Source organism: Saonia flava, from assembly GCF_011927795.1.
GTDB classification, from domain to species: Bacteria; Bacteroidota; Bacteroidia; order Flavobacteriales; family Flavobacteriaceae; genus Saonia; species Saonia flava.
Map to the genome: position 1 here is coordinate 1,724,075 of NZ_JAATJJ010000001.1, position 115,343 is coordinate 1,839,417.

Below are 115,343 nucleotides of genomic sequence, written 5' to 3' on the forward strand. Positions count from 1 at the left end.
CTGGTACACATAGACCAATGGATTAAACCAGCCCACGATACGCATGATTTCAAAAAACATAAGGTCAAGTGAGTGTTTTTGCTTAATATGAACCATTTCATGCAAGACAATATTTTCGTATTCTTCATCCTTAATCTGGTCTCCCATAAAAATGGTTTTAAAGAAAGAAAATGCCACCTTGCTCTGTTGGACCAAAACTTGGGTAAAATCTTTAAAATATTGGACCTCCCCTTTTTTTCTTAACCTTAAAATTTGGTGGATTTTATAGGCAAAAAGTACTACGGCCAACAACATTCCTCCATAAAGAATACCATATTCCCATGAAATGTCAAAAACACTGGAAGTATTAGTTTCAGAAAGCACAACTTCTTGCATGCTCATGCCCCACAAATATTCTGGATATGCTATGAATTTTTGAGGAACAGTGGTCTTAAAGGCTTCAATCTTTATCCATGGAAGTATGGCGGACAAGATAAAGGTTCCCATTAAATAGACACGGTTCCATTGAAAAAATGTTTCTCTTTTTAAGAACAGGTCATAAATGATCAAAAACAACAACTGAAATGCGATGCACTCTAAGATATATTGTATCATTTGGAACAAGTTTTATTTATCATCTTTTTTGATGTCCTTTAAAATGGATTCCAGTTCAGAAAGGCTCATATCATTTTTCTTCATAAAGAAGGAGACCATACTTTTAAAAGAACCCTGAAAATAGCCGTCCACCAATTTGTTTATGGACTGATTACTATAGTCGGATTTCTTTAAAACAGGAAAATAAATATGCCCCTTACCCACCTTTTCATGGTCCACAAACCCCTTGTCTTCCAGAATACGCACAATGGTGGATACTGTATTGTATGCTGGTTTGGGTTCTGGTAATTCTTCAATAATGTCGGCAACATTACTCTTTTCCAATTGCCATAAAATTTGCATTACCTCTTCTTCTGCTTTTGTGAGCTGCTTCATTATACAACTAATTTTTTAGTTCAATTTCAAACAAATATAACTAAATATCTAGTTCAAACTAATTTTTTAGTTAGAAAATTTTGTAACAAATAGAAACTATCTTCGTCAAACAAGTAAAATTAATATTGTGGATATTGCACTTCTAATTATAGGTTTCATCTTTATGCTGATTGGAATTTTGGGTAGTTTTTTACCCGTTTTACCCGGTCCTCCTTTAAGCTGGATTGGTTTGTTGTTACTTTATTTAACCAAAGCCATCCCGAATGATTGGTGGTTTTTGGGAACAACATTGGTAATTGCTCTTATCGTTTTTGCATTGGACTATGTTATTCCGGCCATGGGAACCAAAAAATTTGGTGGCACCAAAGCGGGTATGATTGGAACAACCATTGGGCTCTTGGTAGCCATCTTTTTTCCAGTTCTTGGAATATTTGGGATTATTATTTGGCCTTTTGTAGGTGCTTTGGTTGGAGAATTAATGAACAAAGCGGATCAAAAAACCGCTATGAAAGCAGCATTTGGTTCTTTTATTGGTTTTCTTACCGGTACTTTTTTAAAATTCTTGGTCGCAATAGTCTTCTTAGGGCTCTTTATATCCAAAGCGTGGGATTATAAAGAAGCACTTTTTCCTTTTTTTGAATAACACAAGTATATTGAGGACATCTTAAGAATCTTAGAGAAACCTACATCCAAACCGTTTTATCTTCAATTGGGCCTCTTGTAACCTCAAGAAGTTCTCCATCATAATATCCCATATAGAAAAATCCTAGACACCGCTCTCCTTCGGCTAAATCCAAAAATTCGTCCATAAATTTTATAAGTCCTGGGGAACTCCAATAACTTCCAATTCCCTTTTCTGCACAACAAAGCCACATATTTTGGACTGCCATCGCGGTAGCAGCTATTTCTTCCCATTCCGGCAAACTTTCCATGGGGTCTCTTTGCATACAAATGGCAACTACAGCTGCCGAGCGATTAGGGTTTTCCTGTAGTTTTTTTATGGTCACAGTTTTAGGCTTGGGGTCTTTTTCTTGATAGGTATCGGACAAAAATTTTCCCAATGCTGTTTTGCTTTCACCCATTAATACCTTAAATCGCCAAGGTTCCGTTTTTTTATGGGTGGGCGCCCAATTGGCCGCTTCCAATATTTCCTTAATATCAGATTTACTTATAGGTTTATCATTATACTGTACAGGAAAAACAGAGCGTCTCTTTTTTATCAATTCAAAAATCATATTCTACTTTTTAATCATTTATTTAACAATAAATCCAGACAATTTTGCAATGCTGGATTTCGATTATCTTTTTTCCATACTGCTGATAATATTGCCCTTTGCGGAATATTTTTTAGCTCTATAAATTTTACTCGCATTAAAAATCCAGATTGTAAGGAGGTGGGTACAATGGCAATACCCAAATTGTTTTCCACCAGCTTAAAAATAGTATGGGCATGGACCGATTTATGTGAAATTTTGGGGGTAAATCCAGCATCTTCACAAATACTCATTATTGTGTCGTAATATAGTGGGCTATATTCTTGGGAAAAAAGAATGAAGTCTTTCTCTCTTAATATTTCAACCCCGGTAAAATTTCTGGTCAATATGGGAAAAGACTCTGGCAATACCACAGAAAATGTGTCTTCATATACCACTTTACTTTCCAACGGTTCTGGCACTCTTGATAAGCGCACAAAGCCTAAATCCAATTTATCTTTTAGCAAGGAACTTACTTGGGCGTTATTGGATAGCTCGTCCAAACTGGTTTTTATCTTTGGAAACCTATCTTTTAATTTTACCAACAATTTTGGGATTACATTTTGCATGGCAGACCCCAAAAACCCAATGCGAACCTCTCCATGTTCGCCTTGATCTATACGTTTCAACTGCTTGGTGGTCATTTCCAAGTGATTGATAATAAATTCTATCTCTCCCTTTAAATATTGGCCCGCTACCGTTAATTCCACCTTTTTCTTATTCCGGACAAACAACTGTGTATCCAAAATCTCTTCCATTTGTTTAATCTGCCTACTTAAACCTGGTTGTGAAATAAATAACTTCTCCGCTGCCCTTCTATAATGTAATTCATCAGCAACCGCAAGGAAGTATTTGAAATGACGTAGTTCTAATTGATAACTCATGGTTATTATATGCTCAACCAAACAATATTAGTAAGTATCAAACTTAATCAATAATTTTATAAATATAAATGTATCAAGATGCTTTCTACACCAAAAACTTTCCTTTTAGGAGAGGAACATTTAACTGCCAGTATTGCAATTTCAATTGCAAGAGGTCTTACCAAATCCGTAATATCCAACCAACAACGTTCAAAAATTAAGGCAAGTGCCCAGAAAGTGGCCACTATCGTTGCCAAAGGTGAGGTGGTATATGGAATAAACACTGGGTTTGGTCCACTTTGCACAACCAGAATATCCAAGGAAGAAACCCAAATTTTACAAACCAATATTTTAAAAAGCCACAGTGTTGGTGTAGGCAGGCCCATAGATAAAGAAATTGCCACATTAATGTTAGTTCTAAAGGTACATTCGTTGGCTAAAGGATACTCAGGTATAGCTGAAACCACATTAGACCGAATTCTTTGGCACCTTACAAATGATGCCATCCCTATTGTCCCGTCACAAGGCTCGGTAGGCGCATCTGGAGATTTAGCCCCACTATCTCATTTATTTCTACCCTTAATTGGCTTAGGCATCGTGGAATACCAAGGAAATAAAATTACAACTGCTGAACTTCATAAACTTAAAAACATGGCCTCTTTGGAACTAGGCCCTAAAGAAGGTCTTGCACTTATCAATGGAACGCAATTTATTGCTGCACACGCCATAAAAGTAATTGAGAGGCTACAAAGCTGCCTATCTCAAGCAGATATCATAGGGGCCATGATGATTGAAGGGCTTCAGGGATCCATTAAACCTTTTTACAAAGAGCTTCATGAACTACGCCCTTTTAAGGGAAATATGCACGTGGCATCCAGAATACAATCCCTATTACAAGGGTCAGAGATCATGGAAGACCATATAAATTGTGAAAGAGTGCAAGATCCTTATTCATTACGTTGTATTCCCCAAGTGCATGGGGCTTCAAGAAATGCATGGCTTCATTTAAAAGAAATGATGGAAATAGAACTAAATTCTGTTACAGACAACCCTATTATAATTGATGAGAACCTCACCATTAGTGGGGGTAATTTCCATGGGCAGCCTCTGGCAATGGCCCTGGATTATGCTTGTTTGGCCGCTTCTGAAATTGGAAACATATCAGATCGTAGAATTTATTTGGCATTGGAGGGAAACAGCCCTGGTGTACCTAAACTATTAATGAATGATACGGGTATTAATTCTGGCTACATGATCTTACAATATACCACGGCAGCTTTAGCCAGTGAAAATAAGGGACTGTGCTTTCCATCCAGTGCAGATAGTATTCCTACTTCTTTAGGGCAAGAAGACCATGTAAGTATGGGTTCCATTGGAGGACGAAAAGCATTGCAGGTAATAGAGAACGTAGAGAAAATTTTAGCCATAGAATTATTGACTGCAGGTCAAGCCTTTGAATTTAGAAAACCCATGAAATCTGGATTAGTATTGGAAGAGGTCCATAAAATACTACGATCTAGAGTCCCCTTTGCAAATAGAGACCGTGTATTTTCAGATGATATTGAAATTGGAATCGAAATGATACAAAACGGAACTATTATGAAAGTAGTTGAAGAAGCTTGTAAAAAAGAGAAAATAAATCTCAAAACTGCTTTTTCCAGTGAATTTGAAATATATTAATGAGATGAAAAAATACACGCTTATTGGTCCCTTTTTCCAAGTGGTTCCCATGACGGGACTTCCATTAAAAGGAGCTATATCAGATACCCAAAACCAAATTCTGCCAGAAGCTGGGATTCTAATTAAGAATGATACTATTGAAGCCGTTGGAAATTTTACTGAGCTACTTTCTAAATATGAAGATGCCCATTTAATAAAACTTAATGGTCAATATGTTTGTTTACCAGGCCTAATAGATGCCCATACCCATATTTGTTATGGTGGCTCTAGGGCAAATGATTATGCCATGCGGAACGCTGGGAAAACCTATTTGGAAATTTCAAAATCGGGTGGTGGAATTTGGGATACCGTCACGGAAACAAGAAAATTGTCCATGGAAGAGCTTGCACAAAAAACCATTGAAAGAGCAAATCACCATCTTAAAAATGGCATTACTACACTAGAAGTAAAAAGTGGTTATGGTCTTTCTGTGGAAGAAGAGTTAAAAATGCTCAGAGCCATTAAAAAGGCAAATACCATTACAGCACCTGACCTAGTTTCCACTTGTTTGGCCGCCCACATGGTTCCAAAAGATTATCATGGTACTGCTGAGGCTTATTTAAATAAAATCAGTACTGTTCTTTTTCCTAAACTACAAGAAGAGAATCTCACCAACCGCATTGATGCCTTTATTGAAGAAAATGCATTTTCCAAATCCCAAATTGCTCCATACTTTGAAAAAGCCCATGACCTGGGTTTCGATATCACTGTACACGCAGACCAATTCTCTACCGGAGGTAGTGAAGTTGCTGTAAATCATGAAGCTATTAGTGCGGACCATTTAGAAGCAAGTACTGACAAAGAAATAGCGCTACTGGCAAAAAGCAATGTAATTGCAATGGCATTGCCTGGCGCCTCTTTAGGCTTGGGCTGTGCATTTACTCCCGCTCGTAAAATTCTGGACGCCGGAGGTTCCCTGGCAATTGCCAGTGACCATAATCCAGGCTCTGCCCCTATGGGCTATCTATTAGCGCAGGCAGCCATGCTAGGTGCTTTTCAAAAGCTAACAAATACAGAGGTTTTGGCTGGCATTACCTATAGGGCCGCAGCTGCATTAAACCTAAAAGATCGAGGTAAAATAAATACAGGTATGTTAGCAGACCTATGTGTTTTTAATACCAATAATTATAATGAAATCTTATACAATCAAGGAAGTCTAAAACCTTGTATGGTATGGAAAAATGGAACGCTTGTTTTTGATAAACAAAAAAATTGAACTTATGGACTTTAAAAAAGTAATCCTTCAAGGACTACCCATAGAACTTCCTCAGAAAAAAACGTATGTAAAAAATGCCAACCATGCACCAAAACGAAAGGATATCCTTTCAAAAGCAGAAAAAACACTTGCGGTTCGCAATGCACTACGTTATTTTCCTAAGACTTGGCATTCCGAACTAGCAAAAGAATTTGCAGAAGAACTAAAACGGTTTGGGCGTATTTATATGCACCGTTTTAAACCTGATTATAAAATGTATGCCCGTCCAGTATCTGAATATCCTGCCAAAACTATACAAGCGGCAAGTATAATGCTCATGATACAGAACAATTTGGATCCCAAGGTTGCCCAACATCCAGAGGAATTGATTACCTATGGTGGCAATGGAGCTGTTTTTCAAAACTGGGCACAGTACCTTCTCACCATGGAATATTTGGCAAACATGACCGCCGAACAAACCTTACATATTTATTCTGGACATCCTATGGGGTTGTTTCCTTCCAACACAGAAGCACCTAGGGTTGTGGTCACAAATGGCATGATGGTTCCCAACTATTCCCAACCGGATGATTTGGAAAAATATAATGCCTTGGGTGTTACCCAATATGGACAAATGACAGCTGGTTCCTATATGTATATTGGACCACAGGGCATTGTGCACGGCACTACCATTACCGTAATGAATGCCTTTAGAAAAGTTCTCCACAAGGATGAAACTCCCAATGGAAAAATTTTTTTAACCGCTGGATTAGGTGGTATGAGTGGGGCACAACCCAAATCAGGAAATATTGTAGGCTGTATTACAATTTGCGCAGAGGTCAATACTGCTGCGGCCAAAAAAAGACATCAACAAGGATGGGTAGATGTGCTTATTGACAATATGGATGAGTTAATTGAAAGGACTAGGAAAGCCCAAAAACAAAAGGAAATAGTATCCATTGCCTTTATTGGCAACATTGTGCATGTATGGGAACGCTTTTATGAAGAAAATATACATGTGCATCTAGGATCGGATCAAACTTCCTTGCACAATCCATGGGCCGGTGGTTACTACCCTGTGGACATATCCTTTGAAGAAGCAAACCAAATGATGTCCGATAATCCTGATCGGTTTAAGAAACATGTTAAAAACACCCTTAGAAGACATGCTGCAGCTATAAATAAGCATACAGCAAAAGGCACCTATTTTTTTGATTATGGCAATGCGTTTTTATTGGAAGCTTCGCGTGCAGGAGCCAATGTAATGGCAAAAAATAACGTCGATTTTAAATATCCTTCCTATGTGCAGGATATTTTGGGACCTATGTGTTTTGATTACGGATTTGGACCCTTTAGATGGGTTTGTACTTCTGGCAATGAAGAAGATTTAAGAAAAACCGATGCCATTGCCCTTGCAGTTATGCGGGAAATAAAGAAGAATGCTCCAGAGGAAATTCAACAACAGATGCAAGATAACATTACTTGGATCAAACAAGCGGACACAAATAACCTTGTTGTAGGTTCACAGGCCCGTATTCTATATGCTGATGCAGAAGGAAGGGCAAAAATTGCAGATGCTTTTAATAAGGCCATAGGTACTGGTGAAATTACAGCTCCTATTGTTTTAGGCAGAGACCACCATGATGTAAGTGGTACAGATTCCCCTTATCGGGAGACCAGCAACATTTATGATGGAAGTAAATTTACCGCCGATATGGCAATTCATAATGTTATTGGTGATAGTTTTAGAGGAGCAACATGGATCTCTATCCACAATGGCGGTGGTGTTGGTTGGGGAGAAGTCATCAATGGTGGATTTGGAATTGTATTAGATGGGTCAAACGAAGCCTCAAATCGATTAAAGAATATGCTTTTTTATGATGTAAACAATGGGATATCCAGAAGAAGCTGGGCAAGAAACCCTGAGGCTATTTTTGCCATAAAAAGGGAAATGGAACGCACCCCTCAGTTAAAGGTTACACTACCAAACTCTGTTGAGGACGAATTGTTGGAAAAATTGTTTGATTAAAGTCTCTCTCAATTAAAATTGTATGGAAATATTTAAAATTATAGAACCTAAGAAAGCCATTGTTCCCATAGTGATAAGTATTCCCCATTCCGGAACCACAATACCTAAGGACATAAAAATCAACCTAAAAAAAAGAATGAGGCGGTATATGGATGATACGGATTGGTATGTCCACAATCTTTATGAATTTGCTTCTTCTCTAGGGATTACAGTAATTAGAACAAAAATAAACAGATGGGTGATCGATCTTAATCGAGACCCGGAAAGTTTGCTGCTATACAATGACAAAAGGCTTATAACTACTATAGCACCAACTACCGATTTTTTTGGTAAAAAAATATATAAATCCTCTAATTTGGAACCTGATCAAACCGAAATCAATAGGAGATTGGCCAATTATTACTGGCCCTACTACAAAGAACTGGAAACTCTTTTGCAGAGCAGAAAAAGGGAATTTGGAAAGGTTCTGCTTTGGGATGCCCATTCCATTCGCCATAAAGTGAGCACCATACAAGAAGAAATTTTTCCTGATATGATTTTGGGGAACAACGATGGAGCAACAGCGCACCCAAAATTAATTAATACAGCGTTGAATGTGCTAAAATCCGGAGAATTTAAAATAAACCATAATTTACCTTTTAAAGGAGGCCATATTACTCGCTATTTTGGAAAACCAGAAAATGACATACATGCGTTACAATTAGAAATGAACAAAATACTTTATATGGATGACAATGAAATTAATTACAACACTGTTAGAGCCAAAAAGGTGATAAACGTTCTTGAAAAAACAATGGAAAGTCTAATTGAAACTATAAAGACCATTTAATGAAAACCTATTATTTTAAAGGGATATTACAAAAATCTGGGTGGTTTAAAAATACGGGGATTAGAGTGGACAATTTAGGGGTCATAACAGATTTGTTCACATTTAACCCTAAAAATACCTCTATCGATATAATAAATGGATATGCTCTTCCAGGTTTTCAAAATGCACATTCCCATGCATTCCAATATGCTATGGCGGGGTTAGCAGAAAAACATGAAAAAGTCAATAAACAAGACGATTTCTGGGGATGGAGGGAGGCAATGTACCAATTGGCACTAAGTATTAATCCAGACCAAATGGAGGCAATTGCAACTATGTTGTATACCGAAATGGCCAGACATGGCTATACCAATGTAACCGAATTTCATTATCTGCACCACGATAAATCTGGCAAACCCTATTCCAATTTAGCTGAAATGGGAAGTCGGTTGATTTCTGCCGCTAAAACGGCGGGAATTGGGATTACTCTAGTCCCCATTTTTTATAATAAAGGAAATTTTGGGGTAGAACCCAACAATAGACAAAGAAGGTTTATTTCAACATCTATTGATGAGTATTTAAAATTATTTAATGCCAGTGAAGCAGCATGTAAACATTATGAGCATGCCAATGTTGCCATAGGAGTTCATTCTATGAGAGGTGTAGACCCTTATGATATAGTGGAAATAGCCAATAATGGCCCCAAGAACATCCCTTTTCATTTACATGTTTCAGAACAACTCCAGGAAGTTGAGGATGCCAAAATATTTTTGGGAAAACGCCCTGTGGAATGGCTTTTAAATCACATAGATCTTAACGATAGGTTTCATTTGGTACATGCAACCCACCTTACAGATCAAGAAATTAGTGGAATTGCCGAAAGTAAAGCCAATGTTGTGCTTTGTCCTACCACAGAAGGAAATTTGGGTGATGGTATATTTCCTTTAAGAAAATATCAAGAAAAGGGGGGTAAATGGAGTATAGGTACAGATAGTCATATAGGCCTAAATCCATTTGAAGAATTAAGATTATTGGACTATGGACAACGATTAATATCACACAAAAGAAATACATTTTTATCTGATAATAAAAATGATAGCGGAACAAATGCCCTGGAAATGGCAGTTTTAACGGGAAGAAAAGCAATGGGCAATTACAGTTCAGAATTTTTTACAATTGGGGATTCTTTGAATGCATGTGTTATAGACGCATCAGCGCCATTGATTGCTACATCTTCGGAAAAGAATCTTACTTCTACAATTGTATATTCAACAGATAGCTTATTTCAGTCAGAAACCATTTCTCACGGAAATAGAATTGTTTCTTCAAATATGCACCAAAACAAATACGGTATAGCAAAAGGTTTTATAGAGACATTGAACCAATTGAAAAACAGGTGATTTTTATATATGGGGCAAGTGCATATACTCCTCACAGAAAATTGATTCTTAACAAAAAAAGCCTCCCTTTATGGAAAGCCTTTCATTGGTTAAATTACAACACATGTAATTTATACCTAGTTCCAATTATAATTGGAACACAACACAACACTGCAAATATAGGAAGGTTTTTTTATTAGAATGGTTTTTTCAATAAAAACATATAAGTCAATCTAGTTTAAAAACTTTCCTTTTTTGTACCTTAATCACATCTATATCAAAGACATTCCTTCTAAATGTACAAGTACATCCTATTCTTTTTATTACTTTCTACAAACTCTTTCGGACAAAAAAAAATTGACAGAAAAACAGTCGTATCAAGACATACTGTCCAGATCTCAGAAGTTGATACTTTAAATCCATTAACACTGGGAAATGGAAAATTTGCCATGACCATGGACGTAACAGGACTCCAAACTTTTCCAATTAAGTACTCCAAAGGAATCCCATTGGGAACAATGAGCGAATGGGGATGGCATAGTTTTCCAACAGATAAAAAATATGATATTAATGAAACGCTTCAATCTATAAATTCCCATGGAAGACAAGTGCCATATGCCCGCCAATGGCCTTCTGAGGTTAGTGCCGGAAAAGCTTCCAATTACATTCGCCAAAACCCCCACCGTATTCATTTGGCCAATGTTGGATGGTATATTTTAAAATCTGATGGAAGTAAAATCAATATTTCAGATGTTAAAAATATCCGCCAAAAATTAGACTTATGGAATGGTGAATTGATCAGCATATTTGAAATTGAAGGTATTCCCGTGAAGGTTGTTTCTTTAATTGGGCTAAAAAATGATGTTTTAGGTGTGAAAATTAAAAGTCAACTCGTCAAAGAAGGACGTATTGGGTTAACCATTAAATATCCTTATCCTACAGACACTTTTTTGGACGAAGCTGTAAATTATGATTCCAATGAATCTCTAAGATTAAAGCTAAGACCCACAAATCATAAAAATCTTGTTATTGAAAGAAACCTGGATAGTACAAATTATACCACTTTGTTGTCCTCTTCCTTAAATTTAAATTCTGAACCGGAATACCAAGAAGGTTTTAATATTTTCCCTAATGAGCAAAAGGATACTTGGTCTTTTAGTCTAAATTTTTCCAATGACACTAAAAACTTAAAGCAGGTCAAATTCAACGAATTTAGAAAACAGGCCAAATCTAGTTTTCATTCCTTTTGGGACTCTGTTGGCATGATTGATTTTGGTGAAACCAAAGACCCTAGGGCCTTTGAATTGGAGCGTAGAATGATTCTTTCCCTATACCTAACCAAAATAAATTGTGGCGGCAGTTCTCCTCCTCAAGAAACAGGGCTTACCTACAATTCTTGGTATGGAAAACCTCATATAGAAATGAGCTGGTGGCATGGGGTTCACTTCGCACAATGGAACCAGCCAGAGGTATTAAAAAAACAAACAAATTGGTTTTTTAGAAGCAAAACAACGGCGAAAACTATAGCTAAAAGACAAGGGTTCAAAGGAGTTAGATGGCAAAAAATGACCGATAATAATGGAGGGGAAACAACCTCATCCATTGGCTCTTATCTTATTTGGCAGCAACCCCATTTTATCTACTTCTCAGAATTGTTATATAAATTAAGCGAAGAGAAAAACTTATTACAAGAATATTATCCTCTGGTCGAGAAAACAGCGGAATTCATGGCAGATTTTGCTTGGTATGACCCAAATTTAAAACGTTACGTATTGGGTCCAGGAGTAATTCCGGCCCAAGAACGATTTGACCCAGAAATAACATTTAACCCGACTTTTGAGTTGGCCTATTGGCGCTGGGGGTTAAATACGGCCCAAGAATGGAGAACACGAATGGGAATGGAGAGAAATAAAAAATGGGATAAAGTGCTTTCTGGGTTGTCTCCTTTGCCAGCACAAGATGGTTTATATCTTGCTACCGAAAGCTCTCCAAATTCTTATTCTGAAGTAAAATTTATGACAGACCACCCCAGTGTTTTGGGCGCCTATGGAATACTTCCCCGCACAGACGGTTTAGATAAAAAAATTATGCAAAATACCTTTGATAAAATTTTAACGGACTGGAAGTGGGAAGAAACCTGGGGATGGGATTTTCCAATGACTGCAATGACAGCTATAAGACTTGGTTCACCTAACAAAGCAATAGATGCTTTACTCATGCCAATTACCACCAACACTTTTCTAAAGAACGGCCATAATTACCAAAACAAAACCTTGCGCATTTATTTACCAGGAAACGGAGGGTTTTTAACAGCTTTGGGAATGATGGCGGTTGGCACATATGAAACTAAAGAGGCTGTTTCTTCATTCCCTAAAAATTGGAAAATCAAAATTGAAAATATTCGAAAGATTCATTAAAACATGTACTTAATTTCAACAAAATCAATTTATTGCGTAAATTAATCAGGCAAAACTAAAATCATACCATGACCACATCCAGAAGAAGTTTTATTACATCAATAAGCATGCTTGCAGCCCATACGGCCTTCCCTATTTCATCTTTTAATTTTAATACCTCTAAAAAGTTACGGGTAGTACTTGTAGGCACAGGAATTAGAGGTATCAGCTTTTGGGGGAGAAGGCTTGTTCAAGAATACTCGGATATTCTTGAGTTTGTTGGTCTTAGTGATATTAACCCTGGAAGATTACAGTTTGGAAAAGAATATATAGGTGCAGACTGCCCAACATTCACGGATTTTGATGCTATGTTAAAAAAGACCAATCCAGATTTGGTAATAGTAACCACCAAAGACTCTACCCATCATCAATTTATTATAAAAGGGTTGGAAAAAGGGTGTGATGTACTCACTGAAAAACCACTTACCATTGATGAAGTCAAATGCCAAGCCATTCTAGATGCAGAAAGAAAATCTGGTAAAAACTTAATTGTCGGTTTTAATTACCGTTGGAGTCCTTACAGTACCAAAATAAAAGAACTATTGGCAAACAATGCCATTGGCAAACTTACCTCTGTAGATTTTCATTGGTACTTAAACACCTATCACGGAGCCTCTTATTTTAGAAGATGGCATGGGCAAAAAGACGAGGGCGGTTCTCTTTGGGTACATAAATCCACGCATCATTTTGATTTATTGAATTGGTGGATAGATTCCGACCCAAACGAAGTTTTTGCCTATGGCGATTTGGAGCATTATGGTTCCAACGGCCCTTTTAGAGGATCTAACTGTAGAAGCTGTGAGCATAAAGCCAATTGTGATTTTTATATGGATATTACCAAAAACAAACATCTTATGGATTTATATGTGGCTCACGAAAAGCATGATGGATACATTAGAGACAATTGTTTGTTTAGGGAAGAAATAGATATTTATGATAAAATGTCCGCCCAGGTTAGATATACCAACAATGTTACCTTAAATTATTCCCTTACCACATATTCTCCCTACGAAGGCTGGAAAGTTGCTTTTAATGGTACAGAAGGAAGAATTGAGGCTTGGCTGGATATTCCCTATCATGAAAACATTGCCGTAAACCAAGCGGAAATGCATGCTAAAGAAATGGAGCAATCTGCCATGGAGGATGTTAAAAATGAACCCATAATAGTCCACAAGCTTTGGAAAGATTTTGACGTTGTGAATGTGCCTACAGAAAAAAGTGGTCACGGTGGTGGTGATGGGCGTTTGCAAGACAAAATATTTAGAACTGCGGATACTAGAGATCCTTTTGATAGGGCTGCCGGAAGTAGGGATGGTGCCATGTCCATTTTAATCGGTATTGCTGCAAGAAAGAGTATTGAATCTGGCAACCCCATAAAAATTGCCAATTTAACTGACTTGGAGCCCATGGAAAAGCGAATTATATAAGTTTAGAGTTTAATTAAACCCTTCCATATCCAGTTTAGCTGCCCATTGTAAATAGGTCAGCATTATCCTTTGGGTCAATTTGCAAATATGTTAGGCATTAAGGTCAAGGTATTTAAGTCTGATAGCCCAAATAAAAGTGTAAAAAAATATTTTAAAAGAATATAATCTAATTCCCCACAACCATTTTGGTTTGTTTTACAACAAAAATAGTGGTCACCCCAAAGAAGATTTTAGTTTTACAGCAACCAAAACCAAAATATATGAAGAATATACGCCTTGCATTCGCCCTATTTTTTTTAGGAGTGGGAATCCATGCCCAAGAAGGCTTTAAACTTGGATTCCAGGCAGGTTTGCCTTTTAACGACTTTAATAATGAAGTAAGTGTGGTCGTTGCCCTTGATGTAGGATATGTATGGACACCAGCAGAGTTTCTGGACCTTGGAATCATGACAGGGTTTGTCAATGGATTTTCAGAATCTTTTCACTCAGATGTTGTACTAACAGATTTACCAAACGTTCAATTTATCCCCGTTGCCGGTTCTGTAAGGGTATGGCCATCAAATTCATTTTCACTGGGCATTGAAGCAGGTCAAGCTTTGGGCATAAATAAGGACAATGAAGGCGGTCTATACCTTAGACCATTAATGGGATACCTAATGGGACCAAAAACGGAAGTCAATGTATCTTACACCACTATACAATTGGACAATAAATCATGGTCCACTGTAACTCTTGGATTACTCTATACTTTTAAGTCTGATTGGTAAGGAAAACCTTAGGAATTAAATTCTTTGGAAAAACAATATTTCTTTAAATATTTAAAGAGATTCTTTTAAAACCAGCATACCTACCGTTAAGCTAAAGTTTACACTATTTTAATCTTACTCTATTTTATTTTTGTGTTATTTGTACATCATGAAAATGGAGTTTAGAGAAACAAATGCTGTGGAAAATTTGGCCCTTCAAATCAAAAATTCAAACGAGAAAGCATTTAACACCTTGTTCGAATTATTATGGAGGCCAATGCTTACCTATGCCTCTTCTCTATTAATGGATGACACCTTGGCCAAAGATATGGTTCAAGATGTATGGATGGACTTTTGGCAGCGAAGAAAAGAGATTGAGATTCAGAATACAAAGGCATACTTATACAAGGCTATTAGATATCGCTGCTACAATCATTTACGTGACTCCAAATTAAACAAAATACAGTTAGAGGTAGCCAATTCCATCTGTATCACATCCGAAGTTGAACAAAATGATGATGTCGTTGAATTATATACTAGAATAAACAATGTAATTGCCAGTTTACCCCAGAGATGTCAAGAAATCTTTAAATTGAGTAGAATCAACAACATAAACAATAGAGAAATAGCCAATCAGCTTAATATTTCTCAGCGTTCTGTTGAAAATCAAATATCCTTTGCGCTCCGGAAGCTTAGGAAAGACATAGCCACCGTTAAAGTTTTATTTTCCTTCTTTTAGTTTCTTTATTCTTATCTAAAGGTTAACAAAACCACCCATTTATTAAGTAATTATTAAGCCTGTTCTTATGACTGTGCGTACAATAACAATCTTGGTACTTATAAGTGTAATGCCAATACAATGACCGAAAAAGAAGTAAAAAAACTAATAAAAAAGTACCTCAATGGTACCATAACGGCAAAGGAAGAAAAGCTTTTGGAACTTTTTGACGCTAATCTTTTATTAAGGAACAAAAAAGAAATTTCCGAGTTAAGGAAACACAAAACAAGCATAAAAAGAAAATTATCCACAAAAAACAAAAGAGAACATAGGAAACCCATAAGAAACTTGCTAAAAATTGCTGCTTCTATAACTGTAATTATGGGTCTGACTTTTTTTTCCTATAAAAAGTCTGACATAGTTAAGGAACAACCTGTAGCAGAATTAGTAAAAACAACTGCTTGGGGACAAAAATTGACTGTAACCTTGCCTGATGGAACATCTATTAAACTGAATTCTGGGAGTGTCATTAAGTTTCCTGAAAAATTTGATGAAAGAACCCGCGAGGTAGAACTCAATGGGGAGGCCTTTTTTGATGTTGCCAAAGATTTGAACAAGCCTTTTATAATAAAGTCGGGAAGTCTTAGCACCAAAGTTTTGGGAACTTCATTCAATGTAAATGCATACCCCGACAGTGAAAGAATCGCAGTTACTGTTGCCTCTGGCAAAGTAAAGATTTCTTCAAAGAACAGGAATACCATTTTAACTCCAAACCAACAGGGAATTTTTCACAAAAAATTAAACAGTATTACTAGACATGAAGTTGATATTGTAAAAATCTTACAATGGAAAGAAGGAATTATCCATTTTGATGACATTACATTAAATAAGGCCTCCAAGATATTGGAAAAATGGTATGGTGTAACCTTTGTTTTTGAAAATGAACAATTAGGGGAATGCCATATTACAGGAACCTATGACAATGAAATACTGTCGGCGGTCTTGGAGAGTATTGTCTATGTAAAAAAAGGACTTCAATACGAATTTATAGAAGATAGAAAAATTTTAATAAAAGGTTCATGCAACGACTAGCAAACAACTCAATAAAACATCTAAGCCTATGACATAAAATAACACAAAAAAGAGGCAGCCTGTCTTTACTTTGGCGAGCTACAACAGACTGCCGTTAGTTCAACAATTACAAATATTTACAACCATTAAACATTATGTGAAATTATGAATTCGCTAACTATTAAACAATTTATCAAGTTGACATTCAATACATTTTGCTTTCTTATTATCATAGCAATGCTAAATCCAGTTCTTGCTGCTGACGCTAGGGGGCAAAAATTGGAAAATTTTAAAGTGGACATCACTGTAAAAGACGCCTCAGTTATAGATGTATTGAAAGACATTGAGAACCAGACAAGTTTTAAATTTGTCTATGACCGCAAAATAAAAAGGCTACGGAACACTTATGATATTGCATACGACAATGTATCATTAAGGTCAGTTTTAGAGTTAATGGCCAAAGATGCCAACCTTACTTTTAGAAGAATCAACAAAACCATTGCCATAGATTTAAAGCCTAAAACTCCCATACGAGTTGTTGAGATTCTCTATAAAACAGTAACGGGAAAGGTAACGGATGATAGTGGTATGCCCTTAGCTGGTGCAACAATTTTAGAAAAAGGCACTTTAAATGGTACAACTACAGATTTTGATGGAAATTTCACCATTGATGTTGCAGATGATGCCATACTTGAAATTTCGTACTTAGGTTTTACTACTTTAGAAATACCGGTCAATGGAAATACGAACATTGATGTCCAACTTATCCCAGATGCCACCCAATTGGAAGATGTGGTTGTAGTGGGATACGGAGTTCAAAGAAAGTCTGATGTAACAGGTTCCATCAGCTCATTGAAGAGCGAAAGCTTTAACAAGGGTGTGGTAACAAATCCTGGACAACTTTTACAAGGTAAAATAGCAGGTGTTAATGTAACAGCTGTAAGTGGTGAGCCCGGAGCATCACAAAATATTATTATTCGTGGTGTAGGAAGTCTTAGATCCGGAACAACTCCTCTTTTTGTTGTAGATGGCTTTGTAATTGATAATAGTTCCACGGGAGTATCTTCTAATCCTTTAAACTTCATTAACCCTCAAGATATAGCTTCTATTGACGTGTTAAAAGATGCTTCGGCTGCCGCCATATATGGAGCTCGTGCTGCAAATGGAGTAATAGTGATTACAACCAAAAGAGGAAAAGTAGGCAGAACAGAAATGAACTTATCCATATCAACTGCAATGTCGTCATTGGCAAATGAAATGGATGTATTCAGTGCTGACCAATTTAGACAACAAGTACCTGCCTCAGGAGGTACACTATTTGACGGAGGTGCAACTACCGATTGGCAAGACCAATTAACGCGAACGGGTATTTCTAAAAACATCAACTTCTCCATGAGTGGTGGCACCAGTGACAAATTCAATTATTACGTGTCCACTGGAGTGGATGATCAAGAAGGTATTTTTAGCAATAGTTCGTTAAAGAGATATTCAGGTCGTATAAATTTGACACAAAAAGCACTTCAAGGACGCCTTAAAGTAGATTTTAATTTAACCGCATCCAAGACGATAAACGAAAGAGCAGATGCTGGGGCCATGGTTGTAGATATGTTGCAGTTGAATCCCACGATTCCAGTGTTTACAAACGGGGAACCAACACTATTGGACGAACGGTTGAATCCTATTGTTCGGAACCAAATCTATTTGGATGAAGCCAATAACAATAGAATTTTAGCCAATATTTCCCCTTCCTTAGAAATAATTAAAGGTTTAACCTATAAACTTAACCTCGGTGTGGATTACTCTTCTACCAATAGAGATGTCCAGCAAACACCATATGCACTCTTAGAAGGGTATGAAGATGGATACCTAAATACCTCTTTTACTACCAACAGCAATGTATTGGTTGAGAACACCTTGACCTATACCTATGATCAAGGAGACCATGCCGTTATACTATTGGCCGGACATTCTTACCAAGAAACCGAGTTCGAGCAAAAAGCCTTTGAATTGGATGGATTTGCAGATAATGGGATAGAACCAAGGTACCAAGATCAGATTAGCACGGAAATACTCCCAACAACAGTAAATTCTATTGCCTTTAACAATGAGCAACAATCTTTCTTTGGAAGATTAAACTATGGGTATGCAGATAAATATTTGTTAACCGCAACAATGCGTGCAGATGGATCTTCCAAATTTGGAACCAATAACAAATATGGATATTTTCCTTCAGTTGCTTTGGGCTGGAACCTAAGCAAAGAGGACTTTATGCAAGACAACTCTTTCATTAGCAACCTTAAATTACGTGCCAGTTGGGGACAAACAGGTAATCAAGATGGTATTCCAAGTAAAGTAAGTTTGGCGAGTTATGTAGATTCAAAAACTGAAAATGACACCTACCCTTTAAATGGAAATGAGGTTACTTTGGACGATTATCCCTTTGGCACTGTCCCTGTTCGTACTGCCTATCCAGACCTTAAATGGGAGGTTTCCACACAAACCAACATAGGTTTAGATTTTGGACTGTTTAAAAATAGTCTTACCGGTACCCTGGACTACTTTAATAAGGTTGCCAGTGATGTTGTCTTATTCTCGAACAGAATAGACCCTATACAACCAACAGAAAAAGTTTGGACAAATATTCCTGACTTAGAGATTAAAAACTCGGGTGTGGAAATTTCTCTGGATTACAACGGTAACATCAATGAAGATTTAACTTTCAATATTGGAGGTAACCTGTCTTACACAGACAATAAGGTGGTCAATTCCCAATTCGAAGTGTTAACAACAGGTGCAGCAACAGGTGCCGGACAAACAGGGGCTACCATTAATGGGTACATCAATAATCAACCAATAGGAACCTACTTTATGAAGGAATTTATTGGTATTGGTGATGACGGATTAAATCAATTTAGAGATGTTGTCGCCGATGGAGAATCATTGGATAACGATCGACTTGCTGTAGGAAGTGCTTTACCTGATATTCTTTATGCTTTCTACCTAAATTTTAATTACAAAAATTTTGATTTAGGCCTTAATTTCAATGGCGTTTCTGGTAACAAAATCTACAACCATACGGCAATGTCCTTGTTCTCTGTAGGTCAATTAAGCAGAAATTTGAACACTACCGATTTCGCCATTGCCTATGCCAATGAAGATACCAGCAATTCCAATGAAGTTTCTACGCGCTATTTGGAGGATGGAAGTTTCTTAAGATTAAACAATGCAACTTTAGGATATAGTTTAAGCCCAGAAAAGGTCGGGTTTGGAGACTGGGTGGAAAACATTCGTTTTACCCTTACAGGACAAAACTTGTTTGTGATATCAGATTATTCAGGTTTTGACCCAGAAGTAAATACAGGTGGTGCAATAGACGGTATTCAAACTTTTGGTATAGACCGCTTCACCTATCCATCCCCCAGAACATTTCTATTTGGTCTAAACGTATCATTTTAATCAAAAAATTGTTTCAAAAATGAAAAATAAGATATTAAGTATTACAATAACATTATGCTCACTGTTAGCTTGGAACTGTACCGATTTAGAAGAAGAAAGACTGGATGAATCGGAATTTGGTGGACAAGCAGAAACAATAAGTGGAGCTTTGGCCCCTGCATATGGATATGTTTCCTGGACTTGGAGACATACCAATTATTATGGCTTACAGTTAATTCCTTCCGATGAGGCCATTCTACCCTATCGCGGCGGAACAGATTGGTTTGATGGTGGTAAATTTTTGGCAGCACATGCACATACCATTACCCCATCCAATGACTTAGTGGGAGATGCGTGGAATGAGCTCACCACCAATATTTCTAGAACCTTGGCCGCTATAGAAGTATTAACGCCCTTGGCCGATGAAGGAAACACCGAAGCAGTTGGTGCTTTGTATGAAATGAAAGCCTTAAGAGCCTATCTTAACATGTTGATGTTGGATAGTTGGGGGGTGGTTCTTAAAAAAGAATCCTCAGATGAACTTTCAGAGGTATTAAAAGCTCAAGATGCTATTGATTATATTGAAAGTGAACTGCTTTCAGTGGTGGACGTTATAAACACAGACAAAGGACCTGGTAGAATTAGCCAAGCAACGGTTTGGGGCTTTTTGGCAAGACTGCACCTAAACGCTGCAGTATACCGTGACCCATATGGCTCACCAAGTTTTACCAATGAAGATATGAACAGTGTGATCACCTACACGGACAATATTATCAATTCGGGTGCCTTCTCCTTATCTCCAGAGTATTTTGATTTATTTAGTGATGAGAATAGCATCAACCCAGAATTAATATTTGCATTGGACCAACGTGGAGTGCTTAGACGGGAACATAGTCGCTGGGCATACTGGTCCATTGCTGGTTCCATGTTTCCAAGACCAGAATATACAAGTGCCGATGGTACTGATGGACCTGCGGTAACATCAGATTTTTACCAAACTTGGGTGGATGCCTATGGCACTGTAGACCCTGCCGAGGCAGATGCCAGGTTCTATCAAAAGAACACCGTTATTCCAGATGCGCAATTACTGGATTTTGAAGGTAGAGTACAAGAGGTTGCTACGGAAACCGAGGACAGTTATTATTGTATTGAACCCACAGAATTTGAAATGGACCGAGGTATTCTAAGGGGCATTCAATGGGGACCTAGAAAAGGTGATGATGGTGCTTTTTTGACCTGTGATGGCGGTGTTAGAATTTATCCCGTGGTACAAAGAAAAGGAAACGGACCAGATAGGGATGTGGGATATGTAAACCATACTGAAAATGTAAACTTCACCAATGAAGGTTCTTTGCACAATACAGGCTTCCGATCTTCCAAATACCAATTTAGCCGTACCTCACCAAATGGCAATAACTTTAGTAGTGTGGACTTGGTGTTAATGCGTTTGGCAGAAATTTATTTAATGAGAGCAGAGGCAAAATTAAGAAATGGCGATGCCGCTGGTGCGTTAGCGGATGTAAATCTTGTTAGAGCCTCAAGAACGGCTCGTCCAGATCAAACTCCAGAAGCTTTGGCTTCTCTTGACCTAGAGAGCATGTTCCGCGAGCGTGGTTTTGAGTTGTACTGGGAAGGGTTTAGAAGAGGAGATCAAATACGTTTTGGGAAGTATGAAGATGCTTGGACAGACAAAACCGATACTGACGTAAATCACAGACTGTTTCCCATTCCTCAAAGTGCGGTTGATGCTGCTTCTGGAATAGATGGATTCTTAGAGCAGAACCAAGGGTACTAAAACTATATTTTAGTTTAGATATAGTAATCAAAAGATGAATAATTGTGTTTGTTAGTTTTATAATTAGTTAGAGCAGTTTAAGTAATTGGGGAGTTGTAATAACTCCCCTTTGCTTAATCCTTACTAATTTAGAGCAAGGTTCTAAAACACTGTTATTAATTCATAAATCCATAATCTTAGCTTCTTTAACAATAGCAAATGAGAGATATTTTTAAAACTGGTTTTTTAACAAGCCTTTTACTATGTGCATTAGGGTGTACTACCCAAAAAATACAAAATTTCCCTTCTACTCCAAAAGCTGTTAGTGCCCCTCCCAATATCATTATAATGATTGGTGACGGCATGGGCATTCCTCAGGTCTCAACGGCCTATTTTTTTGGAAAAGAACAACCTAATTTTTCACGCTTCAAACATATTGGACTTCATAAAACATCGGACAAAAGCCATAAAATCACAGATTCCGCTGCAGGAGCCACTGCAATTTCTACAGGCCAAAAAACATATAAACGGGCTATTGGGGTCTCTGTGGACACTATCCCACAGGAAACAATTTTAGAGTATCTTCAAAAACAAGGGTACCAAACCGGGCTTATTAGCCTAACCTCTATTACACATGCAACCCCAGCAAGTTTCTATGCCCATGTTAAAGATCGGGATATGCACGAGGAAATTGCCGCACAACTGGTTTCGGCCAACGTAGATTTTATAGCTGGAGGAGGCCGAAAATTTTTTAGGGACCGCTCAGATGGCAAACAGCTTTTTTTAGACATGATTCAACAAGGGTATCACATGGACACTCTACAACTCTCCAACCCTTCTTTGGACAAACCCAATGCATATTTCTTGGGAAATGACCAAGAGCTGCCCTCTATAATTGAAGGGCGTGATGATTTTTTGAATGATGCAACAACGTTGGCATTACATTATTTTGAGCAAAGAAAACAACCCTTCTTTATGATGGTGGAGGGTTCTTATATAGATTGGGGAGGACATGCAGAAAATGCTGAAATGATGATAACAGAAGTACTGGATTTTGACAAAACCATAGGTACAGTACTGGATTTTGTTGAAGAACACCCCAATACCTTATTGGTAGTGACAGCCGACCATGAAACGGGAGGCGTTAGTATTGGCAAAAACTATGATGTTGATTCCAGTACAGGTAAAAAAAAGGAAGTTCCAGAAAAAGTAACCGTATACTTTAATTCAAACCAACACAGTGGTGAGCTTATTCCAGTTTTTGCCAAAGGAAAAGGAGCAGAAAATTTTCAAGGAATTTATGAGAATAATGAGATTTACCATAAAATAATTCAGTCATTGAACATTAAACCCATTAAAGATGAAAAGAACAAGTAATTTTCTTCTTGCCTTAGTCCTATTTCTTTTTTGTTCTAATACAGAAGTAAAAGCACAGGAAGCGTATAAAGTTCATTCCCACAATGACTACAACCAACAACTTCCCTTTTGGTATGCTTACAGCAATGGGGCAGCATCAATTGAAGCCGATTTGTTCTTAAAAAACGACACGCTCTACGTTACCCACAGTAAAGATGAAATAGTACCTCATCATACTTTTGAGAAATTATATCTAGAAAGACTTAAAAGTCTAAGTTCATCGGGGGACCTTAGAGAACTTCAGGTTCTTATCGACTTAAAATCTGAAGCTTACACCACTCTACAGAAGCTAGTTGAAGTTTTGGAAAACTATCCGTCACTCATAAAAGAAAATACGCTTCATTTTGTAATTTCAGGAAACAGACCTAAACCCTCCGATTATAAAAATTACCCAGATTTTATTTGGTTCGACCACCAAAATCTGAATGATATAGATTCTATTCCACTGGATAAAGTGGCTCTAGTTAGCCTAAGTTTTAAGAACTATACTGTTTGGAACGGATATGGCAGACCAACTGCCGCAGATGCTAAAAAAGTACAAGCAGCCATTGCTAAAGCAAAAAGTTCTGGAAAACCATTCCGCTTTTGGGCGACTCCAGACACCAAAACAGCATGGGCCCGTTTAGCAAAAATGGGGGTAGATTATATTAATACGGACCAACCTGCATTGGCAAAACAATATCTTGACAAATTAGAGGTAAATACATACCAAAAAGAAACTCCCATTAAGGTTTACCAACCAGAGTATAAGTATGACACCTATTCCCCTCCCAAGAATATTATCCTAATGATTGGTGATGGCAATGGTCTTGCCCAAATCTCCGCAGCTATAATTGCCAATCAGGGAAACCTAACCCTCACAAGTATTAAAGATATAGGATTGGTAAAAACAGCCTCCAATGATGACTTGGTTACGGATTCAGCAGGCGGAGCAACGGCCATGGCCACAGGCTCCAAAAGTAACAACCGGGCCATTGGGGTAGATTCTAAAGGCAAAGTCTTGCCCAACATCATTGATATCACAAGTAACCATGGGTATACTACCGCAATCGTAAGCACAGATGCCATTTATGGTGCAACACCCGCATCCTTTTACGCCCATAGGGTTGAACGAGATGATACACAGGGAATCCTTACAGATTTAAAGCAAAGTAAACTCAATTTTTTTATGACAGGCGGTAAAAGTGAAGAGGAAACTATTAATGATGTTTTTGTGACCCAAAAAATGGAAACGTTTACCACATTTAAGGAACCCACCGCCATTTATTTGGGGGACAACAAGGTTCCCTCAATAAAAGAGGGTAGAAAAAATGTTTTCCCGGAAAGTGTAAAATTGGCTTTAGAAGTATTAAACTCGAAAAAAGAGCCTTTTTTCCTCATGGTAGAAGGTGCACAGATAGACAATGGAGGGCACTCCAATAGTACACGTGGAATTGTTGAGGAAATGCTGGATTTTGATAAAGTCATTGCGGAGGCATTGCAATTTGCAGATAAAAACCAACATACCCTGGTAGTTATTGCCGCAGATCATGAAACTTCTGGCTTTGGAATTGTTGGAGGAGAGGAAGATAAAGGAATGGTACAGGGAGATTTCTTAACCGTGGACCATACGGGGATTATGGTGCCTCTTTTTTCTTATGGCCCAGGTGCACATTATTTTAATGGGGTATATGAGAATACTGCAATTTTTGAAAAAATCATAGAGGTTTTGGCTCTTGACTAAACAAGAAGGGTAAAGCCAACTTTAGAATGGGGGCTACTAGATGAAAATTGACTTGTCTTACTTTTCTTTATAAAAAGTACTAAAAACAAAAAAGCCTTCAACAAATGTTGAAGGCTTTTTGCGGTCTGGACGGGACTCGAACTTTTCTTGAAAACCCTCTGTATCAAAGGCCTGTCAAGGGGTCGGTTTTTGGGCGCACCGTGATGCTCACCTTTTGACATAAGTTTAACTTTTATAAGGTTTGCTTTCAAACAACCAAACTGGTAAAGCTGATTTTCAGATTCGCCTCGAATTACTTTAAATCTTCTGGGAAAACAATCATTTCATTTTTTAACCTCTCAAAATACTTATCTTTTTTAAGAAATATTTTCGTTAGAAGTTGGTCAATTTCTTGATCTTCTCCAAAGTTCCAAATTATCTGTCTTATCAGGTTTTTTGAGTAGATTCGAATTTTCCAGGCATAATAAGGAAGTAAGGTTTTGTCAAAAGTTGCACTATGAACAATTAAATTTCTAAACCTGTAAATCATCGTGATATCGTCTTCTAAGGATATCTTCTTTTTTTCTAAAGTTTTTAAAGTGTTTTTTGAACCTTTATAGAAACTAATAAGAGAATCTATTTTACCAATTAAATAAGGATTTTGTTCATGTTTTCTGAGTTCGGGAAGGTACTTAATAAATTTTTTCAAGTACATTTTTTTATCCGTTGTTTTAAGATTTGCCTTTTTTAGTAATGTTTCAGGAAACTTACTTTGCCCAAAGAATTGATCCTCGACATTTCTGTAGTAATGGAAAAGATCCCAACCATATTCGTACACATATTTTGTCAGTTGATTAGCTCCAAGTATTGCTTTAATGAGATCGAACTTACTTGCATTTCTATCTCCAAGTATATCCTTCTTTATTTCTGGTTTATTAGTGAATAAATTTTCTAAAGCAATCCAGTAAAATACTAGTTTATCATCATCATTTTTTGCACTATCTCCTTTTCTTATCCAATGCAAAGTATTTCTGATTTTCTTAGTGGCTTTCGTATCCATATCTAAGATCTTACTATACTTTTTAAGTCCCGAAAAAATATTTGTATTAAAATCGATGTCTAGGGAATCGTGAAATTTCATCACTTTGTCCTCCCGCGAAGTGTGAAAAGATGATCCATAATATTTTGAGTTTTTAACTACAATATATTCTTCTTGAAGAACCTTAATTTTGGTTTTTATTCCAAAAAAACTATATACTAAGTCTATACAGTTTTCTATTTTATTAACTGCTTCGGAAAGAGAGGATTCATAAGTGAGAAATTTTACTTTGGCAGCAGCCTGCATATATTTTTCCTTAGTCTCATGGGGCTGAAGAACTTCATATTCTTTGACATAGTCTTCACCCTCAGTTATGAATCTTTTTTTATTGGGGGAGTAAAATATTACATCCCCAATTTTTATAACTTGATTACCTCTTAGACCTTCAATAACGAAAATATAGTAAGCCTCACCCTTCTTTTCATAATAATAATTTTCAAGTGCTTTTATTCGTTTTGCCAAGTCAAGTGATTCTAATTCAAGTGTTAAATTTTTTCCGAAAGATTTCCAAAGTATCTGGCCTTTTGAATCTTTATATTCATTAATATCTGTTTTATGTGGAAAGTGAGTATAGAATCTCCCATCATCTAAACTTTCTACTTGGCTAAGAATATATCCAGGAAATTTCTTGATTTCCCCAAGCGTATAAGATTTCAATAGCAGCTCGACAATGATTGATTGGGAGTAGTAATTTAAATCATGCAAAAATGTGCCATCTATAGGTGAACTTGATAACAATAGGCTGGAGATTTTTTCTAGCGAACCATCAAAGTACTTACCATTTCTAAACTTTGACTGAATACTTTGGCAAATTGAAAGGATATAACCGTTTCTTTCACTATTGAAGATTCGCCTAAGAAGGATAAAATCATTTTTGAAATGACTCCTGATTATTTCATCTTTATCCAAAAATTGATTGATTGTCCTATAAAAGAACTGTTTATTCTTTTGATTTTGAAGTGAATCGTCTTCGATTTCCAGAATTATGTTGTCTATCAGAACATGAGGTGTCAGAAGTTCTAAACCAAATGACCTCTTTAGAAAATTCTTTATACTATCATGCCAAAGATCCTGCCAAAACTGGATTTTCTTTTCTTGTTTATTTGGAATTTCGCTATCTCCCATGTAGTCGTTTTATTAAGAGCGTGAATTTAATTAAATAACCTGATTCTATTGTTTATATCACCCTTATCAATCCTTCGTTTTAGCCCCTGTGGTAAGTTGTGGCCCTCGATTGAGTTAAATAAAATTTATATTCAACTCGTATTTTTACTATTTTTGAGCCGAATAATACTTATAATCGGCTCATGCGTTACAATTGGCAACAAAAAGACTGGCCTAATTTTCAATATCAAACTACAGATATTGAAGATATGCTTTTTGATTTTGCCCAACGAACTGGGCGTATCAGTGGTGTTTTAGAGGGGCTCTCGAAAACAGAGCAAACCGATGCCATGATTAATCTGATGGTTTCTGAGGCGATAAAGACCTCAGAAATCGAGGGAGAGTATTTGAGCCGTAATGACGTGATGTCCTCTATTAGAAGAAACATAGGGCTTAATTCAGATTTACCCCCAACCAAAGACAAACGAGCAGAAGGTGTTGCCGAATTGATGGTTTCTGTCCGCAATAATTTTTTAAAACCATTGACAAGTAAAATGTTGTTTGACTGGCATTCGATGTTGATGAAAGGCAATACGCAAATTCAAATAGGTCAATGGCGAACCCATGAAGAACCCATGCAGATAGTTTCTGGGGCAATAGGTAGAGAGATAGTCCATTTTGAAGCTCCTCCTTCAAATACAGTATCTTCTGAAATAAAAGAATTCATAGCATGGTACAATGAATCTAAAAATAGTATCAAGAAACCTATCATAAGGTCAGCTATTGCCCATCTCTATTTTGAAACCATTCACCCCTTTGAAGATGGCAATGGTAGAATTGGCCGAGCTATAGCGGAAAAAGCACTTTCTCAAAGTATTGGTCGTCCAGTTTTGTTCAGTCTTTCCAAATCCATAGAGAGCAATAAGAACAATTATTATGATGCTCTAAAATCTGCTCAACGCTCAAACGAAATTACCGATTGGATAAACTATTTTGTTCAGACCGTTCTTGATGCCCAAATAGATGCTGAGCAAGAAATCGAATTTACCTTAAAGAAAACAAAGTTCTTCGACAGCTATAAAGATGCTCTTAATGAGCGACAACAAAAAGTAATCCGCAGAATGTTGGAAGAAGGTCATCATGGTTTTAAAGGCGGAATGAACGCTCGAAAATATGTTTCCATTGCTAGTACATCAAAGGCAACAGCCACAAGAGATTTACAAGACTTGGTTCAGAAGGGTATTTTCAAACCTACTGGGGGAGGACGGAGTACACGATATGAAATCAATTTGTAAGCTATTAGTAAGGTAAGATGATAAACAAAAAAGCCTTCAACAAATGTTGAAGGCTTTTTGCGGTCTGGACGGGACTCGAACCCGCGACCCCCTGCGTGACAGGCAGGTATTCTAACCAACTGAACTACCAGACCAATGATTTTATCTAAAAAAAGACTCTGGCAACAGCCAGATTCAAATCTTGTTCAAAATACTTTTCTCAAAGCGTGTGCAAATATACACTGCTTATTTAATTGCACAAACAAATTTTTCAAAATAATTAGCTTAAAGGAATTTTTGCCTTTCTATCATATATGTATTCAAAACTTTGGAAAAGTTAGTGTTGATGTCCACATCCACATACTTTATTTTATATTGGGCACATTTTAACCTAAGTTCGGCAAAATAAGCTTCAACACTTTCTTCATAAGAAGCTTTCACAGTATCCGAATATAAGTCTATATGATTGCCTGTTTCCATATCCACAAAACGCTTGGGGGTGTTTTCAAAATCAAAATGATATTCCTTGCTTTTGTCAAGAAGGTGAAACAAGACCACTTCGTGTTTGTTGTATTTTAAATGGCGCAGGGCATCAAACAATTTAACATCATCTGTTTCTGTCTGGAACATATCCGTGAACAGAAATATAAGACTACGACGATGGATTTTCTCCGCTATTTGGTGCAAATAGGTATAGGTCTCCGTCTTTTTGGCCGGATTTGGGTCCAAACTTACCTCGCTTAATTTTGCCAAAAGCATTTGATGATGGCGCTCGCTACTTTTTTCTGAGGAATAAAAATTATAGTTGTCCGAATAAACACTTAGACCCACAGCATCTCGCTGCCTCTTTAGAATATTCATCAACGCAGCTATGGCCAAAACCCCAAAACCTATTTTGTTTAAATTATTTATACTTAGATTTTCCACTTTAGGGTAATACATAGAAGCGGAATTGTCCAAGATCATATGACATCGTAGGTTGGTCTCTTCTTCGTATCGTTTGGTATATAGTTTATCTGTCTTAGCAAATAGTTTCCAGTCTATATGCTTGGTACTTTCTCCACTGTTATAAATCTTATGTTCAGCAAATTCTGCAGAAAAACCATGGAACGGGCTTTTATGAATACCGCTAATAAAACCCTCCACTACTTGCTTGGCCAGCAATTCCAAGTTTTGGAATAGAGTTCCCTTATTTAATTCTGACTGAAGATTCATTCTATTTATTGAACAACTAAGATAAAATAAAAAGGGTTGGCAATTGCCAACCCTTTCATAAACTAAACTTTCTTTTTATTTACAATACTGCATCAATTGCATCTGTATAAACTTTCTTTGGTGATACACCAACTTGTCTATTTACAATCTCTCCTCCCTTAAATACAAGGACGGTTGGAATATTTCTTACTCCATATTTTGCTGCAAATTCTTGATTAGCATCTACATCTACTTTACCAACTACGGCTTTCCCATCATACTCAGTACTTACCTCGTCTATAATTGGACCTACCATTCTACACGGTCCACACCATGCCGCCCAAAAATCCACAACTACTGGTTTGTCACTTTTTAAGACTACTTCGTCAAAAGTAGCATCTGTTATTTCTAATGCCATGTTTCTAATTTTAAGTATTACGCAAATTTAGTCAATTATTCTTCCTTTACCTTACCAACGCAAGATACCTTTTCCCTATTGCATTATTGATAAACTTTATGTTCTTGTTTATCATTAATTTAACTTATAATGCACATCACTTTCTTCAAGAACAGATAGTAATTCACTGGTGATATGAACTTTTTGTTTTCTTGCCGAAAGGTTCACCTTTATTTCCTCCTCCATCTCATAAACCACAAAATTTAAAGGATGGTTTCCTTTATGGGAAACAAGGGTGTCTTTAAGCTGATATACATTATCTTCATTAAGGTTGGCAACATTCAATTTTATGGTAAGCTTCTTTGCATAGGCTTCCATTACATCCTGTAACTGTTTAAAATCATTATACTGTAAACGTGGATCACCCTTTTTACCCGTTTCCCTATTTGTCCAACCTTCCCGAACAAAAACCTTTATAAATGCAAAAGAATTGATCATTAAAAAGTGTCGGAATTTTAAATATTCCTCTCCAAAAATCCTAAATTCAAAGGAATCTGTATAATCCTCCAAGGTGAACAGGGCCCAGCCCTTTCCATTTTTAGAAATCCGATGTTGTACATCTGTAATGACCCCGGCAAAAACAAGCTCCCTATTTACATATTCTTCCAAATTGGAAAAATAGGAGACATTGGCATTACAAAAAGCTTTGATTTCCTTTTTAAAATCGTCCAAAGGGTGACCAGAAAGGTATATACCTACCACTTCTTTTTCCCTTCTCAACTTTTCCATAGTTCCCCATTCCTCACAAGGGGGAACAACAGGTTCCGGTATTTGCGCTTCACTTATGCCCCCAAACATATCCATTTGTGAAGAGTTTTCATTCTCCTGAAATTTAGCAGCAGACTTTATGATTTTTTCTAAAAAGATTATACCATCACCTTCTGTATGGAGATATTGCGCCCTATGTGAGGTTCCTAAAGAATCAAACCCGCCGGCCAACGCCAGGTTTTCAAAAGCTTTTTTGTTTGCCGCCCTTAAATCTACACGCTTTGCCAAATCAAAAACCGATTTATAGGGACCGTCTTCCTTTCTATTGTCCACAATAGTCTCCACAGCACTTTTACCCACTCCTTTAATAGCACCCATGCCAAAACGCACTGCATTATCCTTGTTTACGGCAAATTTATAATAGGATTCATTTACACAGGGACCCAAAACGTCCAAGCCCATACGCTTACATTCTTCCATGAAGAAAGTTACCTGCTTAATATCATTCATATTATTACTTAATACCGCAGCCATATATTCAGCTGGGTAGTGTGCTTTTAAATATGCTGTCTGATACGCAATATATGCGTAACACGTGGAATGACTTTTATTAAATGCATAGGCCGCGAAAGCTTCCCAATCTTTCCATATTTTTTCCAATACCTCTCTTGGGTGCCCATTCTTTTCTCCTCCATCTAAAAACTGGGGCTTTAGTTTTTGTAGTAGTGCAAAAATCTTTTTACCCATTGCTTTACGCAAAACATCGGCATCACCCTTGGAAAAGCCCGCTAATTTCTGGGAAAGAAGCATTACTTGCTCTTGGTACACCGTAATTCCATAAGTTTCCTTTAGATATTCTTCCATGTCTGGAAGGTCATAGGTAATTTCTTCCCTACCGTGTTTACGGGCAATAAAACTGGGAATATATTCCATGGGGCCTGGGCGATACAGTGCATTCATGGCAATAAGATCATCAAAAACAGAAGGCTTTAAGTCCTTTAAATGTTTTTGCATCCCAATGGATTCATATTGGAAGACACCAACCGTTTCCCCTCTTTGGAACAGCTCGTATGTTTTCTCATCATCCAATGGAAAATCATCCGGTACTAAGTCTACGCCATGCTTTGCCTTTACAATCTTTACTGTGTCCTTAATAAGGGTTAAGGTTTTTAATCCCAAGAAATCCATCTTTAACAACCCAGCACTTTCTACAACGGAGTTATCAAATTGGGTTACATATAAATCTGAATCCTTAGCCGTAGCCACGGGCACAAAATTGGTGATATCATCTGGGGTGATAATTACTCCACAAGCATGTATTCCCGTGTTTCTTACCGAGCCTTCTAGGGTTCTTGCCATTTTAAGGGTTTGCCCCTCTAAATCGTCCCCATCATGAATATTTAATAGTTGATGAATTTTTTCTAAATCATCTGCTCTAAATTTCTTCTTCAAATCCGCATCGGACTGTCCAAATATTTTACCCAATTTGGACATGGTGGGAATTAATTTTGCAATACGGTCGGCGTCACCCAAAGGTAAATCCAGTACACGTGCAGTATCTCTAATGGAAGATTTGGCCGCCATGGTACCATAGGTTATAATCTGTGCTACTTGGTTGGCGCCATATTTGTTAATAACATACTCCATGACCCTGCCCCGGCCCTCATCATCAAAATCAATATCGATATCGGGCATGGACACCCTGTCTGGATTTAGGAATCTCTCAAAAAGTAGATCGTATTTTAAGGGATCTATATTCGTAATAGTAAGGCAGTATGCCACCACCGATCCAGCGGCAGAACCCCTTCCTGGGCCTACGGAAACATCCATGTTCCGCGCCTCACGAATAAAATCCTCTGTAATTAAGAAGTAACCTGGATAACCAGAATTCCTAATGGTATCTAGCTCAAAATCAATTCGCTCTTTTATTTCAGGCGTAATTTCTCCATATCTTTTTTTAGCACCTTCATAGGTGATATACCGTAAATATGCATTTTCACCCCGGTTACCACCATCCACTTTATCCTCAGGAACTTTATACTCTTCTGGAATATCAAAAACAGGTAAAAGTACATCCCGGGCCAACTCAAAAGGTTCTACCTTATCTAATATTTCCGAGATGCTTACAATAGCTTCTGGAATATCTTTAAAGAGTTCTTTCATGTCCTCTTGGGACTTAAAATAATACTCTTGGTTGGGTAAACCGTATCTGTATCCACGACCACGACCAATGGGTGTGGCCTGTTTCTCACCATCTTTTACACATAATAATATGTCGTGTGCATCTGCATCTTCTTGGGCACAATAATAGGTGTTATTGGTCGCTAACAACTTTACTTTGTGCTTGGACGCAAGATCTAAAAGCACCTTATTTACACGGTCTTCATCTTCCTGGCCGTGACGCATGATTTCCATATAGAGATCGTCACCAAATTGCTCTTTCCACCACAAAAGTGCTTCTTCCGCTTGTTTTTCCCCTACGTTAAGCACTTTTCCGGGAACTTCTCCATATAAGTTCCCCGTAAGGACTATAACATCTTCCTTGTATTGCTCTATTACTTTTTTATCAATTCTAGGAACATAATAAAAGCCATCCGTATAAGCAATGGAAGACATTTTGGCCAAATTGTGATACCCGTTTTTGTTTTTAGCCAAAAGCACTATTTGGTATCCATAATCCTTTACATTCTTATTGGTATGGTCCTCGCACACAAAAAACTCACAACCAATAAGAGGTTTTATTTCCTTCGCAGTAGCTTCTTCTCCCTTAGCAAGAGCCTCTGCATTTTTGTCCTTAACCCCTTTATTATGCGCACTAACTTCTTTTACAAAATGAAAAGCGCCCATCATATTGGCATGGTCTGTTAAGGCAACAGCTGGCATTTGGTCTGCCGCAGCGGCTTTGACCAAATCCTTTATGGAAATAGTAGACTGTAGTACAGAAAACTGGGAATGGTTATGCAAATGTGCAAAAGGCACTTCCTCTAAAGTCGCTAAATTTTCCTTTATTTCTTCTTTAGAAACTCCGCCAGTATCCTTATCCCAAAGAGAGTCAGCAATTTTTTTCGATGCCTTTTTTAGGTTGATATGTTTTAAACCTATAAGTTGAATCTCTTTTGGATTGGCCTCCGAGAAATTCTCAAAATAATCTGGCTGAACACCCAACTGCTCAATGGTGTACTGCTTTTTACGAACAAGCTCTAAAAAACATCGTGTAGTTGCCTCTACATCTGCGGTTGCATTATGCGCTTCTCCAAAAGGCTCTCCGAATAAAAACTGATGCAACTCTGTTAAAGTGGGCAGTTTAAATTTACCTCCCCGTCCTCCAGGAATCTGGCATAATTGGGCCGTATGCTCGGTACAGGTATCCAGCACAGGCAGTTCTTGCAACGAATTCTCTACTTGGAATCGATGGAATTCCGCTCCCATAATGTTGAGATCAAAACCTACATTTTGACCTACAACAAATTTTGTTTTGGAAAGGGCTTCATTGAACTTAGCCAAAACCTCAGCAATGGGAACACCTTCTTTCTGGGCCAATTCAGTTGAAATGCCATGAATTTTCTCTGCATCATAGGGAATATTAAATCCTTCTGGCTGAACCAAATAATCTTGATGATCCACCAAATTACCCATGGCATCATGCAATTGCCATGCAATTTGTATACAACGGGGCCAATTGTCCGTATCGGTGATGGGGGCATCCCAACGCTTGGGCAAACCAGTGGTTTCGGTATCAAAAATTAGGTACATAAAATGGGTTATTTCCTATTCATAAAAAGGAGTATAAATTTATTGAAATACCTACTATTAGAAAAGTAGAGTTATGAGGAGTTATTAACGAAAAAACCTTGGCATATTAGCCAAGGTTTCAAAAAAGATTATTCCAAATACTTAGGACATAATTTCCTCATATCCCTTGGCGGTATTAATAGAGGCATATATTGCATTTCGTTGTTTCATTAGAAGGTTTTCCGTAGAGGGTGGGAATTCAAAATCCCTGTCCCTTAATATTTCATTATATTCCTCCAGGCTCGCTTTTTCACCACGCTCAACTTCTTCCAATATTTTTTCTTCCTTATTGGATGCCACTGCAGCTTTTACATTCATCCAAGTTCTATGAATATTTCCTGTAAGGCTACCTTCGGTTTTAGGAAGTTCGCCATATTTGGAAATTTCGGTTTTTAGTTCGCCTGAAAAGGTTCTGCGCTCATTTTCTCTATCACTTAAGAACTTTTTTACAGATGCATTTTCAACTTTTTCCTTTGCCAATCTGTAGCCGTTCTCGGCGTCATAGGTTTTTTCCAATAAATCATTTAATTTGTTTGAAATTTTTTCTGAATACTTCATACTATCTCTTATCATTTAAATTATATAACATGTTATTGACCTTCAATAACCTCTCCATTCAAACTATTTAGAAAAAGACAAAAATCCAAGGAAACTAATTGCTTTGACATCAGTTTAACAGATATTCTTAACAAGTGTTAAACAAAAACCCTTAAAAAGCACCTATTTACCCTTGCTATATGCTTTTCATACAAATAAATAATATATATTTGCACCCGCTTAAATATTTTTGAGCAAAAAAGAATTAATAATCAAGGGTCGGGCACCCTACAAATTAATGTGATATGCCAGTTAGAATTAGATTACAAAGACACGGTAAAAAAGGAAAACCATTTTATTGGATAGTAGCAGCGGACTCGCGCTCTAAAAGAGATGGTAAATTTTTGGAAAAATTGGGAATTTATAACCCAAATACCAACCCAGCAACAATTGAAGTAAATGTGGACGGTTCCGTAAAGTGGTTACAGAATGGTGCGCAACCTTCTGAGACTGCCAAAAGAATCTTATCTTACAAGGGAGTGCTTTTAAAACATCACTTATTGGGTGGTGTTGCCAAAGGCGCTTTAACAGAAGAGCAGGTAGAAGAAAAATTTACGGCTTGGTTGGAAGAAAAAGAAAAATCTGTTAGTTCTAAAACTGATGGATTGGCCAAAGAAAAAGCTGATGCAAAAGCTAAAGCATTGAAGGCAGAAAAAGAAGTAAGCGAAAAACGTTTGGCTGTTGCTGCTGAAGAAGAGGTTACAGAAGAAGCTGAGGCTGCAACTGAAGAAGTAGCAGAAACCGCTCCTGAAGTTGTTGAAGCTGCCGCTGAGGAAGCCGCACCAGTTGCCGAGGAAGCTCCAGCAGCCGCTGAGGCCGAAGAAGCTGCTCCTTCTAAAGAAGAAGAGTAAATTTGTAGACGATGCAAAAGGAAGATTGTTTCTACCTGGGCAAAGTCGTATCAAAATATAGTTTTAAGGGTGAGGTACTGGTAAAATTAGATGCCGATGAGCCCGAGATTTACGAAAATATGGAATCAGTATTTGTTTCAGTAGGAAACAATCTGGTTCCTTTTTTTATTGAAAAATGTGTGCTTCACAAATCCAGCTTACTTAGAATACGTTTTGAGGAAGTTACAACGGAGGAAGAGGCAGACAGAATTCTAAAGGCCAAGCTTTATTTGCCTTTAAAATTCCTTCCCAAACTAACGGGAAATAAATTTTACTATCATGAGGTTATTGGCTTTACCTTAGAAGATAGCAAATATGGCAATATTGGCACTATAAGCAGTGTAAATGACTCAACTGCCCAAGCTTTGTTTGAGGTAGAAAAAGATGGGAAACAATTATTGATTCCCATCAATGATGAAATCATCACCAAAATAGACAGGGAAAATAAAACTATTTTTGTAACGACCCCGGAAGGATTGGTAGATTTATATCTAAACTAGCTATTAGGAATCCTAAGACAATGCTTTTCTACAATATTCCAAACATTTAGCCACCTCTTTTACTGCATCCGAACCTTCTGGAACTTCGTATTCCATTTCTATGGTTGCTGGAAATTGATACTTATTGCTGCGCATTAATTGCAAAGCCCCTGAAATAGGAGTATCCCCTTCTCCCCAAGCAAGGTTCTTTCTGCCATTAACCTTATTTTGCCTATCCTTAATATGCATACTTTTTATTCTATCATGCTTATTTTGGATAATTTCCAAAGGCGCAGAGTTTCCTGCAGCAACGTAATGTCCAATATCCAAATTCAAAGCATTGTGCTTGGACTGATCAAGAGCTGTATCCCAAAAAGTAGGAGTTTGCTGTTCGTGTCCATGGTAACCCACATAGATATTATGCTTGCTCGCCATTTTTCCCAGTTTTAAAGTGTGTGCATCATCACTAGGGTGTTCCAAAGTCACGTGGTTTGCCCCCAATGTCTTTGCGGCCCGCATGCCAAAATCAATTTCAGCATCTGTATTCCCTTTGCCAAAAGCTGCTGGTTTAAATGCATAAATGGAAACTCCCGCTTCTTTATACATTTTCTTGAACTCTTTAAATTTATCCATAGACACCTCTGAACGCCATTTTGCAACCACTTTATTATAGGAATCTATTTGAGCTTGCATATCTTCCATTTCCTTTTCCTGATCTGCTGATAGATTGCCATCCCTCTTGGCCCTCATCAAACCATAGAAAGCGCGTCTATCAATAGTGCTTTCTGGTTTTCCAGCAAAAACTTCGGCGGGATCTCCCATTAATTCAATAGCACTTATACCACAATCTTTTATATATTTTAATACTGCCTCGGCGCTTTGATCTTCCATACTCCTAAAAGAATAGGTTATAGCGCCAATCTGTACCCCATTAATAAAAGAATTGGGCTTATTATAAAATTTCAATATAGAGGGAGCTCCTATAACCGATTGAGAGGCCAAGACCGTTCCAGCAGTGAACAGTGCCGATTTTCCTATAAATTTTCTTCTGGTAATATTTTTCTTATTGTCTTTCATAAAGTATTTGTTTAATCCGTATCCTTATTGTATTAATCCATAAATTTCCATTTCTCGCATGGTCCACGGAATTTCATCCTCGCCCTCTATATTTTTAGAAAGCTCTATTCTTAAAAATTTAGCAGATGTAGGCTCAAAAGAAAGTTTCATATCACTTTCTTCTCCAACACCTTCATAAACCGTACTCCAGGAAGTTCCATTTTGAGAAACCTGAATTTCAAATGCACGTGGAAATGTGTCCAATGGTGGTAATCTTCTCCCTCTCCATACATTTGGGCAAATAAAATGTAGTTCCGTTACTTTGGTTTCTTCTGGAAATTCAACTTGAAAATACATGCCATTTTTCTGCTTTTCACCTGTTGTCCATCCTTCTAAATTAAAGGCACTCAATGTAGAGGCTTTCCCCCCAATACGGTTTGGTGCTTTATGACTAGAAGTCACTTTCCAATTACTTGTTGGCTCTAACAATTGAGGTACAGATGCCATTAAATCACTGTAAGTATAAGGTACAGTTTGTTCAGCAGTGGCCGCTCTAACTCTTGCTACATCTTCTGCGGTAACCATTGGAGCTTCATTGGTCAGATTTATTCTAATATAAGATACAATGGCAGCAATCCAATCATCGGACTGTTCTATGTTACCTACCATAATACCGCCAGCGTATGTTTTCCCGTCCATGGGTCCTGTCATACCACGCAATACCGTTTTAATAGAATAATCCGGGTGTCCTTGTACACGCAAAGAACCTGCCAATGGTGGCGCCATCAACCCATCTCCCACAGCTATTCCTGTACCATTATTGCCATGGCATGTTACGCATAGTTCATTAAAAATAGTTGCTCCTTCTTCTAAAATTTCCTTATCAGCATCCGTGATTTCTGGACCTGCATTGATAAAAAAGCTATTTATTACTGGTGGTTCCAAAAGTTTCTCGCCTACAAATTGCACTCCTTTTGCCTTATTGTTTTTCATGGCTTTTTCAATGTTCTGCTTAAGGGAGGGCATTTTTAACAAATTGGCGGACATCATTGCCTGTATAACCACATCAACATTTTCATCTTCAAACAGCTTATAAAAATCCTCGGTCAAACTTTTATCGCCTTTCTTGTAAACGGATTCCCCTACTCGTAAAGCTTGTATTCTAATTTTTGGGTTGGAATCGGCCAATAAACTTTTTACCAAGTTTCCAGAAATGGCTCCTAACCCTTCTAAAGACCATAGTGCATGGGTACGCTCCAAAGGATTTTTGCTATTCTTTGCCAATGCTTCCAACTTGGGTACTACGGACAAATCTTTGGACATTACAATTAGTTGTTGTGCCTTATCTCTCCACCATCCATTGGGATGTCCCAAATGCTCCACCAGTTCTGCAGGAGTTTCCTCAAACATTCTAGGCTGTGTTTTGTCACGCTCCATATCATTATGAGTGATTCTCCACACACGACCTAAACGTATGACCTTATCCAATTGGTACTGCTCAATCTTTGCCCTTAAATAGGAACCTTTTTGCGCCCATTGACCTTCTTGTATAATTCCATGGTACATGTCCACGATATACATACTTCCATCTGGTGCGGTCGCCATATCCACAGGTCTAAAAAGTGGATCGGTAGATTTTAAAAATTCTGATTTTTGGTCTTGGTATACATTATGAAGTTGCGTTAAACCCTCCCTAACCACAGGATTTATTTGCCTTACAATTCTTGCTACAGGTTCTCCATAAAAATATTGGCCATACACCTCTTTAGGCAACCTATCTCCCCTATATACATCGTTACCCGAAGAACCGGTAACCCTGTTTAAACTTCCATCCGGACGTCTAATAGCAGCCATTCCTCCTTGCATATCTTCAATCTTAACGGGAGCGCCCCAAGGCACTTCAAATCCTTCTGCAAATTGATCTTCATAATCAAATGTACCATACACAATAGGAAATTGAAAATAAGAAGGCAGACCACTAGATCCACCTTGAAACCATAATTTTCCATCATCGTCATGGGTAACGCCCCACTGTGCTCTATTAAATCCTGTTTTTTCCCTTATGACACCGTCTGGTGTTTCTTTCACCCTAAAAGCGTTCATAGTACTGTACAACCAATTATCCATTCCCCAATACATAAATGACTGTTGGTGCTCTACATTCCCGGAACGTCCATATTTATTGGTGAAAAACTCTTTTTTATCTGCTTTTCCATCTCCGTCCGTATCTGTGTATTTATACACATCGTCCGCATCGGATTCCATTGCCAACACACAATCTTTTCCATATGGCAATACAAAACGTGGAAAAATTAAATTGTCAACAAAAGTGGTTCCTGTCTCATACACCCCATCATTGTCCTTATCTTCCCAACGTGATATTCTGCTTATGGGTTCCAAGGTATTATCAGAGTCTGCCGTAAGCATGTAACTTCTTAATTCCAAAACGTACATTCTACCATTTCCGTCAAAAGAGATAGCCCCTGGTTGCTCTATCTGTGGTTCTGAAAGAACTGGTTCTATCCCATATCCCTCTGGTAAAATAAAAAGTTTCTGCTGTTCTTCTGGGTATAAAGGAAGTACAGGTTCCTTGGGCTCCAAGTCAATTCCTTTCCAGTATCTATTCTCTGGATCAGCATTCTCTGGCAGTTCTATTACCGGAAGCACAGAATCCATAGATGCAATTACGGTTTCAACTGGTGTTGGCCCTTTTTCTTTGGGAGCACAATTCTGAAAAAAAGGTATTAATAATAAAAGAAAAATGGGATAAAGCCTTGTATTGCAACAAGGGCGGTATTTGGCTTTCTTGGTCATTTGGTGGGTATATTTAGAGTATCTATAATATTAGACCATATTAAATTACATTTATTGATATCTACCTACAAATTTTTAACAGAACCTTAAACATATTAGTGGATATTTGCCAAATATTAAACAGTCATTAGTTTTAAGTATCTTTTGAAAAATATAAATAGAACTTACAAGCCAATAATTAGATTAAAAAAACCATGAACAAGTATTTCATTCTACTATGCGGAGTAATTCTTCTAATTTCTTGTGAAAAAAAAGAAAAAGAAGTACAAGGACTTTCCCCTAATATTGTACTTATTTTTACGGATGATCAAGGATATCAAGATGTAGGTATATTTGGTTCTCCCAATATAAAAACCCCGCACTTGGACCAAATGGCCAGGGAAGGTGTTACATTGACAAGTTTCTATGCTGCCCAAGCTGTGTGCTCCGCTTCAAGAGCAGGCATTCTAACTGGCTGTTATCCCAATAGAATAGGAATCCACAACGCTCTTATGCCAAACGCCAAAGTTGGTCTCAATTTGTCCGAAACTACAATAGCCGAAATGCTAAAAGAAAAAGGATATAAAACGGGAATTTTTGGAAAGTGGCACCTTGGCGACCATCCCAAATTTATGCCCAACAACCAAGGGTTTGATGAATATTTTGGCATCCCCTATTCCAACGATATGTGGCCCTTGCATCCACAACAAGGACCTGTTTATAATTTTGGCCCTTTGCCTTTGTATGAAAATGAAACTGTATTGGATACCCTTACGGACCAATCCCAATTAACAACCCAAATTACAGAGCGAAGTGTGGACTTCATAAACAGAAACAAGGACAATCCCTTCTTTTTGTATGTCCCCCATCCTCAGCCCCATGTACCCTTGTACGTTTCAGATAAATTCAAAGGCAAATCTGAAAGGGGGCTGTATGGAGATGTTATCATGGAAATTGATTGGTCCGTCGGACAAATTATGGATGCTCTCAAAAAGAACGGTCTGGAAGAAAACACACTTGTTATTTTTACATCTGATAATGGTCCTTGGTTGGCTTATGGGGACCACTCTGGGATTGCTTTGCCTTTTCGAGAAGGTAAGGGAACCGCCTGGGAAGGAGGCCAACGGGAGCCTTTCATCATAAAATATCCCAAAAAACTGGGAGCAGGAAAAACACTGGACACCCCCATAATGGCCATCGATATTTTACCCACCTTAGCCGAAGTCACAAACACAAAATTACCAGAAAAAACCATTGATGGAAAAAGTGTTTGGAAGGTATTGAATGGAGGGGGAGAAAAAAGCCCACAAGAAGCCTATTTTTTCTATTATAGGGTAAATGAACTCTTTGGGGTACGGTACGGAAAATGGAAACTCTATTTTCCACATAGATATAGAACCATGAACGGACAAGAACCTGGAAAAAATGGATTTCCGGGAAATTATACAATGCTTGAACTAGAAGAAATTGAACTGTATAATCTGGAAAATGACAAAAGCGAGACCAAAAATGTAGCTAGTAAAAATCCTGAAATTGTAAAAAAAATAAAACAACTGGCAGACAAAATGAGGGGAAAACTAGGAGATTCTCTAACGGATGCAATAGGTTCGGAAAACAGACCCGCTGGAACAATAGAATGAGCAAACCTTTCAAATTCAAACAATTTACCGTGCACCAAGATAGATGTGCCATGAAAATAGGCACCGATGGTGTGTTATTGGGAGCTTGGGTATCCTTGGAGCACGACCCTTTCTCCATTTTGGATATTGGGGCCGGCACAGGTGTCATTGCCCTTATGCTGGCACAAAGAAGCCGGGCCGAAACCATTGAGGGAATAGAAATAGATGCTGATGCCTATGAGCAATGCGCCACTAATTTTGAAGAATCTCCTTGGGCAGATATACTTTTTTGCTACCACGCAGGTTTGGATGAACTTGTGGACGATATCGATGAAAAATATGACCTCATTGTGTCCAACCCTCCCTTCTATTCCGAAGAAATGTCTAGTGGAAATAACGCTAGAGATATAGCCAGACAAACGATATCCCTACCTTTTGGTGAATTACTGGAAGGCGTTTCCTTATTACTGTCCAAAAAGGGAGTTTTTTCTACTATTATCCCATACAAAGAAGAAGATTCATTTGTTGATCTTGCCAAAGACTTTGGACTCTTTCCACAAAGGATATGTCGGGTAAAGGGAACTCCGACCACAGAAATAAAAAGAAGCTTGTTGGAATTTGGTTTTTTAAACAAAGAACCTACTATAAATGAATTAATTATAGAAATAGAACGCCATCAATACACCGATGTCTATAAAAAACTTACCAAGGATTTTTATTTAAAAATGTAACTTTAGGTCTTTGTATTGTTATATTTTGTTTATTTATCTTTGATAAAAAACACCGCATGAAGCCAGATATTTTTGAAGCTCCCGACTATTATCATTTGGATGATTTACTTTCAGAGGAACATAAATTGGTTAGGGATGCCGCTCGCCAATGGGTTAAAAGAGACATTTCTCCCATCATTGAGGAATATGCCCAAAAAGCGGAATTTCCCAAACAAATTATTAAAGGTCTGGCAGAAATTGGGGCTTTTGGCCCCTATATCCCAACTAAGTATGGCGGAGCAGGGTTGGATTATATTAGTTACGGACTCATCATGCAAGAGATTGAGCGTGGAGATAGTGGTGTCCGCTCCACAGCCTCTGTACAATCTTCTTTGGTTATGTATCCCATTTTTGCATACGGTTCGGAAGAACAGCGAAAAAAATACCTGCCTAAATTAGCCTCAGGTGAATTTATGGGTTGTTTTGGTTTAACAGAGCCCAACCATGGTTCCAATCCAAGTGGTATGGAAACCAAATTTAAAGATATGGGCGACCATTATCTCTTAAATGGTGCCAAACTATGGATTTCCAACTCTCCTTTTGCCGATGTGGCCGTTGTATGGGCCAAAAATGAAGAGGGAAGAATTCACGGTCTTATTATAGAACGTGGCATGGAAGGTTTTTCCACTCCAGAGACCCATAACAAATGGTCCTTACGTGCCTCTGCAACAGGGGAGCTTATTTTTGACAATGTCAAAGTGCCCAAGGAAAATCTTTTACCCAATAAAAATGGCCTAGGGGCTCCATTGGGCTGTTTAGACTCAGCACGCTATGGTATCTCTTGGGGCGCTATTGGTGCCGCAATGGATTGTTATGATACCGCATTAAGATATGCCAAAGAAAGGATTCAATTTGGAAAACCTATTGCCGCCACCCAATTACAGCAAAAAAAATTAGCTGAAATGATTACCGAAATTACTAAAGCGCAGTTATTAACTTTTAGACTGGGGCAATTAAAAAATGAGGGAAGAGCAACCACAGCACAGATTTCCATGGCAAAGCGAAATAATGTGGACATGGCATTGAACATTGCCCGTGAAGCCAGGCAAGTTTTGGGCGCTATGGGCATAACTGGAGAATATAGCATTATGCGCCATATGATGAACCTGGAAAGTGTTATTACCTATGAAGGCACCCACGATATCCATTTATTAATTACAGGAGCTGATATAACAGGGCATTCGGCTTTTAAATAAATTAAGATGCCACAACACAAACAAAATGGTTTATTAAATTTTCTTTTAACTTATCAAAAGAAATAGGTTTTGTGATATAATCATTCATTCCTGCTTCCTTTGCTTCTTCAATTGCCTCTTTAGTTACATCTGCCGAAAGTCCAATAATGCGTATTTGTTGATTGGTTTTTCTAATTTCTTTTGTGGCTTCAAAACCATCCATAATTGGCATATGAACATCCATAAAAACAAAATCGTAATAATTCTTGCTTATGAATTCTACAGCTTCTATACCATTTGTTGCAGAATCCGAACAAATACCCAGTTTTTCCAAAGCCTTTTTTAGTACCAACACATTCACTTTATTGTCATCCACAATTAAGACTTTACTATCCCTTAAATAAGGTATTTTATCATTCAACAAATTGGCTTTTCCTTTATTTCCTGATAAAGGAAATTCTAGCGAAATATTGAATTCTGTGCCTACATTCTCCTCGCTATTTACTTTAATATCCCCTCCAAAAAGCTCCACTAGTTTATACGTTATATACAAACCAAGACCACTGCCTTCATGTTTCTTTGTCTTTCCTGTATCTACTTGGGTAAAACGATTAAAGACTGTTTTTAATTTATCCTTTGGAATCCCTATCCCAGTATCTTTAATTGAAACAAGGAGAGATAGACTTCCATTACTAATTTTTTCTTCATACGAAACTTTAATCCCTCCTCTTTCGGTAAATTTTAACGAATTTCTTAAAAGATTTGTTATTATTTGGCCATATTTCCCCATATCACCTTCCACCTCCAAGCTGCTCTTGGTCACTGTATCCAATTGAATTTTAAGTCCCTTTTCCTCAATACTTGGAGTATAGACACTAATGATATTTCTCAATTCATCCAATGGCGAAAAATTATCCTTTTTAAAAGTTGTTTTACCAGATTCTATTTTATCTATCTCCAAGATATCATCAACCAATAAAAGCAGTTTTTTTGATGAAATGTCCATTAAGGATAAATACTGCTTTAATGAAGTTGGCATATTGGATAACTTTAAAACCTCTATAAAACCAGAAATAGCATTTAAAGGAGTTCTTATTTCGTGGCTCATATTGGATATAAACTCTGTTTTTGCCTTTGAAGATTTTTCAGCTTTTAACCTTTCCTTCTTTAAGGACTCATTGAAAACTTTAAGTTTAACTATTGAATGATTTAGTAGTATGTTTTTCTTTCTTGAGGATTGATAAAAGTAGACAAGTGAACTTGAAAGTAATGACAGTAGTACTCCAAAAATGAAAAAAATATATATACTCTTTTTTCTTTCTATAAGTAGATTTGGGTTAGCAGGCATTAAGGAGAAAGTCCATTTTTGCTCATCGAGAACATCAACCTCGAAGGTTGTAGAAAAAATGAAGTCATCCCCAATTCTATTCGCACTAGGATTGTTTTTGGAATAAAAAACTGTTCCATTCTCATCTTTAACTTCAATAGCATACATATCCAAACTAGATGCCAGTTCATTAAACGGATTGGTAAAATCCATTCCCGCGGTGACCGACCCTTGAAAATTTCCTTCAAAGAAAACAGGCACATCCACTAGAAAAGCATTCCCCCCTTGGTAAAGCGTTAACCATGAGGAAACATTGGTTGATGAATCCTTTACATGCCCAGCCCATTCTTTCATTCCCGGGTGCTTGGACACATTTAAATCTATTACAGCTTCATTTCCTTCCAAAGGAGTCGTCTTTCTAATAACCATTAAACTATCTACCCACTCCACAAACTTAAAAGATGGGTTTTGCTCCAAAATAAGACCAGCATCTTTCTCCCAATATTGAAAATATGACCCATTCGTCATTTCAATTCGTTGTTTTAGATTTTCCAATGATTTAATATTATTCTTAACCGATAAGAAAAATTCTTGGGCCCTTAGGTTCCCAGTGGTCTGTATTTCATTGATAAGTGACAATTTTTGTGACTCCAATGATTTGTTCCATAAAATGAACACCATAGTGATAAAAACCACAAAAACTGTAATAGGAAGTATTAGTTCTTTTTTTGAAAATTTTATCGACATGTATAATTTCTAAATAAAGGATACACTATTTTCATACAGCAAACTCAAAACAGAACTATTTGTAGGAAAATACAACATTTATTATAAGTATTAACAACTTTTGTTAAAAAATATTGTAATAGTGCCATTTTTATTTAGAAATAGTATTTTGAAGAATTAATTTTTAGATGACTGAGAATATTCTAAAAAAGTTAAATGAAATTCACCCTATTACATCAGAAGGCCGGGCTGTTTTTTTACCCTTGCTTGAGAGTGTTACCATAGAGCAAAAAGAGTTTTTAATAAGACAGGGTGAAAAAGCACAATATGTTTATATCTTATTGGATGGGGCGGTACGTGTTTTTTACAATAAAGATGGGAATGAATACAATAAAACATTCTTTGTTTCCAATACATTTCCAACACCCATTACAGCCCTACTAAGCAATACTAACTGTGAATTGTCCTTCGAAGCGCTATTACCCTGTAAGCTGGTGCGATTTTCATATAAAAAATTTAGGTCTCTTTTTGAAGAGCACCGTTGTTTTGAATCATTAATGCTTCGAATCATGGAAAACTTATGGATTAAAAAGGAAAGACATGATATTAGAATGGTAACAAATGATGCAACCACCAATTATAAAATTTTCAAGGAGGAATTCCCAGGCCTAGAAAATCAAATTCCACAATACCACATTGCCTCTTATTTGGGAATAACACCTGTACAACTCAGCCGAATCCGAGCACAATTAATAAAATCACGGCCAAATTAATTTATTAACCTATGTTAATGTACAGTTCTATGGCAATGGGCAATTTTACCCCATGAAATTATCCAATAACACCATATTAATTACTGGAGGTACTTCTGGAATTGGAAAAGAATTAGCAGGTAGATTATTAAAAAGAAACAACAAAGTGATTCTTTTGGGGAGGAATGCAAAAAAATTGGAAGCAGCAGCAAAAGAAGGTTTTCACACCTTACTATGTGATGTAAGCAAAATGGAAGATATAGAAAATGTAGTGGAAAATATTAAAAACAATTTTCCAGATCTTTCCATCTTGTTCAACAATGCTGGGGTACAGTATAACTATCTATTTAAGGATATGGCCATTCCTTTGGAGAACATAGCGCAAGAAATGGGGGTAAACAGCACTGGGCAACTTATGCTCACTCAGCGTTTAATCCCTCTTTTATGTTCCCAAAAAAAAGCTATGATAATTAATACGACTTCGGGTCTTGGGGCCTTCCCAAAAACAGATGGCTTGGTTTATAGTGCAAGTAAAGCTGCATTACGTAATTTTACGACCGGGCTTAGACTTACCCTTAAAAATACTTCGGTCAAAGTTCTGGAATTTATACCTCCTGTTACAGATACCCCTATGACTTCGTGTAGAAATGGGGATAAAATGCCTGCACAAAAACTAGTGGCCTTGGCCATTCCTCAAATAGAAAAAGAAAAACGTATTGTTACAGTACCCAAAATGCGGATTTTTTTATGGGTTAGCTTTCTTATGCCAAAACTTGCCCATAAAATTCTATCCAAATAATTAAAAAAGCTGAAGTTGACCACTTAGACTATTTGGATGGCCATCATAGATGTCTTCCCCGTATTTTTTTATTGGGGTCACACTGTGCTCATTATTTTTTAAATACCAATTTAAAATGCGCCTAACATCCCTATTGTCTTTTTGCCCTTGTAAGGCAGTAAGATATTGTTTTGGACTGTGCTCTATCTTATGGACGGTACTGTATCCAAACCCTTTGTAAATACCATTTTCTATAAGTACAAAGGCCACTTCTTTTTTGGTACGCCCCTTTTCCTTTATGATAAAATTATCCGTTTCGTATTCCAAAGATTCTATAGCCTGCCGTACACGTTTATTATACAACACCACATCCTCTTTTCCACTACATACCCCTTTGCACTCTTTTATTTGATAATGAAAACAGCTACCACTTACATTTCCCTGTAAATGACAGTATTTGGGGCATAGCTCAAATTCTTTGCAAAGTTTTTCCAAAAATACCCTACATTCCGTAACATTATAAAATTTCATGATAGGATTGGCTACCATTTTAATAGTGTTATAGCCAATATGCATTATTCCAGAACTATCCTCGTAGGTGAAAATGGCCAAGCTTTCCCTCGCCCTGCGCTGTGCCCTATTGTATTTGGGAAATAGGTTTTTTATCTCGGCAGACTCCAACAAAAGTGCCAAAAGTTCATTACCGGTCTCTGTATAGGTAATGTCGGCAGTTTCCATGCACATAGTAATTTCTTTCTTTGCCTTATCATAAAAATGGCTTAGTACTCTTTTTTTTATGTTAATTGCCTTACCCACATAAATGATATTCTTTTCTAAGTTTTTGAAGTAATAGACACCCTCCGTTTCTGGCAGTTTATCAAAAACATCTTTCGGTAAAAGAGGTGGCAAGGTAGCCTGCCTAGAACGTGGATTTAAAAACGATTGGAATACTTTTTCATCATCATCCAGCTCTAATAATTGCTCAAACAAAATAGTTGTTGCTTCGGCATCTCCCTTAGCGCGGTGCCGGCCTACAATTTCTATTCCCCTAGATTCACACAATACTCCAAGGCTATAGGATTTTAATCCAGGAATCAATTTTCTGGACAAACGAACCGTACAGAGTTTTTTTCGTCTAAAATCAAACCCCAGTTCTTTAAACTCGTTCTGAATGATGTTATAGTCAAAATTAACAGAGTGAGCCACAAAAATGGTGTCTTGGGTCATTTTCTCTACCTTCTTTGCTATTTCATAAAACTTGGGAGCATCTCTTACCATGGCATTGGTAATACCGGTTAGATTTGTAATAAACGGAGGTATATTGGCTTCAGGATTCACTAATGTAGTATACTCGTCCACCACCTTTTCACCATTATGCTTAAAAATGGAAATCTCGGTAATTTTCATTCCGGTATATCCATTTCCTGTGGTTTCTATGTCTACAATGGTGTACACTAATTTAATCTATATTTGAGAAATTTGAAGATAATAATTAATACTTAAACAACACCGTCATTCGTTTTTTGTTTCTCTCGCTCGGGCAGTCTTTTTTTAGCTGTTCTCATATCTGTATACCTTGGATCTGGAATATAATTTTGCTTTTGCATTTTTATAACTTCTATACTTAAAAAGCCAAACTCGCTTACCACCTTTCCATATAACCTATAAACACCTCTGCCCCTAAAAATATACTTGGCAGCTACTGGGGGGAAAAGCACGGCATCAAACACTTCTCCATACTGGTCTACCATTGTAGCAAAATTCATGCGTTTCCCATTATATGTATTTGTATTTTTTACGGTTACCATATAGCCATAAATATCTATATGCTTGTTTAAATGTTTAATAAAATCCCTTTGTCCATTATAATTATTAGGGAAATTCTCCAACAAACTAAAAGGGCTACAAAGGCAAAAACCCAACAACTCCAACTGTGTAAAGGCCATTTCTAAATCTGTGGTATGCAATTCTGGAATGTTAAACTTTTTATGCTTGGGGACAAACAATTTTGGATGCTCCATTTGTACATTTTTGGATACCATTAAATGGGCTTTCCAAAGTAATTCATGCTTATTGGTTTGCGTAAATCTAAAAGCGTTTATTCGGATTAAAATACTTAATTGTTCTACAGAAATGGTCACCCTATCCAAAAAATCCTCCAACGAGCCAAAAGCTCCATTTAAACTACGTTCCTTTATAATACGCTCTGTGACCCGTTCCTCTATATCTCGCAAATACATGAACCCCAAATAGATGTTTTTTCCATAAATACAATTGGTCCCAAAACTTTTATTAATACATGGCGCATGAATGGTGGCGCCCAACATACGAGCTTCATGAATATAAAATTCTGAACGGTAAAATCCTCCTCCATTATTAAGCACCGCCACCATATATTCCAAGGGAAAATAGGCTCGCAGAAACAATGTTTGATAGCTTTCCACAGCATAGGAAGCCGAATGACCCTTAGCAAAAGCATAACCTGCGAAACTGGCCACTTGATTCCAAATTTCAAAAATAAGGACCTCCAGAAACCCCTTTTTTCTACAGTTTTCTATAAACTTATCCTTCACTTTTTGGAACTCTTCCCGTGAGCGGAACTTACCACTCATTCCTCGCCGTAATACATCGGCTTCACCCAAATCCAAATCTGCAAAAATATGCGCCACTTTTATTACATCTTCTTGGTACACCATAACCCCATATGTATCTGGCATAATTTCTAACATAATGGGATGAGCTTCTTTTTCTGTTCTTCCTGGATTACGATGGCGCAAGATATACTCCCGCATCATACCACTTTTGGCCACTCCTGGACGTATTATGGAACTCGCTGCCACCAAGCCCAAATAATTATCTACTTCAAGTTTTTTTAACAACATTCTCATAGCCGGTGATTCCACATAAAAACAACCCATACACTGTGCTGTTTTAATCAGTTCATTGATTTTAGGGTCTTTTTTAAAATCATCAATTTTATGGATATCCACATTCGCGGCCTTTTCTGGTTGGTTATACTTTAAAATTTCCAAAGTTTCCTTGATTTTGGCAAGACCACGCTGTCCCAAAATATCAAACTTATACAAGCCCACATCTTCTGCAATAACCATATCGTACTGTGTAGTTGCATATCCCTTTGGCGGTAAATGGGTTGCAGAGAAATAGGTCAACGGTCTTTCGCTAATCAATATTCCTCCCGCATGTATACTTAAATAATTGGGCATGCCCTTTATTAATCTTCCATATTTAATTACTAAAGCGGCCATACTATCCAATTTTGCCAGATCATACCTGCCACTACACAACATATCTATCTCTTCTTTGGGAAGCCCAAATACTTTCCCCAGTTCCCGTATCACCCCTTTTTCCTTAAAGGTGACATAAGTGCCCAAAAGAGCTACGTGTTTAAACCGTTCAAAAATATAGGTGGTCATTGCGCCACGGTCTTTCCAAGAAAAATCAATATCAAAATCGGGAGGACTGGTCCTGTATAGATTAATAAAACGCTCAAAATACAGGTCCAAATCTATGGGGTCCACATCTGTAATTCGCAATAAATAAGCCACAATACTATTGGCACCACTGCCACGCCCTACATAGAAAAACCCTCTTTTTCTTGCTTCTGTAACAATGTCCCAATTAATGAGGAAATAGGAAGTAAATTCTTTTTCTTTGATAAGCTTTAGTTCCTTTTCAATCCTTTCCTCAACACCATCACCCCCATTGGGGTATCTATATTGCAATCCTTCTTGGCACAACTTTTCCAAAAGCTCTATGTCTTCTTTTTCTGAGGATAAATAGGTCTTTAGATTTTGTGGTTTTCGCCCTTCCGAAAAATCAAAATGAATATGGCAAGAGCGCAATAACTTATCAGTGTTTTCTAGAATAGATGTATATTCTGAAAAGACCCCAGCCAAATTTTGGATTGGAAACATTTTTTCTTCTTCATTCGTCTGCTCTGTTTGCGGGAGTTTACTCAGTAACACATTATTATCAATTGCCCGTAATAATCTATGTGCATTATAATCGCGTTTATTCCTAAACGTAACCGGTTGCTGTACCACCAATTTATCTTTGAGTTGTCCCAAACGTGAAAAAGGCAACCGCTTTAAATCGTTTACAGAAATTCCTATAAACTCGTTCTCTTTAAATTCTTGTTGATTATTCCTGAGAACTACCTCAAAAGGATACACCACATAAGCTTCTTTAAAACTAGGCGCCAGTTTAGGAATCTCTCTTTTTCCATGTAAATGTTCAGAAAGAAATGTATTGAGTTCTTGATAGCCCTCGTTATTTTTAGCAATTCCTATAAAACATGGATTTATTCCATTTCTAAAATCTATTCCCAATACAGGTTTCACATTGTATTGAGGTGCTTTGCGTACAAAATTGAGCCCTGCGGAAGTGTTATTAATATCTGTTAGCACCAACTGCGAAACATGATTTTCCTGTGCCAATTGCAATAGCTCTATTTCTGAAAAAGCTCCGTAACGCAAGCTGTAATATGTATGACAGTTTAAATACATGTTTATTGTTTTCTATGTGCCAAAACAATAGGGGGCTGCCCATTAAAAGGATTATTCATTCTCCCTATAGTCTTGGCTCCCATAGCAGAAGCCCTTATAACACTTTTATCCCCAAATCTATTCCTAATATGGTCCATGGCATGGTATAGATTTAAGGTTTCCTCGGTATCTTCAAATAAATTGATTTGGTAATTGCCCGACACCAAATGGCTAAATCTAATACCCACCAAGCGAACCAACAATCTTCTATTGTACAGTGTTTTGAACATATCCAAAATCTTGGGTATCAAGATATGATCTGCACTGGTATAAGGAATTCGAAATTGTTTTGAATAAGTATTAAAATCTGAATACCTAATTTTTACTGTAATGCAAGCCGTTAACTTCTCTCCTTTACGTAATTGATAGGCTAAATTTTCGGCCATGGCTATAAGAATACCTCGTAGTTTTACTACATCAATGGTATCCTTGTCAAAAGTACGTTCTGTTGAAATGGATTTTCTTTCGCAGAATGGAATCACAGGTGTATTATCTAACCCATTGGCTCTTTTCCATATTAATGAACCATTGGCTCCCAGCACCCTTTGCATAACATCCATGGGCATTTCTTGTACAGTTCTTACTTGTCTTATACCCAAATTACATAGCGTTTGATAGGTTTTATCTCCTACCATAGGTATCTTTTTTATGGATAAGGGGGCCAAAAAAGGTTTCTCATATCCAAAATCTACTTTTAGCTGATTATTGGGCTTGGCTTCATTAGTTGCCACCTTAGAAACCACTTTGTTTATAGATAGCCCCAAAGAAATAGGCAAGCCAGTTTCCTTAATAATGGTTTGTCTTAGTTCTGAAGCATACTTATAGCAACCATAAAAGCGGTCCATTCCAGAAAGGTCTGCATAAAACTCATCTATACTGGATTTTTCAAAAAGCGGTACTTTTTCCTTTATGATTTCTGTAACCACATCAGAATGTTTACTGTATGTACCTGCGTTACCACGAATAACAATAGCTTCTGGACAAAGCTCTTTGGCCATCCTCATGGGCATACCGGAATGCACTCCGAAACCACGTGTCTCATAACTACATGCGGCCACCACACCCCTATCACTGGTGCCACCAACAAGTAAAGGTCTATTACGCAACTCAGTATTAATGAGCCGCTCCACTGATACAAAGAATGTATCTAAATCTAAATGAAGTATGGTCTTTTGCATAGCTTACTAAAAAGGTAAGCTAATTTATGGAATATTTCCATATTATAAGAAATATTCCATATTTTAAACTGTCGCTAAAACATAAAGTCCTATTTTGGGGTAAGAACTAGATTATTTTCTATTTTTTTATATAACAAATTTCCATTTATAGGCTTTGTCATATAATCATTGGCTCCCAAGCGAAATATTTCTTTCTTTGTTTTATCCGTGCTATCTGCGGTAAGTACAATAATAGGGATATCCATATCCACATTACTTATTTTACCACTCCTAATCATCGCTGTGGTTTCAAAACCATCCATGACAGGCATTTGTAAATCCATTAAAACAATATCATAGGTATTCTCTTTTATAAACCCAATAGCTTCCGAGCCATTGTTTGCAATGGTCAACGTAGTATTTTCCCATTTTTTCGCCAAAAGCTTAATTACTGTCTGATTGGTCTTATTATCCTCTGCTAAAAGAATATTGCATCCTTTTAGGTTATACTGACCACTTAATGAGGATTCCAAAATATCCTTTTGAAGTTCATTCTCATCCAAAGGAAATACTAAACTCACTTTACACGTAATTCCTTTTTGATAATTATTATGGATGGATATGTGTCCTTTCTGAAGATCCACATAATTTTTAACAATATACAATCCAAGTCCTAGGCCACTAAATTCCCTTTTGTCCAAAAATGATTTCTTGGTAAACGACTCAAAAATGGTGCTCATTTTTTCTTTTGAAATACCTATACCGGTATCAGAGATGGAGAAGTCCAAATGAATCTTATTTCCTTTTTCAATAGTATGTCCTATATGGAGTTCTATTGTACCTGATTCGGTAAACTTAATGGCGTTATCCAGTAAATTATTAAGAATTTGAACCAATTTAACCCTATCCCCGATTATCCTTTTTGGCAAATTGGAAATGTCAGAATATATAAAGTCCAATTCCTTGTTCTTTGCTTTTTCTGCATTCACAGATGTAATCTTGTTTATAGTATCGTGCAGGTTAAAAGAAATTTCCTTAAGCTCTTGATTTCCTTTTTCTATAACTGTAAAGTCCAAAATATCCTCTATATAACCCAATAAGCTTTCGGAAGAATTTAATATTAATCCACATTTTTCATCCAAATCCATATCTTCCCTATTCTCTTTTAGTGAACTGGCAACACCCATAATTAAATTTAATGGAGTTCTTAACTCATGACTAATATTGGATATAAAGGAGGATTTAATTTCATTCATGTCCTTTGCCCTTTGCAATGCCAATATTTGGTTTTTGTCATTCTCCACTCTTAATGTCCTAATCCTATTACTCATGGAAATGGAAAGGAAAATAATTTCTAATCCTATCCCAAATTTTGCCCCATTACTAGTAAAAAAAGAACTACTTATTAGATTAAAGTTATTGAGTATAAAAACAATGAAACCCATTATGAGAAAAGAAATACCCCCTACAAAATAAGTGTCCACCTTTACTTTTTTCCTTTTCAATACCACAATCGATGTTATCATTTGGAATAACACCAGGAGACCCACAGCATTTGCCAATGGATATGCAACAGGTAAAGAACTTGGCACCAATAATAGTATTGATATACAGGCAATAATAGAGATTAGCATTACCCTGTGAGATAGATACAATACCTTGCTATGCTGTTTTATATCTAAAAAGGTCTCTCCGTACTTCACAAAAAATAAAAGTGAGGTCAAAGCCGAAATAATGACAGCTCTATTGGATAGCCATCCCCCCTGAGGGGTAAAATATTGATGGAAAAAACCATCTAAAGAAAACTGGAGCATTGCTATAAACAATACATACAGCCCGTAAAATATAAATACCTTATCTCTAAGCGCAAAATAGAAGAACCCATAAATGATACATGCCAAAATTAAAATTCCATAGAAAAAACCATAAAATATTTGCTCTTGATAGGTCTTCTCTATAAAATCTTTCTGGCTATATAAATCCAAGGGCAATACTGCAACTTCCCCATCACTTTTTAAATGAATCCATCCCTTCAATTCTTCATTCGCTCCCAATTCAAGTCTAAAAACAGATTTTCTATGTTGTACACTTTTTTCATTGTAAGGAATAACATCACCACTTTTATGCACCATGGCTTCTCCATTCTCATTGGTTGTATATAATGTTACATAATCTGTAATGGGGCGGCCTGTCTCCAAATAAAAGTGCATAGGCTTTTCGGTATCGTTATGAATACCAAATTGAATCCAAAGGTTATCTTGGGAAAATCCCAGATTTTCTTTAAATGCCGTTAGTGGTTTAAACGATAATTTTTCCGAATTACTCTGTATATATTCAAAATCATATTGTTCATCACCTGCATTAAAAAGATAAGCATAAGGACGTATGGAAAAAGTTTCTTGGGAAGTTTTATCTATTACAACTTGTCCATTAACAGATATAAGAATAGACAGGAAAAAAGAAAGCGCTAGCAATCTTTTAAGAACAATTTCTTTATTTAAAAGCATAAATGTAGGTTATAACTATTATTGCCTTTGGGGAAACAACTATAGCTTCATTGGTTTTTTTAATCTTCTCTAAATAACTAAGAATGCATAGGCCTATTTTATTTTTTAGATAATCTGCACAATATGATCTATAAAATTACAGCTCATTTCATAAACCTAGATAAAATCATTAGCCTATCAGTAACAACAAAAGTGAAATAATTTTAAATTTGGAAAACATTTTACATTTAACTCAAATTAAACTTCCTTAAAAAGGTCAATAAAAAAGATGATAGTCTCAAAAGCCCCTGGAAGAGTTTGCTTGTTTGGAGACCATCAAGATTATTTAGGGCTTCCTATCATTGCCTGTGCCATTGATAAATATATAACCCTATCTGCAACCAAAAATAATTCGGATTTCTTTCTTCTTAATTTTCTTGATTTAAATACAACTAGAAAAATTGATATTCGGGACACCCATCATAATATCTCCCATGACGATTTTCTAATACTTGCCATTAGGGTATTAAAAAGATATGGTTGTATTCCTACCACGGGGTATAATATTGAGGTTAAAGGTAGTATTCCCATGAATGCCGGGCTATCCAGTTCCTCCGCATTGGTAGTGGCATGGGTGAATTTTTTGGTGCAAACTTTTGGGACCAACCAATCCATTACTCAAGAACTTATTGCTAAAATTGCCTATGAAGCTGAGGTTGCAGAACTTGGAAATCCCGGTGGGAAAATGGACCAGTACAGTATTGGGCTGGGAAATATTATCTATTTGGAAACAGATAAAAAATCCATTTATGAGACCATTGGAACACACCTTGACGGACTCGTTGTTGGAGAATCTGGTATTCCAAAGGATACACTTGGACTTTTGGCAGATAGAAAAACACTTGCCTTAAAAGGCATTGCAATTTTAAAAAATAAGTTTCCCAAATTTAATGTTAAAACCATATCAGAAAATGAATATGAGCAATATGCCTCACATCTTTCAGGGGAAATACGGCCCTATTTTTATGCTGCAGTCCATAATCATATGATTACCCAAAAAGCTCTTTTAGAATTCAAAAAAGATAATATAAACCTTACCACTATTGGCGAGCTTATGAACGCACATCATACCATATTAAAAGAGGTCCTTAAAATTACCGTGCCCAAAATAGATAGAATGATTGATACCGCATTAAATGTAGGAGCCCTAGGAGCAAAAATAGTTGGGTCCGGTGGTGGTGGCTCCATTGTAGTTCTTGCTCCAAACAATCAAGAAAAAATAATCAATGCCTTAAAAAAATCAGGTGCGGAAAAAGCATATCCAGTTTCTGTTTCGAAAGGTGTAAAAATCATAAAACAAAAGAATGCACAATAACTTAATTATATTGGCTGGTGGGGCTTCCTCAAGAATGAAAAAAGAGGCCAACAACCCAAATCTAAGTCAAAAAGACATAGAACAGGCCAATAATAAAAGTAAAGGTCTTATTGGTGTTGGGGAAGAAGGGCTTCCTTTTCTGCACTACTTATTGAACAATGCCAAAAAAGCGGGGTATACCAATATTTTTATCATTATTGGCGAAAACGACACTCATTTTCAGGAGGTATACGGTTCAGGAATTAAAGGCAATGAATTCCATGGATTGTCCATTTCTTTTGCTAGACAATATATTCCTATAGGCCGTGCAAAACCATTTGGAACGGCTGATGCTGTTTTTCAAACATTGGAACAATTTCCTGAATTACAATCCCAAACTTTCACTGTTTGCAATAGTGATAATTTATATTCTGTTGAAGCCTTAAGTTTGCTTAAAAACACAACCTCAACCAATGCACTATTAGGCTATGATAGAGATACTTTGGAATATCCTGAAGAGCGTATTGCTCGTTTTGCCTTAATAAAAATGGATGATGCTAATTATATGGTGGATATTATTGAAAAACCAACCATTGAAGAAGTTCCAAAATATAAAGACAAAAATGGAAAATTACGGGTAAGTATGAACATTTTTAAGTTTAGTGGAACCATGTTCTACCCTTACTTAAAAAATTGCCCCGTACATCCAGAAAGAAATGAAAAGGAATTGCCAACAGCATTGCTCAATATGATTCAGGACCACGCCCAATCAACCAAAATTATTCCAATTGCCGAGCACGTAATCGACCTTACATCAAAACAAGATATTGAAAATGTGCGGGAATACTTAAAAGAAAACTATCCCAAACTAATTTGGTAAATTTATAATCAAACCCAATAAGCATATGAAATCTCGCAGAACCTTTATAAAAAAAACATCGGTGGCTGCCAGTGCAGTCTCTATACTGCCCAACCTAATTTTGGCCAATGGGCAAGATAAAACAGATGAAAAATTAAAGGTCGGACTTATTGGTGTGGGCCTACGTGGCACCAATCATTTGAACAATCTTCTTAAAAGAGATGATGTGCTCATTACAGCCATTTGTGATATTGACCCAAAACGAATTGAAATAGCCCTTAAACATTGTGCTGAAGCCAACAATCCAAAACCCGTGGTTTTTGGTGACCACAAATTGCACTATCTGGATTTATTGGATTTAAAGGAGGTAGATGCCATTATTATTGCCACTCCATGGCTATGGCACACCAGAATGTCCGTTGACAGCATGAAGGCTGGCAAATATACCGGTGTAGAAGTATCCGCCTCCAATACCATGGAAGAATGCTGGGATTTAGTAAATACCCATGAGGCCACAGGCTCTCATCTCATGATTCTAGAAAATGTAAATTACAGGCGCGATGTAATGGCTGTGTTGAATATGGTTCGGCAAAATGTATTTGGAGAATTGGTACATTTTAGATGTGGGTATCAACACGACCTAAGAGGCGTAAAATTAAATGATGGCATAACTCCCTATGGAAAAGGTGTTGAGTTTGGAGAAAAAGGAATCTCCGAATCCAAATGGCGTACCCAACATTCTGTTTTAAGAAATGCGGATGTGTACCCCACCCATGGTGTGGGGCCTATTGCGGCCATGTGCGACATTAATAGAGGAAATAGGTTCTCATCCTTGACTTCCTCGGCATCAAAAAGTATTGGATTACATAATTACATTGTTGAAAATGGGGGAACAAATCATCCCAATGCGAAAGTCAATTTTAAACAAGGCGATGTTATCACCACTACTGTTGAAACCACTAATGGAGAAACCATTATCATTACCCATGATGTAAACCTTCCAAGACCCTATTCTTTAGGTTTTAGGGTACAGGGTGCAAATGGACTTTGGGAAGTAGATGGCAACAGAATATATATTGAAGGAAAGTCTGAACCACACAGATGGGACAATGCTGATGAGTGGCTAAAAAAATACGACCATCCTTTATGGCAAAAATATGGGGAATATGCTACAGGAGCAGGACATGGAGGAATGGATTTTTTTGTTATTAATGCTTTTGTAGAGTCTGCAAAACAAAATATTACCCCTCCTTTGGATGCTTATGATGCCGCTGCATGGAGTGCCATTACTCCTCTATCTGAAGTTTCCATAGAAAACAATGGAGAACCACAAGATTTTCCAGATTTCACCAGGGGCATGTGGATCAATAGAAAACCGTATAATTGGATAAAAGACACATACTAAGAAAGATTTTAATAAAAAAGGCTCTTTAAAAAGAGCCTTTTTTTGTTTTTACTTAGCAAAGTATATATAAATCCCTATCACGATAACACAAACTGCTATCCCCACCTGTTTTACATATTTATAAGGTTCAATGGAAACCTGTTTTGTGTATTCCAGTTCAAAAGGTTCTTTTCTAGGCCAAATTTTTCCAATTATCAACATTATTATAATATTCAAAGCAAACAAAATAGCCATTATATGCAAATAGTGTGGATAGGCATCCGCTTCTACCAATTTTAATGCGGCTGGGTCAGTAATTCCAGAAGATTTTGCCGCCTCCAAAGCTTTCTCAACCCTATTGGGCCCAACAATAAATTGGCTGATAATGTATAATATTGACCCCGATAAAATTCCTATTTTTGCCGCAATGGCAGGTACTTTCTTCGTTAAATATCCCACAACAATAATTGTCAAGATTGGAATACTATAGATTCCGTTTATTTCTTGTAAATAATTGAACAAACTTCCTGCATTGGCAATTAAAGGCGCAATAAACATGGCTGCCAAGGCCAAGCAAACACCAAATATTTTTCCGTATTTAACTACTGTGGACTCCGATGCATTCTTATTAATATGTTGCTTATAGATATCTATACCAAATAAAGTAACAGAACTGTTCAATACACTATTAAATGAACTAAGAATTGCTCCAAAAAGTACTGCTGCAAAAAAACCAACCATTGGTTTTGGCAATACTTCCCTTACCAATTCTGGATAGGCAAGGTCACTGGATGCCAAGCCACCGTCAAAATAATGGTAAGCAATCATCCCTGGCAATACCAAAATTAACGGTCCCAAAATCTTTAGAAATGAAGCCAATAACAATCCTTTTTGGCCTTCGGCCAAGTTTTTGGCCCCCAAAGCTCTTTGAATAATCTGCTGATTGGTACCCCAATAAAATAATTGTACCAACATCATACCTGTGAAGATGGTAGCAAATGGAACTTCTTGCCCATGGTTTCCTGTAGAATCAAACCTTTCTGGATTAGCGGACATCAATGTATCCAAGCCTGTAAAAATGTTTCCATCCCCAATGGCCATTAAACCAAAAATAGGAATAAGGACCCCACCAATCATAAGACCAATCGCATTGATACTATCAGAAACAGCAACAGCTTTTAATCCACCAAAAACGGCATATATGGAACCTATTATTCCTATTCCCCATATACACACTATCAATGCCGTTTTATCTGAAACTCCTAAAAGCTCCGGCACATTGAACATACCACTTATAGCAACAGATCCAGAATAAAGAATTACCGGCAACAATACTACAACATAACCAGTTAAAAAGAGTCCCGAGGTAATTGTCTTTGTAGTAACATCAAATCTTTCAGCCAAAAATTGTGGAACGGTTGTCAATCCTCCTTTTAAATATCTTGGCAATAGAAATACGGCTGCAACAACCATAGCAATGGCCGCCAAGGTTTCCCAAGCCATAACAGACAATCCGTCCGTATAGGCACTACCGTTAAGGCCTACAATTTGTTCTGTTGAAAGATTAGTCAACAACAAAGATCCTGCAATTACTCCTGCTGTGAGACTTCTTCCTCCCAAGAAGTAGCCGTCCGAAGATTTTTCATTGGTTTTTCTTGTTGCCATATAGGCAATGACCGCTACTAATATAGTAAAGCCTAAAAAAGATAGTATTCCTAACATGTTAGTTTATTTGGTTAATTTTCAGTTTCTAAATATATTGGATTATTGGTTAAAATAGGGGCGGCAAACTAATAAATCCTTAAAAAATCTTTTATTAGTTAACAAAAAACGTTTTCGCAAGTTCCTATTAACTCTTTCTTATCCTTATTAATCTTTCATTAATATTCTCTTTCTCAAAGTTTACTTATCTTGCCCCACGCTATTTCTAAGAAGGTTATGAACAGGTTTTTAGGGTTTTTGGTGCTGTGCTTTGCCCTATGTGCGTGCACTGAAAATGACAAGGACACACTCTTTAAAAAAGTCCCTTCATCAATCACTAACATCACTTTTAAAAATAGCCTTAAGGATTCTCCCGAACTTAATATACTTACCTATTTGTATTACTATAATGGTGCAGGTGTAGCCACAGCCGATTTTAACAATGATGGATTTACTGACATATACTTTACATCCAACCAAGGGGCAGACAAACTGTATTTAAACGAAGGAAATTTTAAATTTAAAGATATTACTACCTCAGCAAATATTGAAAATTCAGGTGATTGGACCACAGGCGTTACTTATACAGATATTAACAATGATGGACTATTGGATATTTATATCTGTAAGGTTGGCAACTATAAAAATCTAAAAGGGCAAAACCTACTGTATATAAACCAGGGTATTAATAAAGATGGAATCCCTGTTTTTAAAGAGAATGCCAAGTATTATGGTTTGGACTTTTCTGGGTTTTCCACACAAGCTTCCTTTTTTGACTATGATTTGGATGGAGATTTGGACATGTACCTAATGAACCACTCTACACACCCCAATAGAACCTACGGAAAAGGTTCACAACGGCATATGGCTGAGGCCTTGTCCGGTGATAGATTATACAAAAATGTAGATGGAAAATACGTAGATGTAAGTTCCCAAGCAGGAATATTTCAAGGAAAAATAGGATATGGATTGGGTTTAAGTGTCAGTGATGTAAACAATGATGGCTACCCAGATATATATGTAGGTAATGATTTTTTTGAAAATGATTATCTCTACGTTAATCAAAAGAATGGCACGTTCAAAGAAATCATTTCTATAGACGAAAGAAGTCTGGGTCACACTTCCCATTATTCTATGGGCAATGATATTGCCGACATAAACAATGATGGGTTGACCGATATTATTTCCATGGACATGCTGCCTGAGAATCTTGAAACCTACAAGACATCTGGTTTGGAGTATTCTTATCCCATTTATCAGAATTATTTAAAGAACGGTTATGCACCGCAATACATGCAAAACAGCCTACATCTTAACTTGGGCAATACAAATTTTAGCGAAATTGGAAGTTTAAGCGGTATTGCAGCAACAGAATGGTCATGGAGTGCTCTTTTGGCAGATTTTGACAATGACGGCAATAAAGATGTTTTTGTTTCCAACGGAATAAAAGGTGCTACAAATGATATGGATTTCATCAATTTTATAGCCCATGATAATATTCAAAAAAGAATAGATCAAGGCATGACCAATGAAGACATGAAGTTCATTTCAGAAATTCCCGAAAAGAAAGTGCCGAATTACTTTTTTAAAAACAATGGAGACCTCACCTTTAGCAATGTAACTGATGATTGGGTTCACAAAGAGAATTCTTTTAGTAATGGTAGTGCCTATGCCGATTTGGACAATGATGGGGATTTGGACTTGGTGATAAGTAATGTAAATGATGAGGCCTATATTTTAGAAAATACCTCGAACCAAAAGAATGACAATCACTATTTACAATTAGAATTTGATGAAAGTGCCAAAAACACATTTGGTATCGGCGCCAAAATAATAGCACATATTAGAGGGAGAACCATCGCTCAGGAAAACTACACCTCAAGAGGATATTTATCCGCTGTCTCCAACAACATGCATTTGGGAATTGGCAAGGACTCCATCATTGATTCCTTAACCGTTATTTGGCCCGGAGGAACCTTTGAAAAGCTGGTTGATGTGAAAACCAATCAAAAATTGATAGTGGAGGCTAAAAATGCTTCTGGAAATTATTATAAAAACAATACTTCACCAAATGAATCCTTTTTAGTAAATGTGGATAGTTTAGTCAATTTTAGACATCGAGAATATGAATCCGTTGAATTTAGCCGTGACCCTTTGGTTCCTTTTGCAAATACCAATGAAGGACCGGATATTTCTGTTGCAGATATAAACAATGATGAACTGGATGATTTTTTTATCAGTGGTTCAAAAAAATATCCTTCTGTTCTGTTTGTGCAGAATACAAATGGGGAATTTACAAATCAGCAAGAAGAAGTATTTAGAGAAGATGCGATGAGCGAAGATGTTTCCCATGCTTTTTTTGATGCGGACGGAGATAAAGATATGGACTTAATTGTTGTAAGTGGAGGCAACGAATTTAGAGGATCAGACAAACTACAGCCAAGACTTTATATCAATACTGATGGTAGATTTGAAAAAGATTCAGTTCAATTCAAAGGTTTGGAAATAAATGCCTCAAAAGTAAGCGCGGCGGATTTTGATGAGGATGGAAACATTGATCTTATTATTACTTCGGATCAAATTCCACAACAATTTGGAAAAACACCCAAACAATATCTATTGGCCAATAATGGTGATGGTATTTTTACAGATGTAACGAAAGATGTTTCACCATCTTTCCAAAATATTGGAAATGTAAAGGATTTCATGTTTTCAGACATAGACGAAGATGGAAAGAAGGACATTATCGCCGTTGGCCATTGGATGCCTATTTCAATTTTTCTTGGCAAGGACAAAGAATTTTTACCCTACACAAAAAATGGCCTGGAAAGCTCACACGGTTGGTGGAACAAGATAATATGTGAGGACTTTGATGCCGACGGAGACATAGATCTTATTGTCGGAAATTGGGGTGCAAATAGTAAATTATCATCTTCGCTGGAAAAACCTATGACCCTATACAACCAGGATTTTGATGACAATGGAACCGTAGACCCATTGGTTACCTATTACTATAAGGATAAAGAGACATCCTTCGCATCGAAAGACGAATTGGCCAAACAAATGCCCATTCTAAATAAAAAATTTCTCTCTTATAAAGATTTTGCCAAAGCAAGTATAAAGGATTTGTTCTCAGAAGAAAAATTAAGATCGGCAGACAAAAAATATGTCTATGAATTAAAAAGTTGCTACTTTGAAAATGATGGAAAAGGGAATTTTACCAAAAAAGAACTTCCCATTATTGCTCAATCATTTCCTATTCAGGACATGATTGCAGCCGACTTTAACAATGATGGACTTAAAGATGTATTGATTGTGGGCAACAATTATGAAGTAAATACCCAATTAGGAAGAATGGATGCGTCTCATGGACTAATTTTGCTCAATGATGGGAATAACAGTTTTTATTGGGCGCAAAATCAAAAGTTTAACATTTCTGGGCCCGCTAGAAATATGAAAGAAATAAAAATAAAAGACAAAAACCATTTCGTCGTTTCCATTAATAATGGAAAGCCTGTTTTTTTGGCCAAAAATGTAGAATAACGCTATGAAATTGAAACTTAACAAAATAATATTTACCCTAATATCCACAAGTATTCTTTTTACTTCTTGTAATTCCAATGAAGAGGAAAAAGAAATTGCTTCGAAAGAGTCTCAAACACTTTTTTCCCTGCTTTCATCAGAAAAAACAGGAGTAGATTTTGTGAACAAAGTTGAGAATCAAAAAAACTTCAACATATTTAAATATCGTAATTTTTATAATGGAGGAGGTGTAGCCATTGGTGACATAAATAATGATGGTTTGCCAGACATTTATCTTACAGGCAATATGGAGCCCAACAAACTATATTTAAACAAGGGTGATTTTAAATTTGATGATATTTCGGAATCTGCAGGTGTAGAGGGAAACAAACCATGGTCCACGGGCGTGATAATGGTAGACATTAATCAAGATGGGCTATTGGATATCTATGTAAGCAATGCTGGTAACATGAAAGGAAACAACCATGACAATGATTTGTACATTAATAACGGGGATTTAACTTTTACCGAAAAAGCCGAAGAATACAATCTTGCCAAAACAGGTTTTTCTACACATGCCTCTTTCTTTGATTATGATAAAGATGGCGATTTGGATGCCTATATTCTTAATAACAGCAATATTCCGGTAAGCAGTTTAGGCTATGCAGAACAGAGAGAAGTAAGGGCACAGGATTGGGAAGGTGTTCCCGATATTTTTAAAGGGGTTGGAGACATGCTCTTACGAAACGATAATGGAAAATTTGTAGATGTTAGTGAAAAGGCCGGGATTTATGGAAGTCTCATTGGCTTTGGACTTGGTGTTATGGTCACCGATATCAATGGAGACTTATACCCAGATATCTATGTTTCAAATGATTTTTATGAGCGAGATTATCTTTACATAAACAACCAAGACGGAACGTTTAAAGAAGATATAAAAAATTGGACCTCTCATTTATGTCTTTCAGCAATGGGAGTGGATATATCTGATATTAATAATGACGGGAATGCAGATATATTTATCACAGACATGCTTCCCGAGCCAGACCAACGTGTTAAATCCGTCATGGAGTTCGAAGGTTACAATGTCTTTAAACTAAAACAAAGCAAAGATTTCTATCAACAGTATATTCAAAATACATTGCAATTAAATAATGGTAATGGCACTTTTTCAGAAATTGGATATTACAGTGGGGTTGCCGCTACAGATTGGAGTTGGGCCGGGTTGCTTTTTGATATGGACAATGACGGCCTTAGGGATATTTATATTACAAATGGCGTAAATCATGATTTGACCGATTTGGATTTTGTTGACTTTTTCGCCAACGAAATCATTCAAAAAATGGCATTGACAGGTAAGAAAGAGTCTATTGATTCTATTATAAATAAAATGCCCGTTGCACCGCAACCCAACTACGCATATCACAATAAAGGGGACATCACATTTAGTAATGAAGCCAACAATTGGGGATTGGGAATTCCAAGTCTTTCCAATGGAGCTGCCTATGGTGATTTGGACAACGATGGTGATTTGGACTTAGTAGTGAACAATGTAAATATGGAATCTTTTGTTTACCAAAACAATGCTGAAAAATTGACCAATAACAATTATATTAAACTCAAGTTTGACGGTACACAAAAAAACAAATTTGCCATTGGCACTTCGGTCAAGATGTATTACAAGGACAATATAGTTCTTCAAGAATTGATGCCTTCAAGAGGGTTTCAATCTTCAATGGACTATGTAATGACCATCGGCTTGGGTAAAACAAAGAAAATTGATTCCATTAGGGTGATATGGCCAGATGACCAAACACAAAAATTGACTAACATAGATGCTAATCAGTTTTTAACCATTAAACACTCCGATGCCACTGAAAAATACCTCATCCCCAAAAAAGAAACCATTAAAACTTTGATGAATGAGCTTCCACAAAAAGGCCTAATCGCCCATAAAGAGAACAATTATAATGATTTTGACTATGAGGGCCTTATTCACAAACAACTTTCACAAGAAGGGCCGGCACTGGCTATAGCGGATGTGAATGGAGATGGCAATGAAGACGTTTATATTGGTGGTGCCAAAAACCAATCTGGGATTGTTTATTCCCATAATGGAAATGGACAGCTTACCGCAATACAAAATAGTGGTTTGGACACTGACGCTTCTTTTGAAGATACCGCTGCTGCATTTCTTGATGTAGATGGTGATGGCGACCAAGATTTAATGGTTGGTTCTGGTGGTAATCAAGTTGGTGAAGAAGCAACATACAGGGCTCGACTTTATCTAAATAACGGGCGGGGAAAATTCAGTAAATCAGAAACAAGTCTTCCATCTACCTTTAAAAATATATCCACTATTGCTCCCAGCGATTTTGATAATGATGGGGACATAGATGTTTTCATTGGTTCACGAAGTGTAGTTGGGACTTATGGTGTTAATCCAGACCATTTATTTTTGGAAAATAATGGAGATGGTACTTTTGTTGACGCCACGGAACGTTTGGCTTACGACCTTAAAGGTGCGGGAATGATTACCAATGCTATTTGGGAAGATATGGATGGGGATAACAAAAAAGATTTGGTTACAGTATCTGAATGGGGCACCCCCAACATATATAAAAATTCCGGAAGAAGATTAAGCAAATTATCTTCAACCTTGGATAGTCTTACGGGATGGTGGAATGTTGTTGAAGCTGCCGATTTGGACGGAGATGGCGACAATGATTTGGTTTTGGGCAATCAAGGAAACAATTTACACTATAAACCCACTGTGGAAAATCCAATGAAAATGTGGGTGAACGATTTTGACAACAACGGCACCATTGAACAGATTATGACCCAAAATTTTGATGGTAAGGATTATCCATTGCATCAGAAAAAAGAATTAACAACACAAATGGTAGCGCTCAAGAAGCAAAACTTAAAGGCATCAGAATATGCCAAAAAAACGATTGGGGAATTGTTTCCAAAGGACATTTTTGACAATTCCATTGTGAAAGAAGCTGGTACATCAGAATCTGTAATAGCCATAAATGAAGGAGGAGGGAAATTCACAATTAAAAAACTTCCAAGTAGAGTTCAATTATCATGTGTTTGTGGTATTAGCTGTACTGATGTTAATAATGATGGTAATCTGGATATTATTATGGCGGGCAATAATTTTGAATTTAAACCACAATATTCCAGATTGGATGCCAACTATGGAAACGTATTGTTGGGAGATGGCAAATTGGGTTTTGAATGGCAAGATTACAATACCAGTGGCTTTTTTGCGAGAGAAGAAGTAAAGCACCTAAAACAATTTAAGGATAAAAATGGCAATGCCTATTTAATTGCAGCTATTAATGATAATGAACCAAAGATTTTCGCACTTGATGAATAAGATTCTTTTTTACATATCGGTTTTTACATTATTGATTGGCTGTAAAAAAGGGGGTGGATTGTTCAAAAATCCCGCTCCTGAAGAAACTGGAATTTCTTTTACAAACACATTAACGGAAACCGATGATTTAAACATATTGGATTATTTATATTTCTATAATGGCGGTGGAGTTGCCATTGGTGATATTAATAATGATGAACTTCCCGATATTTTCTTTTCTGGAAACCAAGTAAAGAACAAGCTTTACATCAATAAAGGGGGTTTAAAGTTTGAAGATGTCTCCGAAAAGGCTGGTATTACGGGAAATAGCACATGGAATACAGGTGCTGTTATGGGAGATGTAAATGGTGATGGACTTTTGGACATTTACGTTTGTGCCGTTGTGGGCATTAATGGGTTTAATGGTTACAATGAATTATACATAAATAATGGTGATGCAACTTTTACAGAAAGCGCAGCCCAATTTGGATTGGATTTTGACTCTTATAGTTCCAATGCGGCTTTTTTGGATTATGATTTGGATGGTGATTTAGATATATACCTACTTAACCATGCCGTTCATACCCAAGAATCTTTTGGACGTGCGGACTTACGTTTAAAAAGAAACTTCCAAACAGGTGACAAACTACTTCGCAACGATGAAGGGAAATTCACCGAAGTAAGTGAAGAGGCTGGTATCTATGGCGGTATAAACGGATATGGGTTGGGAATTGCTGTTTCAGATTTTAACCAAGATGGGTATCCAGATATTTATGTGGGAAATGATTTTCATGAAGACGATTACTATTATTTGAACAATGGTGATGGTACTTTTTCAGAAAGTCTAAAACAATATTTTGGGCATACCTCCCGGTTCTCTATGGGAAACGATGTGGCAGATATCAATCATGATGGTTTGCCAGATATTATTTCTTTGGATATGCTTCCTGAAGATGAGAAAGTATTAAAATCCTCAGAGGGTGATGACAACATCCAAACCCAAAAGCTGCGAACAGAACGTTATGGGTATCACTATCAGTTTACCAGAAATATGCTCTATGTGAACCAGCCCAATGGTGAATATATGGAAACTGCATTAATGAGTGGTGTAGCTGCAACGGACTGGAGTTGGAGCGCTTTATTTGCCGATTACGACCAAGATGGCGAGCAAGATATATTCATTTCCAACGGAATCCCAAAACGACCCAATGATTTGGATTTTATCAACTTTACTTCCAATGACCAAATCAAGAATAAAATAAACAACACCAAATTGGTAGACCAACAGGCTCTGGATATGATGCCTTCTGGGGCGGTACACAACTATGTGTTCAAAGGAAATAAAAGTCTTTCGTTTGATGATGTATCAAGCAAATGGATAGTGCCTGACACTCTTATTTCTGGGTCAACCGCAATGGGAGATCTGGACAATGATGGCGATTTGGACCTAGTAACCAATAACATTAACAGCCCAGCCACATTGTACATCAACAAAACAAATGAAGATGCCAATTATTTAAAGCTGAAGTTTAAGTTTTCTGATAAGAATCAATATGGAATAGGTACAAAAGTATATTCTTATCACCAAGGCAATCTACAATTTAAAGAGCTCTATACTGTAAGAGGATTTCAATCTTCCTCTGAACCCATTATTCATTTTGGATATGGAAAAACAGAAAAAGTAGACTCCCTCAAAATTGTTTGGCCAAACAAAACGTATCAAATACTAAAAGATGTTACTGTTAATCAAACTTTGGCCATTACTCCAAAAAATACAAAGAAGTTTAATTTTAACTCACTGAAGCCTAAAATTGAACCTTTGTTCCAAAAAGTAGAAGGAAATCTAGGGTTGGATTTTATTCACAAGGAAGACAAATATGTCGATTTTAACAGGGAAAAGCTAATTCCCTACCAAATTTCGGATAGAGGGCCGGCAATGGCAATGGGAGACCTAAATAATGATGGGAAAGAAGATATTTTCTTTGGAGGTTCCAAATACATTCCTTCAAAAATTTATGTGCAAACTGATTCTTCCTTCGTAGAAAAAATCTTCCCTGAAATAAGAAATGATTCCATTAAAGAGGATGTTTCAGCTATTATTGCAGATTTCAATGGTGATGCTATGAACGATATTTTTTTAGGCTCAGGAGGTGGAGATTTTTATAACAAAATGAAGCCCTTATTGGATAGTTATTATACCGGAAAGGACTCAATTTACAATGCTGCGGAACTTCCAGATTATTTTGAAAATGCATCTGTTGTAAAAGCATGTGATTATGATAAAGACGGGGATTTAGATGTATTTATAGGCAATCAGGCTATAACAACCAAATTTGGAGCCAATCCTACATCTTACCTACTAGAAAATAGCAAAGGAAGTTTCTCAGTGGTAAAAAAATCTTCTATTCAAAATTCTGGAATGGTTACTGATGCCATATGGGACGATTTTAATGAAGATGGCGCAAAAGACCTTATTGTGGTTGGGGAATGGATGGCTCCCAAATTTTATCTAAACAATAATGGTGAGCTTACAGAAGCAACTATTTTAAATGAAGATTTAAATGGTCTTTGGCAAAGTATATACCCTTTTGATATTGATGGGGATGGTGATACGGATTATCTTTTAGGAAATTGGGGAACCAACTCAAAATTTAAAGCATCTGAAAAATCCCCTATGAAATTGTTCTTTGGAGATTTTGATAAAAATGGACAAACAGAAACCATTACTTCAATAGAAAAAGATGGTGAATATTATCCTCTAGAAGGTCTTGAAGGTCTAGGTGGACAAATGGTAAGTTTACGCAAGAAATTTACAAGCTATAAGGATTTTGCCGGTAAAAATATTGATGAGATTTTAGGCAAAGAAGAAATCTCAAAAGCTGAAATAAAAACTGTCCACACCTTGCAATCCGGCTATTTAAAAAACGAAAAAGGTAAATTCACATTTGTTCCTTTTAAAGCAAAACTACAAATTGCACCTATTACGTCTTTTGTTTCCCATGATTTTAATGGGGATGGAAAAGAAGAAGTCCTAGTGGCAGGGAATTATTTTGGTGTAAAACCCTTTCATGGAAGATTCGATTCTTTCCCCGGAGCTCTTATATATGACGAAAAGAATATGGTTTTGGGCAATACATTAGGATTAGAGTTGGCCCAAAAATCAGTACGGCATTTAAATGTAATTACACTAAAAAATACGAACTATCTATTAGTTACTCTAAACAATGATAAGGCGCAAGTATACAAACTATTAAAATAAAATTAATTCTAAGAACTATGAAACTAAAATTTGGATTATTAATGGTGATGGGTATCATATTCGTTTCCTGTAGTGAAAAAAAAGAAGAGCCTATTGTGATATCCCCTGAAGAATATCACTCTTCTGTGGACAAGGTAACACAAATCATGATTCATGATATTTTCTCCCCACCTGTTTCCAGTAGAATTTTTGCCTATCCCAATATTGCAGCCTTTGAAATTATAGCCCTACAAAATGATGAATATATTTCTTTGGAGGGACAAGTACCAGGTTTAACGGCTATTCCAAAACCTAATGAAACAAAACCCATCAACTATCAATTAGCGGCTCTTGTGGCCCATATGAACTTAAGTCAGAAGCTCATTTTTTCAGAACACATGTTTGAAATGCATCGCGATAGTCTTTATACTGTTTGGGAGGCAAAAAATGCACCCATGTTCAATGCGTCCAAAGAATATGGATTAGAAGTTGCCCAACATATTGCCGCCTGGATGGATAAAGATAATTATAAACAGACCCGCACCATGCCTAAATTTACTGTGGATACGGACGATTCGTCTAGATGGCAACCCACACCACCAGCTTATATGGATGGCATTGAACCACACTGGAATAAAATTCGTCCCTTTGTAATAGATTCTGCCAATCAATTTATACCAGCTCCACCCCCTCCTTTTTCAATGGAAGAAGGTTCGGCATTTTACAAGGAAGTAAAAGAAGTGTATGATATAAGCAATGAAATTACTGCTAAGGGCGACACCTCTGAGGAAGTGGCCATTGCTCAATTTTGGGATTGTAATCCCTATGTCTCTGTAACCAGGGGGCATCTTATGTTTGCTACCAAAAAAATAACTCCAGGAGCACATTGGATAGGCATTACCAAAATTGCCACAAGAAAAACCAACTCAGACTTTGACAAAACCGTCTACGCTTATACAAAAACATCACTTGCCATTGCAGATGGCTTTATAAGTTGTTGGGACGAAAAATACCGTAGTAATCTTATTAGGCCAGAAACATTGATCAATCAATATATTGATGAAAATTGGGAGCCCGTACTCCAAACCCCTCCTTTTCCAGAATATACCAGTGGACACAGTGTTGTTTCTGGCGCAGCAGCCACAGCCTTGACATCAATTTTTGGTGATAATTTTGCTTTTGATGATGATACGGAAATCCCTTATGGACTTCCTGTTAGGAAATTCACCTCATTCAACAATGCTTCCAGCGAAGCAGCCATTAGCAGAATGTACGGAGGTATTCATTACCGAATGGCCATTGAGATAGGTCTTAAGCAAGGTAGAGACCTTGGAAAATTCGTAGTTGAAAACCTTAATATGACAAAAGAAGCCACCTTAGCCTCAAATTAAATGAAGAAAAAAATTGTATTGATTCTTGGAGCATGCCTCCTAGTGGGTTTAGTATGGTATCTTTTTATAAAACCTTATGATTATCTAGTAACTTTTAAGGCAAAAACCTTTCCAGGCACCATAAACCAAACAATAAAAATTTGGGACAAAACCATGAATACCATTGCTAATGTTGAGCAAAAGAACTTGAACCAACTAAGACAGCAATTAAAGTTTGGGGATTCCGTCCACATTTATGATTGGGATATTGAGCCCATAAGTGACTCCCTTTCCAAGGTGAGAGTATATGTCACAGACAGACAGCATAGCCTTAAAAATAAAATTGCAATTCCATTTTTTGATACTGATTTTGAAAAAAATACCAAAAAAACTTTAATAGATTTCAATGAAAAACTAAAAGAACATATCTCTAAATTCAAAGTAAAAATTGTAGGGCAGTACGAGGTGAAATCTACTTATTGCGCTTACATTTCTTTGAAAGGAACACAATATGAAAAAGCAAATGGAATGATGATCAATTACCCTTTTTTAAGTAATACTCTTGCAGAAAAAAAAGTGAAATTGAATGGCACTCCTTTTGTTGAAGTAACCAACTGGGATATACAAACGGATAGTATTGCTTACAATTTTTGCTTTCCAATAATAAAATCTGATAGTTTGCCCATCCATGAAGAAATTAAATACAAGCAATTTACAGGTAAAAAAGCGTTGAAGGCGGTTTACAATGGCAACTATATCACTTCGGATAGGGCATGGTATGCCCTATTGGACCATGCTAAAAAAAATAAGATAGAAATTGAAGCAAATCCTGTGGAAGTCTTTTATAACAACCCTAACTTTGGGGGTGATGAACTAAATTGGAAAGCAGAAATTTATATGCCCTTAAAAGATTAATATGGCTAAATATTTTGGAATCCTATTACTAGGTTTTTTAACGAGTTGTTCCAACTATGGCCAACTTAGCCATATAACAGACCTTCCAAAGAAATTAGAGGAAAACTCAGGGCTTGTTTATTACACTAAAGAAAATGTATGGTTGATTGAAGACAATGGCAATTTGGATGAAATCTACAACGTTAATTTTGAGGGTAAGATTAAAAAAAAACTAAAGGTCTCCAATGCCAAAAACCATGATTGGGAAGATCTCACCAAAGACAAGGAAGGAAACATTTATATAGGTGATTTTGGAAACAACCAGAACGATAGAAAAGATTTGGTTATTTATAAAATTCCTAATCCAGAAAAGGAGAAAGGAAAAAAAATTAAGGCAGAGAAGATAAAATTCAACTACCCTGAACAAAAAGAATTTCCGCCCAAAGATTTTAAAATGTACTATGACACCGAAGCTTTTTTCCACCAAAATGATTCGTTGTATATAATTACAAAAAACCGGACGAAGCCTTTTGATGGGAAGGCATTGATCTATAAGATTCCTGCTTCCCCTGGAAGCTATAAAGCCGAGTTTATAAGTTCTTTTGTTCCCTGTTTGGACTGGAAAAATTGTCAAGTTACCTCAGCGGACATTTCTTCCAATGGCAAAAAAATAGCTATTTTGAGTTATGGAAAACTTTGGATTTTCTCTGATTTTACTTTTCCAGATTTTACCAAAGGAAAAATGGAGATGATAGATTTAGAGACTTCTAATCAATTGGAATCAGTTTGTTTCAAAGACAACAATACCCTTTTACTTTCGGACGAAAAAAAAGGCCCTACTGGGAGAAATCTATATTTCTATAAATTGAAATAAATTAAAACCCGAAACCGACTCCAAATGAAAAACGAGGACCATCCGAGCTCTCGAAATAAGAAATTCTAGCTGTCAACATCTCCAAAGCATTTAAAAACAGTCCTCCTCCATAGGATGTATGCCATTTATCCGAATCTTCGGAGGGCAACCAAACTCTACCATAATCAAAACCGCCATACATTCCAAAAGAAACAGGCAATACTCCTGTTCTTATTTCACTAAAACTGTATCTAATATCTGTATTTTGATAATACGCTTTTTTTCCCGTAAATCGCTGAAACCTAAAACCTCTTAAACCATTGTTCCCTCCAATGCTTGCCCCTTGGTAAAATTCGAACCCGTCTCCTAGATTAAAATGTACTTTAAATTTGGTTGCCAAGACCAATCTACCGTTAGCTAGTAATTTATGATTAAAACCAAGGCTTGGAATAATATATCCATATCCACGTTCTGTACCACTAGCGCTATATTTATACCCAAGGTGCAATGATGTTTCCATACCCATAGTAGGAAATGCATCATTATCCCTATTTTCATAATTATATTCAGCGTCTACACCCCAAAACTGCTTTCTATTTTCTTCTCCATTGGCTACGTAGAACGTATTTACAAACCTATCTGTAGTCTCCTCCACTTCTATATCTTCATAAGAAACTCCCATTCTAAACTTAGCTCCCAAATCTCCTCGCCAAACCAATGACGGAGCTATTTTTTTTGTTTCAGTTTTTACACGATTGTAATCCATTCCTAAATCATCATCCAAATTTTCTGTTTCATTGCCTAAACCAAAGAAATTAACGCTAAAATTGGAACTGGTAATTTTTGCTGCCAGTTCTAAATTCCAATTTTCTAAGATATTGGAAAACTCTCCTTTGTAACCAAAGTCGAAACCATTGGTTGCAAAATAATAAGAGGCATTAAAGGTATGTTGTTGTGTAAATGGGTTTTGCCTAAAGGCATTATGGGTATAAATGTCTGTTAGACCAATCTTAAGCCCGTCATCTGGATTGGAACCAATTAAAGGAATAAATTGATTGGTGCTATTCCTTACTTTGTCAAACTGATATGTATTGGTTTCATAATCATCTGTCCTGTGAATTTTTGCTTTTACAACTTGGTCAAAAGTATTCTTCTTGGACTTGTGATCATAAATATGGATACCTTTTCCCTTTTTAACTTTATATACATCATTGTTCTGCCCACCTATAAGTCGAACTTTAATAGAGCCATCATCACTTATCACATTAAAAACATCATCATCATCTAAGCCATAAGCCCAGATTTCCTTCGTATTTTCTTTGTCATAAATCTTACTAAAGATAACTTCTCCTTTTTCCCCGTTTTTTATTCTAAAAACAGTGACCTTCTTATTTCCATTTGGAATTGAAATAATCTCAAAATAATCATCCTTGTCCGTACCTGTTACAATACTGTAGGTGTTCAATATTTTATAATACTCTTTAGCCGTTTCTAATAAGTTACTCTTCCTTGCCAATAAGATTTTTTTAATGTCTGCCACTGTTTCATCTCTTACTTCTTCGGGAAACTTCTCAAAAGCAGCATCAATTACTTTGGGAGTAATGTTTTTTTGAATAAAAGCAACCTGTTCTTCCCACAAACTTATATCTGTTTCTGGCAGAAGTGCCATATCCAAAGCAAATGTTTTTGGAGAAGAATTAAACCCTTTAACACTCCTTATTTCCTCTGAAAAGCCTTCCATAAGGCGCAATCCTGGAATTGCCCTTGTGGCAAAACCCATGAAAGCTCCATCTCCCATAATAGAAAAAACCTGGTCCCTATCTCTGGGAATAGGTTTATAAACATAATTCCCATTTTCATTTTTAAACCTCGCCCATCGCCATTGGTCTGTATGCCTATCCCAATCGCCAATCATCATATCAAAAAGACGGGCTCGCAAATACGTTGTTTTGTCTACTGTGTATTTCTCATCTTTTCGAAGCCTTTTAATTAAATCATCCGTACTTTCAATCTTTTTTGTTCTTCCAAAACTTTCCAAATCATTATGTCCATCAGAAACATGCTCCTCAATCATATAAAGCTCATCCCCAAAATCTTGATTAAACTTTTCTAAAACTGCCTGTTTGGGAACATAATATAAAACGGGGTTGGTATGGTACAAATCAACAGCATTGGACAATTCGCTAATTGTAAAGGGAGCATAGGGATGGGAACCCGTATAAAAATCTAACAACAAGCTTTCTGTTTCTGTATTATCAAAATCCCCAACAATGTATTGTTCTTTAAAAGCCATGGCCTGTAAATACAGTTCGGCACTTTTTCGCAACGCGCGCATTACATATTGTTTGCCATTTTTATCTGTTAAACGCAAGGATTTGGATTGATGTCCTCCGCCCTTGCGCACTGGGGTTAAACCTCCATACAAAGTATCTAATTGGACTGTTGGAGCTGTCACTTTTGTAGCATAATATTTACGATATCGTTCTCCCCATACCGATTTAAAAAAACCACTTTTATCAACCTCATCCTCAGAATAAATGGAAGAGGATACACTTGCTGGAAAAGTAGTTCTATATTCCCCAAAATCTTTTTGGCTGGTAGATGGCAATACTTCGGTTGAAAATAGATGCTCTTCTTTATCTTCTTGCGAAAGACCAAAAAATTTAACTCGTGAAGAACCATCTTTATGCACTTCTAAAACAGTATAACCGTTACTTCCTGTTGAAAATTGACTGCCATTTATAAGTTTGGTTGCTCCATTTTTAGACCCAGAACCACTGATAATCTGTGGCGTATTATCTTCTACAATGTATTGTAAGGTATGTTCATGACCAGACACAAAAATTACTTTTTCCGAGTATTGTGCCAATGTCACCAAACGCCTTCTAAGCTCTTTATACTTTTTGTTCGTTAAATCTTCAATTGTAGCCCCAGACGTTTTTCGTAATAAATTACCAAACGTTCCAATTATGGGCAACGGAATCTTACTATGACCTAAGTAAAACTGTTGTCTCCATGAGAATTGGCCTCCATGTTCTCCATAACTAAACATGGGGTGGTGCAAAGCCATTATAGTGGTCTTATCCGCATTTTTTTTGATAAGGCCTTCCAGTTCTTCAAAAAACTTTTCCCTATCCTTTATTTCACAGTCATCATTTATGTTTGGGTGCTTATCCCAATTGGCTAGATACCATTCTGTATCAATTGCTATAATTACAACATTCTCATTAACATCAATCTTCTCAATTGGACACCCATTTCTAGGAGAAAATACATTCTTACTGTCCAGTTTTTTCTCAATATACTCCTGTTCACGCTCCAAACCTTTTAATCCCTCACTATACCAGTCATGGTTGCCAGGAACAAAAAGTGAATTTCCCTTGAATCCTTCCAAAGCTTTTAGCTGACCATCCAAACTGTTTTTGGCAGCTAAGTTTTCATCGGGATATTTCTTTTTATCTGGAAAACCTGCTGGATAAATATTGTCCCCTAAAAAAATAGCCGTACTATTTTCTTTAGCTTCCAAAAGTTGTTCTTTAAAAGCCTTTAAAACGGGATTCATATCATTTAATGGGGACAAACCTGCATCCCCAATTAAATAGAACGTATGGGAAACCTCTTTGTTTACCTTTACCTCATTCATTTGCGCCAAATCCTTGTACTTGGATTTATATGTTGCACAAGATGTAAGGAAAAAGGCTGTTAAAACGACTAGGTAATACTTCTTCATATTAATGTTCTTCATTCCAAAATTTTGTAATTTGGGAACCATAATCTACGTTTAATGTCAGAAATAATAGAGAAAGCTAAAAGTCATGTAATTAATTTGTTGGATAAACAATTAGATTCCAAATACCTCTATCACAATTTGCGACATACAGAACGAGTAGTTAAAAGTACTAAAGAATTAATAGATTTTCATACACTAACTCCTGAAGATAGCGAAGACCTTTTGTTGTCTGCTTGGTTCCATGATACGGGTTATACCAAGGGCTCAATGGGGCATGAAAACAATAGCGCAATTATTGCAAAAGAATTCTTGGAAAAGAACGGTTACGATAAAAATAGAGTTGAAAAAGTATGTTCCCTTATTAAAGCAACCCAAAGAAATTATACTCCAATTAATCTTGAAGAAAAAATTATACGGGATGCGGATTGTTCACATTTTGGACAAAAAAGCTATTTGGAAACATCTGAAGCACTTAGAAAAGAATTGTCCCTCTTAGAAATTGCTAACTATTCTGATAAGGATTGGAGAAAGGCAAACATTGATATGTTCCAAACAGAACACACTTATTATACCGATTATGCAAAAAAAAACTGGTTGCCCACTAAAGAAAAAAATCTTAAAAAATTGATGCAGGATAAAAAAGAAGAAAAAATAGCCAAGAAGGAAGCTTTAAAGGCCAAGTATAAGAACGAGAGTCCTGATCGCGGGATACAGACATTGTACAGGGTTACCTTAAAAAATCATATTACATTAAGTAATATTGCAGACACCAAAGCCAACATCTTGTTGTCTGTAAATGCCATAATTATCTCACTGGCATTATCCAATCTTATTCCAAAATTGGACAATCCATCCAACAAGTATCTGGTATACCCCACTCTTATTTTTATAATTTTTAGTGTCGTATCCATGGTCCTGGCAGTTTTGGCCACTAGACCCAATGTAACTACAGGGGAGTTCACAAAAGAGGATGTAAAAAATAAAAAAGTAAACTTGCTCTTTTTTGGGAATTTTTATAAAATGAGTCTGCCCGACTACGAATGGGCCATACAGGAACTAATAAAAGATAAAGAGTATATGTACAGCTCCTTAACCAAGGACCTTTACTTTTTAGGCTTGGTATTGAACAAAAAATATAAAATTCTACGGTTAACTTATACCATTTTTATGATTGGTATGATAGTTTCCGTACTTGCGTTTGGTATTGCCTTTAAATTTTTTGGGCCAGACAGGATTTAAAAATCAACTTTTTAGCTCCTCCATAAGGTCTTCGTAGGTATAGGTTTTTTCCTGCTCCTTGCCCTTTTTGTACAATATTTCAGCTCTAATGGCTTTTAAACCGGAAACACCTTGTAACCCCTCCAATTCCACAATTTCAATATTCTTTCCAAAATATCCCTTGGACCTTAAAAACTTAACATACCTTAAATACTCCAGCTCATCTTTCTTTTGGGAATACACAATGACCATTTTTCCAGTCTGGGTAAGACGTTCCCGTGTACCTTTTATAAGGGATTTATCTATCCTCTTCTTAATGATTTCATATCTGGCGTTATATGTGCCATCCACATCAAATCGTTTCTCATCCATTCTAAACCTTATGGCCAAAGAGGTGTTATAAACCAAAATCAAAGAGGTAACATCCAGTGGAACAGGAAGTTCTGGCTTTAAATTATAATGGGCATTTTCCATTTCACACATAACCTGCAATTGCCATAGTCTTAGGTTGCTTAGATATAAAGGGTTAAATTCTTTCTCATCAACAATGGAGTTGCCTATGTACATATTATGCTCAACCCCATCCGTCTTATAGCGTTCAAAATAATGTGGGAACATGCTTTGGGCTTCTTCTTGCTTTCTGTCCATAAGCGCTGCCATTTTCTTATTTATGAGCATTACACTTTCATCGTAGTTTCTTCTATGGTCATAATAAGAACCTGTAATTTCACTTATCCCGTTTTCATAGGTCTTCACCAACTCACTAACCTGTTTGTTCCCTTTTTTAAGATGCTTTAAAACAGGATTAATCTCATCTTTTACGAAATTAAAAATGGCCTGTTCACTATTTGTGTACAATACTTCCTTAATATCATCTATATGGTTGTTCACCCTAAAAATCAATTCCTCATATATGGGTAATTTTTCATTTTCCCATGCCATCGAAAGTACATTGCTTATCTCTGATAATTGAATTAACAAATCCGTTTTAATGGCCTCGTTCCTAGCCCTGGAAGAATCTTTAATATCTACCTGACCATATAAAGGGTGCACATCTTCAAAAACAATCTCTTTAAAAGTAGGCTGGTTGCCCTTAATGTCCTCCCTGATAAATCTTTTTGCCTCTTCCTCAAACTTCCAATATACAGATGAGTGCACAGAAGTACACTCGTGCTGGATTATGGCATCAATTAAATTTTCTTCTTCTATTTTGGAACGCAATACCGCAGAAACTATATAAGGCATAACATCTACAAGTTTATTGGCATTGATACTGTTAAGTGCATTCACTTGGACCGAAACCAATTCTAGGACCCCCAATAAATTGCCATTTTCCGCAATTGGGGCAAAAATAGCGCTTTTGATTCCCTGTTCTTTAAGGCCCTTATATGGTGCACAACCTCCCGAAATTTTGTGGTATTTATCCACATTGGATATCGAAAAATAAGTGTTCTGTTTTAACAGCTTTTCATAGGAGCCTTGGCATAATGCTTCATTGCAAACCTCAATGTCCTTATCCATTAAAATGAAACTTTCCATTCCTTTTCCAAAAACCCGCTCAAATTGATTTTCCTTTGAATTATAGGTTACAAAGCCTGCACGTAAATCGGGAATATTAAAAAACGACCTAAAAGTTTCTTGAAGGCCATCCATAAAATTTTCACTGTCCCTTTTGTTCGATGATATTAAACTCGATTTAATTTCTGAAATGGAATGCTCGGTAGTAACGTCGAACATATTTGAGATTACAAATCCCTTTAGCACAAAACTGTTAGGTGGAATTTTTTGCTTCCATAATTCAAGATTGTCAAAATTATCCAATAGATCCTCTACATCTGCTTGGGTTATGGTCTTTGCGTTTTCAGTAGGGGAAATTTCAACAAAATCCGCATTGTACAAAATTCGGTAATGTCTCATAACCCCATTGGAATCTGGGATATCATAAAAGAAAGGCCTTCTAAAATCCAGATTATAACCGTAATGAAAATTTAAAATAATGGAGCAAGCTGCAATGTACACATCACGTTCCGGATAGTTTCTTACATGTGGAACAAATCCAACGCCTCCTGCATTTTCCAATATTTTTTGAAATCTTTTGGATGAATTGAACACGACGTCATCAAAAGGTAAGGATGCTGTTTTTATTTCATTGTTGGTCAATACTTCCGAAAAAGTGTCCTGAAGGATAATGTTTATGACATCTTTATGTTTCTTTAAAAGTGATAAATCCGAAAAACCATCCCTTAACTCAGGATAGGGAGCTTGGGCATCAATGATAAGTTGTGCCTTTTTAGCCAGCTCTTTATCTTTTCCCTTGGCCATAGAATCATATTGTTCCAATAATTTATTGAAACTGATCAACTGTATTAATGGCGAGTCCCTTTCCTGTTCCATACCCTTATATGTCTACTTTCCAATTGTAAAATTACAAAACACAACACACTTTTTTGTTAAAGAAAATCTTATAGTATTCCCCTCTTTTTAAGATATTTATAAAAAATTAAACCATGTCATCCAATTCCAGATTAACAAGGGCCTATAAAAATGCCAAGGTTCTCCCTTTTGATAACAACTCCAAGTTTATTCTTTTTAGTGATTGCCACAGGGGTGACAACAGTTTTGCGGATGATTTTGCCAACAATAGAAACATTTATTTTCATGCCATAAACCAATATTACAAGCAGGGTTTTCATTATTGCGAACTAGGTGATGGAGATGAACTATGGGAAAATGTACATTTTGAGTCCATTTTTGAAGCTCATAAACATGTGTTCAAACTGCTTAGGCAATTTCATTTGTCCAATAGGCTGCACATGATCTGGGGCAACCATGATATGGTGTACAAAGATCCAAATTATGTAAAGAAAAACCTTTCTAATTATTTTGAGCCTATAGAAGAAAAAGACAAAGAATTATTTGAAGGAATTACCTACTATGAGGGCCTTATTCTAAAGCACAAGGATACGGGGCAAGAAGTTTTTTTGACCCATGGCCATCAAGCAGATTGGTGGAACTATACCTTTTGGCGTTGGGGCAGGTTCTTGGTACGTGTACTATGGAAACCTCTACAAGTATGGGGCATTGCCGACCCAACAAGCCCTGCAAAAAACTACAAGGAATTGATAAAGATTGAGAAAAGGATAAAGAAATGGATTCTTGGCAACAATATGCTCCTTACCATTGTAGGGCACACGCACCGTCCTCGTTTTCCGGAACCAGGGGACATTCCTTTTTTTAATGATGGTAGTTGTGTACATCCCAGAAGCATCACTGGAATAGAAATTGAAAATGGACAAATATCCCTTATAAAATGGCAAATTGCCACTAAAGATGATGGCACTTTGCAGATAGTGAGAATTTTATTGGAAGGTCCCCAAAAATTAATAGACTATAAGGCAAATTAAAGCATCTTAAATGTTATTGGAATGCTATATGGAACTTTTACTGCTTTTCCTCTTTGCCGCCCAGGAATCATTCGAGGAAGGGCATTTACGATTCTAACCGCTTCATTTTCCAAAAGCTTATCTGGCCCTCTTGGTCTAACCCCAACAATATCTCCTTTACTATCAATGGCAAATAGTACAATAACCCTACCTTGAATACCCATTTCAATTGATATTTCGGGATACTTAAAATTCTTTTTTATATGTTCTTGCATTTTTTGTTGAAAACAAACCTTCCTTTCATCATTGGTCTTTAATCCCTCGCAACCAGGGAAAATTGGAACTTCCTCAATTATTGCAAAAGGAACAGAAATTTCTTCTTCCTCTTCCTCTACCTCAACATCATCTACCTCTACAACCTCTTCTATAATGGCATCCTGACTTGTCTCCGTACTGGAAATAATTGTTTCCTCTATCTCAGCAGCATCTTCAACAATTTCAATAACTTCTGGTGCAGATGGGGGCGGTGGAGGGGGCGGTGTTTTTATGGTCTCAGTAATTGGAGCATCTTCTTTAATATCATCTACCATTTCAACAATATCCAAGGATATTTCTTCCTTATCATAGGTTTTCATTTCTAGGGCTCTCCAAACAAGAAAAAGAACAATTGTAAGACCTATGACAAAAAACAGGCCACTATCACGATTTAAATCTGCTTTTGGATTTTTCTTGATTTCCATAATCTTATAGTTTTGGAATTAAATCATTATATCTTTAAAACTACCTCTGTTTACTTGATAATTTTATGATATTGGTCAGGTTTGTATAAATATTTGGATTATATTTTTTTATTGCACAAACAGGTTGGTTTTCTTACATTGTTAACCTTAATCAATTATAACCAAAACCAATCCAATGCCATTACTTATTGTTGTTGTCGGAATCTTGATATTATTCCTTCTTGTTACCAAATTCAAGCTAAACGCATTTATTTCCTTTATCATTGTTTCCCTTTTTGTGGGGCTTGCAGGAGGTCTGGGGCTGGACCAGGTTGTAAAGTCCATACAATTGGGAATTGGTAATATTTTAGGAATGCTTGTTCTTATTTTAGGGTTTGGAGCCATGTTGGGAAAATTGGTTGCCGATAGTGGAGCGGCACAACGCATAACTTCTAAATTAGTTTCAAGTTTTGGAAAGAAAAATATTCAGTGGGCTGTTGTAATTGCAGGCTTCATTGTGGGCATTCCTATGTTTTATTCTGTGGGATTTGTGATCTTAGTGCCTTTAATTTTTACTGTAGCAGCAGCTACAGGGCTGCCCTTATTATATGTAGGGCTACCCATGTTGGCCTCTTTATCGGTTACCCATGGGTTTCTGCCTCCACATCCTGCCCCTACTGGAATCGCCACAATTTTTGATGCCAATATTGGGAAAACCATGCTCTACGGAATCATTGTGGCCATTCCGGCTATTATCTTTGGAGGACCTTTATTTGCTAGAACAATCAAGAATATAAAAGCTACTCCTCTAAAAGAATTTTACAATCCCGTGGTTTTAAAAGATGATGAAATGCCCAGCATGGGAGTTAGTGTATTTACAGCATTATTACCAATCATTTTAATTGGGCTCTCAACCATTCTAGAAGCTGTTCTTCCTATAGATTTTCCCGGAAGAACTATCATTCTTTTCATAGGGAATCCTGTGATTGCCATGTTGATTGCCGTTTTGGTTGCCATCTTTACCTTGGGATTGGCCCGGGGCAAAAAAATGGATGACGTAATGAGCTCTGTCTCAAGTTCAATTTCGGGCATCACTATGGTTCTTTTAATTATTGCAGGTTCTGGGGCATTAAAACAAATATTGATTGATAGTGGTGTGAGCGATTACATTGCAGAATCTTTAAAAGACACAAGTATTTCACCCTTAATATTGGCTTGGTTAATTGCCACAGTAATTAGAGTGTGCGTAGGTTCGGCAACCGTTGCAGGCCTCACTGCTGCGGGAATCGTTTTTCCGTTGGTTTCTGGCACTGGTGTTAGCCCAGAACTTATGGTACTCGCCATTGGATCTGGAAGCTTAATGCTTTCCCATGTAAATGATAGCGGTTTTTGGTTGTTTAAAGAATATTTTAATCTTTCCGTAAAAGAAACTCTTTCTACTTGGACGGTAATGGAAACCACAGTTGGTATCGTAGGATTAATAGGAACATTAATTTTAAGTTTATTTGTATAATGCTATGAGTAGTTCACCTTCAAAAAGAATAAAGGAATTAGGTTTAATATTACCTCCAGCACCAAAACCTGCGGGATTGTACAGACCTATTTTGGTAGTGGATAATTTCCTATATGTTTCTGGCCAAGGGCCTGTAAAACAAGATGGAACCCTAATGTTGGGGCGAGCAGGCGATAATCTTGATATAGAAGAAGCTAAATTGGCTGCTCGGCAAGTTGGCCTTACCATGCTATCCAGCATCCAAACACATTTTGGTGATTTGGACAAAATAAAAAGGGTTGTAAAGGTATTGGGAATGGTTAATTGCACCCCAGATTTTACTAAACATCCTTTGGTCATTAATGGTTTTAGTGAACTCATGGCCGATATTTTTGGTATGGACAATGGTGTGGGGGCAAGAAGTGCAGTTGGTATGATGCTCCCAGATGGTATTCCAGTAGAAGTAGAGGCCATGTTTCAACTTCATTAGAAAAAGCATGATACATCCCCAAGAACGGTACAAGCTCCTAAATACCGAAAATGTTATATCTCCTTCCTTATTGGTATATCCTGATATTATTGAATACAATATTCAATTGATGATCAAAATAGCTGGTGGGTCAAATTTTCTCCGGCCTCATATTAAAACCCATAAAATTGGTGAAATTATTCAGCTGCAATTGGCTTACGGAATCACAAAATTTAAATGTGCAACAATTGCCGAGGCCGAACTTCTTGCCCAATGCAATGTCAAAGATATCCTATTGGCCATGCAGCCGGTTGGGGCAAATGTTGCTCGTTTTTTTACCTTATTAAAGCAATATCCCAATTCTAAATTTTCAACAATTATAGACAATACTGCATCACTTAAGGAAATTGCACATTTAGCTTCATCAAAGAATATAAAAATCCCCATTTGGTTGGATGTTAATTGTGGAATGGACAGAACAGGAATAATTCCAGATGAAAAAGCAGTGAAATTATATAAATCCATCGATGATAACCCAAATTTATGCGCTGAAGGTTTACATGCCTATGATGGTCATATTCATGATTCTAACTATGCTTTGCGAAAAGAAAAATGCGATGTCTCTTTTAATACTGTTCTACAGCTTAAAAAGGAGATTGAGAAATTAGGTGTTTCCGTCAAAAACATAGTTGCCGGGGGCTCCCCAACTTTTCCTATTCATGCCCAAAGAGAAAATGTAGAAACCAGCCCAGGAACACCTTTGCTCTGGGACCAAGGATATTCTGATAATTATCCAGATTTACCGTTTATACCCGCAGCTATATTGTTTACAAGGGTAGTAAGCAAGCCAAGGCCGAATACCATATGTCTAGATCTGGGGCATAAAGCGGTAGCATCAGAGATGCCTCTTCCTCGAATAAAAATATTGGATAGAAATACCCTAGAACAAATAGGTCAAAGTGAGGAACATTTGGTCATTAAGTGCCAAGACACATCAAAATACAATATTGGGGATTCTTTTTACGCCATTCCCATTCACATTTGTCCAACAGTGGCAAAATACAATGATGTATTGACTGTTGTTGATGGTACTGTTACCGGTTCTTGGAAAGTTGCAGCAAGAGACCATAAAATATCTATTTAAATTATGTTTATACTAGACGCACATTTGGATTTGTCCATGAATGCCATGGAATGGAATAGAGATTTAAGATGGTCCGTGGAAGAGATTCGGGAGAGTGAAATTGGTATGGTCGACAAACCCGATAGAGCAAAAAACACAGTTTCTTTTAAAGCTTTAAGGCAAGGAAACATTGGCTTGTGTGTTGCCACACAAATTGCCAGATATGTAAAAAAAGAAAGCCCTCTTCCCGGATGGAATTCTCCACACCAAGCATGGGCACAGACACAAGGGCAATTGGCATGGTACAAAGCTATGGAGGATGCTGGGGAATTGATTCAGATTACAAATACCAAACAATTGGAAAGCCATCTACAAAATTGGAAAAAAGACAATATAAAATGTCCCATTGGCTATATTTTAAGTCTGGAAGGGGCAGATTCTATCATTACAATTGATCACTTAAAAAAATCCCATGAACAAGGATTGCGTGCCATAGGCCCAGCCCATTATGGTCCTGGAACCTACGCGCATGGCACAAATTCCGTTGGCGGAATTGGCACTAAAGGAAAAGAATTGTTAAAAGAAATAGAACGCCTTAACTTAATATTGGATGCCACCCATTTATGTGACGAAAGTTTTTGGGAAACCATGAAAGTCTACAATGGGCCTGTATGGGCCAGTCATAACAATTGTAGAAAATTTGTTGACCATAACAGACAATTTTCTGATGAGCAAATAAATGAACTAATCAACAGAAATGCAGTAATCGGTATTGCTTTAGATGCTTGGATGATGGTTCCAAATTGGGTAAGGGGAGAATCAACACCGCAAGGAATGGGCGTTTCTTTAGAACAAATGATCAACAACATTGATCATATATGCCAGTTAGCAGGAAATGTAAACCATGTAGGTATTGGAACCGATTTGGATGGAGGCTTTGGAAAGGAACAATGCCCAACTGATTTGGAAACTATTGCAGACCTTCAAAAAGTGCCTTTATTATTGTCCAAAAGGGGATATAGTGAAACAGATATTGAAAACATCATGAATAAAAACTTCATTGATTTCCTCAAAAATGTATGGGGTTAAAACTAAATCTATCCTTTCATCGAAAAATTTATTTAGAATTCCTTTTTAACAGGAGTTTAAACTACTATTGGCAAGGTATTTGTTAATTTTACTGTGTATTGGCGACTATTTACCCATGAAACATAATTATTTTGTTTTATTTTTTTTGATGTTATCCGTGCATGGATTTGCACAGACTGATTTGTCCCAGACCCAATCCTTAAATATTGAGCCTGCGGACAACAAGATAGACTTGCCTGAAACCCCAAACCCATCTTCAAGGTTAAATATTCCTTCCGTGGTCCCCGAACCCTTAGATCTGGATAAAAAACCAGAAATTAAAATGTTGCCAGACAAAGAGTTGCTACAAGCGGGGCATGACATGGTCATAGATGCAAAAATTGGCGAAAAAGAAAAATCTGGGGATAAGTCACATTACGGAGATATGTATCTGGGCGATATTAAGACAACAGCTAAATTTGTTGGCATTGTTTGTCGTGATCATGAATATGTTGATGGTGATCGAGTAAAAATTTATGTCAATGACATGGTTATAGAACCGAACATTTTACTCACAGGAGCCTTTAAAGGCATTAATATAGATTTAGACAAAGGTTTTAACAGATTGGATTTTGAAGCTTTGAACCAAGGAACTTCCGGTCCTAACACAGCACAAGTGGACGTGTATGATGAAAATGGCAAAATAATCTATTCCAATAGATGGAATTTATCCACTGGAGCTAAGGCATCTCTTATTATCATTAAAGAAGATTAATCATTCTCCAGGATGATACGTTTTCTCCGCTCTTTTTAACACATCTTCTTTATAAAAGGCCACTTTTTTCCACTCAGCATTGGCATACCGTTTAATTTGATCATCAAAATGAGGTGAACTGGGGTCGCCACTTTGTCCACCAGCCAAAATACTTTTTGCTGCTACCTTATCTCCAAATTCCACAACCGCTGCAAAACTATTGCCACGTGTCCCATATATTTTTTTGGTATTGTTGGTATATCTTGCACCATAAGCGGCAAGTGCTCCCCAACGTCCAGAGGCAAAACCAATAGGAATACTGGGTTTGTCATCATTAAAAAGTTGGCGAATATCCCCATTGATTCTTTGATAACGGTTCACCTCTCCCCAAGGAATGTTCCATGAGCCAAAATCATTTTCTAACCTTTTAACGGCTTCTTCAAAAATTGATATTCTTTCATCAAGGTTAGATTTAGAACCAAAATATACTACACGATCCATATAACTTAATCCCTGTGGAGCAGCTCTTTTTTGCATATATAAAGTTCCATAATATTCTGCCAAAGTCATGGCAACAGACTCTTTGGAAGTTTTGTAATTCCAATTTCTAAGGATTTCTATAGGGGCGCCCAACTCTTTTGTTCTATCAATTTTATCATAAGCTTCAACCAGACCAGGAATCAAAACCTCAAATGCAGGTAGATATGGATCATGCGCCAATTGTATCAAACTATCAATAGTATATTCTTTTCTATCCTTCAACAATTCTATGGCATGCACTCCCCTAAAATTTTCTTGGTCCCTAGACATATAGTTGGGGTAATTCTCTTTTATGGGACTGTACTCCATAGCAGCCGTAAATGGGGTAGAGTTACAGTTTTGTAACCAACCATTTCCTGGGTTTAAAAGCAATATGTTTTCATCAACTGTATGCAAACCTTGCCAATCCGTTTTGGGGTTACTGCCATCAACTGGCTTGGTATAATCAAAAATGGTATCACGAACAGGAATAAAATTCCCATGAAAATAGCCAATATTTCCCTCAGCATCGGCATAAACCGTATTGTTGGAGGAATTGGTACGAATGTCCATCATCTTTCTAAAACCATCATATCCATCTTGCTTTGTCCTGATAAAGGATTGCTCCAAAGCTTTTACCGGCTCCCACATCATGGCAGAAGCTGTCCATTGATCAGCTACCTGATGGGTAATAGGGCCATGGTGCGTACGATAGGCAGGGAAGGTTTTCTCTTTTAGAGAATCCCCAACCTTGTATTTTAAAACAACTTCCGATGTGGTTACAGGTCGCAATTCCTCTCCATATTGATAGAACAAATCATCATCCATTTTTACAATGTCCTCCTTAAATTCATCCATCACATCGGTATAGGTAGAGGTGTGCATCCACCCCGTTTTTTCATTAAAGCCTTGATATACAAAAAATTGACCCCAAGTCACTGCTCCATACGCATTTAACCCTTCCTCGCTCACAACATGCACTTCTCCCCTAAAATAAAAAGAAGTATGCGGATTGATGAGCAACATGGCATTACCAGACTGTGTCAATTTACCTGAAATAGCAATTCCATTGGAACCCTGGGGTTCGGCCATTTCTTCTTCTTTTTTAATTTGAAGTTCCTCTAGTTCAGGAATCTCCATCCCACCTTCATAAAATGCCCTTATTTTTCGAATAGAAATTCGTTCTATATCTCCCCCAATAGATCCTTCACTAAAATACATGGGCATCCAAGGTTCAAAATGGGTCAAGAGTTTAGGTGTTACCTCAGGATGTGTGTGTAAATAATAATTTATTCCATCAGCAAAAGCATCACACAACTTTTTTAACCATCCCGGACTTTTTTCATAATTGGCAATGGCCTCTTCTTGGGTCATAAATAATTTGGCCCGTAAATCACTGTACAAAGCTTCTTCCCCTTCAACTTCGGCCAATCTACCAGTAGCCCAAATATAATTTTGCTCCACACGGTTAAAATCGTCTTCGCACTGGGCATATAATAATCCAAATACTGTATCCGCATCTGTTTTCCCATAAATATGGGGAACACCAAAATCATCCCGAATGATTGTAACATTATTTGCCTGCTCTTCCCAACGCTCTAGCTCTGTAAGTTGTTTTTCTGTCTTACAGGATATAAATCCAAAGAATACAGATAAGCCTATAATTCTAATAAAATTCTTAATCATATTATTCCATGTTCGATTCTTTAAAAGTAGCAAATACTCTTTTAACTATTAAAAATATCCTAATACCACCTATTAGTCCCTTAATTGCCATATTTTTGATTTGAATTTCTTCAGAAAACTGACCACCCATTTCTATGTCCGATAAAAAAGTAAGCATCCTAAAAGCATTCCAGACCATTATTTGGCCCAAACGCAATTTGGTCTTCATTGGATTGGTCTTGATTGTTATAAGTAAAGCTGCCAGTTTTGTGACCCCAATGTCACTAAAGTATTTTTTTGATGATATTATCCCCAATAAGGATGTCAAATTCTTAAAAATTCTGATTGTTGTAGTAATCCTAGCCCTTTTGGCACAGGCCATCACTTCATTTCTATTGACTAAAATTCTAAGTGTACAGGCACAATATTTAATCTCTGAATTGCGTGCGCAAGTACAGAAAAAAGTGCTTTCGTTACCTATTCGTTTTTTTGATAACACAAAATCTGGAGCTTTGGTTTCCCGCATTATGTCTGATGTAGAAGGAGTGCGAAACCTAATAGGAACAGGATTGGTTCAATTAGTGGGTGGTACTATTACAGCTATTGTTTCCCTAATTTTATTGCTACGTATAAGTCCATACATGACTTTGTTTACATTGGTTCCTTTAGCAATTTTTGCCGTAATTGCTTTAAAAGCGTTTAAAATTATACGCCCTGTTTTTAGAAATCGTGGAAAAATAAATGCCGAAGTTAAGGGCCGCTTAACAGAAACTTTAGGAGGTATTAGGGTAATAAAGGGCTTTAATGCTGAAAAGCAAGAACATACGGTTTTTGAAGAAGGCGTGGAGAAGCTGTTCAAAAATGTTAAAAAGAGTCTTACTGCCACCGCTTTTATGTCCAGTTCTTCCACGTTCCTGTTAGGACTGGCAACAGCGGGCATTATGGGAATCGGCGGCTATGAAATTATGTTTGGCGACCTTACTACGGGAGAATATATAGAATTCACTTTTTTATTAGGATTAATGATTGCTCCAATTATGCAGATGAGTAACATTGGAAGTCAGTTGACGGAGGCACTGGCAGGTTTGGATCGCACAGAAGAGTTGATGAACAAAACTGCAGAAATGGATGAGGAGCATAGAAACATCTCACTCAGCACTGTAAAGGGAAACATTATTTTTAATGATGTTTCCTTTGCCTATGAAGAGGACAAGGAAGTATTGCACAATATTAGTTTTAAAGCCAAGCAAGGTTCTGTAACTGCTCTTGTAGGGAGTTCAGGTTCTGGAAAATCTACCATAGCTGGCTTGGCGGCCACTTTTTTAAATCCCCAATCTGGAAAGATTACTATTGATGGGACTGATATTTCCAAGGTTATCCTTAGTAGTTACCGTAAACATTTAGGCGTGGTTTTGCAGGACGAATTTTTATTTGAAGGTACCATTCGTGAAAATATTTTGTTCCCCAGACCCAATGCTTCAGAAGAAGAATTACAAAAAGCAGTGAAAGCAGCTTATGTGGATGAATTTACAGACCGATTTGAAGATGGGTTGGAAACCTTGATTGGGGAACGCGGTGTAAAACTATCCGGTGGACAAAGACAGCGCATTGCTATAGCCCGAGCTATTTTGGCGGATCCTAAAATTTTAATCTTGGATGAAGCCACTTCCAGTCTGGATACAGAAAGTGAAGCTTTGATACAAAAAAGTTTGGCAGAACTTACCAAAGGAAGAACTACTTTTGTCATTGCCCATAGATTGAGCACAATTAGAAAAGCAGATCAGATTTTAGTAATAGAAGACGGGCATATTGCCGAACAGGGCACTCATGATGAATTGATTGCTAAAGAGGGTAGGTATTATAATCTATTTACATATCAAGCGAGGATTTAATCCTCTGCAGGTGCCAATACCACTTCTAAACCATCCAAATCTTCCGCCATATGTATTTGGCATCCCAAACGGCTATTGTCCTCTACATTGAAAGCCTCGGACAACATGGCTTCTTCATCATCAGACATTTCTGGAAGCTCATGGTCAGAAGTCACATAACACTGGCAAGAGGCACACATGGCCATACCACCACAAATCCCAATAGTTCCTTCAGGTGCCAGCTCATAAGAACGAACCACCTCCATAAGATTCATATTCATATCTGTGGGTGCATCAACATCATGTATAACACCTTCACGGTCTGTAATCTTAATTTTTATATCGGACATTATTTATTGGTAAAACTGTGATCTAGTGAAGAAATATTTACTTATTTACTGTTTTTCAAGAATTGTGCCATTTACCCAATATTGACCACCTCTTGTATCTGTGGGGCATGCTTTTTAATGGTCATTTCAACACCGCTCTTAAGAGTCATTTGGTTTACACTACAGCCTATGCAAGCTCCTTCCAGTTTTACTTTTACAGAAGTTTCATTGTCAATTGAGATTAATGATATATCACCGCCATCACTTTGTAAAAAAGGGCGAATCTCTTCCAAAGCCAATTCCACTTTTGCTTTTAGTTCCTCTGATGTCATTCTTATTTCTTTTTAACAGCAGAACAACCTGCCATTGTTGTAATTTTTATTGCCTCTGTTGGAGGTAAATCTTTATTTCTCTTTACTACTTCAGAAACCACATTTTTTGTTAGTTCCTCAAATGCAGCTTCAATTGGTGTAGCCGTCTGCATAGCAGCTGGTCTTCCCACATCCCCTGCTTCCCTAATACTTTGCACTAGCGGAATCTCACCTAAAAATGGAACCTCTAAATCTTCTGCAAGATGTTTGGCTCCTTCTTTACCAAAGATATAATATTTATTGTTTGGAAGTTCATCTGGTGTAAAATAGGCCATATTTTCAATAATCCCCAGAACAGGAACATTAATGGAGTCTTGTTGGAACATAGCCACTCCTTTTCTTGCGTCTGCCAAGGCCACTTCTTGCGGTGTACTCACTACAACAGCACCTGTTATGGGCATGGCCTGCATAATACTAAGATGAATATCTCCTGTTCCCGGTGGTAAATCCAACAACATAAAATCCAACTCTCCCCAATGTGCATCAAAAATCATTTGGTTCAAGGCCTTAGAAGCCATTGGCCCTCTCCAAATTACCGCTTGATTGGGCTGAGTAAAAAATCCAATGGACAATAATTGAACACCGTAACTTTCAATGGGCTTCATTTTAGATTTCCCGTCCACCTTAATGGATAATGGCCTTTCTTGTGCAACATCAAACATTATGGGCATGGAGGGCCCATAGATATCCGCATCTAACAAACCAACTTTAAAGCCCATTTTTGCCAAGGTTACGGCCAGATTTGCAGTTACGGTAGATTTTCCTACTCCACCTTTACCAGAGGCAACTGCGATAATATTCTTTATTCCAGGGATTGGCTTCCCCTTAATCTCATTGGTCTTAGGCTTTGCAGCTGGAGCATCTACCTTAACATTCACCGTTATTTTAGCCTTTTCATATACCTCTCTATGAATTATCTTGAGGATTTCCACTTCAGTTTTCTTTCTGGCCTGTAAACTTGGATTTTTAATGGTGAGGTCTACAACAACCTCATCACCAAATACCATAACATTGGTTACGGCCCCACTTTCTACCATGTTTTGGCCTTCTCCTGGGACAGTAATACTCTCCAATGATTTAAGAATGTCCTTCTTGTTCAATTTCATTATATAGTTTGCTGTTGTTCAGCAGTCGTTTAAATTGATTCTAAATTACAAAGATAGGTTATAAACAGGAGATTATAAAGAGTGGCCATCTTATTAAAAAAGTGGTTTTATGAAAGATTTGGCTATAATTCTTTTCCTGGATCCCAGAAGTGTTTATCAAAATCTATAATTTGATTATTAACAACTTTAACACCTTCATTTTCCAGCAACTGCTGCATAAGATTGGTTCCGTCAAAATGATGTTTGCCAGTTAATAGTCCCAACCTATTTACCACTCTGTGCGCAGGTACATCTTCCTTAAGTCCGGAACCGTTCATGGCCCAACCTACCATACGGGCACTACGGGCAGCTCCCAAATATTTAGCAATTGCCCCATATGAGGTTACCCTACCATATGGGATACGCCTAGCAACATCATATACTTTTTCAAAGAAATTTTTGTTATCTGGGTTCATGGTTCCCTATAAAAAATTCTAAAAATGGTAATGACCAAAAGCAACAACATTAAAGCACTAAGAATATAATTGGAATTTTTGGAAAAACGGTCTGTTTTGGTTTCCAATTTATTGAAGTAGACAGTATACAGATATAAAACGGTAAACGTTCCGAAACCAGCGGCCAAAATGAACACCAAAATATCCCATATTTCAAACTTGATCCAACCAGATGTTTTCCACATGGCATTAAGTCCACTATAGTAAGGAATGGTCAACAAATTAAGTGCCGCCAAAAGCATTCCTTTGAAAAAACTGTTCTTCTTGCTCACTTTCACCATTTTTATTTTCTTTTTTTTATGCCTTTTGGCAAGCACAAAAAAATAAATGGAAAAAAATGCAAATACTCCCAAGGCAATTTTTAAAAGCAAATCTATTACCTCTGGGTTTCTATGTAAATATTTGGAAATAACAACAGCAACGTATGCCTGTGCCATTATCATAGTAGAAACACCTAAACTAAAAATAATAGCATTCCCCTTTCCCTTCTCAACACTGGTTTTAGCAGCATTCATGTTTAAAAGCCCAGGAGGCACAGTAGCCATAAAAGCAGCTGAAAAAGTTACAAAAAAGAGAATAAGCAAATGGGTCATGGTTAGTTAAGCCTGAACTTTATATAAGTAATTGGTTTTCCTTTTTCAAGATACTGATTTTCATAGAAAGTCTGAATTTCCAGTACTTCCTTTGGACTTCCCTCATTCTTATAGACATCATGATTGGCATAAACAACTTCGTGTTTTAAGCCATGCAATATGCCAAGTGTATAACCATGCATAAACTCACTATCTGTTTTCAAATTTATTTCTCCTCCATCAACTAAAATGGATTTATACTTATTTAAAAACACTTCATTTGTCATTCTATGTTTGGTTCGCTTATATTTAATTTGGGGATCTGGGAAGGTAATCCAAATCTCTGACACTTCATTTTCTGCAAAAAGGAGATCAACCAATTCTATTTGAGTGCGCAAAAAGGCCACATTGTCCAACCCTTCTTCCTGCGCAGTTTTTGCGCCACGCCAAAATCGAGCTCCTTTTATATCAATCCCAATAAAGTTTTTGTTTTTATTTCTTTTTGCCAGACCAATAGTGTACTCTCCTTTTCCACAGCCAAGCTCCAAAACAACAGGGTTATTGTTTCCAAAATGCGAAGCCCAATTACCTTTTAGAGTAAATTCACCGTTCTCCACAACCTCCCTAGTTGGTTGAATAACGTTTTTAAAAGTTTCGTTCTCTTTAAACCTTTTTAACTTGTTCTTGCTCCCCACGGAAACCAAAATTTAATGATTTGACAAAACTAAGGAAATCTGCAAACCTTTTGGGTTATGTTCCTTTGTAGTTATGATTAATTCCAAACGAATTTTAGTGGCGCCTTTAAATTGGGGGCTTGGCCATGCCACACGTTGTATCCCCATTATTAATGCCTTATTGGTAAATGGACATACCCCCATTATAGCTTCAGACGGTGTAGCGCTCTCTTTGTTACAAAAAGAGTTCCCAAATCTTGAATTTGCCGAACTTCCATCATACAAAATAAAGTATGCAAAAAAAGGAAAAAACTTTAAATTAAAAATGATTTGGGATTCTCCAAAGATTTTGAAAGCAATGGCCAATGAGAAAAAACAAACTAAAAAATTGGTTAAGAAACTTAAGTTGGACGGCATAATTTCTGATAACAGACTGGGTGTTTATAGTAAAAAAGTGCCTTCTATTTTTATAACCCATCAACTAAATGTACTTACAGGAAATACGTCTTGGATGAGTTCCAAAGTGCATCAGAAAATAATTTCCAAATATACCGAGTGCTGGGTGCCAGATGTTAAGTCCAAACCCAATCTATCTGGCCGATTGGGGCATATTAAAAATTCTAACTTAAATATTAAATATTTGGGACCTCTAAGTCGGTTTAATAAAACTAATAGCACAAAAAAATACGATTTAATGATACTGCTTTCTGGACCAGAGCCCCAGAGAACTTTGTTAGAGGAAAAATTATTGGCTGAGATACCCACTTACATCGGGCAGGTCCTTTTTGTTAAAGGTGTTATTGAAGGTTCCCAACAAAAGGAAAACAAAACCTTGGGAAATGCGAATGTGACTTTTTATAATTTTATGCAGTCTGAGGGTTTACAAAATGCAATTTCTGAAAGCGAGCTTATTCTTTGCAGATCTGGGTACACAACCATTTTAGATTTGGCAAAAATGGAAAAGAAGGCCTTTTTTATACCAACCCCAGGCCAATATGAGCAAGAATATTTGGCCAAAAGACTTCATAAAAATAGATTGGTGCCCTATGCCAAGCAAGAAGAATTTACTTTAAAGGATTTAGAAAAAGTAACTAAATATGAAGGGTTAAAAAGTTTTAATTCCTTTTTAGACTATTCTGGTCTGTTTTCTGCTTTTTCCAAGGTAAACGAAAACTCCGAACCCACATCCTCAACACTTTCTATATAGATTTTTTCGTCGTGCGCCTCTATAATGTGCTTTACTATGGAAAGCCCTAACCCAGAACCACCTTCTTTTCTGCTTCCACTTTTATCCACTCTATAAAAACGCTCGAAAAGTCTGGGAATGTGTTCTTTGGCAATTCCCTCACCATTATCTGTTACCCTTACAATCACCTTATTCTTTATTAAATTTTCCACACTTACCTCTGTGGTTCCTTTATCATGGCCATATTTAATGGAATTCACCAAAAGATTGGAAACCACTTGCTGTATTTTCTCTTTATCTGCCCATACATAGATTGGGTCTTTATATTCCATATCAAAGGTTAAGGAAATATGTTTTTTTGCTGCCTTCATTTCCAAAAGATCAAAAACACTTTGGATAAGTTCTATGATATTGAAGCTTTCCAATTCCAGTTTGGAATCTTGGGTCTCCAATTTGGTAATTAAATCAAGGTCCTTAACAATATAAATAAGCCTTTCTACCCCTTTACTGGCTCTTTGCAAATATTTTTTACGAACATTGGCATCGTCCATAGCTCCATCCAAAAGGGTTAGGATATACCCTTGAACGGTAAACAAAGGCGTTTTTAATTCATGGGATACATTTCCCAAAAAATCTTTCCTATACTCTTCTCTAATTTTAAGTGTATCTATTTCAATTTTCTTGTCCTGAGCAAATTTTTCAATTTCCTCGGTCAACGTTTTCATGTCCGTGGTAATAGGACGGGAAGTAAATGAAGACGTTTCCAGCAAAGAAACATCATCATATATTCTTTTTACCCTCTTATATATAAATTTTTCTACCCTAATCTGGATTATTAGGAATGAAATAAGAAAAACAACGGGAAGAAAAATGGCCAGAAAAATATAATCCAAGTCATTTTTATAAAACATAAACCCAACCATGGCAAGGCTTAAAACAACAGCAAGAATTAACGAAGAATAAAACGCAAACCTATATGACTTCTTTAATTCTATTGCCATTAAAGCACAAACTTATACCCAACACCTTTGACGGTTTTAAAATGGTCATCCCCTATTTTTTCGCGCAATTTTCTAATATGCACATCAATAGTCCTTCCACCGACAACAACCTCATTCCCCCAAACTTTGTCCAAAATAACCTCTCTTTTAAAGACCTTACTTGGTTTGGAAGTTAATAGTGCAAGTAGCTCAAACTCCTTTCTTGGTAAAATTAGTTCTTTACCATCATTCACAATTTTATACTCCTCTCGGTCTATTACAATATTACCAACAGTGGTTATATCCTCAGTTTTATTTTCGTCCTCTTTTAGCCTTCTCAATAGCGCCTTTACCTTGCTCACCAATACTTTTGGCTTAATGGGCTTGGTAATATAGTCATCCGCTCCGGCATCAAAACCGGCTACCTGAGAATAATCTTCTCCTCTAGCTGTTAAAAAAGTGATTATAGTATTTTCCAGGCCAGAAGTATTTCTAATAATTTCACATGCTTCAATACCATCCATTTCAGGCATCATAACATCCAAAATAATTAAGTGAGGATTCTTCTTTTTAGCCTTGGCTACCGCTTCCACTCCATTTTTGGCAGTAAAAACATCATAACCTTCAGAAGAAAGGTTATAACCTACTATTTCCAGAATATCCGGCTCATCGTCTACTAAAAGTATTTTAATATCCTTTTTTTTCATGGGTCCTAAAATTGGTTCATTCGCCCAAAAGTAAAGATAATACTATTACCATAAAGTCGGTTAACATTCATTTAATATCGTAACATTAAGATAACGCTAATGAAATAAATGTTTAACACGTAGCTAACATGGCTTTTACAGCCTGTGGCGTTCTTTGCGCCAAACATAATTGTGTATTAATGAAATATTTTTTAGTATTAGTATTATCTATTGTTGCCCTTAATTTAAGTGCACAAGAGACTGGAAGCATTGTGGGTAAACTTATTGATAAAGAAGTAAATGACGAGCCTTTAGCTTTCGCAAATGTCCTTATAAAAGGGACTACAAAAGGAACCACTTCAGATTTTGATGGACTATATGAAATAGCCGGTTTAGAGCCGGGCACCTATACCGTAGTGTATAGTTATTTAGGTTATGAAACCGTAGAAATACCAGATGTTGAGGTAGTAGCAGGGAAAGTAACCACAATTGATATTCCTTTAAGCGCATCCTCAGGGGTGGCGTTGGATGAAGTAGTTGTAACAACAGTTGCTAGAAAAGATTCTGAAGTAGCTTTGCTGCTTGACCAAAGAAAAGCTGTAACCGTAGTTGAAAGTATAGGAGCCCAAGAGCTAGGCGATCTAGGAATAAGCGATGTTAAAACAGCTACAACAAAGATTTCAGGAGTTTCTGAAAGTGAAGCATCTGGAGATATTTTTGTAAGAGGCTTAGGAGACAGGTATTTGTCCACAACCTTAAACGGACTCCCAATTCCTTCTGATAATGTTGACAAAAAGAACATTAATTTAGGTTTGTTTCCAACAAGGGTAATACAAAACGTAAGTATTGGAAAAACCTATTCAGCTAGGAATTCCGCTGATCAAGCTTCTGGTAATATTGATATTAGCTCAAGAGAATTAGTAGGTTCTTCTGAATTTAGCATAGGTGTTTCTGGTGGTTTGAACACTTCTGTTTATCAGGATGGTATCAATGATAATTTTAAAATCTCCCCTAATTTAGATTCGGAGACCACTTTTGGTTTTCACGACTCTAATAGGAGTTTGTTACAACAATTAACGGAACAGTCTTGGGATCCCGCCACTAAGGATAGTCCATTAAATTATGGGGTAAACTTAAGTTTTGGTAAAAAGTTATTTGACAACAAATTATCTTTTATTGTTACTGGATCTCACGATGAGGGTTTCAGATATAACGAAGGCATATATCAAATCTTGGAATATGGTTTTGTGCAAGTCGGCGCATCTGACTATACAACATATGAATCTAATATTACCAATACGGCTTTGGCCGATTTAACTTGGTACATTAACGATAAAAACAAGTTAAAATCTACAACTACCTTTCTTAATACATTAACAGATGAGGTAATTGAGTTTGGTAGAAATGGTGAAGCGCAAGTTAGTGATGATACAGATGCCTTTGCAAGCTTTGGAATACCTGAGGAATTTGTACGTGACCAAAACACCAAACAAACTCGTTTATTGGTTACCCAACTATTAGGGACGCACAAGATTTCTGATAAAAACCAATTGAAATGGGCAGGTGGTTACAACTTGTTAAATGCAGACGAACCAAACAGAATTAGAAATCAAGTGTTTTTTGATGCTTCTCCAGAGTCATCTGTAGCATTAAACTCTCAAGGTGGTTTCAACCAAAGAAAGGCTGCACAGTTAATTGAAGATATTGAATACAATGGTTATATAAACGACGTATTTACTATTATAGATGAAGAAGAGACCAACAAAAAATTTGATATTGAAGTAGGTCTTTTTTACAGAAACAAAGAGAGAGATTTTAGCTCAGAATTTGTTGGTGTTACCGAGTCTAATAATGTAGATAGATTTAGTACCAGAACTTCGAGTTTAGATGACTTAAACACCATTCTAAATACTCAAAACTTTGCCAACGGTTCTATTGAAGTAATTAGATTGAGCGAAAACTCAAATGGTGAAACCAAAGATGTTTACACAGGAGACTACACCTCTAAAGCAGCTTATGTGGATTTTAATGTTCAATTAAATAAATTAGGCATAAACGCTGGTATTAGAGCCCAAAAAGATGAAATTCTTGTTAATTATGATGTTGGTGGTAGTGGTACCAGAGTTGTTGGGGAAACTGTGCAAGAATACAACAATTTCTACCCTAGCTTAAACTTAAAATATGCTATCAACGAGAAACATGCGTTGCGTTTTGCAGCCAGTAGAACCATAACCTTACCAGAGTTTAAAGAAATTGCTCCCTTTAGGTATGTAGCCCCTTCGGGTCAAGAAGTTACGGGTAATGCTGACAACTTAACTGCATCTTTCACGAATAATTTTGATTTAAAATGGGAGTTTTTTCCATCCAATGACCAGTTGATCTCTTTAGCAGCTTTCTATAAAGACATCCAAGACCCAATTAACAGAACTACCCAAAGAGGTGGAGAAAGTATTTGGACATTTGAAAACACTGGTGACAAAGCGGAAGTTTATGGTATAGAATTGGAGAGTAAGATTAACTTACTTAAACCAAACTACAACGAAACGGATGATGTTTATTCCGGAATAGATTTAAATCTTGTATTCAACGCCACTTTAATGCATCATGAGCAAGATCTTAAATTTGTTCCTACTGAGGACGGTAATAGTGCTACAGACTACTTTAAGTTTGGCAGAAACAATTCAACCGGTCTACAAGGAGCTTCAGACTTTATCTTCAACGCCAATTTAAACTTTAAGACTTCTGGAGAAAACAAATTATCTGGTTCACTAAACTCAAACTATGCCTCGGACAAAATTTATGTATTGGGTAGTGCGGAAGGGTTTAACATATATGACTACTCCTATAATGATAACATTGTTGAAAAAGGATTTGTGATTCTTAATGCAAGGATCAGCCAACAATTTGCCAAAAATTGGGAGGTATCATTAAACGGTGGCAACTTGTTGAATCCTGAAATAAAACGTACCCAAAATGTATTGGATAATCGTAATGAAATTAGAGCTTTTGACCCTAGTGACATCGACAACCGTTTGGCCAATGGCCCTGAACATATAAACAGAGAAGAAATTGTAAGATCATATAAGCTAGGAAGCACCCTTAGTCTTGGGCTTAACTTTACTTTTTAATAGTTAACTAAATATAAATCTAATACTTTTTAAACCCTATTTTATGAAAACGAAAATCTTAAAATTCTCAATGATTTTTGTCGCAACATTTGCCCTTGTTTTAACAAGTTGTAGTAGCGACGATGATGGTGGCCCTACCTGTAATGATCAAATTATGAACGGCACCGAAACAGGTGTAGACTGCGGTGGATCATGTACTGCTTGTACGGCAGAACCAACATGTGACGACCAAATCATGAACGGTGATGAAACAGGTGTAGACTGTGGTGGATCATGTAATGCATGTGTAGAGTCGGTTGATTTGACAGGAGACATTACTGAGGACACTACACTGGACCCAGCTATTGAATACACCTTATCTGGTGCCGCAAGTGTACAATCCGGTGTTACTTTGACCATTCCAGCTGGTACCACTATCACTGCCGATGCTGCCTCTGGTGATGAGACCAGTACATACATCGTTGTTCAAAAAGGTGGTATGATCGATATTCAGGGTACTGAATCAGCCCCTGTCGTCATGACCTCTAACAATGAAACTCCAGGTGACTGGGGTGGTTTGGTAATCCTTGGTGATGCGACCACTACAAAAGGTACTGACGCAACCGCTGAAGTGGGCGAATTCCTTTACGGTGGTGCTAATGATACCGATAACTCCGGTTCTATTAGTTATTTGATCATCAACTATGCGGGTGCACAGATTAACCCAGAATCTCAGTACAACGGTCTTACATTGTATGCCGTAGGTTCAGGAACCACTATCGATAATGTTGCTTTATTGAATGGTACTGATGATGGTGTTGAGTTCTTTGGCGGAACGGTTTCCGCTTCCAACTTCTATTTGGAGAACAACCAGGATGATGCTATTGACTGGACAGAAGGTTGGAACGGTACCTTGACCAATGCCTACGTACTTCATACTGCAGCTGGTTTCTCTACTGCTGTTGAAGCTGATGGAGATAACGGCAATCCAAGTTTGGTTAATCTTACTGCACTATCCACTCAAGGTGGTACTGCACTACAGTTCAAAAAAGAATCTGGTGCTACAATCACTGGTCTTTCCTTATCTGGTTACGAGACTATTTTAGACTTTAGGGATGGTGGTGCTGTTTCCAATGTTCAAATTGAAGGGGTTGATGCTGATGTAGATGAACTATACGCTAACATTGCTACCGTGGACCCTAACTCTTTTGCTTGGGCAACGGGAGAAACTGTGGGTGTTTCCACAATCCTTACTGGTAATGTTTCTGCCGATCTGACTTTAGATGCTTCTGTAGCATACGAATTACAGGGTACCTTAAGTGTACAATCAGGTGCTACTTTGACCATCCCTGCCGGAACTACTATTACTGCTGATGTACAAGCTGCTGGTGCAACTAGTACCTACATCGTTGTTCAAAAAGGCGGTATGATCGATATCCAAGGAAGTGCTGCCGCTCCGGTCGTAATGACCTCTAATGGGGAAACCCCAGGTGATTGGGGTGGTTTGGTGATTGCTGGTAATGCAACCACTACCAAAGGTACAGATGCAACTGCTGAAGTAGGTAACATCATCTACGGTGGTTCTGACGACACTGACAACTCTGGTTCTATTAGCTACCTCATCATCAACTATGCGGGTGCACAGATCAACTCTGAGTCTCAGTACAACGGTCTTACATTGTATGCCGTAGGTTCAGGAACCACTATCGATAATGTTGCTATGTTAAATGGTGCTGATGATGGTGTTGAGTTCTTTGGTGGAACGGTTTCCGCTTCCAACTTCTATTTAGAGAACAACCAGGATGATGCCATTGACTGGACAGAAGGTTGGAACGGTACCCTGACCAACGCCTACGTACTTCATACTGTTGCAGGTTTCTCTACTGCTGTTGAAGCTGATGGAGACAACAACATGCCAACATTGGCTAACTTAACTGTTTTATCCACTGAAGGTGGTACTGCACTTCAGTTCAAAAAAGAATCTGGCGCTACAATCACTGGTCTTTCCGTATCAGGTTATGAAACTGTTTTAGACTTTAGGGATGGTGGTGCTGTTTCCAATGTTCAAATTGATGGGGCAGATGCTGATGTTGATGCGCTATACGCTAACATCGCTACTGTTGACTTTAATTCTTTTGCTTGGGCAACGGGAGAAACCGTGGGTACTTCTGCAATCCTTACAGGTAATGTTTCTGCCGATTTGACTTTAGATCCTTCTGTAGCATACGAATTACAGGGGACATTAAGTGTACAATCCGGTGTTACTTTGACTATCCCTGCTGGAACTACTATTACTGCTGATGTACAAGCTGCTGGTGCAACTAGTACCTACATTGTTGTTCAAAAAGGCGGTATGATCGATATTCAGGGTACTGACGCAGCTCCAGTAATCATGACTTCTAATGGAGAAAACCCAGGTGACTGGGGTGGTTTGGTGATTGCTGGTAATGCAACCACTACCAAAGGTACAGATGCAACTGCTGAAGTGGGCAATATTATCTATGGTGGTTCTGACGATACTGACAACTCTGGCTCTATCGATTACTTGATCATCAACTATGCGGGTGCACAGATAAACTCTGAGTCTCAGTACAACGGTCTTACATTGTATGCCGTAGGCTCAGGAACCACTATCAGTAACGTTGCCTTGTTGAATGGTGCTGATGATGGTGTTGAGTTCTTTGGTGGAACGGTTTCTGCTTCCAACTTCTATATGGAGAACAACCAGGATGATGCCATTGACTGGACAGAAGGTTGGAACGGTACCTTGACCAATGCATATGTGCTCCATACTGAAGCTGGTTTCTCTACTGCTGTTGAAGCGGATGGTGACAACAATATGCCAACATTGGCTAATTTAACTTGTGTTTCTACCCAAGGTGGAACTGCACTACAGTTCAAAAAGGAATCTGGTGCGGCTATCACAGGTCTTTCTTTAGATGGCTATACTACTAATGTAGACTTTAGAGATGGTGGAGCAACTACTAACGTTACTGTAGATGGTGTAACCATTGATACAGGTGCAGCTTATGACGCAGCCGCTACTGTTGATGTTGCTATGTTCGGTTGGGCAACTAACTAGTAGTTACTCATTACATTATTAATTATAAAATTAAAGCCCCGCAATTGCGGGGCTTTTTATCGATAAAAAGCACATTAATCTCGATATTGTGTATTTCATCTAATTTTCAATTTTTTTGTAAGGAAGTAGCTTCAAATTGAATATATTTATGGCATATAAATTGCTGATATATAGCACATGAAGCACCTTTACCTCGTATTATTCTTTTTGGTTTGCACTACAAGTTTCGGGCAAGAATCCAGGAGTGGTGGTGATATAGAGGGCTTTACACTATATCCAAATCCTACCACAAACGGAAAGGTCTTTATCAATACTGCCAATAACGCTCCAAAGAAAATTTTGATTTTTGATGTTTTGGGAACCCAGGTCCTAGAAACCACAATTCTAGGCAAAGAACTGAATCTATCAGATTTGGATGCAGGGGTTTATGTCCTACGTGTTTTGGAAAAAGACAAAGTAGCTACTAGAAAACTTATCATAAAGTAAGTCATTTCCTACGTTTTAACTTGCTGATTATCTGGTTTTTGTAACGTTTGTTTAATCCAAACATCTAAATATTGGGATTTGCCTACAAAAATTAAACATTCACAACATTTAGTGTCTTACCATCAAGCACTTGCATATATTTACAGTGTTGGTCCCAAATCAATCATAAATGAAACAAGTCTATTTACTTTTGTTTTTATTGTTTACAGTTGCAGCTTCTGCACAGGATATGGCTGAAAATGATACTGTGAAAATTGAGGAAATCCCCAATTTTAAATTATACCCAAACCCAGCTTTTGATGATGTGGTCTATATTACCACTGAAAGAAATGGAAATAAAAACATAGTTATCTATGACGTTTTTGGGGAAGTAGTACTAAGGGATAAAATATCTTCCACAGTGCTAAATATATCGAAGTTATCTCCGGGGGTTTATGTTTTAAAAGTAACAGAAGAAAACAAATGCATGACCCGTAAACTGGTTGTAAAATAATACACAATTCTATAAAACATATGAATGCCCCTTGATTAGGGGCATTTTTGTTTTATACACTTTTCTATCCGTACCTTTACATGAGCTAAGTATTGAATGGACAAAAACAACATATTTTCTATTACTTCCCAAGAGGGATTTAAATCCTTGGCATTGGAAATCTTCGCTTTTCAATATCATAATAATCCTGTTTATCACGAATTTTGCACTTATTTAAAAGCCGGCCCAAAAAATGTAAAGGAATTAGAGCAAATTCCGTTTTTGCCCATTCAATTTTTTAAAACCAAGGAGATAATATCCGGAAAAGAAAAACCTGTTGCTACTTTTACCAGTAGTGGCACAACAGGTGCGGTGACAAGCAAGCATTTGGTCACAGATGTTTCTCTTTATGAAAAAAGTTATTTAAAGGGCTTCGCGCATTTCTATGGAAATATTGATGAATATTGTGTATTGGCCCTATTACCCTCCTACTTGGAAAGAGATGGCTCATCATTAATTTATATGGCAAACGACCTTATAAACAAAAGCAACCATCCAGATAGTGGTTTTTATTTACACGACCTCAATAGTCTAAAAGACAAATTGATAAAATTAGAAACCCAAAAAACAAAAACCTTACTGATTGGAGTTTCTTTTGCCTTGCTGGACATGGTAGAAAAACATTCTTTAAAATTAAAACATACGATAGTAATGGAAACTGGTGGTATGAAAGGAAAAAGAAAGGAAATGATAAGGGAGGAGCTTCATACTATCTTAAAAAAAAGTTTTGGGGTAGGGCAAATACATTCAGAATATGGAATGACAGAACTTTTGTCACAAGCCTACTCCAAAGGTAATGGGATTTTTAAAACCCCACCTTGGATGAACATACTAATACGAGATACTGAAGACCCTTTAACTATAATAGGTCCTGATAAAACTGGAGGAATTAATGTAATTGACCTTGCCAATGTAAATTCCTGTTCATTTATTGCAACCCAAGATTTGGGTAAAGTTTATTTAGATGGCAGTTTTGAGATTTTAGGTCGTTTTGACCACTCGGATATTAGAGGTTGTAATTTGATGGTGCTCTAGAATTTACTGCTTTTTCCAAACATCGCCATTATCAGTTCTTTCCAGTGTAGTTTCATCAATAATGTTAAAACCGAAAGGAAGTAAAAAACTTGATGTTGGTTCCTGCTCAAGGGTTAGTGTGAAATTTTCTATACTATAATTAAACCTTCGGATTATATCACCACCACCATATAAAACATCAACCTTTGTTTCATCTATAAATTCCAAGAATTCTGAACAGTTTTCTTCAGGATTACCACTAGTATCGCAATCTACAATATTGTGTACATACCTCCCTGACAAAGTTTCTGGCATCACACAACATTCCTGATCACTTTTACATGAAATAAAAAAAGCTAAGCAAATTAAAAAACCAATCTTTTTCATATTAATAACTTAGTTGCATTTCTTAGATTCCTAAATATGCATAAGGTTGCTTTAACTAATTAGCTACCAACACAAAATAGTTCTTTTTGCCACGCTGCAACAGCACAAATTTACCATTGATCAAGTCCGTCGCTGTAATGACATAATCTTCCTTTACCTTTTCCTTATTTACAGAAATTGAATTCTGTTTTAATTCCCTCCTAGCCTCACCGTTGGAACTTAAAAAACCCGTTTTGGCGGATAGGGCCGCTATCATGTCCAAACCATTTTCTATATCGGATATAGAAATTTCAGCCTGTGGAACACCTTCAAAAACATCTAAAAAAGTCTTTTCATTCAGTTTTTTTAAATCATCAGACGTAGATTTTCCAAAAAGTATATTGGTTGCTTTAATTGCATTGTCCAAATCTTCTTGTGAATGTACCATAACAGTTATCTCTTCAGCCAACCGTTTTTGCAATACTCTCATATGAGGAGCTTCAGCGTGCTCCTTAATCAGGCTTTCTATTTCTTCTTTGGATAGAAACGTAAAAATTTTAATATATTTCTCAGCATCCTCATCAGATGTGTTCATCCAATATTGATAAAATTTATACGGCGAAGTTCTATTGGAATCCAACCATACATTTCCACCTTCTGTTTTTCCAAACTTTGTACCATCAGCCTTTGTAATTAGAGGACAGGTAAGCGCATACCCTTTTCCCCCACCAATTCTTCTAATAAGCTCGGTTCCTGTTGTAATATTGCCCCATTGATCACTTCCTCCCATTTGCAAGGTGCAATTGTGGTTTTGGTAGAGATATAAAAAATCATATCCCTGTACCAGTTGGTATGTAAACTCTGTAAAGGACATTCCTTCTTTGGCTTCAGAAGACAATCGCTTTTTTACCGAATCTTTGGCCATCATATAGTTCACGGTAATATGCTTGCCCACATCTCGTATAAATTCCAAGAATGAAAAATCCTTCATCCAATCGTAATTATTAACCAGAACGGCAGCATTATCAGCATTGCTTTCAAAATCCAAAAAACGGGATAATTGTTCTTTTAAGGCATTTTGATTGTGGCGTAAAGTAGGCTCGTCCAATAGGTTTCGCTCAGCTGACTTCCCCGAAGGATCACCAATCATACCCGTGGCACCCCCAATTAGAGCATATGGTTTATGGCCAGCCAATTGAAAATGCCTCAACATCATAACACCCACTAAATGACCAATGTGCAATGAATCTGCAGTTGGATCAATCCCAACATAGGCCGATTGCATTCCACTTAATAAATGTTCTTCAGTTTCTGGCATTACATCATGCAACATTCCCCTCCATTTTAATTCGGCCACAAAATTTGATATCATTCTTAATCTCTTTGGTTAATTCTTGCAAATATAAAAGAAATAGTAGGCTTTGAGGTTGTGAAAAAATGAATAAATCCGTGCCAATTATGCAAGCTGCTTTTAAAAATTCCACAAGGCACTCTAATAAAAATGCTTTTATATTTTGATGCAAACATGGGAGCATTTAAATCTTAATTATTGAGTAAATTTGAAACATGGTTTTAGTAACAGGTGGCACAGGTTTGGTCGGCGCACATCTTTTGTTCCATTTGGCGAACAAAGGATTGAAGGTAAAAGCCATCCACAGAAAACAAAGTGATTTAAGGAGAGTAGAAAAAGTTTTCTCCTATTATTCTAATGATGCAACCGCCCTTTTTAAAAAAATAATGTGGATAGAAGCCGACCTTGACAATATTCCCACCTTAGAAATTGCATTCACCAATGTCACCCATGTGTACCATGCAGCTGCCCTAATCTCATTTGACCCAAGGAATTACAAAAAACTAAGAAAAGTAAATGTAAAAGGCACCAGAAATATTGTAAACCTATGTCTGGCATACGGTATTAAAAAACTGTGTTACGTAAGTACCATTGGCGCTATTGGCCGGAGTATCAATGGAGAATCCATGACGGAGGAAACCGAATGGAACGATGCCCATACCAATGTTTATGCCTTGACCAAATATGATGCAGAAATGGAAGTATGGCGAGGTTCACAAGAAGGGTTGGATATGGTCATGGTGAATCCAGGTATTGTTTTAGGCCCAGGTTTTTGGAAATATGGAAGTGGGAAATTCTTTTCTATAGCTGCAAAAGGCCAAAGAATTTATCCCCCTAGTGGAACTGGTTTTATAACTGTAAATGATGTTGTTAAAATGATGGTTTCTCTAATGGAATCTCCCATTAAAAATGAACGCTTTATTGCAGTTAGCGAAAATCTCACCTACAAAAAGGTGGTAGCTATCATTGCAAAAGAACTGGGTAAACCCGGTCCGAAAAATAAATTAAAACTTTGGCAGTTGGAAATCTTATGGCGATTAGATTGGGTTAGAACCGTATTGACAGGAAAAGAAAGAAAATTGACCAAAAATGGGGTTTTCTCCTTGCGAAAAAGAAGGGTTTATAACAATACTAAAATTCAAAAATATTTTCCCTTTGAATATGAATCAATAGAAGAAGCCCTTATATTTTCTTCTAAACATTTTCTAAAAGAGGTCTCTTAGTCCTTCTTTAAAGATGGTTTTTGAATTTCTTTGAACGCCCTTTTTTTATTGGCCTTTTCTGCTACACTATCGCTTTTTTTCATTCTGGCATCTTGCATTTCTTTTTTAGTTGCTTCCAATCTAGTTTCAACTTTTCTATATATAGATTCATAAATGGCAGGAGTAGAAGCATAATACAGGTCACTTTGCACAAACTGCACACTATCGATTTTGTGCTTTACATATAGATATTCCATAATCTCAATATCATTATCCTCCAAAATAGCCCTGCTTGTATTCTTTACGGCAACAAGAAGCGATAAATCATATAGAATATCGGTCATTTTGTCTTCTGCAATAAGGTTTTCAGGTTCCTCAATGAGCTTTTCAGCGCATGACACCAATAAAATCAATATTAAAACAAGGAATCCCCTTTTCATACTTACCTATCAAAAGTTAATCTTTGTGCATTTCTTTGCTCAGAAAATATGCCATTTTCATAGGCCAAATGGCCATTTACAAAAGTATGGGATATTTTAGAGTTAAAAGTAGCCCCTTCAAAAGGAGACCATCCACATTTATAAAAAATATTTTTTTTATCCACTTTCCATGGATCATCCCTATTTACCACAACTAAATCGGCAAAATATCCTTCCCTAATAAATCCGCGCTTAGTAATTTGAAAAAGTTTTGCCGGATTGTGACACATTTTCTCCACCACCTTTTCCAAAGGAATTTTACCTTCTTTACACTTCTCCAACATGGCCGGCAAGGCATGTTGCACCAATGGTCCGCCAGATGGGGCTTTGGTATATACATTGTCTTTTTCTTCTAGGGTATGTGGCGCATGGTCTGTTGCCACAACATCTATTCTGTCATCCAAAAGAGCCTTCCATAACAGTTCGCGGTCGTTCGCTGTTTTAACTGCAGGATTCCATTTTATAAGAGTCCCTTTACTTTCATAGTCAACATCGGAAAACCAAAGATGGTGAAGGCATACCTCGGCAGTAATTTTCTTTTTTTCCAAAGGAATATCATTTCTAAAAAGAGCTGTTTCAATTCCTGTAGAAACATGAAAAACGTGCAATCTTGCCCCGGTTTTTTTAGCTAAAGCAATAGCTTTCGAAGAAGATAAATAGCAGGCCTCGGCACTTCTAATTATTGGATGGTATTTTATTGGAATATCATCCCCATATAACCCTTTATACTTTGCTATATTCTCCCTAATGGTAGATTCATCCTCACAATGAGCAGAAATAACCATTTCGGTGTTTTTAAAAATTTTTTCAATTACTTCTTCATTATCAACCAACATATTCCCGGTGGAAGATCCCAAAAATAATTTTACTCCAGAACAAGCATTCCTATCCAATTTTTTCAATTCTTCCAAATTATCATTGGTGCCACCAAACAAAAAGGAATAATTGGCATAGGAAGTTTTGGAAGCCATATTAAATTTTTCTTCCAACTTCTTTATCGTTGTGGTCTGTGGAATTGTATTGGGCTGCTCCATAAACGATGTAATTCCACCCGCAATGGCCGCTCTACTCTCCGTCTCAATGTTTCCTTTATGAGTAAGGCCAGGCTCCCTAAAATGCACTTGGTCATCTATTACTCCGGGCAATACATAATTTCCTTCAACATCAATGACTTTGGCAGTTGTGTCACTTATGTCCTTATCTATTTTTAGAATAATGTTTCCCTGTAAAAGAATATCAGCTTTAAACTGAGTTCCTTCATTTACTACAACTGCATTTTTAATCAATATTTTATCCATTCCAATATTTTCTTCTTTGAAATATACTTGATAGTTTCATTGAAATCACCCCAAAAATGGCTTCCCCTACAATGGATGAACTCATTTTGGATTTTCCATGTACCCTATCCGTAAAAATAATGGAGACCTCTTGAATATTGTATTTTTTGAGGTAAGCCCTGTATTTCATTTCAATCTGAAAAGCATAGCCTATAAACTTGACCGCTTCAAGATTTATATCCTCCAAAACTTTTCTTTTATAGCATACAAAACCTGCTGTTGGGTCATGCACCTTCATACCTGTTATCATTTTTACATAAAAAGAGGCTCCATAAGAAAGTAAAATTCTGTATAAAGGCCAGTTCACTACGTTAACCCCTTTTTTATAACGAGAACCCACGGCTACATCTGCCCCATCCGCACACGCCCTGTACAATCGCAATAAGTCATCTGGTCGATGGGAAAAATCGGCATCCATTTCAAAAATATAATCATACTTTTTTGCAATAGCCCATTTAAACCCATGGATATAGGCCGTTCCCAAACCTGCCTTTTCTTTGCGTACTTCCAAAAACAAATTATTTGGGAACTCTTTCTGAAGTACCTGAACCCTTTCAGCAGTGCCATCTGGCGAATTATCATCCACCACCAAAATATGGAACTCTTTTTTAAGATCCAAAACAGCTCTTATAATGGCCTCAATATTTTCAATCTCGTTGTAAGTGGGTATAATGACTAGGCTGTCTACCATTGAATCTTGACTATTTGAGCAAAAATAACACTTTAAAACCTGTAAAGAAATCCTTGTTAAACTTTATGATTTTTTTAAATACTCGCATAAGAGTGATTATTTGTAATTTTGACGCCAATTAAGCATCTGGAATGACAAATAAACTTCCCAAACTCTTTCTCTTATTTTTAGGCGCCATTTTTTTGTTGAATCTTCTGCAAGCACATTTAACAGAACTTATTTTTGATGAAGCCTACTATTGGTATTATTCCCAGAATATGGACTGGGGATATTTTGACCACCCACCCATGGTGGCACTGTTGGTAAAACTAAGTAGTTATTTATTTGATGGTGAGCTGGGAGTTCGCTTTATGGGCTGTATTTTATCTACTGGAATATATATTGTCCTCTGGTTTATGATTGACTACCCTAAAAAGAAAGACTACATAGCCCATTTCTTCGTTTTGGTGTTTTCCATGGGGCTTATGCATGCCTATGGATTTTTAACACTTCCAGACACACCTCTTTTATTTTTTACGGCATTGTTTTTATTGGTTTATAAACAATTCTTGCAAAAACCCTCCTATTTTTTGTCCATTCTATTGGGTGTTGTGATGGCTGCTTTAATGTATAGTAAATATCATGCTGTTTTGGTTATCATTTTTGTATTGTTATCCAACCTTAAATTAATACTGAACAAATATGCCTGGGTTGGGGTAATTGTAGCTTTACTTTGTTATGTACCGCATTTTATGTGGTTATATGAGAATGATTTTGTTCCTATAAAATATCATCTTTATGAGCGACCTAACCAAGCATATAATTTCTCAAAATTTACCTTAGGTTATTTTGTAAACCTTATAGCAATATTGGGGCTTACTTTTCCTTGGATATATTGGGCATTGATTAAAACAAAAGCATCGGATAAATTTACCAAGGCACTTCTTTTCTTATCGTATGGTGTTATTATTTTCTTCTTTATTTCCAGTTTTAATAGACGCATACAAACCCAATGGATTATTATCATTTCAATACCACTGGCCATTCTCGCTTTTAATTTTTTAATACAAAACCAAACTGCAAAAAAATGGCTTTTTAGAATAGGGATTGTCAACATTGTGGTATTATTATTTCTTAGAATTGGCCTGGTACACGAGCCCTTGTTCCCTGTCACCTATGAGACTCACGGAAACAAAAATTGGGTAGGGAGCCTTTACTCCCAAGTGGGTGAGACCCCCGTTGTTTTTGAAAATTCATACCGTTTGGCACCCATGTATTCTTTTTATTCTGGTAGCACTTCTTTCTCTCTTAACAATATGTTCTATAGAAAGAATCAATATTCCATTGATAGTTCCGAGGATAAGGTTCAACATAAAAAAGTTGTATATGTGTCCAAATACATGAAAAAAGGTGATGTTTCCTTTTTTAGCAATGATAGCACAATCTATTATGGGAGGTATATTGAAAATTTTGAGTCTTTTAGAAAAATAAAATCTATTATAGGTGATAGCGAAGAAATTGACTTGAAAGAAAAAACCGATCTTCAATTAAAAATATACAATCCTTATAAGGAAGATATTCCAATTGAAAAACTAAAGTTTAATGGTATATTTCTTAACAAGCACAAGCAGGTTATGGAACAAAATCCCATTGAAACCACTCCATTGCTGCCGGATATAAAAAACCTCAAAACAAATGACACGACCATTTTTATTTTTAATTTACCCAAACCAAAAACCGAGAATCTGGGGTATTTTAAAGTAGGCGTTTCGGAAAATGGTTTACTGTATGGCCTTAATGGAGAAAATATAAAATTAAAATAATGGAACCTATCCAAAGAACCTTTGACTCTCTAGATTGGATTACTGTTATCCTTTTTTCCAGTCTAGTTTTTATTGTGATTGCCAAAGGTGTGTTCTATAACAGGTTTATGGACTTTATAATTTTGCCTTTTAACAACAAGTATATTTTTATGTACGGTAAAAAGGAAAAACTTTTGAATTGGTTCCAAATATTTGTTACTGTATTCCAAATAATTAACTTTTCCCTTTTTATATATCTTGTATATAATATTTTCAATCAAACGAATAACAGTTCATCCCTAACGTTCTATTTTACAATATTGGGATTGTTGGTCCTATTTATGATAATCAAAATACTCCTACAGTATGGCAATGGTTATGTCTTTAATTCGGGAAACGTTATCTCGCAATTTGTTTTTAAAAAGCTATCCTATTTAAACTATAGTGGTATTTTAATGTTCTTTTTCAATGTAATGTTGTGCTATGTCTTTAAAGGCTCAAAATCTATTGTTTATTTAAGTATTGTCTTAATTCTTTTAATAAATGTAATGGGTTGGTTAACAGCTCTAAGAAATCATCAAAAATTTTTAAGAGCTAATTTTTTCTATTTTATTTTGTACCTTTGCGCACTCGAAATTGCACCCTTTGTGATAATTGGAAGCTATCTAAAAGATTAACGGACTATGAAAGTAAAGACGATTTTGGTGTCTCAACCAGAACCAAAAATGGAGAACTCCCCTTATTCACGACTTATAGAAAAAGAGAAGGTCAAGGTAGATTTTATTCCCTTTATTCATGTAGAAGGTGTAGATGCAAAAGAGGTTAGGCAGCAAAAAATAGACCCTAAAAATTATACTGCCATTATTCTTACCAGCAGAAATTCTGTAGATCACTTTTTTAGAATTGCTGAAGAAATGCGCTTTAAAGTTCCGGACTCTATGAAATATTTTTGCCAGTCTGAAGCTGTTGCCTACTATCTTCAAAAATATGTAGTCTATAGAAAGCGTAAAATTTATGTTGGGAAAAGAAATTTTAACGAATTGGTTCCCTTATTTAAAAAATACAAGGAAGAAAAATTCCTTTTGCCATCATCTGACGTTTTAAAACCTATTGTTCCAGAAACTTTAAATGAATTAGGCATTGATTGGACAAGAGGAGTTTTTTATAAAACAGTTATTAGTGACCTATCAAAACTAAGAGACGTTTATT

Annotated in this window: 84 protein-coding genes and 1 tRNA gene (2 of these 85 running past the window's edge); 50 read left to right on the forward strand and 35 right to left on the reverse strand. The window is 36.8% G+C overall.

Annotation, left to right across the window (positions count from 1 at the left end):
- Both GGR42_RS07585 and GGR42_RS07590 read right to left on the reverse strand, forming a co-directional pair.
- Positions 1-594 carry the start of a M56 family metallopeptidase gene (locus GGR42_RS07585; protein WP_245201412.1) on the reverse strand. It extends 1,470 nt beyond the left edge of the window, so 594 of the gene's 2,064 nt are visible here — the first part of the coding sequence; the start codon lies at positions 592-594; the stop codon falls past the left edge of the window.
- Positions 595-606: 12 nt separating this feature from the next.
- Positions 607-969, reverse strand: coding sequence for a BlaI/MecI/CopY family transcriptional regulator (locus tag GGR42_RS07590; protein WP_167962468.1), 363 nt, complete (start codon positions 967-969; stop codon positions 607-609).
- A 127-nt stretch (positions 970-1,096) separates the two neighbouring features.
- Here GGR42_RS07590 and GGR42_RS07595 point away from each other — a divergent pair, with 127 nt between their 5' ends.
- Entirely contained in the window at positions 1,097-1,612 is a 516-nt protein-coding gene (locus tag GGR42_RS07595) for a DUF456 domain-containing protein (protein WP_167962470.1), read from the forward strand.
- A gap of 40 nt (positions 1,613-1,652) precedes the next feature.
- Here GGR42_RS07595 and GGR42_RS07600 read toward each other — a convergent pair whose 3' ends face one another.
- Together GGR42_RS07600 and GGR42_RS07605 are read right to left on the reverse strand one after the other, a co-directional pair.
- Positions 1,653-2,204 (reverse strand): nitroreductase family protein, encoded by a 552-nt coding sequence (locus tag GGR42_RS07600; protein WP_167962472.1) that lies wholly within the window; start codon positions 2,202-2,204, stop codon positions 1,653-1,655.
- A 14-nt stretch (positions 2,205-2,218) separates the two neighbouring features.
- Positions 2,219-3,106, reverse strand: coding sequence for a LysR family transcriptional regulator (locus GGR42_RS07605; protein ID WP_167962474.1), 888 nt, complete (start codon positions 3,104-3,106; stop codon positions 2,219-2,221).
- Between the two features lie 78 nt (positions 3,107-3,184).
- Between GGR42_RS07605 and hutH the strand changes: the two genes are divergently transcribed.
- The 14 genes from hutH (at position 3,185) to GGR42_RS07675 (ending at position 24,981) form a co-directional block, all read left to right on the forward strand.
- A complete protein-coding gene (gene hutH / locus GGR42_RS07610) occupies positions 3,185-4,765 on the forward strand; it encodes a histidine ammonia-lyase (protein WP_167962476.1) in 1,581 nt (526 codons plus the stop codon).
- Positions 4,766-4,769: 4 nt separating this feature from the next.
- Entirely contained in the window at positions 4,770-6,020 is a 1,251-nt protein-coding gene (gene hutI, locus GGR42_RS07615; RefSeq protein WP_167962478.1) for an imidazolonepropionase, read from the forward strand.
- A 4-nt stretch (positions 6,021-6,024) separates the two neighbouring features.
- Positions 6,025-8,028, forward strand: coding sequence for a urocanate hydratase (locus GGR42_RS07620; RefSeq protein WP_167962480.1), 2,004 nt, complete (start codon positions 6,025-6,027; stop codon positions 8,026-8,028).
- 22 nt (positions 8,029-8,050) lie between these two features.
- A complete protein-coding gene (locus tag GGR42_RS07625) occupies positions 8,051-8,857 on the forward strand; it encodes an N-formylglutamate amidohydrolase (protein WP_167962482.1) in 807 nt (268 codons plus the stop codon).
- Positions 8,857-10,236 carry a formimidoylglutamate deiminase gene (gene hutF, locus GGR42_RS07630; RefSeq protein WP_167962484.1) on the forward strand — a complete coding sequence of 460 codons (1,380 nt, stop codon included), beginning with the start codon at positions 8,857-8,859 and terminating at the stop codon, positions 10,234-10,236. The genes GGR42_RS07625 and hutF overlap by 1 nt, the downstream gene beginning before the upstream one ends.
- 275 nt (positions 10,237-10,511) lie before the next feature.
- The gene (locus GGR42_RS07635) at positions 10,512-12,632 is read left to right on the forward strand and encodes a hypothetical protein (protein WP_167962486.1); all 2,121 of its coding nucleotides are present in this window, start codon (positions 10,512-10,514) and stop codon (positions 12,630-12,632) included.
- Between the two features lie 68 nt (positions 12,633-12,700).
- Positions 12,701-14,098: a Gfo/Idh/MocA family oxidoreductase gene (locus GGR42_RS07640; RefSeq protein WP_167962488.1), complete on the forward strand. Its 1,398-nt coding sequence runs from the start codon at positions 12,701-12,703 to the stop codon at positions 14,096-14,098.
- 260 nt (positions 14,099-14,358) lie between these two features.
- The gene (locus GGR42_RS07645; RefSeq protein ID WP_167962490.1) at positions 14,359-14,865 is read left to right on the forward strand and encodes a hypothetical protein; all 507 of its coding nucleotides are present in this window, start codon (positions 14,359-14,361) and stop codon (positions 14,863-14,865) included.
- A gap of 154 nt (positions 14,866-15,019) precedes the next feature.
- Positions 15,020-15,583 carry an RNA polymerase sigma-70 factor gene (locus GGR42_RS07650; protein WP_167962492.1) on the forward strand — a complete coding sequence of 188 codons (564 nt, stop codon included), beginning with the start codon at positions 15,020-15,022 and terminating at the stop codon, positions 15,581-15,583.
- Positions 15,584-15,703: 120 nt separating this feature from the next.
- Positions 15,704-16,654, forward strand: a complete 951-nt coding sequence (locus tag GGR42_RS07655; protein WP_167962494.1) for a FecR family protein — start codon at positions 15,704-15,706, stop codon at positions 16,652-16,654.
- A gap of 144 nt (positions 16,655-16,798) precedes the next feature.
- On the forward strand, positions 16,799-20,089 hold the full coding sequence (locus GGR42_RS07660) for a SusC/RagA family TonB-linked outer membrane protein (protein ID WP_167962496.1): 3,291 nt from the start codon (positions 16,799-16,801) through the stop codon (positions 20,087-20,089).
- 19 nt (positions 20,090-20,108) lie between these two features.
- Positions 20,109-21,863: a RagB/SusD family nutrient uptake outer membrane protein gene (locus tag GGR42_RS07665; RefSeq protein WP_167962498.1), complete on the forward strand. Its 1,755-nt coding sequence runs from the start codon at positions 20,109-20,111 to the stop codon at positions 21,861-21,863.
- Positions 21,864-22,061: 198 nt separating this feature from the next.
- Positions 22,062-23,219 (forward strand): alkaline phosphatase, encoded by a 1,158-nt coding sequence (locus tag GGR42_RS07670; RefSeq protein ID WP_167962500.1) that lies wholly within the window; start codon positions 22,062-22,064, stop codon positions 23,217-23,219.
- Complete coding sequence (locus GGR42_RS07675) at positions 23,203-24,981, forward strand: alkaline phosphatase (protein ID WP_167962502.1); 1,779 nt, start codon at positions 23,203-23,205, stop codon at positions 24,979-24,981. Before GGR42_RS07670 ends, GGR42_RS07675 begins: the two co-directional genes overlap by 17 nt.
- A 292-nt stretch (positions 24,982-25,273) precedes the next feature.
- Here GGR42_RS07675 and GGR42_RS07680 read toward each other — a convergent pair whose 3' ends face one another.
- The gene (locus GGR42_RS07680) at positions 25,274-27,184 is read right to left on the reverse strand and encodes a hypothetical protein (RefSeq protein WP_167962504.1); all 1,911 of its coding nucleotides are present in this window, start codon (positions 27,182-27,184) and stop codon (positions 25,274-25,276) included.
- 182 nt (positions 27,185-27,366) lie between these two features.
- Here GGR42_RS07680 and GGR42_RS07685 point away from each other — a divergent pair, with 182 nt between their 5' ends.
- On the forward strand, positions 27,367-28,458 hold the full coding sequence (locus GGR42_RS07685; protein ID WP_167962506.1) for a Fic family protein: 1,092 nt from the start codon (positions 27,367-27,369) through the stop codon (positions 28,456-28,458).
- A 60-nt stretch (positions 28,459-28,518) separates the two neighbouring features.
- On the opposite strand, the gene GGR42_RS07690 is transcribed toward GGR42_RS07685, so the two are convergent.
- The 5 genes from GGR42_RS07690 to GGR42_RS07710 form a co-directional block, all read right to left on the reverse strand.
- Positions 28,519-28,592, reverse strand: a tRNA-Asp gene (locus GGR42_RS07690).
- Positions 28,593-28,722: 130 nt separating this feature from the next.
- Complete coding sequence (locus GGR42_RS07695; protein WP_167962508.1) at positions 28,723-29,652, reverse strand: DUF58 domain-containing protein; 930 nt, start codon at positions 29,650-29,652, stop codon at positions 28,723-28,725.
- Between the two features lie 79 nt (positions 29,653-29,731).
- The gene (gene trxA, locus GGR42_RS07700) at positions 29,732-30,049 is read right to left on the reverse strand and encodes a thioredoxin (RefSeq protein ID WP_167962510.1); all 318 of its coding nucleotides are present in this window, start codon (positions 30,047-30,049) and stop codon (positions 29,732-29,734) included.
- A gap of 114 nt (positions 30,050-30,163) precedes the next feature.
- The gene (gene dnaE / locus GGR42_RS07705; RefSeq protein WP_167962512.1) at positions 30,164-34,549 is read right to left on the reverse strand and encodes a DNA polymerase III subunit alpha; all 4,386 of its coding nucleotides are present in this window, start codon (positions 34,547-34,549) and stop codon (positions 30,164-30,166) included.
- A 141-nt stretch (positions 34,550-34,690) separates the two neighbouring features.
- The gene (locus GGR42_RS07710; RefSeq protein ID WP_167962514.1) at positions 34,691-35,146 is read right to left on the reverse strand and encodes a ferritin-like domain-containing protein; all 456 of its coding nucleotides are present in this window, start codon (positions 35,144-35,146) and stop codon (positions 34,691-34,693) included.
- A 284-nt stretch (positions 35,147-35,430) separates the two neighbouring features.
- Between GGR42_RS07710 and GGR42_RS07715 the strand changes: the two genes are divergently transcribed.
- Together GGR42_RS07715 and rimM are read left to right on the forward strand one after the other, a co-directional pair.
- On the forward strand, positions 35,431-36,036 hold the full coding sequence (locus GGR42_RS07715; protein WP_167962516.1) for a 30S ribosomal protein S16: 606 nt from the start codon (positions 35,431-35,433) through the stop codon (positions 36,034-36,036).
- Positions 36,037-36,047: 11 nt separating this feature from the next.
- A complete protein-coding gene (gene rimM, locus GGR42_RS07720) occupies positions 36,048-36,575 on the forward strand; it encodes a ribosome maturation factor RimM (protein ID WP_167962518.1) in 528 nt (175 codons plus the stop codon).
- Between the two features lie 12 nt (positions 36,576-36,587).
- Here the strand turns inward: rimM and GGR42_RS07725 are convergent, their stop codons facing one another.
- Together GGR42_RS07725 and GGR42_RS07730 are read right to left on the reverse strand one after the other, a co-directional pair.
- The gene (locus GGR42_RS07725; protein ID WP_167962520.1) at positions 36,588-37,631 is read right to left on the reverse strand and encodes a TIM barrel protein; all 1,044 of its coding nucleotides are present in this window, start codon (positions 37,629-37,631) and stop codon (positions 36,588-36,590) included.
- A 24-nt stretch (positions 37,632-37,655) separates the two neighbouring features.
- Positions 37,656-40,424: a DUF7133 domain-containing protein gene (locus GGR42_RS07730; protein ID WP_167962522.1), complete on the reverse strand. Its 2,769-nt coding sequence runs from the start codon at positions 40,422-40,424 to the stop codon at positions 37,656-37,658.
- A 194-nt stretch (positions 40,425-40,618) separates the two neighbouring features.
- Here GGR42_RS07730 and GGR42_RS07735 point away from each other — a divergent pair, with 194 nt between their 5' ends.
- Genes GGR42_RS07735 through GGR42_RS07745 form a run of 3 tightly spaced genes read left to right on the forward strand, consistent with a single transcriptional unit; the run spans position 40,619 to position 43,988 of the window.
- Positions 40,619-42,043 carry a sulfatase family protein gene (locus GGR42_RS07735; protein ID WP_167962524.1) on the forward strand — a complete coding sequence of 475 codons (1,425 nt, stop codon included), beginning with the start codon at positions 40,619-40,621 and terminating at the stop codon, positions 42,041-42,043.
- Complete coding sequence (locus GGR42_RS07740) at positions 42,040-42,753, forward strand: tRNA1(Val) (adenine(37)-N6)-methyltransferase (RefSeq protein ID WP_167962526.1); 714 nt, start codon at positions 42,040-42,042, stop codon at positions 42,751-42,753. Before GGR42_RS07735 ends, GGR42_RS07740 begins: the two co-directional genes overlap by 4 nt.
- Before the next feature lie 56 nt (positions 42,754-42,809).
- On the forward strand, positions 42,810-43,988 hold the full coding sequence (locus GGR42_RS07745) for an acyl-CoA dehydrogenase family protein (protein ID WP_167962528.1): 1,179 nt from the start codon (positions 42,810-42,812) through the stop codon (positions 43,986-43,988).
- Position 43,989: 1 nt separating this feature from the next.
- On the opposite strand, the gene GGR42_RS07750 is transcribed toward GGR42_RS07745, so the two are convergent.
- On the reverse strand, positions 43,990-46,041 hold the full coding sequence (locus tag GGR42_RS07750) for a response regulator (RefSeq protein ID WP_167962530.1): 2,052 nt from the start codon (positions 46,039-46,041) through the stop codon (positions 43,990-43,992).
- A 167-nt stretch (positions 46,042-46,208) separates the two neighbouring features.
- On the opposite strand from GGR42_RS07750, the gene GGR42_RS07755 reads away from it, so the two are divergent.
- On the forward strand, positions 46,209-46,793 hold the full coding sequence (locus GGR42_RS07755) for a Crp/Fnr family transcriptional regulator (RefSeq protein WP_167962532.1): 585 nt from the start codon (positions 46,209-46,211) through the stop codon (positions 46,791-46,793).
- A 52-nt stretch (positions 46,794-46,845) separates the two neighbouring features.
- On the forward strand, positions 46,846-47,571 hold the full coding sequence (locus tag GGR42_RS07760; protein WP_167962534.1) for an SDR family oxidoreductase: 726 nt from the start codon (positions 46,846-46,848) through the stop codon (positions 47,569-47,571).
- On the opposite strand, the gene GGR42_RS07765 is transcribed toward GGR42_RS07760, so the two are convergent.
- From GGR42_RS07765 to GGR42_RS07780, 4 genes are all read right to left on the reverse strand, one after another.
- Positions 47,572-49,005, reverse strand: coding sequence for an exonuclease domain-containing protein (locus GGR42_RS07765; protein ID WP_167962536.1), 1,434 nt, complete (start codon positions 49,003-49,005; stop codon positions 47,572-47,574). It lies immediately after the preceding gene.
- A 44-nt stretch (positions 49,006-49,049) separates the two neighbouring features.
- Complete coding sequence (locus GGR42_RS07770; RefSeq protein ID WP_167962538.1) at positions 49,050-52,076, reverse strand: DNA polymerase III subunit alpha; 3,027 nt, start codon at positions 52,074-52,076, stop codon at positions 49,050-49,052.
- A 2-nt stretch (positions 52,077-52,078) separates the two neighbouring features.
- Positions 52,079-53,293 carry a DNA polymerase Y family protein gene (locus GGR42_RS07775; RefSeq protein WP_167962540.1) on the reverse strand — a complete coding sequence of 405 codons (1,215 nt, stop codon included), beginning with the start codon at positions 53,291-53,293 and terminating at the stop codon, positions 52,079-52,081.
- Between the two features lie 89 nt (positions 53,294-53,382).
- Positions 53,383-55,779: a hybrid sensor histidine kinase/response regulator gene (locus GGR42_RS07780; RefSeq protein WP_167962542.1), complete on the reverse strand. Its 2,397-nt coding sequence runs from the start codon at positions 55,777-55,779 to the stop codon at positions 53,383-53,385.
- A 268-nt stretch (positions 55,780-56,047) separates the two neighbouring features.
- Here GGR42_RS07780 and GGR42_RS07785 point away from each other — a divergent pair, with 268 nt between their 5' ends.
- From GGR42_RS07785 to GGR42_RS07795, 3 genes are read left to right on the forward strand one after another with little or no spacing between them, the layout of a single operon-like run.
- Positions 56,048-57,133: a mevalonate kinase family protein gene (locus GGR42_RS07785; RefSeq protein WP_167962544.1), complete on the forward strand. Its 1,086-nt coding sequence runs from the start codon at positions 56,048-56,050 to the stop codon at positions 57,131-57,133.
- Positions 57,123-57,992 (forward strand): sugar phosphate nucleotidyltransferase, encoded by an 870-nt coding sequence (locus GGR42_RS07790; protein WP_167962546.1) that lies wholly within the window; start codon positions 57,123-57,125, stop codon positions 57,990-57,992. The genes GGR42_RS07785 and GGR42_RS07790 overlap by 11 nt, the downstream gene beginning before the upstream one ends.
- Before the next feature lie 25 nt (positions 57,993-58,017).
- Positions 58,018-59,376: a Gfo/Idh/MocA family protein gene (locus GGR42_RS07795; protein ID WP_167962548.1), complete on the forward strand. Its 1,359-nt coding sequence runs from the start codon at positions 58,018-58,020 to the stop codon at positions 59,374-59,376.
- A gap of 48 nt (positions 59,377-59,424) precedes the next feature.
- Here GGR42_RS07795 and GGR42_RS07800 read toward each other — a convergent pair whose 3' ends face one another.
- Entirely contained in the window at positions 59,425-61,077 is a 1,653-nt protein-coding gene (locus GGR42_RS07800; protein ID WP_167962550.1) for a solute:sodium symporter family transporter, read from the reverse strand.
- 216 nt (positions 61,078-61,293) lie between these two features.
- Here GGR42_RS07800 and GGR42_RS07805 point away from each other — a divergent pair, with 216 nt between their 5' ends.
- The 6 genes from GGR42_RS07805 to GGR42_RS07830 are packed head-to-tail and all read left to right on the forward strand — an operon-like array spanning position 61,294 to position 74,318.
- Positions 61,294-64,599, forward strand: coding sequence for a VCBS repeat-containing protein (locus tag GGR42_RS07805; RefSeq protein WP_167962552.1), 3,306 nt, complete (start codon positions 61,294-61,296; stop codon positions 64,597-64,599).
- 4 nt (positions 64,600-64,603) lie between these two features.
- A complete protein-coding gene (locus tag GGR42_RS07810; RefSeq protein ID WP_167962554.1) occupies positions 64,604-67,963 on the forward strand; it encodes a VCBS repeat-containing protein in 3,360 nt (1,119 codons plus the stop codon).
- Entirely contained in the window at positions 67,956-71,201 is a 3,246-nt protein-coding gene (locus tag GGR42_RS07815; RefSeq protein ID WP_167962556.1) for a VCBS repeat-containing protein, read from the forward strand. The genes GGR42_RS07810 and GGR42_RS07815 overlap by 8 nt, the downstream gene beginning before the upstream one ends.
- A gap of 17 nt (positions 71,202-71,218) precedes the next feature.
- Positions 71,219-72,571: a vanadium-dependent haloperoxidase gene (locus GGR42_RS07820; protein ID WP_167962558.1), complete on the forward strand. Its 1,353-nt coding sequence runs from the start codon at positions 71,219-71,221 to the stop codon at positions 72,569-72,571.
- Positions 72,572-73,465: a GyrI-like domain-containing protein gene (locus GGR42_RS07825; RefSeq protein ID WP_167962560.1), complete on the forward strand. Its 894-nt coding sequence runs from the start codon at positions 72,572-72,574 to the stop codon at positions 73,463-73,465. It abuts the gene before it with no gap.
- Between the two features lies 1 nt (position 73,466).
- The gene (locus GGR42_RS07830) at positions 73,467-74,318 is read left to right on the forward strand and encodes a hypothetical protein (RefSeq protein ID WP_167962562.1); all 852 of its coding nucleotides are present in this window, start codon (positions 73,467-73,469) and stop codon (positions 74,316-74,318) included.
- Between the two features lies 1 nt (position 74,319).
- Here the strand turns inward: GGR42_RS07830 and GGR42_RS07835 are convergent, their stop codons facing one another.
- Complete coding sequence (locus GGR42_RS07835; RefSeq protein ID WP_245201413.1) at positions 74,320-78,042, reverse strand: metallophosphoesterase; 3,723 nt, start codon at positions 78,040-78,042, stop codon at positions 74,320-74,322.
- Between the two features lie 39 nt (positions 78,043-78,081).
- On the opposite strand from GGR42_RS07835, the gene GGR42_RS07840 reads away from it, so the two are divergent.
- Positions 78,082-79,266, forward strand: a complete 1,185-nt coding sequence (locus tag GGR42_RS07840) for a Pycsar system effector family protein (protein ID WP_167962564.1) — start codon at positions 78,082-78,084, stop codon at positions 79,264-79,266.
- Positions 79,267-79,269: 3 nt separating this feature from the next.
- Here the strand turns inward: GGR42_RS07840 and GGR42_RS07845 are convergent, their stop codons facing one another.
- Entirely contained in the window at positions 79,270-81,639 is a 2,370-nt protein-coding gene (locus GGR42_RS07845) for a GAF domain-containing protein (RefSeq protein ID WP_167962566.1), read from the reverse strand.
- 113 nt (positions 81,640-81,752) lie between these two features.
- Here GGR42_RS07845 and GGR42_RS07850 point away from each other — a divergent pair, with 113 nt between their 5' ends.
- Positions 81,753-82,649 carry a metallophosphoesterase gene (locus tag GGR42_RS07850; protein ID WP_167962568.1) on the forward strand — a complete coding sequence of 299 codons (897 nt, stop codon included), beginning with the start codon at positions 81,753-81,755 and terminating at the stop codon, positions 82,647-82,649.
- Here the strand turns inward: GGR42_RS07850 and GGR42_RS07855 are convergent.
- On the reverse strand, positions 82,646-83,368 hold the full coding sequence (locus GGR42_RS07855; RefSeq protein ID WP_167962570.1) for an energy transducer TonB: 723 nt from the start codon (positions 83,366-83,368) through the stop codon (positions 82,646-82,648). The genes GGR42_RS07850 and GGR42_RS07855 overlap by 4 nt on opposite strands.
- 175 nt (positions 83,369-83,543) lie before the next feature.
- Here GGR42_RS07855 and GGR42_RS07860 point away from each other — a divergent pair, with 175 nt between their 5' ends.
- The 5 genes from GGR42_RS07860 (at position 83,544) to GGR42_RS07880 (ending at position 88,274) form a co-directional block, all read left to right on the forward strand.
- Positions 83,544-84,860, forward strand: coding sequence for a gluconate:H+ symporter (locus GGR42_RS07860; protein ID WP_167962576.1), 1,317 nt, complete (start codon positions 83,544-83,546; stop codon positions 84,858-84,860).
- A gap of 4 nt (positions 84,861-84,864) precedes the next feature.
- Entirely contained in the window at positions 84,865-85,329 is a 465-nt protein-coding gene (locus GGR42_RS07865; RefSeq protein ID WP_167962578.1) for a RidA family protein, read from the forward strand.
- A 7-nt stretch (positions 85,330-85,336) separates the two neighbouring features.
- Positions 85,337-86,452 carry a D-TA family PLP-dependent enzyme gene (locus GGR42_RS07870; protein ID WP_167962580.1) on the forward strand — a complete coding sequence of 372 codons (1,116 nt, stop codon included), beginning with the start codon at positions 85,337-85,339 and terminating at the stop codon, positions 86,450-86,452.
- Between the two features lie 3 nt (positions 86,453-86,455).
- Positions 86,456-87,520 carry a dipeptidase gene (locus GGR42_RS07875; protein WP_167962582.1) on the forward strand — a complete coding sequence of 355 codons (1,065 nt, stop codon included), beginning with the start codon at positions 86,456-86,458 and terminating at the stop codon, positions 87,518-87,520.
- A gap of 115 nt (positions 87,521-87,635) precedes the next feature.
- Entirely contained in the window at positions 87,636-88,274 is a 639-nt protein-coding gene (locus tag GGR42_RS07880) for a hypothetical protein (RefSeq protein WP_167962584.1), read from the forward strand.
- Here GGR42_RS07880 and GGR42_RS07885 read toward each other — a convergent pair whose 3' ends face one another.
- Positions 88,275-90,458 carry an acylase gene (locus GGR42_RS07885; protein WP_167962586.1) on the reverse strand — a complete coding sequence of 728 codons (2,184 nt, stop codon included), beginning with the start codon at positions 90,456-90,458 and terminating at the stop codon, positions 88,275-88,277.
- 134 nt (positions 90,459-90,592) lie between these two features.
- Here GGR42_RS07885 and GGR42_RS07890 point away from each other — a divergent pair, with 134 nt between their 5' ends.
- The gene (locus tag GGR42_RS07890) at positions 90,593-92,329 is read left to right on the forward strand and encodes an ABC transporter ATP-binding protein (RefSeq protein WP_167962588.1); all 1,737 of its coding nucleotides are present in this window, start codon (positions 90,593-90,595) and stop codon (positions 92,327-92,329) included.
- Here the strand turns inward: GGR42_RS07890 and GGR42_RS07895 are convergent.
- From GGR42_RS07895 to trmB, 6 genes are all read right to left on the reverse strand, one after another.
- Positions 92,326-92,658, reverse strand: a complete 333-nt coding sequence (locus tag GGR42_RS07895; protein WP_167962590.1) for a 2Fe-2S iron-sulfur cluster-binding family protein — start codon at positions 92,656-92,658, stop codon at positions 92,326-92,328. The two genes, GGR42_RS07890 and GGR42_RS07895, sit on opposite strands and share 4 nt — an antisense overlap.
- Positions 92,659-92,729: 71 nt before the next feature.
- Positions 92,730-92,969, reverse strand: coding sequence for a NifU family protein (locus tag GGR42_RS07900; protein WP_167962592.1), 240 nt, complete (start codon positions 92,967-92,969; stop codon positions 92,730-92,732).
- A 2-nt stretch (positions 92,970-92,971) separates the two neighbouring features.
- Complete coding sequence (locus GGR42_RS07905; RefSeq protein ID WP_167962594.1) at positions 92,972-94,114, reverse strand: Mrp/NBP35 family ATP-binding protein; 1,143 nt, start codon at positions 94,112-94,114, stop codon at positions 92,972-92,974.
- A gap of 122 nt (positions 94,115-94,236) precedes the next feature.
- Entirely contained in the window at positions 94,237-94,569 is a 333-nt protein-coding gene (locus GGR42_RS07910; protein WP_167962596.1) for an MGMT family protein, read from the reverse strand.
- On the reverse strand, positions 94,566-95,201 hold the full coding sequence (locus GGR42_RS07915) for a LysE family transporter (RefSeq protein ID WP_167962598.1): 636 nt from the start codon (positions 95,199-95,201) through the stop codon (positions 94,566-94,568). Before GGR42_RS07915 ends, GGR42_RS07910 begins: the two co-directional genes overlap by 4 nt.
- 2 nt (positions 95,202-95,203) lie before the next feature.
- Positions 95,204-95,875 (reverse strand): tRNA (guanosine(46)-N7)-methyltransferase TrmB, encoded by a 672-nt coding sequence (gene trmB / locus GGR42_RS07920; RefSeq protein WP_167962600.1) that lies wholly within the window; start codon positions 95,873-95,875, stop codon positions 95,204-95,206.
- A 73-nt stretch (positions 95,876-95,948) separates the two neighbouring features.
- Between trmB and GGR42_RS07925 the strand changes: the two genes are divergently transcribed.
- Positions 95,949-97,061, forward strand: a complete 1,113-nt coding sequence (locus tag GGR42_RS07925; protein WP_167962602.1) for a glycosyltransferase — start codon at positions 95,949-95,951, stop codon at positions 97,059-97,061.
- Here GGR42_RS07925 and GGR42_RS07930 read toward each other — a convergent pair.
- Together GGR42_RS07930 and GGR42_RS07935 are read right to left on the reverse strand one after the other, a co-directional pair.
- The gene (locus GGR42_RS07930) at positions 96,986-97,951 is read right to left on the reverse strand and encodes a sensor histidine kinase (RefSeq protein ID WP_394352759.1); all 966 of its coding nucleotides are present in this window, start codon (positions 97,949-97,951) and stop codon (positions 96,986-96,988) included. The two genes, GGR42_RS07925 and GGR42_RS07930, sit on opposite strands and share 76 nt — an antisense overlap.
- 89 nt (positions 97,952-98,040) lie before the next feature.
- The gene (locus GGR42_RS07935) at positions 98,041-98,727 is read right to left on the reverse strand and encodes a response regulator transcription factor (RefSeq protein ID WP_167962607.1); all 687 of its coding nucleotides are present in this window, start codon (positions 98,725-98,727) and stop codon (positions 98,041-98,043) included.
- 179 nt (positions 98,728-98,906) lie between these two features.
- Between GGR42_RS07935 and GGR42_RS07940 the strand changes: the two genes are divergently transcribed.
- From GGR42_RS07940 to GGR42_RS07960, 5 genes are all read left to right on the forward strand, one after another.
- Entirely contained in the window at positions 98,907-101,834 is a 2,928-nt protein-coding gene (locus GGR42_RS07940) for a TonB-dependent receptor (protein ID WP_167962609.1), read from the forward strand.
- Positions 101,835-101,877: 43 nt separating this feature from the next.
- Positions 101,878-104,895: a beta strand repeat-containing protein gene (locus tag GGR42_RS07945; protein WP_167962611.1), complete on the forward strand. Its 3,018-nt coding sequence runs from the start codon at positions 101,878-101,880 to the stop codon at positions 104,893-104,895.
- A gap of 177 nt (positions 104,896-105,072) precedes the next feature.
- Complete coding sequence (locus GGR42_RS07950) at positions 105,073-105,381, forward strand: T9SS type A sorting domain-containing protein (protein WP_167962613.1); 309 nt, start codon at positions 105,073-105,075, stop codon at positions 105,379-105,381.
- A 169-nt stretch (positions 105,382-105,550) separates the two neighbouring features.
- Positions 105,551-105,874: a T9SS type A sorting domain-containing protein gene (locus GGR42_RS07955; protein WP_167962615.1), complete on the forward strand. Its 324-nt coding sequence runs from the start codon at positions 105,551-105,553 to the stop codon at positions 105,872-105,874.
- A 96-nt stretch (positions 105,875-105,970) separates the two neighbouring features.
- Positions 105,971-106,948 carry a LuxE/PaaK family acyltransferase gene (locus tag GGR42_RS07960; RefSeq protein WP_167962618.1) on the forward strand — a complete coding sequence of 326 codons (978 nt, stop codon included), beginning with the start codon at positions 105,971-105,973 and terminating at the stop codon, positions 106,946-106,948.
- Positions 106,949-106,951: 3 nt separating this feature from the next.
- Here GGR42_RS07960 and GGR42_RS07965 read toward each other — a convergent pair whose 3' ends face one another.
- Both GGR42_RS07965 and tyrS read right to left on the reverse strand, forming a co-directional pair.
- Positions 106,952-107,314 carry a hypothetical protein gene (locus tag GGR42_RS07965; protein ID WP_209023936.1) on the reverse strand — a complete coding sequence of 121 codons (363 nt, stop codon included), beginning with the start codon at positions 107,312-107,314 and terminating at the stop codon, positions 106,952-106,954.
- A 55-nt stretch (positions 107,315-107,369) separates the two neighbouring features.
- Positions 107,370-108,665 (reverse strand): tyrosine--tRNA ligase, encoded by a 1,296-nt coding sequence (gene tyrS, locus GGR42_RS07970; protein WP_167962622.1) that lies wholly within the window; start codon positions 108,663-108,665, stop codon positions 107,370-107,372.
- Between the two features lie 194 nt (positions 108,666-108,859).
- On the opposite strand from tyrS, the gene GGR42_RS07975 reads away from it, so the two are divergent.
- Positions 108,860-109,867, forward strand: coding sequence for an NAD-dependent epimerase/dehydratase family protein (locus GGR42_RS07975; RefSeq protein WP_167962625.1), 1,008 nt, complete (start codon positions 108,860-108,862; stop codon positions 109,865-109,867).
- Here the strand turns inward: GGR42_RS07975 and GGR42_RS07980 are convergent.
- Genes GGR42_RS07980 through GGR42_RS07990 form a run of 3 tightly spaced genes read right to left on the reverse strand, consistent with a single transcriptional unit; the run spans position 109,864 to position 112,353 of the window.
- Positions 109,864-110,286, reverse strand: coding sequence for a DUF4296 domain-containing protein (locus GGR42_RS07980; RefSeq protein ID WP_167962627.1), 423 nt, complete (start codon positions 110,284-110,286; stop codon positions 109,864-109,866). The two genes, GGR42_RS07975 and GGR42_RS07980, sit on opposite strands and share 4 nt — an antisense overlap.
- Before the next feature lie 2 nt (positions 110,287-110,288).
- Positions 110,289-111,623: a dihydroorotase gene (locus tag GGR42_RS07985; RefSeq protein ID WP_167962629.1), complete on the reverse strand. Its 1,335-nt coding sequence runs from the start codon at positions 111,621-111,623 to the stop codon at positions 110,289-110,291.
- Positions 111,616-112,353, reverse strand: coding sequence for a polyprenol monophosphomannose synthase (locus tag GGR42_RS07990; RefSeq protein ID WP_167962631.1), 738 nt, complete (start codon positions 112,351-112,353; stop codon positions 111,616-111,618). The genes GGR42_RS07985 and GGR42_RS07990 overlap by 8 nt, the downstream gene beginning before the upstream one ends.
- A 131-nt stretch (positions 112,354-112,484) precedes the next feature.
- On the opposite strand from GGR42_RS07990, the gene GGR42_RS07995 reads away from it, so the two are divergent.
- The 3 genes in view from GGR42_RS07995 to GGR42_RS08005 are tightly spaced (at most 6 nt apart) and all read left to right on the forward strand, a layout consistent with a single transcriptional unit that may run on beyond the window.
- Complete coding sequence (locus GGR42_RS07995; RefSeq protein WP_167962633.1) at positions 112,485-114,155, forward strand: ArnT family glycosyltransferase; 1,671 nt, start codon at positions 112,485-112,487, stop codon at positions 114,153-114,155.
- Positions 114,155-114,811 (forward strand): DUF4271 domain-containing protein, encoded by a 657-nt coding sequence (locus GGR42_RS08000; RefSeq protein WP_167962635.1) that lies wholly within the window; start codon positions 114,155-114,157, stop codon positions 114,809-114,811. Before GGR42_RS07995 ends, GGR42_RS08000 begins: the two co-directional genes overlap by 1 nt.
- Before the next feature lie 6 nt (positions 114,812-114,817).
- A protein-coding gene (locus GGR42_RS08005) for a uroporphyrinogen-III synthase (protein WP_167962637.1) crosses the window boundary here: on the forward strand, positions 114,818-115,343 show its 5' portion. Its footprint extends 221 nt past the window's final position; 526 of the gene's 747 nt are visible here — the first part of the coding sequence; the start codon lies at positions 114,818-114,820; the stop codon falls past the right edge of the window.

Coding starts and splice junctions, on each gene's coding strand:
- GGR42_RS07590 (WP_167962468.1), bottom strand. CDS start 969: ATGAAGCAGCTCACAAAAGCAGAAGAAGAGGTAATGCAAATTTTATGG.
- GGR42_RS07600 (WP_167962472.1), bottom strand. CDS start 2,204: ATGATTTTTGAATTGATAAAAAAGAGACGCTCTGTTTTTCCTGTACAG.
- GGR42_RS07605 (WP_167962474.1), bottom strand. CDS start 3,106: ATGAGTTATCAATTAGAACTACGTCATTTCAAATACTTCCTTGCGGTT.
- hutH (WP_167962476.1), top strand. CDS start 3,185: ATGCTTTCTACACCAAAAACTTTCCTTTTAGGAGAGGAACATTTAACT.
- hutI (WP_167962478.1), top strand. CDS start 4,770: ATGAAAAAATACACGCTTATTGGTCCCTTTTTCCAAGTGGTTCCCATG.
- GGR42_RS07620 (WP_167962480.1), top strand. CDS start 6,025: ATGGACTTTAAAAAAGTAATCCTTCAAGGACTACCCATAGAACTTCCT.
- GGR42_RS07625 (WP_167962482.1), top strand. CDS start 8,051: ATGGAAATATTTAAAATTATAGAACCTAAGAAAGCCATTGTTCCCATA.
- hutF (WP_167962484.1), top strand. CDS start 8,857: ATGAAAACCTATTATTTTAAAGGGATATTACAAAAATCTGGGTGGTTT.
- GGR42_RS07635 (WP_167962486.1), top strand. CDS start 10,512: ATGTACAAGTACATCCTATTCTTTTTATTACTTTCTACAAACTCTTTC.
- GGR42_RS07640 (WP_167962488.1), top strand. CDS start 12,701: ATGACCACATCCAGAAGAAGTTTTATTACATCAATAAGCATGCTTGCA.
- GGR42_RS07645 (WP_167962490.1), top strand. CDS start 14,359: ATGAAGAATATACGCCTTGCATTCGCCCTATTTTTTTTAGGAGTGGGA.
- GGR42_RS07650 (WP_167962492.1), top strand. CDS start 15,020: ATGGAGTTTAGAGAAACAAATGCTGTGGAAAATTTGGCCCTTCAAATC.
- GGR42_RS07655 (WP_167962494.1), top strand. CDS start 15,704: ATGACCGAAAAAGAAGTAAAAAAACTAATAAAAAAGTACCTCAATGGT.
- GGR42_RS07660 (WP_167962496.1), top strand. CDS start 16,799: ATGAATTCGCTAACTATTAAACAATTTATCAAGTTGACATTCAATACA.
- GGR42_RS07665 (WP_167962498.1), top strand. CDS start 20,109: ATGAAAAATAAGATATTAAGTATTACAATAACATTATGCTCACTGTTA.
- GGR42_RS07670 (WP_167962500.1), top strand. CDS start 22,062: ATGAGAGATATTTTTAAAACTGGTTTTTTAACAAGCCTTTTACTATGT.
- GGR42_RS07675 (WP_167962502.1), top strand. CDS start 23,203: ATGAAAAGAACAAGTAATTTTCTTCTTGCCTTAGTCCTATTTCTTTTT.
- GGR42_RS07680 (WP_167962504.1), bottom strand. CDS start 27,184: ATGGGAGATAGCGAAATTCCAAATAAACAAGAAAAGAAAATCCAGTTT.
- GGR42_RS07685 (WP_167962506.1), top strand. CDS start 27,367: ATGCGTTACAATTGGCAACAAAAAGACTGGCCTAATTTTCAATATCAA.
- GGR42_RS07695 (WP_167962508.1), bottom strand. CDS start 29,652: ATGAATCTTCAGTCAGAATTAAATAAGGGAACTCTATTCCAAAACTTG.
- trxA (WP_167962510.1), bottom strand. CDS start 30,049: ATGGCATTAGAAATAACAGATGCTACTTTTGACGAAGTAGTCTTAAAA.
- dnaE (WP_167962512.1), bottom strand. CDS start 34,549: ATGTACCTAATTTTTGATACCGAAACCACTGGTTTGCCCAAGCGTTGG.
- GGR42_RS07710 (WP_167962514.1), bottom strand. CDS start 35,146: ATGAAGTATTCAGAAAAAATTTCAAACAAATTAAATGATTTATTGGAA.
- GGR42_RS07715 (WP_167962516.1), top strand. CDS start 35,431: ATGCCAGTTAGAATTAGATTACAAAGACACGGTAAAAAAGGAAAACCA.
- rimM (WP_167962518.1), top strand. CDS start 36,048: ATGCAAAAGGAAGATTGTTTCTACCTGGGCAAAGTCGTATCAAAATAT.
- GGR42_RS07725 (WP_167962520.1), bottom strand. CDS start 37,631: ATGAAAGACAATAAGAAAAATATTACCAGAAGAAAATTTATAGGAAAA.
- GGR42_RS07730 (WP_167962522.1), bottom strand. CDS start 40,424: ATGACCAAGAAAGCCAAATACCGCCCTTGTTGCAATACAAGGCTTTAT.
- GGR42_RS07735 (WP_167962524.1), top strand. CDS start 40,619: ATGAACAAGTATTTCATTCTACTATGCGGAGTAATTCTTCTAATTTCT.
- GGR42_RS07740 (WP_167962526.1), top strand. CDS start 42,040: ATGAGCAAACCTTTCAAATTCAAACAATTTACCGTGCACCAAGATAGA.
- GGR42_RS07745 (WP_167962528.1), top strand. CDS start 42,810: ATGAAGCCAGATATTTTTGAAGCTCCCGACTATTATCATTTGGATGAT.
- GGR42_RS07750 (WP_167962530.1), bottom strand. CDS start 46,041: ATGTCGATAAAATTTTCAAAAAAAGAACTAATACTTCCTATTACAGTT.
- GGR42_RS07755 (WP_167962532.1), top strand. CDS start 46,209: ATGACTGAGAATATTCTAAAAAAGTTAAATGAAATTCACCCTATTACA.
- GGR42_RS07760 (WP_167962534.1), top strand. CDS start 46,846: ATGAAATTATCCAATAACACCATATTAATTACTGGAGGTACTTCTGGA.
- GGR42_RS07770 (WP_167962538.1), bottom strand. CDS start 52,076: ATGTATTTAAACTGTCATACATATTACAGCTTGCGTTACGGAGCTTTT.
- GGR42_RS07775 (WP_167962540.1), bottom strand. CDS start 53,293: ATGCAAAAGACCATACTTCATTTAGATTTAGATACATTCTTTGTATCA.
- GGR42_RS07780 (WP_167962542.1), bottom strand. CDS start 55,779: ATGCTTTTAAATAAAGAAATTGTTCTTAAAAGATTGCTAGCGCTTTCT.
- GGR42_RS07785 (WP_167962544.1), top strand. CDS start 56,048: ATGATAGTCTCAAAAGCCCCTGGAAGAGTTTGCTTGTTTGGAGACCAT.
- GGR42_RS07790 (WP_167962546.1), top strand. CDS start 57,123: ATGCACAATAACTTAATTATATTGGCTGGTGGGGCTTCCTCAAGAATG.
- GGR42_RS07795 (WP_167962548.1), top strand. CDS start 58,018: ATGAAATCTCGCAGAACCTTTATAAAAAAAACATCGGTGGCTGCCAGT.
- GGR42_RS07800 (WP_167962550.1), bottom strand. CDS start 61,077: ATGTTAGGAATACTATCTTTTTTAGGCTTTACTATATTAGTAGCGGTC.
- GGR42_RS07805 (WP_167962552.1), top strand. CDS start 61,294: ATGAACAGGTTTTTAGGGTTTTTGGTGCTGTGCTTTGCCCTATGTGCG.
- GGR42_RS07810 (WP_167962554.1), top strand. CDS start 64,604: ATGAAATTGAAACTTAACAAAATAATATTTACCCTAATATCCACAAGT.
- GGR42_RS07815 (WP_167962556.1), top strand. CDS start 67,956: ATGAATAAGATTCTTTTTTACATATCGGTTTTTACATTATTGATTGGC.
- GGR42_RS07820 (WP_167962558.1), top strand. CDS start 71,219: ATGAAACTAAAATTTGGATTATTAATGGTGATGGGTATCATATTCGTT.
- GGR42_RS07825 (WP_167962560.1), top strand. CDS start 72,572: ATGAAGAAAAAAATTGTATTGATTCTTGGAGCATGCCTCCTAGTGGGT.
- GGR42_RS07830 (WP_167962562.1), top strand. CDS start 73,467: ATGGCTAAATATTTTGGAATCCTATTACTAGGTTTTTTAACGAGTTGT.
- GGR42_RS07835 (WP_245201413.1), bottom strand. CDS start 78,042: ATGAAGAACATTAATATGAAGAAGTATTACCTAGTCGTTTTAACAGCC.
- GGR42_RS07840 (WP_167962564.1), top strand. CDS start 78,082: ATGTCAGAAATAATAGAGAAAGCTAAAAGTCATGTAATTAATTTGTTG.
- GGR42_RS07845 (WP_167962566.1), bottom strand. CDS start 81,639: ATGGAACAGGAAAGGGACTCGCCATTAATACAGTTGATCAGTTTCAAT.
- GGR42_RS07850 (WP_167962568.1), top strand. CDS start 81,753: ATGTCATCCAATTCCAGATTAACAAGGGCCTATAAAAATGCCAAGGTT.
- GGR42_RS07855 (WP_167962570.1), bottom strand. CDS start 83,368: ATGGAAATCAAGAAAAATCCAAAAGCAGATTTAAATCGTGATAGTGGC.
- GGR42_RS07860 (WP_167962576.1), top strand. CDS start 83,544: ATGCCATTACTTATTGTTGTTGTCGGAATCTTGATATTATTCCTTCTT.
- GGR42_RS07865 (WP_167962578.1), top strand. CDS start 84,865: ATGAGTAGTTCACCTTCAAAAAGAATAAAGGAATTAGGTTTAATATTA.
- GGR42_RS07870 (WP_167962580.1), top strand. CDS start 85,337: ATGATACATCCCCAAGAACGGTACAAGCTCCTAAATACCGAAAATGTT.
- GGR42_RS07875 (WP_167962582.1), top strand. CDS start 86,456: ATGTTTATACTAGACGCACATTTGGATTTGTCCATGAATGCCATGGAA.
- GGR42_RS07880 (WP_167962584.1), top strand. CDS start 87,636: ATGAAACATAATTATTTTGTTTTATTTTTTTTGATGTTATCCGTGCAT.
- GGR42_RS07885 (WP_167962586.1), bottom strand. CDS start 90,458: ATGATTAAGAATTTTATTAGAATTATAGGCTTATCTGTATTCTTTGGA.
- GGR42_RS07890 (WP_167962588.1), top strand. CDS start 90,593: ATGTCCGATAAAAAAGTAAGCATCCTAAAAGCATTCCAGACCATTATT.
- GGR42_RS07895 (WP_167962590.1), bottom strand. CDS start 92,658: ATGTCCGATATAAAAATTAAGATTACAGACCGTGAAGGTGTTATACAT.
- GGR42_RS07900 (WP_167962592.1), bottom strand. CDS start 92,969: ATGACATCAGAGGAACTAAAAGCAAAAGTGGAATTGGCTTTGGAAGAG.
- GGR42_RS07905 (WP_167962594.1), bottom strand. CDS start 94,114: ATGAAATTGAACAAGAAGGACATTCTTAAATCATTGGAGAGTATTACT.
- GGR42_RS07910 (WP_167962596.1), bottom strand. CDS start 94,569: ATGAACCCAGATAACAAAAATTTCTTTGAAAAAGTATATGATGTTGCT.
- GGR42_RS07915 (WP_167962598.1), bottom strand. CDS start 95,201: ATGACCCATTTGCTTATTCTCTTTTTTGTAACTTTTTCAGCTGCTTTT.
- GGR42_RS07925 (WP_167962602.1), top strand. CDS start 95,949: ATGATTAATTCCAAACGAATTTTAGTGGCGCCTTTAAATTGGGGGCTT.
- GGR42_RS07930 (WP_394352759.1), bottom strand. CDS start 97,951: ATGTTTTATAAAAATGACTTGGATTATATTTTTCTGGCCATTTTTCTT.
- GGR42_RS07935 (WP_167962607.1), bottom strand. CDS start 98,727: ATGAAAAAAAAGGATATTAAAATACTTTTAGTAGACGATGAGCCGGAT.
- GGR42_RS07940 (WP_167962609.1), top strand. CDS start 98,907: ATGAAATATTTTTTAGTATTAGTATTATCTATTGTTGCCCTTAATTTA.
- GGR42_RS07945 (WP_167962611.1), top strand. CDS start 101,878: ATGAAAACGAAAATCTTAAAATTCTCAATGATTTTTGTCGCAACATTT.
- GGR42_RS07950 (WP_167962613.1), top strand. CDS start 105,073: ATGAAGCACCTTTACCTCGTATTATTCTTTTTGGTTTGCACTACAAGT.
- GGR42_RS07955 (WP_167962615.1), top strand. CDS start 105,551: ATGAAACAAGTCTATTTACTTTTGTTTTTATTGTTTACAGTTGCAGCT.
- GGR42_RS07960 (WP_167962618.1), top strand. CDS start 105,971: ATGGACAAAAACAACATATTTTCTATTACTTCCCAAGAGGGATTTAAA.
- GGR42_RS07965 (WP_209023936.1), bottom strand. CDS start 107,314: ATGAAAAAGATTGGTTTTTTAATTTGCTTAGCTTTTTTTATTTCATGT.
- tyrS (WP_167962622.1), bottom strand. CDS start 108,665: ATGATATCAAATTTTGTGGCCGAATTAAAATGGAGGGGAATGTTGCAT.
- GGR42_RS07975 (WP_167962625.1), top strand. CDS start 108,860: ATGGTTTTAGTAACAGGTGGCACAGGTTTGGTCGGCGCACATCTTTTG.
- GGR42_RS07980 (WP_167962627.1), bottom strand. CDS start 110,286: ATGAAAAGGGGATTCCTTGTTTTAATATTGATTTTATTGGTGTCATGC.
- GGR42_RS07985 (WP_167962629.1), bottom strand. CDS start 111,623: ATGGATAAAATATTGATTAAAAATGCAGTTGTAGTAAATGAAGGAACT.
- GGR42_RS07990 (WP_167962631.1), bottom strand. CDS start 112,353: ATGGTAGACAGCCTAGTCATTATACCCACTTACAACGAGATTGAAAAT.
- GGR42_RS07995 (WP_167962633.1), top strand. CDS start 112,485: ATGACAAATAAACTTCCCAAACTCTTTCTCTTATTTTTAGGCGCCATT.
- GGR42_RS08000 (WP_167962635.1), top strand. CDS start 114,155: ATGGAACCTATCCAAAGAACCTTTGACTCTCTAGATTGGATTACTGTT.